Below are 115,343 nucleotides of genomic sequence, written 5' to 3' on the forward strand. Positions count from 1 at the left end.
CCGTACACGAGCACCTTGTCGGCCAGGCACATGAAGAAGACGGACGAGACGATCGACGCGTCCGGCTTCGTCTTGATGATCTCGAAGGCCGGGCGGATGGTCGCGGCGGTGGAGTGCACCGACCCGGACACCATCCCGTCGGCCAGGCCCTCCTGGACCATCAGCGTGCCGAAGTAGTTCACGTCCGCCACCACGTCGTACGCCAGCTCCACCGTCACCCCGCGGTGCGCGCGCAGTTGTGCGTACCGCTCGGCGAACCTCTGGCGCAGCTCGGAGGTGTGCGGGTCGATCAGCTGGGTGTCCGCGAGGTCGATGCCGAGGTCGGCGGACTTCTTGCGGATCACGTCCACGTCACCGAGCAGGGTGAGGTCGCAGACGGACCGGCGCAGCAGCACGTCGGCGGCGCGCAGCACCCGTTCCTCTGTGCCCTCGGGCAGCACCACCCGGCGGCGGTCGGAGCGCGCCTGCTCCAGCAGCTCGTGTTCGAACATCATCGGCGTGACCCGCCCGCTGCGGGCCACCGAGATCCGCTCCAGCAGCGCCCCGGTGTCCACATGCCGCTCGAAAAGACCGAGCGCGGTCTCCGCCTTGCGGGGGGTGGCGGCGTTCAACTTGCCTTCGAGGGAGAGGAGTTCGGTCGCGGTGGGGAAAGAGCCGCCGGCCACCGACACCACCGGGGTCCCCGGTGCGAGCCGCGCGGCCAGCGTGAGTATCTCCTCGCCGGGCCGCTCGTCCAGGGTCAGCAGCACACCGGCTATGGGCGGGGTGCCCGCGCTGTGCGCGGCGAGCGAGCCCACCACCAGGTCGGCCCGGTCCCCGGGGGTGATGACCATGCAGCCGGGGGTCAGCGCGTTCAGCAGGTTCGGCAGCATCGCCCCGCCGAACACGAAGTCCAGCGCGTCGCGGGCGAGCCCCGAGTCGTCGCCGAGCAGCACCGTGCCGTTCAGCGCGGAGGTGATCTGGGCGACCGTGGGCGCCGAGAGCGCCGGGTCGTCGGGCAGTACGGAGACGGGTACGGGCAGCCGGGCCGTGAGCCGCTCCGCGATCGCCGCCCGGTCCTCGGCGGCGACCCGGTTCACCACCATGGCCAGTACGTCGCAGCCGAGGCCCGCGTAGGCGCGGTAGGCGTTACGGGTCTCGGCGCGGACGGACTCCGCGTTCTGGCCCTTGCCGCCGACCACCGCGATCACCGAGGCGCCGAACTCGTTGGCCAGCCGGGCGTTCAGCGCCAGCTCGTCGGGGAGCTGGGTGGCGGCGAAGTCGCTGCCGAGGACGAGGACCGCCTCGTAGTCCCGGGCCACCTGGTGGAAGCGGTCGACGAGCCGGGAGACCAGTTCGTCGGTACCCTTCTCCGCCTGCACGGCGGAAGCCTCGTGATAGTCGAGCCCGTAGACGGAGGCCGGGCTCTGGGAGAGCCGGTAGCGGGCCCGCAGCAGCTCGTAGAGGCGGTCCGGTCCGTCGTGGACCAGCGGGCGGAACACCCCGACCCGGTCCACCTGGCGCGTCAGAAGTTCCATGACTCCCAGTTCGACGACCTGACGGCCGTCCCCCCGGTCGATCCCGGTCACGTACACGCTGCGCGCCACGCGAGCTCTCCCGTCGTTGTTCGGTTCCGCGTACCGCGGGGCGTCCGGACGAGCGGTGGTGTTCCGGGCCGTCCCCGTGCTGTTCCCGGCGGTCCGCCGGGTGCGGCATTGGCCAGCATTGCCTCTTGACGATACCTGCGGGGGCAGCTATATCGCCCGCCGGAGGTCCCGGCCCTCCCGGGCGGAGCTCCTCGCCAGTCCTCGCACGGATTCCTGGAGGTCCCGGCCCCGGATTCCTGCCGCCCGCTTCCCCGCCAGGCCTTGCCGAGAGCGCGGGGGCCGTGCCGGGCGTGGGACAATCGTCACGGTTCAGGGCACGGGGACCGCCTGGGTCGGTCCCCCGGAAAGCGCGGTACTAGCGAGCAGGAGACACACCTCGATGCGCATCGGAATTCTCACCGCGGGCGGCGACTGCCCCGGCCTGAACGCAGTGATCCGGTCGGTCGTGCACCGGGCCGTCGTGGGCCACGGCGACGAGGTCATCGGCTTCGAGGACGGCTTCAAGGGCCTCCTGGACGGCCACTTCCGCCCCCTCGACCTCAACGCAGTCAGCGGCATCCTCGCCCGTGGCGGCACGATCCTCGGCTCGGCCCGCCTGGAGCGCGACCGGCTGCGAGAGGCCGCCGAGAACTGCGAGGAGCTGGCCCGCCGTTACGACATCGACGCGCTCATCCCGATCGGCGGCGAGGGCACGCTGACCGCGGCCCGGATGCTCTCCGACGCGGGCATGCCGGTCGTCGGCGTCCCGAAGACCATCGACAACGACATCTCCGCCACCGACCGGACCTTCGGGTTCGACACGGCGGTGGGCGTCGCGACCGAAGCCATAGACCGTCTGAAGACGACCGCCGAGTCCCACCAACGGGTGATGGTCGTCGAGGTGATGGGCCGCCACGCGGGCTGGATCGCGCTGGAGTCCGGGATGGCGGGCGGCGCCCACGGCATCTGCCTGCCCGAGCGGCCCTTCCAGGTCGACGACCTGGTCAAGATGGTCGAGGAACGCTTCGCGCGCGGCAAGAAGTTCGCCGTCATCTGCGTCGCCGAGGGCGCGCACCCGGCCGAGGGCTCCATGCCGTACGCCAAGGGCGCCATCGACCAGTACGGCCACGAGCGCTTCCAGGGCATCGGCAACCGCCTCGCCGTCGAGCTGGAGACCCGGCTCGGCAAGGAGGCCCGGCCGGTCATTCTCGGCCATGTCCAGCGCGGCGGCACGCCCACCGCGTACGACCGGGTGCTCGCCACCCGCTTCGGCTGGAACGCCGTGGAGGCCGTGCACCGCGGCGATTTCGGCCGGATGACCGCGCTGCGCGGCAACGAGATCGCCATGGTGCCGCTCGCGGACGCGATCACGCGGCTGAAGACGGTCCCGGCGGACCGGATGTACGAGGCGGAGTCCGTGTTCTAGAGCCGCGCACCCCGAGGCCTGCCTGGTTCACACCCCGGCGGTCCGCCAGAAGTGTTCCACCACCCGGGCCAGGAACGCCCGCCCCGCGTCGCCCGTCGAGCCGGAGCGTTCCCGGCCCGTGCTGCTCCAGCTCAGCGTGGAGACCATCAGCGCCTGGTAGTCGGAGTGCAGTCGCTCCAGCACGTCCTGGATCAGCGCCCGGTCCAGCGGCACGATCTTGGCCACCGGCCGGACGTAAGCCTGCCAGCGCGTGGTGACCGCGCTGCTCAGCAGCCCCGCCAGCTCCTCGTCGCGGCCCGTGGCCGTGAGGAACTGCGCCGCCGACAGGTCCAGCGCCCGGCACAGCGCCTGGGACTGCTTCTCGTTGCCGCGCCAGCGCCCCGACTCCTCCATGCGCAGATACGAGGCGCCGGTCATCCCCAGCTGCCGGGCCAGGTCGTCCACGGCCAGGTCCCGGGTCATCCGGTGCTCGCGCAGGGTCGTGGCGGCGGCGAGCAGCTCACCGGGGGCGCACCAGAGGACGCCCGCGAGGGCGGTCAGTTCGCGTTCCCCGGGCGTCATGATGCCGCGCTCCCAGGCGATGACTGTCTCTGCGCTGATCCGGAGTCCGTACTGGGCGGCGAGCCCGTAGGCGACATGGCCGGGAGCCATCCCCAGAGCCTCGCGGAGACGGCGCGCGGCGGGGGCGTTGAACGGCGGGGTGGGGTGCACGGGCCAACCGTAGGAGTCCGGAACCGCCCTGGCTACGGTACGTTCCCCTCAGAACACGCTTCGTAGGAACCTCCTAGGGCGAACCGGATGGGCGGTACGCAAACGACACCCCACCAGCGCTTTCCCCTCCACCCGCGCGCAGCCCCCCCTGAGCACCGCAAACTGCACCGGTAAGCGCTTGCCGCCGCAGCCCCAGGCGCGCGGTCAGAGGCCCGAGGCCAGCCAGCGATAGTGCAGTTCCGGTCGGCCGACCTGCCCATAATGCGGACGCCTCGCCGCGCTGCCCACGCTCACCAGATGTTCCAGATAGCGTCGCGCCGTGATCCGCGAGATCCCCAGCCCCTCCCCGGCGGCGGCCGCGGTCACCCCGTCCGGCGACTCCTTCAGGACCCGGGTCACCGCTTCCAGGGTCGGGCCGCTGAGGCCCTTGGGCAGCGCCGCCGGGTGGGCGACCCGCAGCGCGCCCAGCGCCCGGTCCACCTCCTCCTGCCCGCTCGCCTCCCCGGCGGCCGCCCGGAACTCCGCGTACCGCACCAGCCGGTCCCGCAGCGTGGGGTAGGTGAACGGCTTCAGGACGTACTGCACGACGCCGAGGGACACCCCCTCCCGGACCACCGCGAGATCCCGCGCCGAGGTCACCGCGATCACGTCCGCCCCGTGCCCGGCCGCCCGCAGCGAGCGCAGCAGCCCGAGCCCGTGCCCGTCGGGGAGGTAGAGGTCGAGCAGCAGCAGGTCCACCGGGGTCCGCTCCAGCGCCCGCACCGCCGCCGCCCGGGTGTGCGCCACCGCCGTCACCGTGAAGCCCTCCACCCGCTCCACGTACATCTGGTGCGCGTCGGCGGCCACCGGATCGTCCTCCACCACCAGCACCCGGATCACGCCGTGACCTCCTTCGCTGTCGCTCGCGCCGCGCGGCCCCAGGGAGCCGTACGGTCCCCGAGCGGAAGCCGCACCGTGAACCGCGCCCCGCCCTCCGGGCCCTCGTCCAGCTCCACCGTGCCCCCGTTGCGATGGGCGGCCTGCCGCACCAGGGCGAGGCCGAGGCCGCGCCCCGCCCCGTGCGTCGACCAGCCCCGCCGGAACACCTCGTCCGCCGCCTCGGGGCCGATGCCCGCCCCGGTGTCCGCGACCCGCAGCAGCAGTTCCCGCCCGTCCGCGAGGGCCGTCACCGTGACCCGGGCCCGGCCCGCGGCGCCCCCGCCCGGACGCGGCACGGGCCCCGGACCCGAACCCCGCACGCCCTCCGCGCCCTCGAAAGCCGCCTCCACCGCGTTGTCGATCAGATTGCCCAGGATCGTCACCAGATCGCGCTGGGGGAGGGTGTCCGGGAGCGCCCCGTCGTCGATCAGGCTGTCCTCGGCGAGCTCCAGCTCCACGCCCCGCTCGTTCGCCTGGGCTGCCTTGCCCAGCAGCAGCGCGGCCAGCACCGGCTCCTCCACCGCGCCCACCACCCGGTCGGTCAGCGCCTGGGCCAGCTCCAGTTCCGCGGTCGCGAAGTCCACCGCCTCCTCCACCCGGCCCAGCTCGATCAGCGACACCACGGTGTGCAGCCGGTTCGCCGCCTCGTGAGCCTGCGAGCGAAGCGCCTGAGTGAAACCGCGCTCGGAGTCCAGCTCACCGGTCAGCGCCTGGAGCTCGGTGTGGTCGCGCAGGGTCACCACCGTGCCGCGCCGCTCACCGCCCACCACCGGACGGGTGTTGACGACGATCACCCGCTCCGCCGTGAGGTGCAGCTCGTCCACCCGCACATCCGACGCCAGCAGCGCCCCGGTCAGCGGCGCGGGCAGGTCCAGCTCGTCGACGGTCCGGCCGACCGCCTCCGCCTCCGGGGCGAGCCCCAGCAGCTCACGGCCCGCGTCGTTGATCAGAGCGATCCGCCGCCGCCCGTCCAGCATCAGCAGCCCCTCGCGCACCGCGTGCAGGGTGGCCTGGTGGTAGTCGTGCAGCCGGCTCAGCTCGGCCGCGTTCATCCCGTGCGTGTGCCGCCGCAGCCGGGCGTTGATCACGTACGTGCCGATCCCGCCCGCCGCCAGTGCGCCGCCCGCCGCCAGGGCGAGGGCGCCCAGCTGTTCCCGTACCTGCGAGGAGACCCGCTCCACCGTGATGCCCGCGCTGACCAGGCCGACGATCCGGCCGTCGTCGCGGATCGGGGTCACCACCCGTATCGAGGGGCCGAGGGTGCCGGTGTACGTCTCGGTGAAGGTCTCCCCGCGCAGCGCCTCCTCGGTGTGGCCGAGGAAGGTGTCGCCGATCAGCGAAGCGTCCGGGTGGGTCCAGCGCTTCCGCCCGGTGTCCATGATCGTGACGAACGCGATCCCGGTGTCCGCGCGGACCTGCTCCGCGTACGGCTGGAGCACGGCGGACGGGTCCGGGGTGCGGATGGCCTCCCGTACGGAGGGGGAATCGGCCACCGCGACGGCCGCCGCCCGCACCTGCCGGGTGGCCGTCTCCTCGGCCTGCGCGCTGCCCGAGACATACGCGAAGACGGCGCACCCGGCCACCACGGCGGCGATCAGCACGACCTGCATGGCGAAGAGCTGGCCGGCCAGGCTGCGGGGACGGGTACGGGGGAGGCGCATGCCCCACAGTCTGCCTCGCCGGAACACCCGGTCCCCAGTGGCTCGAAAGCGCCCGTGAACGTTATGAACGCAAGGGTGACCGGGGTCACAGGGCGGTGGATAGTCACCGGAGCCCCCAGGGACGGGGGCGCAGAGCCCTGACCGAGCCGAGGAGCCCCACCATGGCTGTGGCAGCCGAACAGCGGGACCGCACCCACTATCTGTACATCGCCGTGATCGCCGCCGTGGCGCTCGGCATCCTGGTGGGCTTCGTGGCCCCCGGGGTGGCCGTCGAGCTGAAGCCCGTCGGCGCCGGTTTCGTGAACCTGATCAAGATGATGATCTCGCCGATCATCTTCTGCACGATCGTGCTGGGCGTCGGCTCGGTCCGCAAGGCGGCCAAGGTCGGCGCGGTCGGCGGGCTGGCGCTGGGCTACTTCCTGGCCATGTCGACCGTCGCCCTCGCCATCGGCCTGCTGGTCGGCAACTTCCTGGAGCCCGGCTCCAGCCTCCACATCACGGAGGCGGCCCGTGCCGCCGGTGAGGATCAGGCGTCCGGGGCCAGCGAGTCCACCGTGGACTTCCTGCTCGGCATCATCCCGACCACCATCGTCTCCGCCTTCACGGCGGGCGAGGTGCTCCAGACCCTGCTGGTCGCCCTGCTCGCGGGCTTCGCGCTCCAGGCGATGGGCTCGGCGGGCGAGCCGATCATCCGTGGCATCACCCACATCCAGCGGCTCGTCTTCCGCATCCTCGCCATGATCATGTGGGCCGCCCCGGTCGGCGCGTTCGGCGCGATCGCGGCGGTGGTCGGCGAGACCGGGCTCGACGCCCTGAAGTCGCTGGCGATCATCATGATCGGCTTCTACGTCACCTGCGGGCTCTTCGTCTTCGTGGTGCTCGGTGCGATCCTGCGGCTGGTCGCCGGGGTGAACCTGCTCTCCCTGCTGAAGTATCTGGGCCGCGAGTTCCTGCTCATCCTCTCCACCTCCTCCTCCGAGTCCGCCCTGCCGCGGCTCATCGCGAAGATGGAGCACCTGGGCGTCAGCAAGCCCGTCGTCGGTATCACCGTGCCGACCGGCTACTCCTTCAACCTCGACGGCACCGCGATCTACCTCACGATGTCCTCGCTGTTCATCGCCAACGCGATGGGCGACCCGCTGAGCGCGAGCGAGCAGATCTCGCTGCTGATCTTCATGATCATCGCCTCGAAGGGCGCGGCGGGCGTCACCGGCGCCGGCCTGGCGACCCTCGCGGGCGGACTCCAGTCGCACCGCCCCGAACTCGTCGACGGTGTCGGCCTGATCGTCGGCATCGACCGCTTCATGAGCGAGGCCCGCGCCCTGACCAACTTCGCGGGCAACGCGGTCGCCACGGTCCTGGTCGGCCACTGGACCAAGGAGATCGACAAGGAGCGTGTGGCAGAGGTGCTCGCTGGCCGGGTCCCCTTCGACGAGCGGACCCTCGTCGACGACCACGCCCCGTCCGGCGGCCCGGCGGACTCCGGCGACGTCCCGGAGCAGCGGGAGACCGCCGCCGAGCAGCCCGCCAAGGTCTGACCGCCGCCGCTTTCCCGCCCTCCCCGACCACTGTGTCCCCCCACCCAAGGACACCCGTACCCCCCCGGTACGGGTGTCCTTGCGTATCCCCCCGGAACGGATGTTCTTACGGGATTCACCCGGCGGAACGCGCTGACCTGGACCCTTTCCCGAAAGTGCGTATCTGACAGTGAAGTGGGTTCTGGTCAGGCCTCCTTCGCCTGCGCAGGATGGTCCCCATGACGCAAGCGAACACCACGACCACCGCACCCGCCCCCACCCCCGTGACCGTTCTCGGTCTCGGTGACATGGGCCGAGCCCTCGCCGGGGCCTTCCTGGCAGCAGGCCACCCCACCACCGTCTGGAACCGTTCCCCCGGCAAGGGCGATGACCTCGTGGCCCGCGGCGCGGCGCGCGCCGCGTCCGCCGAGGAGGCCGTGCGGGCGAGCGGGCTCGTCGTGGTCTGCGTCGTCGACTACGACGCCGCCGACGCCCTCCTGGAGCCGCTGGCCGAAGCGCTGGAGGGGCGGGTCCTGGTCAACCTCACCACCGACACCCCGGCGCGCTCGCGGCAGACCGCGGCCTGGGCCCGGAAGCACTCCCTGGCCTACCTCGACGGCGCGGTCATGGTCCCGGTCGACGTGGTCGGCTCGGACGAGGCGCTGGTCTTCCACTCCGGAGACCGGGCCGCCTACGCGAGGTACGAGCCGGTTCTCAAGGCGCTCGGCGAGCCCGCCACCTTCCTCGGTGAGGACCACGGTCTCGCCGCCGCCTACGACATGGCGATGCTGGACTTCTTCTACGGAGCCATGGGCGGCCTCGTCCACGCCTTCGCGCTGGCCCGTGCGGAGGGCATCGACGGCGTGTCGCTCGCTCCCTACCTCAGCACGATCGCGGGCATCCTGCCGCCGATCGCGGAGACCACCGCGCGCGACGTCGACTCCCGTACGTACGCGGGCGACGGCGCCAACCTCGCCATGATGGCGACCGGTGTCGAGCACATCCTGCACACCGCGAAGGACCGCGGTCTGGACACCTCGCAGCTGGCGGCGATCAAGGGCGTCGCCGACCGGGCCATCGCCAAGGGCCACGGTTCCCAGTCCTGGTCGAGCATTGTCGAGGTGCTCGACCAGCGGTGAGCGGCCGCAACGGGGGAGGGCCCGTGCCGCGTCGTCACGACGCGGCACGGGCCCCTGGCCGTCTCTCCTCCCCCCGGGCGGGTTACACCGGGCGGAACCACACCGTCGCCAGCGGCGGCAGCGTCAGCGAGATGCTGGACTGCCGGCCGTGCGCGGGTACCGACTCCGCCTTCAGCGGCTCCTCGTTGCGCACATCGCTGCCGCCGTACCGGTCCGCGTCCGTGTTCAGGACCTCCACCCAGCCCTCGGTCCCGGTCTCCGGCACCCCCAGGCGGTAGTCGTGCCGGACCACCGGCGAGAAGTGGGAGACCGCGAGCAGCGGGGAGCCGTCCGCGTCGTACCGCAGGAACGCGAACACGTTGTCCTCGGCCGCCCCGCCGTCCACCCAGCTGAACCCCTCCGGCACGGCATCGCGCTGCCACAGCGCGGGGACCGCCCCATACACCGCGTTCAGATCGCGGACCAGGTCCCGGACCCCGCGGTGGTCGCCGGACGCCTCGTAGGACGGGTCCAGCAGCCACCAGTCCGGTCCGTGCCCCTCGGACCACTCCGCGCCCTGGGCGAACTCCTGGCCCATGAAAAGGAGTTGCTTGCCGGGGTGGGCCCACATGAAGCCCAGGTAGGCACGGTGGTTGGCGCGCTGCTGCCACCAGTCGCCGGGCATCTTCGCCACCAGCGCCTGCTTGCCGTGCACCACCTCGTCGTGCGAGATCGGCAGCACGTAGTTCTCGCTGTACGCGTACACCATCGAGAACGTCATGTCGTTGTGGTGGTACTTGCGGTGCACCGGCTCCTTCGCCACGTACACCAGCGAGTCGTGCATCCATCCCATGTTCCACTTCAGCCCGAAGCCCAGGCCGCCGCTGTCGGTGGGGCGGGTGACGCCGTCCCAGGCGGTGGACTCCTCGGCGATGGTCACGACCCCGGGATTGCGGCGGTAGACCGTCGCGTTCATCTCCTGGAGGAAGGCGACCGCGTCCAGGTTCTCCCGCCCGCCGAACTCGTTGGGCGACCACTGGCCGTCCTCGCGGGAGTAGTCGAGGTAGAGCATCGAGGCCACCGCGTCGACGCGCAGCCCGTCGATGTGGAACTCCTCGCACCAGTACGTGGCGTTGGCGACCAGGAAGTTGCGTACCTCCGTGCGGCCGTAGTCGAACTCCAGCGTTCCCCAGTCCGGGTGGGCCGCCCGCTGCGGGTCGGAGTGCTCGTACAGCGGCCGTCCGTCGAACTCGGCGAGCGCCCAGTCGTCGCGCGGGAAGTGCGCGGGCACCCAGTCCATGATCACGCCGATGCCCGCCCGGTGCAGGGCGTCCACCAGGAACCGGAAGTCGTCCGGGGTGCCCATGCGGGAGGTCGGCGCGTAGAACCCGGTGACCTGATAGCCCCAGGAGCCGCCGAAGGGGTGCTCGGAGACCGGCATCAGCTCGACGTGCGTGAATCCCAGGTCCTTGACGTACGAGGGCAGCTGTTCCGCGAGTTGACGATACGTCAGCCCAGGCCGCCAGGAGGTGAGATGCACCTCGTACACCGAGAACGGGGCCTCGTGGACCGGGCGGTCGCCTCGGTGTGCCATCCAGTCCGCGTCCTGCCACTCGTGGTGCTTGGCGGTGACGACCGAGGCGGTGGCGGGCGGGACCTCGGTGCGCCGGGCCATCGGGTCGGCCCGTACCGTGTGCGAACCGTCCGGGCGGCAGATGTCGAACTTGTACAGCGCGCCCTCGCCCACGCCCGGCAGGAACAGCTCCCACACCCCGGTCGAACCGAGCGACCGCATCGGTGTGCCCGTACCGTCCCAGTACGTGAAGTCACCGGTCACCCGGACCCCGCGCGCGTTCGGCGCCCACACGGTGAACCGGGTCCCGGTCACCCCCTGGTGCTCCATCGGCTCCGCGCCCAGCGCCCGCCACAGCTCCTCGTGCCGGCCCTCGCCGATCAGATGCAGATCGAGCTCACCGATCGAGGGCCAGAAGCGGTACGGGTCCTCCACCTCGATGACGGTGTCGTCGTACGCCACCCGGAGCCGGTACGCGGGCACCTCCCGCACCGGCAGCACACCGGAGAAGAAGCCGTCGCCGTCGTCGTGCAGCTCCGCCCGCAGCCCGGCGCCCAGCACCGTGACGGACCGGGCGAACGGGCGCAGTGCCCGCACCAGCACCCCGCCCGGGACCGGATGCGCGCCGAGCACGTCGTGCGGCGCGTGGTGGTCACCGGCCAGCAGCCTGCCCCGGTCCGCGCCGTCCAGCGCGGGCGCCGGGCGGGCGCCCTCGCCGCCGCCTCCCTGCCGGGGGCGTGGCGGGGCCGCGTCCGCCCGCTTGGCGCGGGTGCGCTTGGCGGGCGCGGTCTTCGTGGTGGTCGTGGCGGAGGCTCCCGGTGCGGCGGTGGCCTCGGTGGGAGCGGGAGGCGGCGCGGTCGGCGTCACATCGACGGAGACCTCGACGGTTGCCTCTGCGGGGGCCTCGGCGGCCTTGCGGGATGCCTTGCGGGACGGCTTGCGGGCGGTCACAGGGACTGCCTCCTCGGGGTGAAGGGGAGGAGCACGGGGTGGAAGGGGGAGGGGGAGTGAGGGAGAGGCGTGGGAGGAGCGGGAAGGGGCCGGGCCCGGCTCAGGCCGCGGCCGACTGGGCCAGCCGCTGGATGGCCGCCATCGGTACGGGCAGCCAGTCGGGGCGGTGCCGGGCCTCGTACAGCACCTCGTACACCGCCTTGTCGGTCTCGTGGGCGCGCAGCAGCTCCGGTTCGCCGCGCGGGTCGGTACCCGAGGCCAGCGCGTAGCCCTCGCAGTAGGCGGCGCGGCAGCGGGCCGCCCACTCCGGGTGCCACGGGCGGTGCGAGCGGGCCGCGTAGTCGAAGGAGCGCAGCATGCCCGCGACATCGCGCACCGGCGGTGCGGGGCGCCGCCGTTCGGGCAGCGGCCGCGCCGGTTCGCCCTCGAAGTCGATCAGCGACCAGAAGCCGTCGGCGGAGCGCAGCGTCTGGCCGAGGTGGAGGTCGCCGTGCACGCGCTGCTGTGCCCAGCCGCTGCCCCGGTGGCCGAGGTCGGTCACGGCGTCGAACGTGGCGCGCAGCCCGGGGACGTACGGCACGAGCGCCGGGACCGCCTGGGCGGCGGCCTCCAGCCGCTGGGTCATCTGGGCCACCAGCTGCCGGGTCTGGGTGCCGCGCAGCGCCGGGGTGGGCAGGGCGGCGGCGAGCGCGGTGTGCACCTCGGCGGTGGCCCGGCCCAGGGCCCGCGCCTCGGGCAGGAAGTCCCGGCCCGCGGCGAGCGCGGCGAGCGCGAGCTGCCAGCCGTCGCGTGCGCCGTGCAGGAAGGGCTGGAGCACGCCGAGGGTGAGCGGTTCGGGGCCCGGAGCCTCGAACCAGGCGACCGGGGCGGGCACCCGTTCGCACCCCTCGCCGGTCAGCGCGAGAGGCAGCTCCAGGTCCGGGTTGGTGCCCGGGAAGATCCGGCGGAAGATCTTGAGGATGTACGCATCGCCGTAGACGATCGAGGAGTTGGACTGCTCGGCGTCCAGGACCCGGGGCGGGAGGCCCGCCGGGATCGCGGCGTTCCGCTCGAACCGGAGGGTGCCGAGCGTGCCGGGTCGGCGGAACCGTTCCAGCAGAAGTCCGGCCAGCCGTGGATCGTGCAGTGCGTCGTAGACGGTCCGCCCCGCCAGCGGGCCCCGGTCCGCCCGGCCGACCAGTGCGGCGGCGAGGGTCGTGGGCAGCGATGTTCGCACGCCGAGCAGGAGTTGGTAGCAGTCGTCGGCCGGGCGGACCGGCGCGGACGGCTGCTGGACCCGCACCAGCAGATGCAGCAGGCCCGGACCGGCCGCGCCGTCCAGTGGCAGCATCTCGGTGGCCGAGACGAGGGAGAAGCCGGTGACCGGCCGGCCCTTGCCCGCGAACCACCGCTGCCGGGGCAGCCATTCGTGGAGCAGCGGGGCGAGGGACGGGAGAAGGGACCCGTCCCTGGTACTGCCGTGCGTTGCGCTGTTCCTCGTGCTCTTCGCCAGGGCGACGTGAGTGGATGCAGCCTCCGACATGGCATCGCGTCCTTTCCCCGGGCACACCACAGGATGCGAAGAGTGTCCCGGATTGCGGCAATGGCTGTCCGGCTGTGCGGGACGTGTCGGGTGAGGATGGTCCTTACGGACTCGAACGGCGGAACCGTGAAGGTGCGATGTGGGTCAGAGTGCCCCGTGCGGGACGGCGGAAACCGCCCCGCACGGGCTGAGGCCGCATCAGGCCGGCGGCGCGTCCTTGCGCAGCCGGAACCAGTAGAAGCCGTGCCCCGCCAGGGTCAGCAAGTAGGGCCACTGCCCGATGGCCGGGAACCGCACCCCGCCGATCAGCTCCACCGGATGCCGCCCGTTGAAGGACCGCAGGTCCAGCTCCGTCGGCTGCGCGAACCGCGAGAAGTTGTGCACGCACAGGACGAGGTCGTCCTTGTACTCGCGGGTGAACGCCAGCACAGCAGGGTTGGAGGAGGGCAGTTCGGTGTACTCGCCGAGGCCGAAGGCCGGATTCTGCTTACGGATCTCGATCATCCGGCGGGTCCAGTGCAGCAGCGAGGACGGCGAGGCCATCGACGCCTCGACGTTGGTGACCTGGTAGCCGTAGACCGGGTCCATGATCGTGGGGAGGTAGAGCCGCCCCGGATCGCTGGAGGAGAAGCCGGCGTTGCGGTCGGGCGTCCACTGCATCGGGGTGCGCACCGCGTCCCGGTCGCCCAGCCAGATGTTGTCGCCCATCCCGATCTCGTCCCCGTAGTAGAGGATCGGGGAGCCGGGCAGCGACAGCAGCAGCGCGGTGAACAGCTCGATCTGGTTGCGGTCGTTGTCCAGCAGCGGGGCGAGGCGCCGGCGGATGCCGATGTTGGCGCGCATCCGCGGGTCCTTGGCGTACTCCGCGTACATGTAGTCGCGCTCTTCGTCCGTGACCATTTCGAGGGTCAGCTCGTCATGGTTGCGCAGGAAGATGCCCCACTGGCAGTTCTTCGGGATCGCCGGGGTCTTCGCCAGGATTTCGGAGACCGGGTAGCGGCTCTCGCGGCGCACCGCCATGAAGATCCGCGGCATCACGGGGAAGTGGAACGCCATGTGGCACTCGTCGCCGCCCGCTTCGTAGTCGCCGAAGTAGTCGACGACGTCCTCCGGCCACTGGTTGGCCTCGGCGAGGAGCACGGTGTCCGGGTAGTTGGCGTCGATCTCCTTGCGGACCCGCTTGAGGAAGTTGTGGGTCTCGGGGAGGTTCTCGCAGTTGGTGCCCTCGCGCTGGTAGAGGTAGGGCACCGCGTCGACCCGGAAGCCGTCGATGCCCAGGTCCAGCCAGAACCGCAGGGCCGCGAGGATCTCCTCCTGGACCGCCGGGTTCTCGTAGTTGAGGTCCGGCTGGTGCGAGAAGAAGCGGTGCCAGTAGTACTGCTTGCGCACCGGGTCGAAGGTCCAGTTGGACGTCTCGGTGTCGACGAAGATGATCCGGGCGTCCTGGAACTGCTTGTCGTCGTCGGCCCAGACGTAGTAGTCGCCGTAGGGCCCGTCGGGGTCGGTGCGGGACTGCTGGAACCACTCGTGCTGATCGCTCGTGTGGTTCATGACGAAGTCGATGATCACGCGCATGCCCCGCTGGTGCGAGGCGTCCACGAACTCCACGAAGTCGGCGAGATCGCCGAACTCCGGCAGGACCGCGGTGTAGTCGGAAACGTCGTAGCCCCCGTCGCGCAGCGGCGACTTGAAGAACGGCGGCAGCCAGAGGCAGTCCACGCCGAGCCACTGGAGGTAGTCCAGCTTGGCGGTGATGCCCTTGAGGTCGCCGATTCCATCCCCGTTGGAGTCCTGGAAGGACCGGACGAGCACCTCGTAGAAGACGGCGCGCTTGAACCAGTCGGGATCGCGGTCCTTGGCGGGAGTGTCCTCGAACGTGTCGTGGACAGGCTCATTGACGATCATGGTGTGGGTGACCCTCCGGTCGGCGGGGACGGTCGCAGGACGGCGATGTGCGCGGGCGTGATGCCCGGCTCCAGGCGCACATAGAAGGCCCTGCCCCAGTGGTAGGTATCGCCGGTGAGCTCGTCGCGCACCGGTACGCGCTCGTGCCGGTCGAGGCCGAGCCGCTCCATGTCCAACGAGACCGTGGCCTCCTGGGTGTGGTGCGGGTCGAGGTTCACGACCACCAGAACGGTGTTCGAGCCGGAACGCTTGCTGAAGACGATCAGCGCGTCGTTGTCGGCGTGATGGAAGTGGACGTCGCGCAACTGCTGGAGTGCGGGGTTGCGGCGCCGGATCCGGTTCAGCGAGGTGATCAGGGGCGTCAGCGTGCGGCCCTGGCGTTCCGCCGACTCCCAGTCCCTCGGGCGCAGTTCGTACTTCTCCGAGTGCAGGTACTCCTCGCTCCCCGGCTTTGCCGGAGTGTTCTCGCACAGCTCGAATCCCGCGTAGACGCCCCAGGACGGGGCGAGCGTCGCGGCCAGTACCGCCCGCGCTTCAAAGGCCGGGCGGCCGCCCTCCTGGAGGTAGCCGGGAAGGATGTCGGGGGTGTTCACGAAGAAGTTGGGCCGCATGTACGAGGCGGCCTCCCCGGACAGCTCCGTGACGTACTCGGTCAGCTCGTGCTTGGTGTTGCGCCAGGTGAAGTACGTGTACGACTGCTGGAAGCCGACCGCTCCCAGGGTGTGCATCATCGCCGGGCGGGTGAACGCCTCTGCCAGGAAGATGACATCGGGATCGGTGCCGTTGATCTCGGCGATGACCTTCTCCCAGAACACCACCGGCTTGGTGTGCGGGTTGTCGACCCGGAAGATCCGCACCCCGTGGCCCATCCAGAAGCGCAGGATCCGTGTCGTCTCCGCCACCAGACCGCGCATGTCCTTGTCGAAGGCGATCGGATAGATGTCCTGGTACTTCTTCGGCGGGTTCTCGGCGTACGCGATCGAGCCGTCGGGACGGTGGTGGAACCAGTCCGGGTGGTCCTTGACCCACGGGTGGTCCGGCGAGCACTGGAGTGCGAAGTCCAGCGCGATCTCCATCCGCAGATTGCGGGCCACCGACACGAAGTGGTCGAAGTCCTCCAGCGTCCCGAGCTCCGGGTGGACCGCGTCGTGCCCGCCTTCCGGCGAACCGATCGCCCAGGGCACGCCCGGGTCGTGCTCCCCGGCCGTCAGCGAGTTGTCCGGGCCCTTGCGGTGGGTGGTCCCGATCGGGTGGATCGGCGGCAGGTACACGACATCGAAGCCCATGGCGGCGACCGCGGGCAGCCGCTCGGCGGCCGTCCGGAAGGTCCCGCCGACCAGCCGGGTCGGCGCGTCCGGCGAGCTGTCGGCGGGGTCCACCGGCACCCGCCGCGCCCCCTCCGAGCGCGGGAACAGCTCGTACCACGACCCGTACAGCGCCCGCTCGCGCTCCACGCGCACCGCCAGCGGTTTGGACCGGGTGACCAGCTCACGCAGCGGATACCGGGCGAGGACGGCGTCGGCGGCCGGGGTCAGGGCGGCGGCCAGCCGGGCGGCCGGCGGGTGCGCGGCGTCGCGCAGCGCGTCCACCGCCGCTAGCACCGCCTCACGCCCGTGCTTCTTCGGTACGCCCGCGGCGGCCCGCTCCAGCAGCGCCGCACCCTCCGCCAGCACCAGGTCCGTGTCGATGCCCGCCGGGATCTTGATCGCGGCGTGGTGCCGCCAGGTGGTGACCGGATCGCTCCAGGCCTCCACCGTGTACGTCCAGCGGCCCTCGGAGGCCGGGGTGACCTCCGCGCCCCAGCGGTCGGTTCCCGGGGCCAGCTCGCGCATCGGGGTCCACGGTCCCACCCGTCCGCTCGGATCGCGCAGCACGACATTGGCGGCCACCGCGTCATGGCCTTCGCGGAAGACGGTGGCGGTGACCTGGAAGGTCTCACCGGCGACGGCCTTCGCCGCCCGTCTGCCGCAGTCGACGAGAGGGCGGACGTCCAGGACGGGAATACGACCGATCATGGAATCACCTGGGGGCTGGAGGAGCTCGGTGCGGACGGGATACGGCACGGGCACGGAGGACCGACCGCGCGTGCCGCGATGATGGGGATCTGTCCTTTGTAGCTGCTCAGCTGTCTGCTGACGGGCTGTGGGCATGGCCGCTCCTGTCCGCGTTCACTCGAATGGCACTCGAATGGGTGGGTCGCGGGGGTTTCGTGCAAGTTCGGGGATGCACGGAGAACGTGTGCGGGCCGGGACGTGCGGTGTACCGGGGAAGCCTTCCCCGCGGCCGCGGGTGGGAAATCCGGCGCTGTGTTAACTACTCGGTCGTAGCCGGTCGGTCGGAGACGCTCACGCCCCGGCGCGCGCTCCGGCGGCATACGGAGATCCGAAGCGCCCCCACAGGTTCCGGATACCCGATCTGCGGCGCCACACGGCAGCTTTCCCTGTGGCTCAGAGGTCCACAAGGCTGCGTACGGGGGTGAAATCGGCCAAACCCCCAGGTGAACGGGTGTGGCGGGGGACGGTGGGCGAGGTTCGTGGGGCGCCTGTGGGGAGGTGCGCAGCGGTCGGCCCCGGACCCTGTGAGCCGTCCGCGCGCCGTGGTCGCGGCCCGCGGACGGCCGCTACCGTCGAGGGTGACGGAAGGGCGCACACCGTCGTGCGTCCCCTCGGATGCGCAAGTCCCCTGTAAAGGTGGAGTACGTGAAGGCCATTCGTCGATTCACCGTGCGTCCTGTCCTCCCCGAACCCCTCCGACCCCTCCACGACCTCGCGCGCAACCTGCGCTGGTCCTGGCACACCGAGACCCGTGAGCTCTTCCGGTCCGCCGACCCCGAGGGCTGGCGGCCCGCGGACGCCGACCCCGTACGCCTGCTCGGCTCGCTGTCCGCCGGGCGGCTCACCGAACTGGCCCGGGACGAGGAGTACCTCGGCCGCCTCGCCGCGGCCTCCGCCGACCTCGCGGAGTATCTGGAAGGCCCCCGCTGGTATCAGGAACAGCAGGCCGCCGGAGCCGAACTCCCGTCCGCAATCGCCTACTTCTCACCCGAGTTCGGCGTCACCGCGGCGCTGCCCCAGTACAGCGGCGGCCTCGGCATCCTGGCCGGCGACCACCTCAAGGCCGCCAGCGACCTCGGTGTCCCGCTCATCGGCGTCGGGCTGCTCTACCGCCACGGCTACTTCCGCCAGACCCTCTCGCGCGAGGGCTGGCAGCAGGAGCACTATCCCGTCCTCGACCCCAACGAACTCCCCCTCGACCTGGTCCGCGAGGCCGACGGCGCTCCCGCCAGGGTGGTGCTCGCCCTGCCCGGCGGACGCTCGCTGCACGCGTGCGTCTGGCTGGCCCGCGTCGGCCGCGTTCCGCTGCTCCTGCTCGACTCCGACGTCGAGGAGAACGCCCCCGGCGAACGCGACGTCACCGACCGGCTCTACGGCGGCGGCAGCGACCACCGCCTCCTCCAGGAGATGCTGCTCGGCATCGGCGGGGTGCGCGCCGTGCGCACCTGGTGCCGCCTCACCGGCACCCCGGAGCCGGAGGTCTTCCACACCAACGAGGGCCACGCAGGCTTCCTCGGCCTGGAGCGCATCCGCGAACTGTCCGCCAACGGGCACGACTTCGAGGCCGCCCTCGAAGTGGTCCGGGCCGGGACCGTCTTCACCACGCACACCCCGGTGCCCGCCGGGATAGACCGTTTCGACCGGCAGCTCGTCGCCCGCCACTTCGGCGACGACGGCGAACTGCCCGGCGTACCCGTCGAGAAGATCCTCCGGCTCGGCACCGAGACCTACCCCGGCGGCGAGCCCGAGCTGTTCAACATGGCAGTGATGGGCCTCCGGCTCGCCCAGCGTGCCAACGGGGTCTCCACCCTCCACGGGGCCGTCAGCCGGGAGATGTTCTCCGGGCTCTGGCCGGGCTTCGACTCCGCCGAGGTCCCCATCACCTCCGTCACCAACGGGGTGCACGCCCCGACCTGGGTGGCCCCCGAGGTGTTCCGGCTCGGCGCGGGCCAGGTCGGCGAGGGCCGCGCCCACCAGGTGCTGGCGGGCGGACCGGTGGCCGACGAGGCTTCCTCGGGGAGCGGCACCCCGCGCCGCTGGGAGGCGGTGACCGGCATCGGCGACCAGGAGATCTGGGACCTGCGCCGGGACCTGCGCGGCCAGCTGGTCACCGAGGTCCGCCGCCGCCTCTACGCCTCCTGGCGCAGGCGCGGCGCGGGCACCGCCGAACTGGGCTGGATCGACGGTGTCCTCGACCCGGACGTCCTGACCATCGGCTTCGCCCGCCGCGTCCCCTCGTACAAGCGGCTCACGCTGATGCTCCGCGACCGCGACCGGCTGCGCGAGCTGCTGCTGCACCCCACGCACCCGATCCAGATCGTCGTCGCGGGCAAGGCCCACCCGGCCGACGACGGCGGCAAGCGGCTGGTGCAGGAGCTGGTGCGGTTCGCGGACGACCCGCGGGTGCGCCACCGCATCGTCTTCCTGCCGGACTACGGCATGGGCATGGCGCAGAAGCTCTATCCGGGCTGCGACGTCTGGCTCAACAACCCGCTGCGCCCCCTGGAGGCGTGCGGTACGAGCGGCATGAAGGCGGCGCTCAACGGATGCCTCAACCTGTCGGTGCGGGACGGCTGGTGGGACGAGTGGTTCGACCCGGACTTCGGCTGGGAGATCCCCACCGCCGACGGCTCCGCGGTCGACGAGGACCGCCGCGACGAGCTGGAGTCGAACGCCCTCTACTCCCTGATCGAGGACCGGGTCGCCCCGCGCTTCTACGACCGGGGGGCGGCGGGGCTGCCCGACCGGTGGATCGAGATGGTCCGCTCCACTCTGGTCAGCCTGGGCCCGAAGGTGCTCGCGGGGCGCATGGTGCGGGAGTACGTGGAGCGGCTCTACACCCCGGCCGCGCGGTCCCGGCGGGCCCTGACGCCCGAGGCCGCGCGGGGCCTCGCCCAGTGGAAGTCCCGGGTCCGGGCGGCCTGGCCGGAAGTCTCCGTCGACCATGTGGAGTCGGTCACGGGCACCGCAGCAGGCGGCTCGGCGGAGCTCGGCGCCACCCTGTCGCTGCGGGTGCGGGTCGCGCTCGGCGGTCTGGACCCGGACGACGTCGAGGTGCAGGTGGTCGCGGGCCGGGTCGACTCCGGCGATGCCATCGCGGACGCCCAGACCTTCCCGCTGAAGCCGGCGGGCGGCCACGACCTGGAGGACCGCTGGCTGTACGAGGGCCCGCTCACCCTGGAGCGGACGGGACCGTACGGCTACACCGTGCGCGTCCTGCCCGCCCACGGACTGCTGGCCTCGGGCGCCGAACTGGGCCTGGTCGCGCTGCCGACCGAGGCGACGGGTGAGGGCGCGGGCGTGCTGATGCGCTGAGCGACGCGGTACGGCGAACGGCCCGGGAGAGGGGAACCCCTCCCGGGCCGTTCGGTCGTTCGGTCGTTGGGCCGTCCGCCGGATCGGAGTACCGATCAGAAGGTGAGCTTGAAGCTGTTGATCCGACCGATGTCGTACCGGGCGCGGTCCTGGACCCTCAGCTTCCACTCCCCGTTGGCCACCTTGGACGAGGCGTTGACCGTGTAGGTCTCCACCACGTTGTCCGCGGAGTCGCCGGAGGAGGTGTTCTTCAGGCGGAAGGTGCCGCCGTCCGGGGCCACCAGGTCGATGACCAGGTCACCGCGCCAGGTGTGGCTGATGTTCACGCCGACCTTGAGGTCGCTCGGGGCGTTGCCCGCGATGCCGGTGACGTTGACCGAGCTGGTGACGGCCGCGCCCGCGTCCGGGATGTTCACGACGGTGTCGTTCTCGAAGACCTTGTCGCCCGGGTCGGGGTCGCCGCCGCCGGGGCGGTCGCCCACGTTGATGCCGGCCCAGGCGTGCGCCACGGCCGCGTACTCGGGGCTGGTGGCCCCGTACAGCTCACTGGCGACCGCGAGCGTGCCGGTGCGGGCGGCGGCGTAGTTCGTGGTCGAGGTGAACTTGGTGGTGAGCGCCTTGAACCAGATCAGCGACGCCTTGTCCCGGCCGATGCCGGTGACCGGCAGCCCGTCGGAGGTCGGGGAGTCGTAGCTGACACCGTTGATCGTCTTGGCGCCGCTGCCCTCGGAGAGCAGGTAGTACCAGTGGTTGGCCGGGCCCGACGAGTAGTGCACGTCGACGTTGCCGATGCCGGAGTACCAGTAGTCCTTGGAGTTGCCGTCCCGGCTCGGCTTGTCCATGTAGCGCAGCGGGGTGCCGTTGCCGCGGATGTCGATCTTCTCGCCGACCAGGTAGTCGCCCTGGTCCTCGGAGTTGTTCGCGTGGAACTCGACGGCGGCGGCGAAGATGTCGGACGTCGCCTCGTTGAGGCCGCCGGACTCACCGCTGTAGCGGAGGCCCGCCGTGTTCGAGGTGAGGCCGTGGGTCATCTCGTGGGCGGCCACGTCGATGGAGGTCAGCGGTTTGGCGTTGCCGTCGCCGTCGCCGTACGTCATGCAGAAGCAGCTGTCCTGCCAGAAGGCGTTGACGTAGTTGTTGCCGTAGTGGACGCGGGAGTACGCGCCGACGCCGTCGCCCCGGATGCCGCTGCGGCCGTGCACGTTCTTGAAGTAGTCCCAGGTGAGCGCGGCCCCGTAGTGGGCGTCGGCGCCCGCGGTCTCGGCGTTCTGCGGGGTGCCGTCGCCCCAGACGTCGTCCGGCCCGGAGAACAGGGTCCCGGTGCCGGAGCTGCCCCGGTTGAGGTTGTACGTCTTGTGGTTGCCGCGCGTGGTGTCGGTCAGGGTGTACGAGGGCGCCGTGCCCAGCGTCACCTGGCCGCTGTACTGGGTGTTGCCGGTGCCGTTGTGGACGGCCTGCCACTCGTAGAGCTTCTCGCCGGAGGCGGCGTCGGTGATCACGTGGAGCTCGTTCGGGGTGCCGTCGTGCTGGAGTCCGCCGACCACGGTCTCGTACGCGAGCTTCGGGGAGCCGCCGCCCAGCCAGACCACCTTGCGCGGCGCCTTCTCCGCCTCCGTCGCCTTGGAGCCCTCGGCCTTCGCCGCGCCGAGCGCCTGCTTCTCCGCGGTGGCCGGGGCCACGTCGGCGGCGAGGCCGACGGCCTTCAGCTGCGCGGAGGTCGCGTTCGACGCCTTGCTGACGCCCTCGGTCGCCCCGGCCGCGGACTCCTTCACCACGAGGTCGCCGCCGAGGACGGGGAGCCCGCCGAGGGTGCGCTCGTAGCGGGTGTGCGTGGTGCCGTCCCGGTCCTGGACGACATCGCGGACCACGAGCTTCTCGGTGGGCCCGAGGCCGAGTTCCTTGGCGGTGGCCGCCTTGGTGCCGTTGGCCTCACTGAGGAGCTCGGCGCGCTGGGCGGGGGACAGCTTGACGGGCAGGGCGGCCGGATCGGCCTTCGTGCCCGCGGTGATCCCGCCGGCGGGGGCCGAGGCGGGGCCCGCGGAGGCGACTCCGGACGGGACGGCGACGGCTATCAGGGCTGCTGCGGCTATCAGAGCGCCGGTCGCGGTGGCGCGACGGCTGGGCGTGGATCTCACGCGGACTCCTTCTGCGAGGGGGGTACCGGCGGCGCTGGACGAGCCGTCCGGGCGGTGCAGGCGGTGCGCAGAACGGGGTGAAGAGTGTCAGCAGATACCCATGCGTGTCAGGGGCGCGTCAAAAACTTGGCCGATTCTCGTTCGTTGCCGAGAAGGTCATGTTCGTTAAGCGGACGTTTCGCTGATCATTGCCACAGTGTTACCGGACGTCCAACAAGCCAGTACTCACAGGGTGGTCACAGGTTTCGTGCGTGAAGAGCACTGCCGGGCGCCGGGTGGGCGGGGCGGTGTGGACCACCTGGTGAGACGAAGGCGTGTTCTGGCCAGATCCCGCCGCCGGAATCCGAGGGTCCATCAGGGGTGGCACGGGGCCCGCTCCCCGTTCGCCGTCGTCTCGGGCGGTCGCGTCCGACGGGTGCGCGGCGGCGGTCGCCCGCTGCGGGCCGACGGGCGGCCCGGCGGCGCGCCGGGCCGACGGCAGCACCGCGAAGCCCCCCCCGGCACGTCACTGCCCCAGGCGTGGTACCGCAGTCGGCGGCGCCGAGCCGGTATCCGGTCGAGTCAGGTCGATTCAGGTCAGGTCAGGTCAGGTCAGACCAGGCTGTCCCGCCACGTCCGGTGCAGACCCGCGAACCGCCCCGTACCGCCGATCAGTTCGGCGGGAGTGCCGTCCTCCACGATCCGGCCGTGCTCCATCACCAGCACCCGGTCCGCGATCTCCACCGTGGAGAGCCGGTGGGCGATCACCACCGCCGTGCGGCCGTGCAGCACCGTGTCCATGGCCCGCTGCACCGCCCGCTCGCCGGGAATGTCCAGGGAGCTGGTCGCCTCGTCCAGGATCAGTACCGCCGGGTTCGCCAGCAGGGCGCGGGCGAAGGCCACCAACTGCCGCTGGCCCGCCGAGATCCGCCCGCCCCGCTTGCGTACGTCGGTGTCGTAGCCGTCGGGCAGGGCGGCGATGAAGTCGTGCGCGCCGATCGCCCTCGCGGCGTGCTCGATCTCCTCGCGGGTGGCGTCCGGTCGGCCGATCGCGATGTTCTCCGCGACCGTCCCGGAGAACAGGAACGCCTCCTGCGTCACCATGACCACACCCCGGCGCAGCCCCGCCGTGTCCAGGTCACGCAGGTCCACGCCGTCGAGCAGGACCCGGCCCTCGGTAGGGTCGTAGAAGCGGGCCAGCAGCTTGGCGAGCGTCGACTTGCCCGCGCCGGTGGAGCCGACGACCGCCACCGTACGGCCCGCCGGGATGTGCAGGTCGAAGGCGGGCAGCACCTCGCCGCCCGTACGGTAGGCGAACCGCACCCGGTCGAACGTCACGTCACGGCCCGGGTGTTCGCCGGATCGGGGCGGCAGCTCCTTCGGGTCGCCCGCCTCGGGGACCGTCGGAGTCTGGGCCAGCAGACCGGCGATCTTCGTCAGCGAAGCGGCCGCCGACTCGTAGGAGTTGAGGAACATCCCGAGCCGGTCGATCGGGTCGTACAGCCGGCGCAGATACAGCACGGCCGCCGCCAGCACCCCGAGCGCCAGCGTCCCCTCGGCCACCCGGTAGGCGCCCCACAGCACCATGCCCGCCACCGCGGTGTTCGCGATCAGCCGGGAGCCCACGACATAGCGGGCCAGCTCCAGGATCGCGTCGCCGTTCGCCCGCTCGTGGCGGGTGTTCAGCGCCGTGAACGCGGTGTCGTTGCTCCGCTCACGGCGGAACGCCTGGACCGGGCGGATGCCGTTCATCGTCTCCGCGAACTTCACGATCACCGCCGCGATCGCCGTCGACCGCGCCGCGAACGCGACGGACGCCCGCCGCCGGTACAACCGGACCATCAGATACAGCGGTACGAAGGAGAGCGCGGCGATCGCGCCGGTCCCCAGGTCCAGCCAGAGCAGCACCACTGTGATCGACACGAACGAGAGGACCACGCCGATCAGTTCCTGGAGGCCCTCGCTCAGCAGCTCCCGCAGCGACTCCACGTCCGTGGTGGAGCGCGAGATGATCCGGCCCGAGGTGTAGCGCTCGTGGAAGTCGACGCTCAGCGCCTGCGCGTGCCGGAAGATCCGGCCGCGCAGATCGAGCAGCACGTCCTGGTTGATCCGGGCGGCGGCCCGGATGAAGCCGTACTGGAGCACGCCCGCGCCCACCGAGCAGAGCGCGTAGCCGACCGCGACCGCGACCAGCGGACCGTAGTCGTGGTCCCGGAACGCCGGAACCCCGCTGTCGATCGCGTACGCCACCAGCAGCGGGCCCGCCTGCATCGCCGCCTGCTGGACCACCAGCAGCAGAGCCGCCACCGCGACCCGGCCGCGCATCGGGGCCAGCAGCGAGAACAGCAGCGACCGGGTCGCACCGGGCGGCGAGGGCAGGTCGTCCTGGTCGAACGCGTCGTCGGCGCGCTGCCGTACGGGCGCGGCCGGGCTCTTCGGCGGGCCGTCCTCGGCCGCGGGGAGCGAAGCGTCGTCGGTGGTCGTCGTCATCGGGCACTGCCCTCCTCGGCGGGAACCTGCTGGGCGGGGGCGCTCCCCGGTTCTGCGGGGGCACGCTGACCAGGCGCGGGCCCGCGCGGACGCCGGGCCCGGGCCGCACCGGCGGCCCGGGTGTCCTCGCCCCGGCCCGCCGCATCCCCCGCGCCGCCCGGTTCCGCGCCCGACATCAGCCAGGCGTACTCCGCGTTGCCGCGCAGCAGCTCCTGATGGGTGCCGACCGCGGCTATCCGGCCCCCGGACAGCAGCGCCACCCGGTCCGCCAGCATCACCGTGGACGGGCGGTGCGCCACGACCACCGCGGTCGTCCGCTCCAGGACTCGCCGCAGCGCCGCCTCCACCAGCGTCTCCGTGTGCACGTCCAGCGCGGAGAGCGGGTCGTCCAGGACCAGGAAACGCGGCTCGCCGACCACCGCGCGGGCCAGGGCGAGGCGCTGGCGCTGGCCGCCGGAGAGGCTCAGGCCCTGCTCGCCGACCTCCGTGTCCAGGCCCAGCGGCAGGTCGTGCACGAAGTCCGCCTGCGCCACCGAGAGCGCCCGGCGCACCTGCTCCTCGTCCGCGCCGGCCGCACCCATCCGGACGTTCTCGCCGACCGTGGCGGAGAACAGCGTCGGCTCCTCGAAGGCCACCGACACCAGCTCCCGCAGCCGCGAGCGTTCCATCGTGGCGATGTCCTCGCCGTCCAGCGTGATCCGCCCGCCGGTCACCTCGTACAGCCGGGGCACCAGCGCGGTGAGGGTCGTCTTGCCGGAGCCCGTACCGCCCACCAGGGCCATCGTCTCGCCGGGCCGCACCTGGAGGTCGATCCGGGCGAGCACGGGCGGGGATTCGGGATCCGCGTCCGGGTAGCGGAACTCGACGCCCTCGAAGACCAGCCCGGGGGCGGTCGGTCGCGCGTCGTCCCGGGCGGCGACGGCCCCGGGCTCCTCCGCCACGTCCATCACCTCGAAGTACCGGTCCGTCGCGGTCGCCGACTCCTGGCTCATCGCCAGCAGGAAGCCGATCGACTCCACCGGCCAGCGCAGCGCGAGCGCCGTCGAGAGGAACGCCACCAGCGTGCCCGCCGACAGCGAGCCGTCCGCCACCTGGATCGTGCCGAGCACCAGCGCCGCCCCGATCGCCAGCTCCGGGATGGCGGTGATCAGCGCCCAGATCCCGGCGAGCAGCCGCGCCTTGCCCAGCTCCGTGGTGCGCAGCCGATGCGACAGCGCCCGGAACGCGCGCGCCTGGCTGCGATGGCGGCCGAAGCCCTTGACGATGCGGATGCCGAGCACGCTCTCCTCGACGACCGTGGTGAGGTCGCCGACCTGGTCCTGGGCGCGGCGCGCGACCACCGAGTACTTCGTCTCGAACAGCGAGCACAGGATCATCAGCGGTACGGCGGGCGCCAGCAGCACCAGGCCCAGCGTCCAGTCCTGGGCGAACAGCAGGACGAAGCCGACCAGGATCGTCGTCGCGTTGACGAGCAGGAAGGTCAGCGGGAACGCCAGGAACATCCGCAGCAGCATCAGGTCCGTGGTCCCGCGCGACAGCAACTGCCCCGAGGCCCAGCGGTCGTGGAAGGCGACCGGCAGCCGTTGCAGATGCCGGAAGAGATCCGCCCGCATCGACGCCTCGACCGCGGCCAGCGGACGCGCCACGAGCCACCGCCGGAACCCGAACAGCAGCGCCTCCGCGATACCGAGCAGCAGCAGATACAGCGCCCCCAGCCACACCCCGCCCGGATCGCGGTCGGCCACCGGACCGTCCACCATCCACTTCAGGACCAGCGGGATCACCAGCCCCAGACAGGACGCCAGGATCGCCACGAAAGCGGCGGTGAACAGGCGTACCCGCACGGGTCGGACATAGGGCCACAGGCGCAGGAGGGAGCGCACGGCGGACCGTTCCGTGTGCTCTGCAGGCTTTTCGGGCATCAGGGCCGACACTACGTTTCACCACTGACATCGGTCCTGTGCTTTTCCGGTCCCGGCGCTCACAGGGGGCGCTCACAGGGGCCGTACCCCAGGTCAACCGATCGACTGATGTCACATCGAGCGCGACGGCGGATACCGCCCGCCCCCGCCCGCCGGAACCCTCAAGGGCACGGCGATCATCGAAGCCACGCACCCCCGCGGCCGAACCCGCGGCCTTCGCCGTCGGCTACGGCCGGGGCATCCTCGGCTGACTCCGCCTTCCGGTCACCCCGTCACCCGCAGCAGCAGCACCGAACGGGCCGGGACGCTCAGCTCCGTACCGCCGTTCAGGACCGTGCCCGGGGACTCCGCCTGCTCCTCCCGCGAGGTGTCCAGCACCAGTTCGTAGCGGTCGGCCCACGGCGCTCCCGGCAGTGCGAAGGGTGTCGGCTCCGCGCCCGCGTGCAGCACCGCCAGGAAGCTGTCGTCGGTGACCGGCTCCCCGCGCGCGTCCCGTCCGGGGATGTCCCGGCCCGAGAGGTAGAGCCCGAGCGTGGCGGCGGGGGCGTACCAGTCGCCCTCCGTCATCTCCCGGCCGTCCCGCGCGAACCACGCCAGGTCCCGCAGCCCGTCCGGGGCCTGCGCCCGCCCGGAGAAGAACGCCCGCCGCCGCAGCACCGGATGGGTCTGGCGCAGCTTCAGCACCCGGGCCGTCAGGGCGGTCAGCTCCCGCCACTCCGGCTGATCGAGCAGCGACCAGTCCAGCCAGCCGGTCTCGTTGTCCTGGCAGTAGGCGTTGTTGTTGCCGCCCTGCGTCCGGCCCATCTCGTCACCCGCCGTGAGCATCGGCACCCCGGTGGACAGCAGCAGAGTGGTCAGCAGGTTGCGGAGCTGGCGGCGGCGCAGCGCGTTGATCTCCGGATCGTCGCTCTCGCCCTCGGCCCCGCAGTTCCACGCCCGGTTGTCGTTCGTCCCGTCCCGGTTGCCCTCGCCGTTGGCCTCGTTGTGCTTGTGCTCGTAGCTGACCAGGTCGCGCAGGGTGAAGCCGTCGTGCGCGGTGACGAAGTTGACCGAGGCGTACGGGCGGCGGCCGCCCCAGGCGTACAGGTCGCTGGAGCCCGTCAGCCGGTAGCCGATGTCCCGTACGTCGGGGAGCGCACCGCGCCAGAAGTCCCGTACGGCGTCGCGGTAGCGGTCGTTCCACTCGGTCCACAGGGGCGGGAAGGCGCCCACCTGGTAGCCGCCGTTGCCGACGTCCCACGGCTCGGCGATCAGCTTGACCCGGCGCAGTACCGGGTCCTGGGCGATCACCGCGAGGAAGGGGGAGAGCATGTCGACGTCGTGCATCGAGCGGGCCAGCGCCGCCGCCAGGTCGAAGCGGAAGCCGTCCACGCCCATCTCGGTGACCCAGTAGCGCAGCGAGTCGGTGATGAGCCGCAGCACCTGCGGCTGCACGACGTGGAGGGTGTTGCCGCAGCCGGTGTAGTCGGCGTAGCGGCGCGGATCGTTCTGGAGGCGGTAGTAGCCGCGGTTGTCGATGCCGCGCAGCGACAGCATCGGGCCGAGCTCGCCGGCCTCCGCGGTGTGGTTGTAGACGACGTCGAGGATCACCTCGATCCCGGCACTGTGCAGGGCGCGCACCATCCGCTTGAACTCGCCGACCTGCTGACCGGCTGTGCCGGAGGCGGAGTAGTCGGCGTGCGGGGCGAAGTAGCCGATGGAGTTGTAGCCCCAGTAGTTGTGCAGCCCGCGCCGCAGCAGATGGTCCTCGTGGGCGAACTGGTGCACCGGCAGCAGCTCCACCGCCGTCACGCCGAGCCGGGTCAGATGCTCGATCGCGGCCGGGTGCGCGAGCCCGGCGTAGGTGCCGCGGAGCTCGGGCGGGATGTCCGGGTGGCGCTTGGTGAAGCCGCGTACGTGCAGCTCGTAGATGACCGAGTCGGCCCACGGGGTCTTCGGGCGGCGGTCCTCCACCCAGTCGTCGTCATCGTGGACGACCACACCCTTGGGGACGTACGGAGCCGAGTCCCGGTCGTCGCGCACGGTGTCCGCGACATGCTGCTGGGGCCAGTCCCGGACATGCCCGTAGACCTCGGGCGGCAGGCTGAAGGTCCCGTCGACGGCACGGGCGTACGGGTCCAGCAGCAGCTTGGCCGCGTTCCAGCGGGCACCCGTCCACGGGTCCCAGCGGCCGTGCACCCGGTAGCCGTAGCGCTGACCGGGCCGCACCCCCGGCACGAAGCCGTGCCAGATCTCATGGGTCAGCTCGGTCAGCGGACAGCGCGTCTCGACGCCCCGCCCGTCGAACAGACACACCTCGACCGCCTCGGCCCCGCCCGCCCACAGCGCGAAGTTCGTCCCCGCCACCCCGTCGGGGCCGACCCGGAAGCGGGCCCCCAGCGGCATCGGCGCCCCGGGCCACACGGCGGGCGCCGGAGCCCCGGCCCGCAGGGCATCGGCGCGCTCGGTGCGGTGGGTCTCCGCGACCTCCGCGCGGACGGCGGCCACCTGATCCGGATCCTGTACTGCCTCCTGCTCGGCTGCGCTCGACACCGTGTAGCCTCCCGCGGCTCGTAGGACGGGCACCGGAGAAGAGGCGCGCGGCGTCCCGGCCGCGCGGGCCCTTCGGGGTAGTCCTCCCCTCTGTTCTGCCCACCAGCGGCCCCGCACTCACGTTTCCCCCGACCGGCCCTGGTCGTTGGGGGAGCGTGAACCACACAGCGAAGAGCGCACGGCCCGGCTCGGCCGCCGTGCTGACGTGGGCAGGACTGCTGACCGTGCTGGCCCTCCTGACCGGCTGCACCGACACCCGGGAGGCCCTGCTCAACGGCAAGGCGCGGTCACCCGGCGACGCGATCAGCATCTTCCCCGAGGACGGCGCGAAGGATGTCGACGAGGAGACCCGGATCGCGGTGAAGGTCCCCGACGGGCGGCTGGAGAGCGTGAAGGTGATGCGGATCGAGGACGCGCAGCAGCAGACGGTGGCCGGGCGCATCGCCGAGGACGGGCGCTCCTGGGCCCCCGAACCCCGGGTGGCCCGGCTCGCCCTCGCCGCGAAGTACAGCATCGACGCGGTCGCCGTGGACGGTGCGGGCCGCCGTTCGGCCCGGCACGCCACGTTCACCACGCTGGTCCCCGAACACCGCTTCATCGGCTACTTCAAACCGGAGAACCGGTCCACCGTCGGCACCGGCATGATCGTCTCCTTCTCCTTCAACCGGCCGGTCGCCGACCGGGCGGCGGTGGAGAGGGCCATCCGGGTGACGTCCGATCCGGCGGTGGAGGTCGCGGGCCACTGGTTCGGAAAGGACCGGCTGGACTTCCGGCCGAAGGCGTACTGGAAACCCGGCACCGAGGTCACCGTCGACATCGGGCTGCGGGATGTCGAGGGCGCCCCGGGGGTCTACGGCAGCCAGGACAAGACGGTCGTCTTCACGGTCGGCCGCTCCCAGGTCTCCCGGGTCGACGCCGAGGCCAAGACCATGGAGGTCCGCCGGGACGGAGAGCTGCTCAGCACGGTCCCGATCACCGCGGGCGCCCCGAAGACGACCACGTACAACGGGAAGATGGTGGTCACCGAGATGCACGAGGTGACCCGGATGAACGGGGCGACCGTCGGCTTCACGGACAAGAAGGGCAAGGGCGAGTACGACATCAAGGACGTCCCGCACGCGATCCGGCTCACCACGTCCGGCACCTTCCTGCACGGGAACTACTGGGCCGACGAGGACGTCTTCGGTGAGGAGAACGTCAGCCACGGCTGCATCGGGCTGCGGGACGCGAAGGGCGGCAGCGGTGCCACCCCGGGCGGGTGGTTCTTCGACCGGACCCTCATCGGTGATGTCGTCGAGGTGGTCAACTCGAAGGACAAGAAGGTCGCACCGGACAACGGGCTCGGTGGCTGGAACATGGGCTGGAAGAAGTGGAAGGCCGGCTCCGCGCTGCGGTGAGGCTCCCGGCCCCGGCCCGCCCTGGCAGCCCGCGCCACTTGCACAGCTCCCCGGACGACTTGGGACCGAACGGTGACATTCCGGGGGAGTCCACCCCGCTCGCGATGTGATTATCTTGCGGCGGCGCGCATATGCAGCGCGCGGGGGTGCGGGCCATGGCGGGGCCAGGCCGTGCGAGGGGAGACGACCACAGTGAACGGGCAGCCGATATCGGGGGCATCGGCCGGGGCGAGCGGGAAGCGGCGCGGCGGACCGGGGCTGTCGGCCCTGGTTCTGGGAGCACTGCTGTTGCTGGTGACGGCGTGCGGCGGAGGTGCCGGCGCGGAGGAGAAGAAGGCGCCGGCCGGCGGGACGAAGACCGAGGACACGAGCGCCTCGCAGGCGGTGGTGACCATCGCGCCGAAGGACGGCGCGGATTCCGTGGCGACCAGCGGCGCACTGAAGATCAGCGCCGCGCAGGGCAAGCTGACCACGGTGAAGGTCGCCGACCCCGAGGGCAACGAGGTCGAGGGTGCGATCGCGGCCGACGGCGCGAGCTGGACGCCCGAGCGGCACCTCGCCGCCTCCACCAAGTACACGGTGCACGCGGTCGCCAAGGACGCCAAGGGCCGTGAATCGGCGAAGGACACCACCTTCACCACGCTGGTGCCGGCGAACACCTTCATCGGGCACTACACGCCGGAGGACGGTTCCACCGTCGGCGTCGGCATGCCGGTCTCCATCAACTTCACCCGGGGCATCACCGACCCGGACGCGGTGGAGAAGGGCATCAAGGTGACGGCCGAACCGGCCGTCGAGATCGAGGGCCACTGGTTCGGCAACGACCGCCTCGACTTCCGGCCGGAGAAGTACTGGGCGGCGGGCACCAAGGTGACCGTCGAGCTCAACCTCGACGGCGTCGAGGGACGGCCGGGCGTCTACGGCAAGCAGGCCAAGACCGTGAAGTTCACCATCGGCCGCAGCCAGGTCTCCACCGTCGACGCGAGCACGAAGCGGATGAAGGTCGTCCGTGACGGCAAGGAGATCAAGGACATCCCGATCTCCGCGGGCGCCCCGGCGACGACCACGTACAACGGGCAGATGGTCATCAGCGAGAAGCTGAAGGTGACCCGGATGAACGGCGACACCGTCGGCTTCGGCGGCGAGTACGACATCAAGGACGTGCCGCACGCGATGCGGCTGTCCACCTCGGGCACCTTCCTGCACGGCAACTACTGGGGCGCCTCGTCCATCTTCGGCAACACCAACACCAGTCACGGCTGCGTGGGTCTGCGCGATGTGCGCGGCGGCTACGACAACCAGACCCCGGCGGCCTGGTTCTACAACAGGTCGATGATCGGTGACGTGGTCGTCGTGAAGAACTCCAAGGACAAGCAGATCCAGCCCGACAACGGCCTCAACGGCTGGAACATGGACTGGGAGGAGTGGAAGAAGTAGCCCTTCTACCTCCCCACGCCTCGCGCGCGTGAGCGGGCCCGGTGCTGTGACCAACGGCACCGGGCCCGCCCGCGTTAGCACTGGTTAACCTGCCTCCATGACTGTGAGCCTCGAAGTACGTGACAACGTCGGCACGATCCGGCTGGACCGGCCGCCGATGAACGCTCTGGACGTGGCGGTCCAGGACCGGCTGCGGGAGCTGGCCGAGGAGGCCACCCGGCGCGATGACGTGCGCACCGTGATCCTCTACGGCGGCGAGAAGGTGTTCGCGGCGGGCGCGGACATCAAGGAGATGCAGGCGATGGACCACACGGCGATGGTCCTGCGGTCCAAGGGCCTCCAGGACGCGTTCACCGCCGTCGCCCGCATCCCCAAGCCGGTCGTCGCCGCCGTCACCGGATACGCGCTCGGCGGCGGCTGTGAACTGGCGCTCTGCGCCGACTTCCGGATCGCCGCGGACAACGCCAAGCTGGGCCAGCCGGAGATCCTCCTCGGACTGATCCCGGGTGCGGGCGGCACCCAGCGCCTCGCCCGGCTGATCGGCCCCTCCCGGGCCAAGGACCTCATCTTCACCGGCCGCATGGTCAGGGCGGAGGAGGCCCTGACGCTCGGTCTGGTGGACCGGGTGGTGCCCGCCGCCGAGGTCTACGAGCAGGCGCACGCCTGGGCGGCCCAGCTGGCGAAGGGACCCGCGCTGGCGCTGCGCGCGGCCAAGGAGTCGGTGGACGCCGGACTGGAGACGGACCTCGATACCGGGCTCACCATCGAGCGGAACTGGTTCGCCGGACTCTTCGCGACCGAGGACCGCGAGCGGGGCATGCGCAGCTTCGTCGAGGAGGGGCCGGGCAAGGCCACCTTCCTCTGACCGTTGGTCGGAACGGGGGGTCGTGGCGGGGGTTCATCCGTGCGAGCGGATTATCCGGGCCTTAAGGCAACCTTAAGGCCCGGTGCCCCCCTCGGTGTGGCAACCCTCGCGGTGCGGGGCATCGCCCCAGCTCACCGGGGCTCTTCGAAGCGCTGTCCTGCCATTGGCATATGTCAAAAGCCTCCCGCGGAATGATTCGTTCCGGGGGGCGGATTCCTCCGGAACGGCCCCGGACGCCGATGTGTGCGGCCATGATGGTGGACATGGCGGGCCTGGAGGGTGTGGATCAGCCGCGACCGCGCAGCAGCGCGACGGCGGCACGCTGGACGTCGACCACGGATGACGAACAGGCGTTCAAGGCGCTGGAGTTGTTCGGAAATCCGACCGAGGGGGAAGTGCGGCTGCCGTCACGCCCGGAGTCGGCGGCGACGGCGCGGCGGCTCACCTCCTGCGTGGTGCTCCGGCAGTGGGCGCTCTCGCCGCAGACCGCCGAGTACGCGGTGCTGCTCGTCTCCGAACTCGTCGGCAACGCGGTGCGGCACACCGGGGCCCGCGTCTTCGGGTTACGCATGGTGCGCCGCCGGGGCTGGATTCGCGTCGAGGTGCGTGACCCCTCGCGCGGGCTGCCGTGCCTGATGCCGGTGCGCGAGATGGACATCAGCGGCCGGGGCCTCTTCCTCGTCGACAAGCTCTCCGACCGGTGGGGAGTGGACCTGCTGCCGCGCGGCAAGACCACCTGGTTCGAGATGCGGATCTCCGACCGCTGACCGCCGCGGCGCCCTCACGGGGCGGACCCCGTACGCGGAAGCCCCCGGTGCGCGGAAGCGCCCGGCGTGCAGGGGCTGCTGGTACGCAGAAGCCCCCGGTCGGCCGTGGTGCGGCGCTGCGGGGGCTTCTGTGGGGGGCCGCGAAATGGGGGGGTGTGTTCACGGCCGCTTATGACGACCTGGGCCCGGGTCAATGGGGGTCGTGGCACCGACTATGGCAGACGGGTGACCCCGGTGCCAAAGCTGCTTTTCGGGTGATTCTCGGACCAATCGGTCATTCAGAACATGAATCGCAGGTGTGCTCGGTCACTCGCCTGGCATTCCATGCATTCTTATGGTGGTGCTTGAATGATTCATAGATCATTTGGGTAATCAGTCAATCGTTATATTTCGCCCTCTCCGCCTCTACTGTGTCCCGGGAAACTCCGTGGAACGCGAGGTGGTCGGGCATGGACGGACACAGGGCGCCGGTGCGCCGCCGCGACGCGCTGGGTGCCGGGGTCGGGCTGCTCGCGGCCGCCGCCCTCACGGCGGGCTGCGCGGGTGGCGGCGGGGGCGGGGCGGCCGGTGCCGCCGGGGGGCCCGCCTCCTCACCCCCGTACGAGCCGTCGCCCGCCCCCGCCGCCCCGCGCCGCTTCCCCGGGCTGCCCGTTCAGATCGTCCACGGCCCCCGCAACCGGCCCCGCGTCGCCCTCACCTTCGACGGGCGGGGCGACCCGGAGCTGGCCCGCACCGCACTCGCCCGGATCGAACGGGCAGGGGCCCGCGTCACGGTCCTCGCCGTCGGCAGCTGGCTCGCCGAGCATCCCGGCATGGCCCGCCGCATCCTCGACGGCGGCCACGAGATCGGCAACCACACCGAGCACCACCTCGATCTCGCGGCCTTGGACGAGCGCGCGGCGTACGAGGAGATCACCACGTGCGCCCGGCGGCTGCGCCGCCTCACCGGCTCCATCGGCACCTGGTTCCGCCCCTCGCCCACCCCGTACGCATCCCCGCGCGTCCAGCGCCTGGCCCAGCGGGCCGGCTACCCCCATGTCCTGGCCTGCGACGTGGAGTCGCTCGACCACGCGGCCACCGGGGTCGCCGCCGTCACCCGCAAGGTCGCGGGCGAGCTGCGGAACGGATCGGTGGTCGGGATGAGCCTCGGCCGCCCGGTCACCGTAGCCGCGCTGCCCCTGCTCCTCGCGGAGATCGGCCGCCGCGGACTGCACGCGGTGACCGCCACGGAACTGGTGAGCTGACCCCGCCGACACCCGCGCGGCCGACCCGCCCCCCCCGCGTGTGTGGCTGACCCGTCGACACCCGTGTGGCTGACCCGCCGCCTGCCGTGCGGCAGACCCGACGACTGTCGCGCGGCAGGAGCACGACGGCCCGGTCGGGCGACCTGCGTGGCATGCGCGGCTTGCTGTGTCTTTGTCCACCGGCGAGGATCGGGCCGTGATGTTCTCCGGCCCCCCTGCCGACCCGGCCGCGCCGACCGGCCCCGGCACACCCCCTGTCGCGGCGGCCACCGGCGTGCCGTCCGCGCGGCCCGACACGTCCGCCGACGGTGCGCCCGGACGCCGGTGGACGACCCCGGTCCTGCTGAGCGCCGCCGGTGTCCTGGCGCTGCTCATAGCCCTGTTCGGCCCAGGGCTCATGGGGCGGGGAACGGGCGAGCTGCGCATACCCGGCGCGGGGCTCACCACCGTGCTCCGCACCGTCCTCTTCACAGCCCTCGCCCTCCACCTGGGCGAACTCCTCGCCCCGCAGCTCATCCGGCCGGTCCGCGGCCGCCCCCGTACCGCCGTACGGAGCTGGGCGGTGTACGCCTCGTTCGCCGGGGCCGCCGCCGCGGCCGGGCAGATCGTCCAGCTCGCCGCCGTCAGCGACCTCGGGATCACCGAGACCTACGGCACCCGCGAGGGCGGACTGCTCCTCCTCATGGCCAACGGCCTGGCCCTCGCCGCTCTCTGCGCCCGGACCCGCCGCCCGGCCCTCGCCCTGGCCCCGCTCGCCGTCGTGATCGGCGCGGAGGCCCTGCGCGCGCACCCGGAGGCGTACAGCCCCGAGATCGGCGCCGCCCTCACCGTCGTCCACCTGACCGCCGCCTCGCTGTGGACCGGCGGACTGCTGTACGTCCTGCGCACCATGCGGCTCTGGCGGGGCACGCCCGTCGCCGCCCGTGCGCTGCTCGGCCGGTACGCGCGCCTCGCGATCTGGCTGTACGTCGCCCTCGCCGCCACCGGCACCGCCTCCGCCCTGCGCCGACTCCCGCCGGACGTGGTGTTCACCTCCGCCTACGGGCGCACCCTGCTGCTCAAGCTGACGCTGATGGCCGTGGTCAGCGCGCTGGCGGTGGCGGCCCGGCGGCGCATGCTCCGCGACACCGATCCCTCGGTCGCGCACCGCCTCGCCCGCCGCGAACATGCCGTGCTGGGCGCGGTCGTGGTCGTCTCGGCGATCCTCACCGCGGTCCCCGACCCGCACTGGATCTCGACGAGGCCCTAGGACCGTTTCCGGTACGGCTCCCATCCCCGCAACTCGTCGTCGCGCGGGGCCAGGACGAGAGCCGGGGCTCCCGGACCGAAGAACCGCACCGGCCGGGATGCGTCCCAGGACGGCCAGCCCGGGTCACCCGTCGCCGCGAACGCCACCCACGCCCGGTGCATCGCGTCCGCCAGCTCCTGCGGGGCGTCCGGGCCGGTCAGGGCGGCCGTGTCGGGGTGGGCGAGCGTGTCGAAGACGAAGCCGAGCTCCAGCGCGTGACAGGCACCGAGCCGCTGAACGGGGGAGGGCCAGCCGAACTCGTAGACGTACGTGGACCCCGGCGCGTCCGTCCGGGCGTCGGCCAGCCGGTTCAGGGGCACCCGCAGCAGCAGGTCCGTGGCGAGGGCACCGAGGATCTCGCCCGGCGTGGCGTCGGGGCGGTTGCCCCGGTAGGTGCGGGCGGTGGCGCTCGGGACCCTGAACTTCAGCAGGGCGAGGCGGAACTTCAGGCGGCTGGTCCGTTCGGTCAGGCCGCCGGGGACGAACCAGAGGCGGTACTCCTCGGTGTTCGCCCCCATCAGCAGGTCGATCCCGGCCGCCGTGCCGATACGCAGCGCGTCGGCCGGGTCGTGGGTCAGCAGCTCGCCGTCCACCACGAGCTGGAAGGAGGTGCGGCCGGTCAGCGGGTTGCCGCCGCTGGTCACCTCGGCCTGCGCGGTCAGCAGGGCGTCCGGGTCCACGGCGGCGAAGGCGGCGGCCGTCGCGGGCACCCCGAGCCGCTTGGCGATGAGCTCGGTCGTCCCGCCCGCGGCCTCGGGGGTCAGGGCTGCGGGCGCCCCGCTCTGGAGCACCGCCCGCCGGAACAGCCCTGCCGCCCGGTCCGTGGCCAGCAGGGCCGCGATGCTCACCGCCCCCGCCGACTCCCCGGCCACCGTCACCCGGTCCGGGTCGCCGCCGAACGCCGCGATGTTGTCCCGCACCCACTCCAGGGCGGCCAGCTGGTCCAGCAGCCCCCGGTTGGCGGGCGCGTCCGGGAACACCCCGAAGCCCTCGACGCCCAGGCGGTAGTTGACGGAGACCAGCACCACCCCGTCCCGGGCGAACGCGGACCCGTCGTACACCGGCACCGCGGACGAGCCGTGCAGCAGCGAGCCGCCGTGGATCCACACGAGGACGGGAAGCCCCGTGGCGTCCGGCTTCGGCGAGGGCGTCCACACGTTGAGGTTGAGCCACTCCTCGCCCGGCACCGCCGGGTCCGGAAGCAGCCGGTCCAGCGGTGGGGCGTAGGGCCGTTTGGGGGCCGTCGGCCCGTACGCGAGGGCCTCCCGCACTCCCGTCCACGGCTCCGGCGGCTCGGGCGCGCGGAACCTCCGGGCACCCACCGGCGGAGCCGCGTACGGGATGCCCCGGAAGACCGCGACCCCCTTCTCCACCGCACCGCGCACGGTGCCGTGCACGGTCCTCACCCGCACGTTCTTCACTCGCACGTTCGTCACCCGTACGTCCGTCACGTGCCGACCTCTCTCGCGGTGCGGTGGCGCGTACGCCCACTTCAGCTGGACCAGCCCGTCCGTGGTGAGGACGGGGCGGCCCTTCGCGCCGACCACCACGACCCTGACCGCGTCCAGATCGCGTCCCGGTACTGGTGGCGGCGGACTCCAGATCCACCGTGGCCGCCTTCTCGCCGTCGACGTAGACGTATGCCTGCCCCGAAGTGGCAGCCCGCGACACCACCCAGGCGGCTGACCGGCCGAGGAAAGTCCAGGTCAGGCCGGCGTTCCTGGCGCTGCTGGTGAGGGACTTCCCGCCCGGGCAGCCGGACGAGGACTTCGTCGTCCGCTTCCCGGTCATTCGGCGGCGGTCTCCCGGAGGATCACCGGGTGCCGGGGACCGAGGCGAGGGTGAGGCCGGTGGGGCGACCCGGGACACGCTTGCGGGCGAGCCTTCCGTGCGATCGGACCGGATCTCCGTATCTCCGTCCGCCTGGGCCGGGGAGCGCTTGCTCCCCGGCCCAGGGTGGGCCGGTCAGGCGGCGAAGTGCTGGGACAAGGACTCCCGTTCGTCGCGTTCCACCAGGTCCGGGCGGGTGTAGCGCTCGGCGCGCGCGTGGTAGTCGAAGTCACCCCGCACGAGTCCACGGTAGTCCTGGACGCAGCGTTCCAGGGCCGCCCGGGTGGGTCCTGTGATGCCCGCCGCGTCGATTTCCTCCAGCAGTTCCTTTTCCGCGCGGTGCACCCGCTCGGCTATCCGGGCCAGTTGAACCGCGGCCTCGTCGATTGCTTCCTGGAGGGTCGATCCGCGGTCGCGCTGAATGAGCCGTACGGCATTGTGCTCGTATCCGAGTGCCGCTTCCTTCTCGAACGAGCAGATGTCGTTGCAGAGCCCCGAGTGATCCGTCACCGCGTTCCGCAGGGCGATATACGCGGGGAGGCTGCGGGCGGAATCCGGGAGATCGATTCCGGCGGTGATCTCATGCAGATCCAGGAACGGCTGCATGGCCACGGAATCCCGCCGGTGCTTGGCGAATTCCGCCCGGCTCGGGACCTGTCCGGCGGCGCGCTCCACCGCCTCGGCGTAGTACGTCCACAGCCAGGCGGCGGTGTCCCGCCGGAACTGCCGGTTCCACTGCGGCGACCGGTCCCGGCAGGTCCGGTCCCGCAGCCCGGCGAGGGCCCGCTCCATCGGCCCGCGCGGCGCGGCTCCGTCGAAGACGTCCACCAGCCGGGTGATTGCCGCCTCGCACATCAACGGGTCGCGCCCGGCGGGGCCGTCGTCGAACTCGTCGTCCACCAGGAAGGCCCAGAAGAGCCACTGGCAGAAAAGATCGAGATGCTCCTGCGAGGCCTTCGGGAAGATGAGGGATATCCACAGTTCGGGCCGGGTGCGGATCATCTTCCGACGGGCGGGCACGGACAGATTCAGTTCTTCGGATTCGGCCCATTCCCAGGCGGCCTGCCGGGTTTCGGCCAAGCCCGGATTGCACCCTGCACTCTGGAACGGCATGTGAAACGCCGGTAACGTGATCTGGCTCATTTGCTGCCCCTCGTCGAATGGATGCGGACGGACGAAGCGAACGGCGCATTTGGCGGGGCCGGGGCCCCGGAGCAGGGTCGGCGGCCGGTGGGGGCGATCGCGTCACCATGCGTGAGGCATAGTCAACCCCCTGTTGAGGGCTGGAGGGAAGCCATTTGTGACCGAAAGTGCATGATCATCTTGAACTCTCTGAGCATCTGTGGGCATCTCTGAGCAGTTGATGAACTTCTGGGACTGTTCGTGATTCCCGGGGTGGTTGGTGGGCGTTGGACAGCGGGCAGCGTGACGATGCCGGTGTCAGGTGCGCTGGAAGAACTCGACCTCGCCGACCGCGATCGGCCGGCCCTCGCCCTGCCCCGCCGCGTCCCGCAGGATCAGCCGGACGGAGACGACATCGCTGATGCCCGTCCGTATCGTCTGCTGCCCGGGCTTGTCGTTGAGCGTCACGGCCTTCTCGTGGACCGTGCCGTCCGCCGTGGTGACGAGCAGGTCCGCCCCGATGGGCCGCGCGCCCCGCCGGAACTCCTGCGGCTCCTTCGAGACCCCGGTGTGCACGACGACGCCGACCAGCCGGAACGGCTTCCCGAAGGAGCACGTCAGCGAGTCGCCGAGCGCGGGCGCACCCCAGTACTTGTTGGTCAGCCCGTCGATGGCCGCGCTCGCCGGATGACCGGGCGCCGCCGCGCTCGCGCTCACCGCGGAGGGGCTGATCTCCGCGGTGCCGCCGAGCTTGTCCCGTACGTCCTCGAAGAGGTAACGCCCGAACGGCACCAGCATGAAGCCCGCGAACAACAGCCCGACCAGCACCGTCACCAGCAGGAGCCGCCGCAGCCCCCGGCCACCGGACCCGCCCCGCACCCGACGGCGGAACGGCCACACCGTGCGCCACCACGGCAGGGCGGCGGGCTGCTCACGGACCCGCAACGGGGCGGCGCAACGCCGGCAGAACTGCCGCCCCGGCAGGTTGGGGGTGCCGCAGGCCGGACACGGCGGCCCGTCGGGCGCCTCGTCCGCCGCCACCGGCCGCACGACGGGCCGCCGCGCCACAGGCTTCGCGGGCTGCACCGCCCCGATGGGTTCGTCCGCCGCTGCCTGCGCCTCCGGCGCCGACGGCCGGGGCGCGGCTGCGGACAGCGGCACTCCGGGGCGTACGGGCGCGGGCTGCCCGGGAGGCGTGGGGGGCGCAGGAGGCCTGGGGCGTACGGGAGCTGACCCCGCCGGAGGTGCGGTGGCGGGGCGGGGTGGTGTCGGGGTGTGCTCGGGGCGCGCGGGGACGGGCTGCGCCGTTGGTTCGGGGGGAGCCGTCGGTTCGGGGCGCGCCGAGGTGGTGGGTTGCGCCGTGGTGGTGGGGCGCGCGGGCGTGGTGGGTTGCGCCGACGGCTCGCGTTGCTCCGTGCCCGTGGGGGCGGAACCGGCCGGGGGCGGGGGTACAACAGGGACTGGCGGTACGGGCGTCGCCGGCAAACGCTCGTCCGGCTCCGGCTCCGGCTCCGGCGACGGCTCCGGCACGCGGGGTGCCGAAGCGCCCGAGGCCCCCGACGCCGGTGTCCGGTCCGGACTTTCGGACGCGTCGCGGCCACCGGAAGCCGTCTGCTCGGGTGCGCGGCTGGGCGCGGGCGAGGTGGGCTCGGCGTCCGTGGGCCCCCGCTCCATCCGGGCATCCGGGGCCGCTTCCGGGGCCGGTTGAGGCTCCGGAAGCGGGCCTGGCACCCGAGCCGGCCCCGGAACCGGAGTCGGACCTGGACCCGAGTGCGGACCCGAGTGCGGACCCGGACCCGGACCCGGACCCGGACCCGAAGTCTGACCCGAAGTCGGAACAGAAGCGGGGTCCGCACCCGGGTCCGCACCCGGTCCCGGGACCGGCCGAGGTGGCCTGCTCGGCTGCGACGACCACCCCAGGTAGCCCCCGCAGCTGCCGCAGAAGTCGTCGTCCTCGCCGTTGGCCGTACCGCACGCCGGGCATGAACGCATCGCGTCAGCCTCCTGTCTGTTCGGGCTCTTCGGGCGGGCCCGGCAGGACCTCCACCCGGCAGGTGAGGTGGACGGGGCACGAGGCCGTGACGACGTCCAGGACGCGGCGGTCGTCCACCGCGTCGCCGTCGCGCACCGGCCAGACCCGGACGAGCAGTTCCCCGGCCGGCGGCGGCGGAAGGGCCGCACCCGGGGTGGCCGACCACGTGGCGCCGCCGCCGTCCAGGACGTCCGCGTGCACCCCGCAGCAGAGCCGCAGGCGCTCCACCAGACCGCGCCGGGTACCGCGCCACCGGTGCAGCTCGACGGCGCGGGCCACCACGGCCCGGCGCAGTTCCACCGGCCACGCGGGATCGACGTCCACCCCCACCCAGGACGCCAGCCACGGCAGGAAGTCGGCCGGGGCGAGCGCCGGGTCGACGTAGGCGGGCAGGTTGTCCAGGGTGGACAGGACCGGGGCCAGGACCGTGTCCAGGCCCGCCGTGAACCGCTGGGCCAGGTCGTCGTCCGCGTACAGGGCGGGCAGCAGGTCGCCGATCGGATAGCGGCTGGGCAGCCCGGGTACGGAGGCCCGGCTCACGCGCCCTCACCGGGCCCGCTCGCGGTGACGACCACCTGGTGCTGGTGCGAGAAGACCAGGGCCCCCGGCGCGACGTCGATCCGCTCGACCGCGGCCCCGCGCCGCCCGGTGATCGGGTCGGCCGGGAACAGCCGGAGCTCCTCCACGAGACCGGCCCCCTCCACGTTCTGGAGCACGGCGAAGACCTCTCCGTACTGCACCGGCCTGCCGAACGGCCACCCCCGGCCGTCCGCCCCGCCCCGCAACGGGTCGATGTGGTGGAACAGCGCCTCCAGGGCGGCCGCCCGTACCCGGTCCTCGTCGCCGGGGGCCGCCACCAGCCGGGCCACCACCGTGACGCCCTGGTACGCGGGCGGCTCCACCACCAACCGGGTCCCGACCAGCCGCCGTTCGTCGAGCCGTGCCGTCACCGCCGCGAGGACCGGGTCGGTGGGGATCAGCTGCTCGAACCGGAGCCGGCCGTCCTCGTCGGCGACCGCGTCGGGCACCAGCAGCACCCGAACCGCACCCGCCTCGCCCGCGACCGCGGGCAGGCACCGTACCCGGCGCAGCGACGGCGCGGCCTCCCGGGCGATGACCTCGTAGTCCTCGGCCGTGACGGCCCGCTCCTGCACCCGCAGGATGTTGGGCGCCCGCACCTTCGCGTTCTCCACGGTCTCCCCGTCGACGCCTCCGGTCGCCGCCTCCCGGTTGTTGACGCCCGCGACGTACGGCACCGAGCTGCGCAGTACGGAGATCGCGCCCCGGGCGACGTTCCCGGCCGCGCCGCCGCCGGTCCGGTAGCGCGGGACGCGGAGCTGGGCGCCCTTCTCCGGGACCGCGCCGTACGCGCGCATCGTGCCGTCCGCCTCCCGCACCTCCGGCGGGAACGCGAACTCGCCCGACACGGCGTCGATCCGGACGTGCCGGTCGCCGGGGAGCGACGCCCCGAAGTGATCGACGGGCGTCCAGACCTGCCAGCCGTCGTCGGCCGACACCTGGACGACCGGCGGGTCCCCGTCAAGCAGCAGCGGCACCCGGCTCACCGAGAACCGCTGCCCGGCGACGCCCTCCGACACCCCGAGGGGCACGTCGAGGACGGTCTCCGCGTGCTCCACGGCCGCCGTGCCGCCGACGGTGAACACCTCGGCCTCGCGGATCGTCGGCGACTCGGAGTAGAACGGCTGGCCCGGCTCCGGCGCTGTGACCCGGCAGCGCAGCCACCCCGCCCGGGTCCCCGCCACGACCGACGCGGTGTGCCCGGCCGGGACGAACACCACGACCTCGCCGGGCCGGTTGAGCCCGCCGGTGCTGTCGGTGCCGGTCGCGCAGGCCACCCAACGGGCCCCGTCCCACGCCTCCCACACCAGCGGCGGCTGCCGCGGATCGACGCCCACGCCCTCCACCCGGCTGTCCAGGCGCACGGCGACGATGCACCGGGGCACGGCCGTCGGCAGCCCGAACAGCAGGGCGTCCCCGGGCTCGGGCCGGGACTGGAAGCACGGGATGTCCTTGCCCGCGCCGAGCGGCGCGGTCCGGTCCGTCTGCTCGCCCGACACCGGCGCGGTGACCAGCCGGACCAGCGAACTCGGCACGATCGGCAGGTCCCGGGAGGTGGTGAACACCACCGGCTCCTCGGCCTCGCCGCGCGCGGTCGCCACCTCCGTACCGGCGGGGAGGTGCACGGTCTCCGGCTGCGGGGCGGACAGCCAGAAGTCCACCTCGGCCCGCGCCACCGTCGGTGGGAAGAGCGTCACGCCCAGCAGGTCCAGGAAGGCCGCGTAGTTCTTGTCGGGCACCCGGTTCAGCCGGTACAGCAACTGGTCGACCATGTACGCGAACGTCTCGATCAGCGTGACCCCGGGGTCCGACACATTGTGGTCGGTCCACTCGGGGGAGCGCTGCTGGACGTACCGCTTGGCCTCGTCGACGAGCTGCTGGAAGCGCCGGTCGTCCAGGTTGGGGGAGGGGAGTGCCATCAGCGCGTCCTCGCTTCGGCGGAAACCTCTGTGGAAACTTCGGCGGAACCCGCTTCGGACGGGATCGTGTAGAAGGGGAAGACCAGGTTGCGCAGGTCGTTGGTGGCCCGCACGGTGTAGTGCACGTCGATGTAGAGCGTGCCCTCCTCGATCGCGTCGAACGCGATCACCACGTCCGTCACCTCGATGCGCGGCTCCCACCGCTCCAGGGAAGCGCGGACCTCCTGTGCGATCCGCCCGGCCGTCGCCCCGTCGCCGGGCGCGAAGACGTAGTCGTGGATGCCGCAGCCGAACTCCGGGCGCATCGGCCGCTCACCCGGCGCGGTCCCGAGGATCAGGCCGATCGCCTCCTCGATCTCGCGGTCCCGCTCGACCAGGGCGATCCCGCCCGTCGGCCCGACCCGCAGCGGGAAGCCCCAGCCCCGTCCGATGAATCCGCCGCCGCTCACATCGGGCCCCCGATCAGGACGTTGAACGCGCCGCTGACGATGGGCGCGCCGCAGCTGGTGGTGTCCCGCATCCGGGCGGCGGGCAGTCCGCCGATCAGCACCTGACCGGCGAGCGCGGCGGCCGGGTTGGGCATGATCACGTTGCCGGGTCCGAGCGCCGCGTGCGGGGGGACCACGCACGCGTGCAGGCTCCCGGTGACGGCCGCCGGCCGGCCGCCGATGAGCACGGTGGCGACGGCGACCGCGCCCGGGGGCGGGGTGCCGATGAGGCCGCCGTGTGCGGTGCTGTCGCCCGTGCGGGCTGCGGGGGGCATGGCCGGGGTTCTCCTTGCTGTGAAAGGGACTTCAGGGGTGGGGGGCGTACGGGACGGGGAGTCAGTTGATCCTGATGAGCTTGGCCTTGAGGACGGCGAGCAGCCCGCCGTCGACGGTGACCCCCGTCTTGCCGTTGACGGTCACCGAGCGGCCCTTGATGTTCACGTCGCCCATACCGGCGTCGAGGGTGATGCCGGAGGCGGAGAGCGTCACCGAGCTCAGCTCCCGGCCGCCGCCGCGGGCCTTCACCAACAGCCTGATCTCGCCCTTCTTCTCGTCGAGGACGACGTCGAGCCGCTTGTCGCCGGTGGCCAGCCGCACGCCCGCCGGGCCGCGCGGGGCGTCCAGCAGCTCCAGCCGGTTGCCCGAACGGGACACCAGCGAACGGCGGTTGACCTTCCCGCTGGTCGGGTCGACCAGCGGGACGTCGTGCGCGGACGGCTTGTCGACCCCGTTGTAGAGGCCGCCGAGCACGTACGGGCTGTCCAGCAGCCCCTGCTCGAACCCGACCAGCACCTCGTCGTTGACCTCGGGGCTGAACACTCCGCCGCCGCCCTGGCCGCCCCACTGCACCGTACGGACCCAGTCGGTGACGTACGTGTCGTCCAGCCAGGGGAACTTCAGGCGCACCCAGCCACGTTGGCCCCGGCCCTCCTCGCGGATGTCGGTGACCACCCCGATCGCCAGCCCCGGCATGCGCGGACCGCGCGACGGAGCGCTGCCGCCGGCGGCCAGCCCGGCCAGCGAACGGTCCGGTGAGGCGCTGACGATCACCGTCGTGCGGTAGCCGGTGTCCGGTTCGAGGACGTGGTGCGCGGCGGTCGCGGTGTAGCGGCCGGAGAAAGCGGGCCCCACGTTGCCGAGCGCCACCGGCTGGCCCGCCCGCAGCTGCGGGTTCCCGTAGGCGACGGCTTCGATCTCCCCGAACCCGGAGCTGACCGAGGCGGCGAGGGCGCCGGCCACTGCGGTCGTCTCCGCCTGCGTCCGGTAGGGGGTGTCCGCGATCGTCGTCCGGGCGTTGGAGCCGAACGCCCCGGCCGCCAGCGACGGGCTCATCCCCGGGGTGACGGTGTCGCTGCGGATGGACTGCTGCCGGGCCACCAGCCGCGTCTTGGTGTCGACGTTCCAGCCGCGCACCTCGACGCTGTCCGCCCCGTCCGCACCGGTCAGCACCGCCCGCAGGGCCACCAGGTTGTTGCCGTACTCCAGGACCATCGGGTCGCGCGTCGCGGAGGTCGACGGCGCGGGGGCCGAAGCGGCGGGCTTCGGCTTGGTGAACTGGAGCAGACCCTTGTCGTCCACCCGCACCACCGCCCCGCTCTCGGCCGCGAGGTGCTGGAGGAACTCCCAGTCCGACACGTTCGGCTGGGTCAGCTGCTTGTAGGTGATCGGCGCGGCCTCCACCTTCCCGCAGGCCAGCCCCGCACCGGCGGCGACCTTGCGTACGATGTCCGCCGTCTTCATGTTCCGGAAGGCCGCGACCTTCCGGCCGCGCTGGAGCCGGTGCGCCTTGGAGAACGCCCGCACGACCGTGAACGAACCGGTGGTGTCGCTGTCCAGCTCGACCGCTGTGACCTCCCCGGTGAACAGCCGCTCGCGCACCCGCTCCTGCACGGTGACCACGGAGATCTTCAGCGGGGTGCCGATGGTGAGGCCCGTCGCCGTGAGGAACGTGTGGTCCGGGTCCCGGTACATCAGCACGGCGGCGTCCGGCAGCCCGACGTTCTCGTCGACGACACAGCTCACCAACTGCGCGGCCCAGGCCCGCGGCAGCTCGCCGGGCGCCTCGACGATCGGGTCGGCGGCGAAGGACCGGCCGGGGGATGTCGAGGTCACCGGCCGTCCTCCGCCCGGTGGTCTTCCAGCCCGGGCACCAGAAGCTCCCTGCCCGGGGTCAACTGCATGGGGTCGTCGATGCCGTTGGCGGCCGCGATGGTGCGCCAGGCGGTGGCATCGCCGTACTCCCGCCAGGCGAGCAGCGGCAGACTGTCCCCGGCCACGACCCGGTGCGTACGCCGGGCCTCCTTCGAACCCGACGTGGGGTTCTGGCCGGCCGGGTCCACGCTCGCCTCCTCGATGGAGAGGGAGCAGGTGGCGCGGAGCGGCTTCCCGTCGACGTCGAAGAGCGTGTACGACACGGAGAGGCTGGAGAGCACCCCGTCGAACGAGGTCGTCTTCGCCGTGCCCCAGTCGAACCGCACCCACGGGCTTGAAGGCGTCAGGCGGGCCAGACTGCTCGGGGTGGGGACACAGGCGGTCATCAGCTGTTCGACCGCCTTCTCCACCGAGTTGTCGTGGGTGGCCGTGGCGTCGAGGAAGACCTCCAGCGACAGGGACCGGGGCCCGCTGCCGACGAACTCGGGCAGCGCGGACTGCCCGGCCGTCCGGGACGGAGTGCGCCGCCACTCGGTGCTCTTGCTCAGCGACAGCTTCGCGGGGTTGAACTGCAACGTGAGCCGGGCGAGCGTGCCGCCGGGCTTGGCGCCGACGGACGACGGCGGTTCCATGATGGTCAGCTGGGCGCGAGCGCGGCTCGCACGGGCAGCGGGTGACATTGCGTTCCTCCTTTCTCTGGGCCGATGCGGTCGGGGTTGTCGGGTCGGTCGGGGTGGTCGAGTCCGTCAGGAGGGCTCCAGGCCCTCGTGGGCGATCTCCAGCGTCTCGATCGCCGCCTGGGAGTTGGCCGGGTCGAAGGAGGGCCCCTGCCAGCGCACCGGCACGATCCCCTGCACCTGCCAGCTGATGATCCGGCTGAGATCCGGTCGCAGCGCCACGATCTCGCCGTCCTTGGGCTCGACCCGCTGGATCGTCTCGTTGAGCCAGCGCGCGATCTTGAGCGTGTCGGCGGTGACGGGGCGGGTCAGCGTGATGTTGGTCCAGGTGATCCGCCCCGGCAGCTGCCAGGTGAACCCGTTGTTGCCGCCCTCGGCGTACGTCTCCATCTCCACCTCGGCGCCGAGGCCCGAGCAGGTGTGGAACGCGCCCAGGTCGCTGCCGCCGATCGCGAGCTTGAAGAACACGCTCGTGGCGAAGATGTTGTCCGTCATGGGTCAGTCTCTCGTCCGTCTTCTCGGCTGTCTCTGTCTGTCTCTCGTACGGGTCGGGGAGGTACGCCTCCGGGCTCAGCGGCGGCCGTCGTGCAGCCGCCCGGCGCGCTCCCGGCCCCGGCGCAGGTCCGCGCGGATGAGCCGGCTCACCGGGTCGAGCAGCCGACGGGCCAGCTCTTCCATGTCCGCACCGCTGAGCCGGTTCGCGGCGGGAGGCGTCTCGGCGGGCTCCGCGGACGCGTTGTGCGACGCGTTGTTCGACGACGTGTGGGGCTTCGTCTGGACCGCCCGGACCGGAACGCCGGTGATCCCGGCCTCGGCGGCCCGCTGAACCGCCCGCGCGGTGGCCGGTGCGGGGGGCCTGGGCGGAACCCGTGCGGAGAGACCGGGCGGAGGCGCCGGGGCCGCGCCGCCCCCGGGCACGGGCCCGGTGGCCTGGAGCCCGGCACTCTCGGGCACCACCGGCAGCGCCATCCGCTGGAGGGGCACGGAGGCCTCGCCCGGCCCGGCCGATGCGGGCGGATGCGGCCGCACGACGGGAACGGGCCGCGCGGAACGGGACGGTGGAGCCGGCCGCCCTGGCTCCCGTCCTGCCGTCGGCGCGGGCGCGGGCGAGGGCCGGTGCTGGGGCCTGCGGCCCGCCGGGTCGCCGCCCGTGCCTGTCGCGCTCTCGGCCGCCACGGCACGTTGGACGGTGCCGCCGGAGGCTGCGGCGGCGTTGGCGCGGAGGAGGGGAGCGGTCCGCCCGGGGACCGTACCCGAGGGCGTCGGAGGCTGCGGGGCGGTGCGGCGGTGCGCGGTCGGACGGTTCCCGGAGCCGGGTGACGGCGCGTCGGTGCCCGGTTCGGCCTGCGGTACGTCACGCCGCCAGGTGGCCGCGACGACCGGCCGGGCCGTGACGCCCGCCGCTGCCGTACGCGGTCCCGAAAAGCCTTCGGCGGCACCGGTGTTCACGGTCAGGGCCCGGCCCGGGAGCAGAGTCTTGGCCCGCTGGACGGCAGGCGTCGCAGCCCCGCCGCCGGAGGTCCGCGCCGCCTCCCGTTCCGGGCCGATCGGCCGGATGCGTACCGGGGCCGGGGGAGTGGCAGGGGACGATGCCGTACGCGTACGGAGCCCGGTCCCGGTCCCGGTTGCGGAGTGGTTGCGGGCAGGTGCCCGGTCGCCGTCCACCGCGCGCTGTACGGCGGCGGGTTCGGACCCTGCCGGGGACCCGGCGGACGCCGAGAGCACGGGCATCGCGGGCGCGCCCGAGGAGGCCGGAGGGGGCGTCGGAGCGGGCGTCGCAGCCGCTGCCGGACCGGCCCCCCGCGGTGTGCCGGGGGACCGGCGGTCGCCGAGCAGCGGTACGCCGTTGCCGACCCGGGCGGTCGGCGGCAGCGAGGGGAGCGGTGCGCCGATCCCAGCGCGCGTACGTCCCCGCGAACCAGGGGCATCGGAGGGCTCGGCGCCACCGGGGCTCTGGGCCCGCACCGGCGCGGTGGCCGGTGCCGCCTGCACGGAAGGGGACGGCTGGGACCGCTGGGATGGCTGAGACGACTGGGATGGTTGGGGTGACCAAGACGGCTGGGACTGCCGGGACTGCCGGGACTGCCGGGACTGCCGGGATGGCTGGGGCGAAGAGCCCGGGGCCGGGGACGGCTGAGTCGGCCGCTGCGTTCGGGGCGCCGCGTCCGACGGCGGCTGCGCCGGGTCCGTGACCTGGCGCTGGAGCACCGGCATCGCCGCCGTGGGCGGTACCGATGCCGGGCCGGACGGCACGACGGAGGCCGGCTCGTCGGTGCGGGACGGCACAGCCCCGGCGGGCAGTTCGCGTAGTGGCTTGCCCAGGGCGGGCCGTACTGTCTCGGCGGCCGTATGGCCGGCCGACGACGGGGTGGTCCGCTGGTCGGCTGCCGCCCGCTGCACGGCAGGGGTGGTGGCTGCGGTGACGGGAGCGGCCGGGGCGGCCGGTGCGGGGGGCGTTTCGGGTGTGGCGGGTGCGAGCCCGGTGATCTGCCGCAGCGTCATCTGGGGGCGCCGGGCGACGGTCAGCGGAGGGCCGGTCGGCCGAGGGCGTACGGGAGCGGGCCGCGCCATGGCCTGCGCGCCGGACGCACCAGCGTCCGCCACCAGGCCCATCGGTGAACCGAGGACAGCCCGCTGCACCGCCGGAGCGGGCCCGTTGCGGCCGGAGGATCCGGCGGAACTCGGGGAGTTCGGGGAGCTGGAGGAGCCGGGAGCGCCGGAGAGCCCCGACGGTCCGGAGGAGGACCCCGACGACCCTGGTGACCCCGACGGTCCGGAGGAGGAACCCGATCGGCTGGAGGATGCAGAGGGGCCGGAGGCACCTGGCGTACCGGAAGACGCTGACCGCCCGGAGGTTCCTGGTGTGCCCGAGGTCCCGGACTGGCCGGAGGATGCCGAGTACCCGGGGGTTCCTGGCGTACCGGAAGAGGCCGACCGGCCGGAGGTTCCTGGTGTGCCCAGGGTCCCTGACCGGCCCGAGAGTCCCGGTGTGCCCGAAGCCCCTGACCGGCCCGAGGACGCCGAAGGCCCGGAGGCTCCCGTCGTACCCGATGACGCCGATCGACCGGAGGTTCCCCGCGCGGGCGAGCCCTCTGACCGCCCCGACGAACCCGACCTGCCCGAAGCCGCCGACGTGGACGTGGACGTGGACCGGCCGGAAGGTTCGGACGTACCCGGGGAACCCGTCCTGCCGGAGGGCCCGGGAGCGGCCGACCGGTCGGAAGACCTGGACGTACCCGAAGACGCCGACGTACCGGAGGAGCCCGGCGAGGCCGAAGCCCCCCGCCGACCGGAGGACCCGGAGGACCCGGAGGACGCCGACGGCCCCGAAGACCCCGACGTACCCGAAGAACGCGACCCACCGCTCGTCGACCGGTCCGACCGGCTCGACGGCTGGCTCGACCGCTGGACCGACGGCGACCCCGGCCTCGGCTTCCGGCTGCCGTCGGTCGTCCCCGTCCCGGTGATGTTCCGCCCCGCCGCGGCAGTCGGCAGGTCCGCCACCGGCCCCGGCTCCTCGTCCGCCGGCCGGACCGCGCGCAGCAGCAGGGGCCCGCCGGGGGACGCCGTGCGCGCGCTGCCCGGGCGGGCGACTCCGTGGATGAGGCCCACCGGGGCCGATGGCAGGACGGCGTGGCCGAGTTCGCCGCCGAGGGAGGGGTCCTGCCACGAGGCGAGCTGCGAACGGAACCGCAGCCCGTCGCTCACGCCGATCGAGGACCGGGCGACCGTCACCGACGGCGGGGCGACCCGGCGCCAGCCGCCGTCCCAGTCGCCCCCACCGGACACCCCGGCGGGCGGGGAGGGCGTGGCGACGGGCGGGGGCGGTGCCGCCGACTCGTCGGCGTCCCCGCCCCGGCCGCCCGCGTTCGCGCCGCCCGCGCCACGACCGCCGCCGTCCCGCGCGGGTGCGCCGGTCCGCTGCCGGTCCGCACGGCGGAACCAGTCACCGAACCCCACCTGATCACCCGCCTTCGTTGACGCGGGTGTTGATCCGCGCTATCTCCCTCACCCACTGCTGACGCTCAGCGTGGGTGAGGTCGAGAATGTCCTCACGCTGCCAATGGAAGTGGTAGGCGACGTACGCGATCTCCTCCCGCAACCGGGGAAGCGCGTACGTCACGATTCCCCCAGGCGCCCACCCGAGAGGTCCACCTCGAACGACCCGTGGCACAGCGGGCAGGTCACCGCGGCGTGCGTGTGGCCCTCGCTGTTGATCCGTCGGTAGAAGTCCTGGAGGAACGCGACGTCGGTCGCGTACATCCGCTCGACGACCCCGGCGTGCACATCGGTGACGGTGCCGAGCCGGGTGATCACCTGGCTCAGCAGCACCACCGACAGATACGCCGGGTTCTCCTTCACCCGCAGGTCGATCTGCGGGCGCAGCTCGTCCCGGGCGGTCGCCAGCCGCATGGTGCCGCTCCGGTGCAGCTGGCCGTCGTCGTCCACGTACCCGCGCGGCAGCTCGAAGGTGAACTCCGTCTGGAGCGTCTCCCGTTCGCGGGAGCGAGGCGCGGCCGGCGCCGGGGCGGGGGCCGGGGCAGGGGCCCCGGTTTCCTCGCGTCCGGCGGAGGAGGTGGCGGCGAGGTTGTCGAGGACCTCTTCGAGGCCGCTGCCCGGCGAAACGGTCCTGCGCCTCATTCGACGACGATCTCCTCGAAGGTGATGGTCACCGTCTCGGTCGCGGCGCTGGACTCGCCCGCCTTGAGGGACGGGCCCTCCCACTTGGAGGCCCAGCCCTGCATCAGCTGGATGCGGCGCACCGTCTCACCGGTCGAGTCCTTGATCTCGATCGTGAGGTTCTGGCGCGCGGTGTCGACGGCGCCGTTGTTGAGCGTCTCCTTGATCCAGGTGGTGAACTCGCTGCTCTGGTCGAGACCGCGGGTGATCGTCACCTCGCCCGCCTGGCGTGCGCCGGGCTGCTTGCGGATGATCTGCTTGCCCTCGGCGGTCACCTGACGGACCTCGACGACTTCTTCCTCGACGGTCATGCCGCTGATCTCCTGGATGGACTCCACGAGGTAGCCGCCGAGCTGAACGCCGAAGACGTGGGTGGAAAGAGCGTCGCCCTCTGCCATGACTCTGTGTCACCTGTTCCGATTCGAAAGTGAAGTGGTGGGGGAGGACCGCGAGGTCACTCGTCGACGAGGCTGGTGCTGTCCGAGAACTGCGAGAGCCGGAAGATCACGAACTCCGCGGGCTTCACCGGGGCGACCCCGATCTCGCAGACGACCTGACCGAGGTCGATCGACTCCTGCGGGTTGTTGCTCCGGTCGCACCGGACGTAGAACGCCTCCTCGGCCGTGCGGCCGAACAGCGCGCCGCGTCGCCACTCCTCGGTGAGGAACGCGGTGACGTTGCGCCGGATGCTGGACCAGAGGCGGTCGTCGTTCGGCTCGAACACCACCCACTGGGTGCCCAGGAGGATGGATTCCTCCAGGTAGTTGAAGAGGCGGCGCACGTTCAGGTAGCGCCAGGCCGGGTCGGAGGAGAGGGTGCGGGCGCCCCAGATGCGGATGCCGCGGCCGGGGAAGGCGCGCACGCAGTTGACGCCGATCGGGTTGAGGAGGTCCTGCTCGCCCTTGCTGAGGCGGATCTCCAGGTCCACCGCGCCGCGGATGACCTCGTTGGCGGGGGCCTTGTGCACTCCGCGCTCGCCGTCGCTGCGCGCCCAGACACCGGCCACGTGACCGCTCGGCGGGACCAGGGAGTTACGGCCGCTCGCCGGGTCGAAGACCTTGACCCAGGGGTAGTAGAGGGCGGCGTAGCGGGAGTCGTAACCGGCGTCGTCGTTGCGCCAGGTGCGGACCCGCTGGGCGTTCATCCCGGGCGGGGTGTCGAGGACCGCGACCCGGTCCCCCATCTGCTCACAGTGCGAAATGACCGCCAGCTGCACGGTCTTGACGCCCTCCGCGTCGATGTCCCCGCGCTGGTAGGCGCTCATCAGGTCCGGCACGGCGACCATGGTGATCTCGTCGATCGCCTCAAGGCCCGCGAACCCGGTGCGCGCGGAGGCGTCGCCCACGTACTCGGAGGGGTCCAGCCGCGCCACGCCGGCACCGGGGGCGGCGGCCGTGGCCGGGGCGAGGGCGACGGTCTGCTTCTCGGGGCGGCTCTGGGCCGTGCCGGCCTGCTCGGTCACCTGGATGAGTTTGGAGTCACGGGTCTGGGTGACCAGGTAGCCCTTGACGTTCTTGCGGGTGGAGACGTCGTACGTCTCGGCGACCTTGCCGCCCTGCCGCACCAGCAGCCGGAAGCGGTCCTCCGGGGGGTTCTCGCCCTCGGGGTCGGCGACCTCGACGGAGAGGTCGGCGCCCGTGCCGGGCTTGGCGGAGACGAGGAACCCGCCGAGTGCGAGAGGTGCGGGGGCCTGCGTGACCGTGTCCCGGCCCGTGCCGCCGCTCTCCGAGGCGCCCTGTGCGGGGCCGCCGATGCGCACGATGTAGGCCGCGCCGCCGCCGTTGGCGAAGAAGCCGTAGACGGCGTGCGTCAGGTAGGTGTCGGCGGTGAAGGTGCCGAACGTCTGGACGTACTGGTCCCAGTTGGTCACCAGCGTCGGCTGGTGGAAGGGGCCCGTCTCGGCGAAGCCGACGAAGGCTGCGACCGCGGTGCCGACTCCCTCGATGGGACGTGCTCCGGACTGCACCTCCTCCACGTAAACACCGGGGGTGAGGTACGACGGCATGCTCGCTCCTTCTCGACGGTCACTCGATCTCCACCGCTCAGTCTTGACCGGCCGGGCGCACGGGAGTAGGTCCCGGAGTCCTGGACGCGGGGCAATGACGCTGCCTTTCCGGGCACCCGGAGCGCCGTGAATGCTGCCCTCGGCGGCCCGTATTCCAAGCGGTCCGAGCGGGAGAAGAAGTACAACGGGTCGAGAAACAGCCCCTGCCCAACCGCCGTCGGGGGATTCGTCGGAATTGTGGATGCGGCTCGGGGGTGCCGGTGTGTTCGGTATCTCATTCCTCGTGGTGAACCCCGGAAGGCTCGATGCCGTCCGGGGTTCACCGGGGAGCCGCCGCGTGCTGATGCGATTCGGCCAGAATGTGCCGGGAAGGCGGGGAGGTCCGGCTGTGACGCGCCGGTGAAAGCGGGCGCCGGACCGCTCCGAACGGGCATCCGGCGGAAGCCCGGCGGATGCCCCGGGTCGTCAGGAGCGGCTCTGAACAGGCCCGTTAGTGATCGGAGTCGCCGGAACCGGATATTCTTCCGGTGCTGTCGCCATGCGGAGTGACCGAACTGGTGTAAACCTCTGACGTATCCAGGAGGGCGAATCCGCCATCGCCCGGCACGCCGGGTTTCTCCCCGGGGGGTTTCTGCTGTTGTCTCGACCCATAGGTGCGGCAGGGCGCTTCGTGCTCCCGTTTCTACCGTGCGAGATCGCTCAGTACACCGCTGAAATTGAGGACTTGATGGCATCCGGAAGACTGAGTTCCGGATGCTGGAGTGCCGGGCTTGGCGCAGGTGACGGAAGCGGTGATGGTGGCGTTCTCCGGAACCTGAATGGGGGTGGCCCAGTGGTAGTCCTGATTGCGGAAGGATTCCAGCGGGATGGTCGTGACCTTGAGTTCCCCGAAGGAGATGGTGATGATCCCTTCGTCGCCCTGGAAGTTGGCCACGACGATGTCGGTGACGCCGAACACCTTCCCGGCCGGAACCTTGTAGGTCCCCACCGCCTCGGTCCCCGCCCCGGTCTGCACGTCGATGGTCTCGGAGGCCTGCTGACCGCCCCCGCCCGGACCGGAGCCGCCGGACCCGGAGCCGCCGTTGCCGCCCCCGCCGTTGCCACCCGGCCCGTCAGGACCCGACCCCTGCCCCTGCCCTTGACCGCCCGCCGGGTTCTCCGCGCCCCCGGGTGTGTTCGTCCCCTGCTCCTGTGCGCGGGCGGCCTCCTCCTTCGCCGCGTCGGTCACCGCCTGCTTCGCCGTGCTCTGCACCGCGGGCCGGACCAGGGCGAACCAGGCGAGCAGCAGCGCCAGCAGTGCGGCCAGCACGATCAGCAGCCACTTGGGCAGCACCGGCAGCTGGGCGAACTCCCCGGGCAGCGGCTCGGGCCGGACGGCCTCCGCGGCCACCGGCTCGGGCGGGACCGGCTGCTCGCCCTCCGTCTCCCCTGCCCCGGGCTCGCCGCTCTCGACGGCCTCCACCTCGAACGGCCAGGTGACGGGCTCGCCGAACCAGATCACCTTCCGGGCCCGCACCTTGAGGGCCATCTCCGCCGACTCGCCGGGCTCCAGGCGCTTCTTGTCCGGGGCGAAGGCGAGGCGCAGATCCTCTCCGGCCTGCTTGCCCGAGAGAGCCACGTCGACCGGGGTGTTCCCCTTGTTCTGCACAGCGGTACGGAAGCGGGCGCCGAGCCAGCCCCGGCGGCGGCGCGGTTCCAGCTCGGCGCGCAGCTCGTGGAACGGCTCGATGGTCACCGTGCCCTCGGGAACCACCGCCGACTCGGGACGCTCCGCGGGCAGTACGCGTACGGCCAGGGGGGTTTCGCCCGCCCGGACCTCGTGGGAGCGGGGCGGGGCGAGGGTGAGGGTCACCGTCTCGGAGGTGCCCGGGTACAGCGACACGCGCGCCGGCTCGACGGTGCTCCAGGCGGCGCAGTCGCCGACCACCTCAAGGGTGTAGGCCTCGACGATATCGCCGTCGTTGCGCACGGTCAGGGTCGTCGTCGCGGTAGCGCCCGGCGACACCGTCACCGTGAGGCTTTCGAGTTCGGCAGTTGTGGTCACGCTGCGACGTTAGGCCGCGGGCGCCGCTCCACAGCAGAGACGCGAGGGCAACAAGCGGGCAGGGGTGGTGCCCCGAGGGCCCACCGGCACGGTGTCCCCGCGACCCCTCCGCGCGCCCGCGCCCCGTGCTCGCCGGCCCACGGGGGGCAACAGCGGCACCTGGCATATCAGTCGGAAGTACCTGAGGAAGACGGGCACGGAACGATGACGACGACAACGGGCACGGAACGATGATGACCACGACGACGGCAACGGGCACGAAGAGCACGACGACAACAGGTGCGATGAGCGGCGCGGCCGAACGCGGCCAGTACCGCAGGCCCGACGCATCGGGGCGACGCGCGGCCGCGCCGGGGGACATACCCGGGGGCAGGGTCTCCGTGGCGGTGTACGCGGAGGACCTGATCCTTCAGACCGGCATGATCCACCAACTGCGGGTGCGCCCCGAGATAGAGCTGCTGCCGGAGGCCGAGGCGGACCGGGCGCAGGTCTCCCTGGTCGTGGTGGACACGGTGGGCGAGTCCACCGTCCAGCTCCTGCACCGCCTCCAGCGCAACACCTCGACCCGCACCGGGCTCGTCGTCGGCTTCTTCGAGTCGGGCGCGCTCCAGACGATGATCGAGTGCGGGGTCGCCGCCGTCCTCCGGCGCGGGGAGGCCGACCAGGACCGGCTCGTCCACCTCGTGAAGGCCATGGCGAACGGCGAAGGCGTCCTGCCGGGCGATCTGCTCGGCAAGCTCCTCGACCACGTCAGCTCGCTCCAGCGGACGGTCCTCGACCCCCGGGGCCTCACCCTCTCCACCCTCACGGCACGGGAGGCGGAGATGATCCGGCTGGTGTCGGAGGGCTACGACACCACGGAGATCGCGCAGAAGACCTCGTACTCCGAACGCACCGTCAAGAACGTGCTGCACGAGGTCGCGACCCGCCTCGAACTGCGAAACCGGGCCCACGCGGTGGGTTACGCGATGCGGCATGGGCTGATCTGACCCTGACCCTGATCCGGTCCACCGCCCCGCCAGGGATTCCGGAGGGACTCCAGACGGACGGATTCCGGACGGGCCGAACGGATGGATTCAGTCCGGGGCCGTCCGGGGCAGCAGCCCGGGGAAGCGACCGCCGCAAAGGGCAGCGGTCGCTTCCCCCGCTCCGGGTACTTGCGGCCTGTCTTTGTGCCCCGCGCGGGCGTGAGGCTGGCCGGTGGAGAGTCATCGACAGACTGTGAGGTGGGCCGTGACCGGCACTGCTGGCCCGGCAAAGCGTTCCCGGCTGGGCCGACTGACCGGCGCGGTGGTGCTGTTGGCGCCGCTGCTGGTGGTCGGCTCGGCGGCGGCCCCCCAGGGGGCGCCCAGGCTCGCCGCCGCGGCGGCGGCCGCGGACCCGGCGCAGGCCGGGCGTATCGCCTTCGCGGGCACCGAACACCGCAGCCTGGGGCGGGCCAACGACAAGGACACCACCGACCCGCTGTTCGGCGACGGCCCCGCCCACTACGACCAGGACCCCTCCGCCCGCGGGGACGTCCTGGTCTTCACCAGCCTGCGCGACAGCGCCCGGCCCCAGGTGTACGTGCGCGGCGCGGACGGCTCGGTGCGCCGGATCACCACCGACCGGGACGCGGCCCACCCCGAACTCTCCCCGGACGGCCGGACCGTGGTCTTCGACTCGGCGGAGCCGGGACCCGGCGGCACGGTCCAGCGCGACCTGTGGTCGGTCGGCGTCGACGGCTCGAATCCGCGCCGGCTCACCGACACCCCCGACAACGAGGAGTCCCCGACCTGGTCGCCGGACGGCACGAGGATCGCGTACGCCGGTGACGGCGATGCCGCACGGGGGTGGCAGATATACGAGCGGGCCGTCGCCGGCGGCCCGCGGACCCGGATCAGCGACGGACCGGCGGGCGACGCCACAGAGCCGTCCTGGAACCCGGTGGACGACGACGCCCGCCGGGGCCTCGTCGCGTACACCCTCACCACGAACCCCGACCCGGACGTCGACGACGGCACCGAACTGCGGGCCACCCAGGGCATCGGGACCGACCGGCCGCTGCTGGCCGGTGACCACGCCGCATGGGGCACCCGCTCGGCCTCGTGGCTGCCCGACGGCAACGACATCGTCTTCCTCAGCCCGTACCACACCTGCGGCTGCGACGACTTCGACCACGTCTACCGGGTGACCGCCTTCGAGCCCGAACCGCCGGACCAGCTGGTCAACGAGAACCGCGCGGTGGGACCGCCCACCTGGTTCGCTCCTGCCGGGACCGTCGTCATCCCCCGGATCACGGCGAAGCCGGACGGCACGCTGGCGGCGGCGCACGTCGTGACGCTCCAGGACGTCCGTCAGGACGGTTCCGACCCCCGCGACCTGCACCTCACCATCCTGAAGGAGGACCCGGCGGCCCGTACGAACACGGACCACGCCAAGAACCCTCTGTTCAGGCCCGCCGAGGGATACGACCCGTGGCACGAGCGGCAGAACTACACGCCCGACGGCCGGCGCATCGTCGTCACCCGCTTCGAGGACGGCGACAACGGGCGGATCGAGCGGATCTGGATGGCCGACGCCGACGGCACCAACGAAGCACCGCTGCCACTCGACGGGCGCGGCCCGAACGACTGGGACACCGATCCCACCTTCTCGCCCGACGGCACCAAGCTGGCGTTCACCCGGACCTCGCCCGGCGGCGTCGGGGACGCATCGGGTCCGGGCCGCATCCTCATCGCCGACGTCGCCACGGGCGCGATCCTCGACGAGATCCGGCCGCCCGAGGGGCGGCAGGCGGGCGACGACGCCCAGCCGACCTGGTCATCGGACGGCGTCAACCTCGCCTTCACCCGCAAGGAAGTCATCAACGGCAACGGCGGCAACAAGCACATCTGGGTCGTGCCGGTGGCGGACCTCGACCGGCAGCGGGACCTGAGCGCCACCATCTGCCCCGGCGACTGCGAAGTCATCGATGACAGCCCGGCGTTCTCCCCGGACGGCCTGAAGGTGGCGTTCAACCGCAAGGACGGCGGCGGCCGCGTCAACCAGCAGGCCGGCGTCCTCATCAAGCCCCTGCGCGGCGGCGGCTGCCGGGTCGTGCTGCCCTCCGTCCAGAAGGACGACCCCGACGGCTGCGACCTGCCGATCCCCGACACCAGCGCGACCGGCCCCCACCAGCCCCGTGACGTGGCCTGGTCGCCCGACGGCAGCAAACTCCTCTTCACCTCGCGCCGGGAGCTGCCACCGAACTCCATGGAGCAGCTCTCCGTACTCGACATCGCCTCCGGCGACGTGGCCCCCCTCGACAACACGCACGACGGACGGCAGAAGGAGCCCGCCTACCAGCAGTCGGTCGACCTGTCGCTGACCGCACCGCCCACCGGGCCCGATGTGGAGGTCGGCTCCTCCACCGAGGTGCGGGTCACCGTCACCAACCGGGGCCCCTCGCCCTCGCCCGGTACCACCCTGACCGTCGACGCCCCGCCCGGCGTACGGCTGGAGGAGCTCACCGCCGACGGCGTCGACTGCCCCGCCGCCACCCCCCAGTGCGACCTCGGCATCGTCCCGCCCGGAGCCTCCGTGACGGTCACGGCCCGGCTGACCGGTGTCATCACCGGCGACCAGCGCGTCAACTGGTCAGTCACCGGCACCGTCCTCGACCCCAACCCCACCGACAACGCCACCGGCACGATCGTCCCGGTCCGGGACGTACCGCCGCCGAGCCCCAGCCCCACCCCGACCCCCACCCCCACCCCGACCCCGACGACTCCGACGCCCAGCCCCACGACCCCCTCCCCGTCACCGTCGACCACCGCACCCGCCCCACCCCCGCCGCCGTCCCCCCGCCCGACCGCACCGCGCCCCCCGGCCCCCCTGCCGCCTGCACCCGAGGCCGGACCCGGCGTCACCGTGCGGGCCCAGCCGAGCCCCGGCTACGTCGGCGGCAAGGTCGTGGTGACGTACACCGTGCGCAACGGCAGGAACGCGGCCGCCACCGGACTGCGGCTGGACCTCGGGCTGCCCGCCGACATCCCCGCGGGCCCCCTCCCCGCGGGCTGCGCCGCGGGCGGGTGCACGCTGCCCGACCTCGCGCCCGGCGCGTCAACGGTCGTCAGCGTCGTTCTCTCGCCCGACAAGGCCCTGCGCACCACCATCACCGCGAGACTCACCACCACGGGCACCGACGCGGACGTCCGCGACAACGTCTCCCGCATCCCGCTGCGCATCCTCCAGCCCCGCATCATCGCGGTGCCCGCCATCGGCAAACCCGGGTTCGTCACCTCCGTACGAGGCAAGGACTTCCCGCCCGGTACGCCCGTGACCCTCACCTGGAAGCCCGGCATCACCGCGAGCGCGGCGCCGACCCGGCCGCTCGGCGACGGCACGTTCATCGCCCAGCTGCTCATCGTGGCCAAGGACCGGACCGGGCCGCGCACCATCACCGCGAAGGGCCCCGGCTTCAGCCCCGTCACGACGGACTTCCTCGTGGTGATCGGGACCATCACCCCGCCGGGCGAGGTGATCCGCCGATGATCCACGAAGTCGACGAGGGGCTGCGGCTGTTGCTGGCCGAGGCCGGACTTGAGGACAGCGGCGTCGACCTGGTCTTCGACGCCCCGACGAAGGAGTGGTCCGCCCGCCGCAACGCCCCCACCATCAGTGTCTTCCTGCATGCCATCCGTGAGGACGCGGGCCGGCGGCGCACCGGCACGGCCGAGATCCACGACGACGCGGGCGTGGTCACCGGCTGGCGGACCCCGCCGCGCTGGTTCGAGCTGACCTATCTGGTCACCGCCTGGACCAACCGCCCCCAGGACGAACACCGGCTGCTCTCCGAGGTGCTGCGCGCCCTCGTCCGCACGGACACGCTGCCCGCCCGACTGCTCACCGGCAGCCTCGCCGAACTCGGTCTCACCGTGGACATCGAGGCCGCGGGCCCCGGCGCCGACGGGCCCTCCGCGTCGGACGTGTGGTCCGCGCTCGGCGGTGAGCTGAAGGCCGCGATCGATCTGCGCGTCGTCGCCCCGCTGGCCGGGGAGCGGGCCGCCGCGGGCCCGCCGGTCACCGAGGGCCTCGTGATGAGGGCCGCGCCCGCCGTGGACGGCACAGCGGCCGAGGACCCGGGCCGCCGGCTGAGGTACGACGGGGCGGGCGACCTGGACGCGCAGGGCTTCGCCGCCGAACGGGAACGTCAGCTGCCGCCCGGCCGGCGCAAGCGGGGGAGCGCGGCCCGATGACGGTGACACAGGGCGCACCCGCCGAAGTGGTCGGGGCGACGGGCCCCGACGACCTCTGGGAGCGGCTCGGCCGCGTCGAGCGCCGCGTCAGGCTCGCCGTCGCGGCCCGCCGGGCCGTCGACCCGGACCCGGACGACCCCTACCGGGGCCAGTACCTCACCCCCCAGGCGGCCGAGCGCATCCTCGAAGCCCCCGACGCGTTCGCGCCCGCACCGGCGTACGGTGACGCGGGCGCGCCGACCGTACCCGCCGGGGGCAGGCTCGGGCAGCTGGCCGCACGCTTCGCCCTCGCCCCCCTCGACGTCGAACTCCTGCTGGTCGGCCTGGCCCCTGACCTCGACCACCGGTTCGAGCGCCTGTACGGGTACCTCAACGACGACCTCACCCGCCGCCGCCCCACCATCGCCCTGGCGCTGGAGCTCTGCGCCCTGCCCGCCGCCGGGCCCGGCCGCTTCCGCCTCGCGCCCGCGGCGCCGCTCGTCGCGGGCGGACTCCTGGAGATCGTCGACCCCGAACGCCCGCTGCTCTCAAGGGGGTTGAGGGTGCCCGACCGGATCACCTCCTATCTCCTCGGCGACGACGAGCTTGACGCGCGACTGCGCGGCCTGGTCCGGGACGCCGGGGCGGACCAGGAGCCGGACGGGCAACCGGAGGTCCTGGACGGTCGCCGGGGAGTCCCGCACCCGCGCCCGGAGGTTTCGGACGGGCACCCGGAAGTCCCCCGGGTCGCGGCGGCCCTGTCCACCGGCAGCGGCCTGGTGCACCTGCTCGACCGGGGCGGCGACCCGCGCGGCCTCGCCGTCGAGGCGCTGCTCACCGCCGGGCTGCGCCCCCTGACCGTCGACATCGCGGCGCTCGCCGCCACCACCGAACCGGCCCCGCTCGTACGGACCCTGGCGACCGAGGCCCGCCTCACGGGCGCCGGGGTGGTCCTCGGCCCGCTCGAAACGCTCGCCCCCGAACGCCCCGAGGGGTCCCGGGCGCTCGCCGCCCTCTGTGCGGCGCTCGACGGTACACCCCTGATCGCGTACGGGAAGAAGAACTGGGACCCGCTGTGGACCACCGAGAGCCCGGTCCCCGTCGCCGTCCTGCCGCCGGGCCCCGAAGGAGCGGCCCGCCAGTGGCGGCGCGCCCTCGCCGATGCGGCCAGGGCGGTCGGCCTGCCCGCCGCCGACGCCCCCGCCGACGACCGGCTCATCGAGGCCACCGCCTCCTACCGGCTCGACTCCGACCAACTGCGCAAGGCCGCCACGGTCGCCTCCCGCCTCGCGCTCCTGGGGCGGCGCCCGGTGACCCCGGACGACCTCCGTACGGCGGTACGCGCCCAGAACGGCGCGGGCCTTGAACGCCTCGCCCGCCGCATCGAACCGGGCGTCGGCTGGGACGACCTCGTGCTGCCCCCGGCCACCCGCACCCAGCTCACCGAACTCGCCCTGCGCGCCCGCCACCGCGAGCAGGTGCTCGGCCAGTGGCGGATGCGGCCGGGCGGCGGCCGGGGCCGGGGCGTCATCGCCCTGTTCGCCGGGGAGTCCGGCACCGGCAAGACCATGTCCGCCGAGGTGGTCGCCGCCGAACTGGGCATGGAGCTCTACGTCGTGGACCTCTCCACCGTGGTGGACAAGTACGTCGGTGAGACCGAGAAGAACCTGGAGCGGATCTTCGTCGAGGCCTCCGACGTCAACGGCATCCTGCTCTTCGACGAGGCCGACGCGATCTTCGGCAAGCGGTCCCAGGTCAAGGACGCGCAGGACAAGCACGCCAACGTCGAATCGGCCTACCTCCTCCAGCGCATGGAGTCCTTCGACGGCATCGCCGTGCTCACCACCAACCTCCGGGCCAACCTCGACGAGGCGTTCACCCGCCGCATCGACGTGATCGCGGAGTTCCCCATGCCCGACGCCCGGGAACGGCTCGCCCTGTGGGACCGCTGCCTGGGCCCGGCGATCCCCCGCGACGACGGCCTCGACCTGGAGTTCTGCGCCGACCGCTTCGAGCTGGCGGGCGGCTCGATCCGGGCCTGCGCGGTCAGTGCCGCCTACCTCGCGGCGGAGAGCGGGAAGCCGCTCACCATGGACCAGGTGGTGACGGCGGTGCTCCAGGAGTACCGGAAGCTGGGACGGCTGGTGCTGGAGAGCGAGTTCGGGCCGTGGCTGGAGAAGGAGCGGGGGCGCGGGGGGCGGTAGCGCGGCCTGGTGCGTGGCCCGCGACCGGAAGCGCGTGGAGCGACGCGCCGAACGGGCGTCGCGCGAAGGGCAACGCAGGGCGAGCGTCACCCGGACCAGGACCCTCCTCCACGTCCACGTGTACACCGTGGTGCAGGGCCTGGAACGCGTCGGCCGCCTTCTCGGCCCGGACCCGAACGAGCCGCCGCGCACCTTGGAGGTCCAACAGGCCCTGCGTCTGCACCGCCTGACGCAGGGCCTGTGGAAGCCCGGCCGTGGTCAGAACTCCACCGCGTCGCGGATCAGCGGGCAGGTCATGCAGTGGCCCCCGCCTCGCCCCCGGCCCAGCTCCGCGCCCACGATCGTGATGACCTCCACCCCGGCCCGCCGCAGCAGCGCGTTCGTCTGGGTGTTGCGGTCGTAGGTGAAGACCACGCCCGGCTCCAGCGCCACCGCGTTGTTGCCGCTGTCCCACTGCTGGCGCTCGGAGGCGTAGACGTCCCCGCCCGTCTCGATCACCCGCAGCTGCGGCAGGCCCAGGGCGCGGGCCACGACCTCCGTGAACGGGGTGGAGCCCTCGTCGGTGACCTCGAACCCCGGCGCCCGGCCCGAAGGGCGCAGCGAGAACGTGTGGACGGCGTCCATGATGCGTGGGTACAGCGTCACGATGTCCCGGTCCGCGAAGGTGAACACGGTGTCCAGGTGCATCGCCGAGCGCAGCTTCGGCATCCCGGCGACGATCACGTGCTCCGCCGCCCCCTGTGCGAACAGCGCGGCCGCGACCTGGGTGATCGCCTGGCGGGAGGTCCGCTCGCTCATGCCCATGAGGACGACGCCGTTGCCGACGGGCATGATGTCCCCGCCCTCGAACGTGGCCCGTCCCCAGTCCTGTTCCGGGTCGCCCCACCAGACCGTGGACCCCCGGAAGTCCGGGTGGAAGGTGTAGATCGCCTTCATCAGCAGGGTCTCGTCGTGCCGGGCGGGCCAGTACAGCGGGTTCAGCGTCACCCCGCCGTAGAGCCAGCACGTCGTGTCGCGGGTGTACAGGGTGTTGGGCAGCGGAGGCATCAGGTACTCCCGGCTGCCCGTGCCCTCGCGGGCCAGCCCCAGGTACGCCGAACGGAACGCGTCCGGCAGGTCGGCGGTGGCCAGCCCGCCGATCAGGTACGCGGCGAGCCGGCGCGGCGTGAGGGAGTCCAGGAACGCGCGGGTGTCGTCGACCAGACCGAGGCCCACCTCGTTCGCGTCGATCTTCCGGTCCAGCAGCCAGGACCGGGCCTCCGGGATCGCCATGGTGGCGGCCAGCAGCTCGTGGAGCTCGACGACCTCCACGCCCCGGTCGGTGAGCTGGGCGACGAAGTCGGCATGGTCCCGCTGGGCGTTCTCCACCCACATCACATTGTCGAAGAGCAGATCGTCGGAGTTGGTCGGGGTCAGCCGCCGGTGGGCCATGCCGGGGGCGCACACCAGGACCTTGCGCAGCCGCCCCACTTCGGAGTGGACGCCGAGGGCGGAGGCGGGGGTGGTGCTGGTCATGATGGTCCTTTCGCTCGATGGCGGCAGGGCGGCAGGGCGGCGGGGAGCCAGGGCGTCAGGGCGGCGGCAGGGCTCGTACGGGTTGGGGTCTCACAGCTCGATCCAGCCGACGGCCAGCGCCGCGACACCGGCGGCGGCACCGGCGACCGACACCGCGCAGATGACCGCCTCGCCCGGGGAGAAGAGCCTGCGCCCCTGCTCCCGCCGGGACTTGACGAAGAGGAAGGTCGCCGGAGCGTAGAGGATGAAGGAGACGAGGACGAACTTCGGCCCCGCCGCGTACAGCAGGAACGCGGTGTAGAGCGTCGCCACCACGGCGGTCACCAGCTCGCGCCGGGTGGGGCGCCCCACCACGCCGTGGCTCCCCGGCCGCGCCGCGACCTTCACCGCGAAGGCGGCGGCCAGCAGGAAGGGGATCAGGCTCAGCGCGCTGGTCAGATCGAGGGCGAAGTTGAACGCGTCGTCGGAGAACAGCGTCACGACGAGCACGATCTGACTCAGACACGTGGACATCAGCAGCGCGGCCTCGGGCACGTCCGCCGCCGTCGACCGCCCCAGGAAGCGCGGCATGTCCTTGTCCTTGGCGGCGACGAAGAGGACCTCGGCGGCCATCAGGGTCCAGGCGAGGTAGGCGCCGAGCACGGAGACGATCAGGCCGACGCTGATGAAGACCTTTCCCCAGGTGCCGACCGCCGACTCCAGCACCTCGGCCATCGAGGGCTGCCGCAGCTCGGCGATCTCGGCCATCGGCAGCAGCCCGTAACTGACGATCGTGACGGACGCGAAGACGGCGAAAACGCTCAGGAAGCCCAGGACCGTGGCCCGGCCGACATCCTCGCGGCGCTTGGCGTGCCGCGAATAGACGCTGGCGCCCTCCACGCCGAGGAAGACGAAGACGGTGGCGAGCATGGTGCCCCGGACCTGGTTGAAGAGCGAGCCCGCGTAGTCGGTCCCGCCGAAGTTGTCCGCGAAGACGGCAGGATCGAAGTAGAACAGCGCCAGGACCACGAAGAAGACGATGGGCACGATCTTCGCCGCGGTGACGATCCGGTTGATCGCCGCCGCTTCCTTCACGCCCCGGCGGATCAGCAGGAAGAACCCCCACAGCCCCACCGAGGAGACGACCACCGCCGTCACCGTGTCGCCGTTCCCCAGCACGGGAGCCACCGCGCCGACCGTCGACATGATGAGCACCCAGTAGGTGACGTTGCCGACGCAGGCGCTGGCCCAGTAGCCGAAGGCTGAGAAGAACCCGAGGTACTCGCCGAACCCCGCTTTCGCGTACGCGTACACGCCCGCGTCCAGATCCGGCCGTCGCACGGCGAGTGCCTGGAAGACGAAGGCGAGCATCAGCATGCCCGTCCCGGCGACGGCCCAGGCGATCAGCGCCCCCGCGACCCCGGTCTCCTGCGCGAAGCGCCGCGGCAGCGAGAACACCCCGGCGCCGACCATGGAACCGACGACCATCGCCGTCAGCGTCAGCAGGGTCAGCTTGGCTGCCGGTCGCGTCCCGGGCTCGGCATGGCTCATGGTCTCCCTCGTCCGTACGGGCATGGCGCGGGCGGATGGCCTGCCCCGCTCGCCGTTCACCGCCAGAGGAGAACCTAGCAACCTTACGCGGTTATTTGTCCGGTATGCCGCGCCAGCGATCCGAGGCTCGCACCCGGCGGCCACCGCGCCGGTGAGCGAGCACGGTTACCGTGACGTCCACCGCGGAACCGGACCTCCCTCCCATGGCGCCGACGGGACTGGTGAACTTCACTTCGCGCGGACGGAGGATGAGCGAGACCCTTCTCGCGCGATACGGAGAGTGGCGGCCCCTGACGTTCGGTAGGAGACGGCGTCAGGCCGACGTTAAGGATTTCCCGAACTCGTATGGACCCCGTCAAGGTGGTCCGCCGCCGGGCTGAAGTAGAGGTTTGCTCGTATCGGCCAAACGGCCTATTCAATTCCTCACTTCACCACAGGAGCTCGCGATGGCCGATCTGGCCTTCGTCGTCACCACGGTCGCGGTATTCGCGCTGGTGGCCGTCATCGCCCGGGGGGTGACCCGGCTGTGACCGTCGAGAATGTTGTCGGCCTTGTCGTGGCCGCCTCTCTGCTGGGATATCTCGTTCTGGCCCTCCTTCACCCGGAGAGGTTCTGAGAGCTGAGATGAATTCCCAGTTCGCTGGTGTGCTCCAGCTGCTCGCCCTGATCACCGCTCTCGCCCTCGCTTACCGCCCGCTGGGCGATTACATGGCCAGGGTCTACTCCTCCGAGAAGCACTACCGGCCGGAGAAGTGGATATACAAGGTCATCGGCGCCAATCCGGCCGCAGAGATGCGCTGGCCCGCCTATCTGCGCGGGGTGCTCGCCTTTTCGGCGGTGAGCGTCCTCTTCCTGTACCTGATGCAACGGGTGCAGGGCTCGCTGCCCGGTTCCCTCGGATTCTCCTCGATCGACCCGGACCAGGCGTTCAACACCGCCGCTTCCTTCGTCGCCAACACCAACTGGCAGTCGTACTCCGGCGAACAGGCCATGGGCCATGTCGTGCAGACCGGCGGCCTGGCGGTGCAGAACTTCCTGTCCGCGGCGGTCGGCATGGCCGTGGCGGTGGCACTCGTACGGGGCTTCGCCCGTTCGCGTACCGGTGAACTCGGCAACTTCTGGGCCGACCTGGTGCGCGGGACCGTTCGCGTCCTGCTCCCCATCTCGGTGATCGGTGCGATCATCCTGGTCGCCTGTGGAGCCATTCAGAACTTCTCGGGAATCCACTCGGTCGGACAGTTCATGGGCGGTTCGCAGGAGTGGAACGGTGGCGCGGTCGCCTCCCAGGAGGCCATCAAGGAGCTCGGCACCAACGGCGGCGGCTACTTCAACGCCAACTCCGCCCACCCCTTCGAGAACCCCGACCCCCTGTCCAACCTGTTCGAGATCTTCCTCATCCTCCTGATCCCGTCCGCGCTGACACGGACCTTCGGAAGGATGGTCGGATCGCTCAAGCAGGGGTACGCGATCCTCGGCGCGATGGCCGTCATCTGGATCGGCTTCACGGCGCTGATGATGTGGACCGAATTCGCCCACCGCGGACCGGCCTTCGACATCGCGGGCGGTGCCATGGAGGGCAAGGAGACCCGCTTCGGAATCGCCGGCTCGTCGGTCTTCGCGGTCGCCACGACGCTGACCTCGACCGGTGCGGTGAACTCCTTCCACTCCTCCTACACCGGCTTCGGAGGCGGCATCACCATGCTCGGCATGCAGCTCGGGGAGATCGCCCCCGGCGGTGTCGGCTCCGGCCTCTACGGCATGCTGATCATGGCGGTCATCGCGGTGTTCATCGCCGGGCTGATGGTCGGACGCACCCCCGAGTACCTGGGCAAGAAGATCGGCACCCGCCAGATCAAGCTCGCGGCCTGCTACATCCTCATCACCCCGGCCCTCGTGCTCGGCTTCACCGCCGTCGCCATGGCCCTGCCCACCCCCGCCGACTCGATGACCAACACGGGCCCGCACGGCTTCTCCGAGATCCTCTACGCCTACACCTCCGGCGCCAACAACAACGGCTCCGCCTTCGCCGGGCTCAACGCCGACACCCAGTGGTTCAACACCACCATCGGCATCGCGATACTGCTCGGCCGGTTCCTGCCGATGGTGTTCGTCCTCGCCCTGGCCGGCTCGCTCGCCGAGCAGAGGCCGGTGCCCGAGACCGCGGGCACGCTGCGCACCGACAAGCCTCTCTACGCGGGACTGCTCGTCGGCACGATCCTCATCATCACCGGACTCACCTACTTCCCGGCCCTGGCCCTGGGTCCGCTTGCCGAAGGGCTCGCCTCATGAGCACCGTCACCCCCACCCCTGCCCCCACCCGCGCTCCGCACGGAGACATACCGCCGACCGGTGGCCGGGAGGCTGCCAACCGTGTCGGCAGCGGGCTGTTCGACCGCCGGCAACTGCTGAAGTCCTTCCCGGACGCGCTGCGCAAGCTCGACCCGCGCGTGATGGTCAAGTCGCCCGTCATGTTCGTCGTCCTGGTCGGCTCGGTGGTCACCACCGTGCTGGCGCTCGCCGACCCGACCGACTGGTTCGGCTGGGCGATCACCGCCTGGCTCTGGCTGACCACCGTCTTCGCCAACCTGGCCGAGGCGGTCGCCGAGGGCCGGGGCAAGGCCCAGGCCGACACCCTGCGCGAGGCCAGGACCGGCACCGTCGCCCGCCGGGTCATCGGCACGAACGAGGAGCGGGTCGCGGGGACGGACCTGCACGTCGGCGACCTGGTCGTCTGCGAGGCAGGCGACACCATCCCCGGCGACGGCGACGTCGTGGAAGGCATCGCCTCCGTCGACGAATCCGCGATCACCGGCGAGTCCGCCCCGGTCATCCGGGAGTCCGGCGGCGACCGTTCGGCCGTCACCGGCGGTACGAAGGTGCTGTCCGACCGCGTCGTCATCAGGATCACCACGAAGCCGGGCGAGACCTTCATCGACCGCATGATCAGCCTGGTCGAGGGCGCCTCCCGGCAGAAGACGCCCAACGAGGTCGCCCTGAACATCCTGTTGGCGTCCCTCACGATCGTCTTCCTGCTGGCCGTGCTCACCCTGAAGCCCTTCGCGATCTACGCGGGCGCGGACGACCAGACATCGCTGATCGTGCTCGCCGCACTGCTGGTGTGCCTGATCCCCACCACGATCGGGGCGCTGCTGTCCGCGATCGGCATCGCGGGCATGGACCGCCTCGTCCAGCGCAATGTGCTGGCCATGTCGGGGCGCGCGGTCGAGGCCGCGGGCGATGTGTCCACCCTGCTCCTGGACAAGACCGGAACGATCACCCTCGGCAACCGGCAGGCAGCCGAGTTCCTCACGGTCCCGGGCGTGACGGAGGACGCGCTCGCGGACGCGGCGCAGCTCTCCTCGCTCACCGACGAGACGCCGGAAGGCCGGTCGATCGTCGTGCTCGCCAAGGAGAAGTACGGGCTGCGGGAGCGGAACCAGGGGGAGCTGGAGGGGGCCGCGTGGGTGGAGTTCACCGCCCAGACCCGGATGTCGGGCGTCGACCTGGACGGCAGGAAGGTCCGCAAGGGCGCGACGGGTTCCGTCGTCGCCTGGGTGAAGGAGCGGAACGGCCGTGTCTCCGAGGACGCTCAGACGCTCACGAACCGCATCTCCCAGGCCGGTGGCACGCCACTGCTGGTGGCCGTGGAAGACGCCGAGGGCGCCCGGGTCCTCGGGGTCGTCCATCTGAAGGATGTGGTGAAGGAGGGGATGCGCGAGCGGTTCGAGGAGCTTCGCCGGATGGGCATCCGTACGGTCATGATCACGGGTGACAACCCGCTGACCGCGAAGGCGATCGCCGAGGAGGCCGGGGTGGACGACTTCCTGGCCGAGGCGACGCCCGAGGACAAGATGGCCCTCATCAAGCGGGAACAGGCCGGTGGCAAGCTCGTCGCGATGACCGGCGACGGGACCAACGACGCACCCGCACTGGCCCAGGCCGATGTCGGTGTCGCGATGAACACCGGCACCTCGGCCGCCAAGGAGGCCGGGAACATGGTGGACCTCGACTCCAACCCCACCAAGCTCATCGAGATCGTCGAGATCGGCAAGCAGCTCCTCATCACCCGGGGCGCGCTGACCACCTTCTCCATCGCCAACGACGTCGCGAAGTACTTCGCGATCATCCCCGCCATGTTCGCCGTGGCGTACCCGTCGCTGGACAGGCTCAACGTCATGGGACTCGCCTCGCCCGAGTCCGCGATCCTGTCCGCGGTCATCTTCAACGCGCTCGTCATCGTCGCGCTGGTGCCCCTCGCACTCAAGGGCGTGCGCTACCGGCCCGCCAGTGCCGACCGGATGCTCCGCCGCAACCTGGGCGCCTACGGACTCGGCGGTATCGTCGCCCCGTTCATCGGCATCAAGATCATCGACCTGCTCCTCTCCCTCATCCCCGGAATCGGCTGATCCGCCATGACCAACAACGCCGTCAGCAACACCGCGCGCGCCCTCGGCGCCGGGCTCCGCGCCCTGCTCGCCCTGACTCTCGTATGCGGGGTGACCTATCCACTCGCCGTGACGGGCGTCGCCCAGACCCTGTTCAGCGACAAGGCCAACGGCTCCGAGACCACGGACAGCAGCGGGCAGGTCGTCGGCTCCTCCCTCATCGGCCAGCGGTACGACCTCCCGCTCAAGGAGGGGGAGGAGTCACCGGCCCCCGACCTGAGGTGGTTCCAGCCGCGGCCCTCCAACGGCCTCGGCTCCAACAGCGTCAACACCCAGTACTCGTTGATCCTCTCCGGCGCCACCAACCGCTCCGGCGACGACGAGGAACTGATCCAGTGGGTGAAGGACGCCAAGGCCGCCGTGGTCAAGGACAACTCGACCGCCACGTACCAGGTCGAGCCGGCGGACGTGCCGGCCGACGCCGTCACCTCGTCCGCATCCGGCCTGGACCCGCACATCTCACCCGCGTACGCGAAGCTCCAGGTCCAGCGGGTCGCCGACAAGAACGGGCTCGACGTCCAGCAGGTGGAGGACCTGGTCGCCGACCACACCACCGGCCGGGTCCTCGGCTTCATGGGGGAGCCCCGGGTGAACGTCCTCGAACTGAACACCGCGCTCAGGGACCTGACCCAGAACTGACCGATACGAGGTGGGGGACCGGACCCCGGTGGGGCGCGGACTCTCCGCGCCCCACCGGCCCGGTCGCCCGCCCACAACCAAGGAAAGGGCCACAGCCCATGCCCCGGGTGCTCGTGGTGGAGGACGACGCACAGCTGGTGCGCGCCCTCAGGATCAACCTCCAGGCGCGTGCCTACGAAGTCGAAGAGGCGGCCGACGGGGGGTCGGCTCTCCGGCTCGCCGAGATCCGCCGGCCGGACGCCATCCTGCTGGATCTGGGTCTACCGGACATGGAGGGCGTCGAGCTGATCAAGATGATGCGAGGAAAGAGCCGGGCACCGATCCTGGTCCTGTCCGCACGCCACCTGTCCGCGGAGAAGGTGCGGGCCCTGGACGCCGGAGCCGATGACTACGTGACCAAGCCCTTCAGCATGGACGAGCTGCTGGCCCGGCTACGAGCGGCCACACGGCGACGGCGGACGACCGCTGAGGCCGAAGCACCGACCGTCGTGACCACGGACGTGTTCACCATCGACCTGGTGGCGAAGAAGGTGCGGCGCGACGCCGCCACCGTCCGGCTCACCCCGACCGAGTGGCACCTGCTCGAAATCCTGGTCAGCCATCCCGGCCGCCTGGTGTCCCAGCGTGCGCTCCTGCGGGAGGTGTGGGGGCCCACGTATGCGGAGAACACCAACTACCTGCGGGTCTACATGGCCCAGCTGCGCCGCAAACTCGAAGCCGATCCCGCCCACCCGCGGTATCTGATCACCGAAGCGGGCATGGGCTACCGCTTCGAGCCCTGACGCCTCATCCAGCACGGAAGAACGAGAAACACCATGGGACGTGGAAAGCTGCGGATCTACCTCGGTGCGGCACCGGGCGTCGGCAAGACGTACGCGATGCTCTCCGAAGCCCACCGGAGGCTGGAGCGGGGCACCGAAGTGGTCGTCGGGTTCGTGGAGCACCACGACCGGCCCGGCACCGAGGTGATGCTGCACGGACTGGAGACCGTCCCACGTCACGAGCTGGACTACCGGGGCACCGCGTTCGCCGAGATGGACGTCGACGCGGTCCTGGAGCGTGCCCCGGCCGTGGCCCTGGTCGACGAGCTGGCGCACACCAATGTTCCCGGTTCGCGCAACGCCAAGCGGTGGCAGGACGTCGAGGAGCTGCTCAGGGCCGGGATCGACGTCATATCCACGGTCAACATCCAGCACCTGGAGTCGCTGGGCGACGTCGTGGAGTCGATCACCGGGGTCCGGCAGCGCGAGACGGTCCCCGACGAGGTGGTGCGCCGGGCCGATCAGATCGAGCTGGTCGACATGTCGCCCCAGGCGCTGCGCCGCCGGATGGCGCACGGCAACATCTACCAGCCCGACAGGATGGACGCCGCCCTCTCCAACTACTTCCGCCCCGGCAACCTCACCGCCCTGCGTGAACTGGCGCTCCTGTGGACCGCCGACCGGGTCGACGAGTACCTCCAGCAGTACCGGGGCGAGCACGACATCCGCACCACCTGGCAGGCCCGCGAACGCATCGTCGTCGGCCTCACCGGCGGACCCGAGGGACGCACCCTCATCCGCCGCGCCGCACGCCTCGCGGAGAAGGGCGCGGGCGGGGAGGTGCTGGCCGTGTACATCGCCGCGAGCGACGGGCTGAAGGCCGTGTCGCCGAAGGAGCTGGCCGTCCAGCGCACCCTGGTCGAGGACCTCGGCGGCACCTTCCACCACGTCATCGGCGAGGACGTGCCCTCGGCGCTGCTCGAGTTCGCCCGTGGGGTCAACGCCACGCAGATCGTTCTCGGTGTCAGCCGCCGCAGAGCATGGCAGTACGTCCTCGGGCCCGGGGTCAGCGCCACGGTCGCTCGCGAGTCGGGCCCCGATCTCGACGTCCACATCGTCACGCACGCCGCCGCCGCCCAGGGCCGCGGGCTACCGATCGCCCGCGGCGCCCGGCTCGGGCGGGCCCGGATCGTCTGGGGCTGGCTCGTCGGCGTCGCCGGGCCCGCCCTCCTCACCCTGCTGTTCAAGACCGTCGTTCCCGACCTCGGGCTCGCCAACGACATGCTGCTGTTCCTCACCCTCACCGTCGCTGCGGCTCTGCTCGGCGGCATGCTGCCCGCCCTCGCCTCGGCAGCCTTCGGCTCCCTGCTGCTCAACTACTTCTTCACCACGCCCATGCACCGCCTCACGATCTCCGACCCGAAGAACATCGTCGCCATCGTGATCTTCGTCGGTGTGGCCGTGTCCGTCTCCTCCGTCGTCGATCTGGCAGCCCGCCGTACCCACCAGGCCGCCCGGCTGCGCGCCGAGTCGGAGATCCTCTCCTTCCTCGCGGGCAGCATCCTGCGGGGCGAGAATTCCCTCGACGCCCTGCTGGAGCGGCTCCGGGAGACCTTCGCCATGGACTCCGTCGCCCTGCTGGAGCGCGACGGCGAGGTCGAGCCCTGGTCGTGCGCGGCGGCGGTCGGCGGCCCCCCGGTCGGCCGTCCCGAAGACGCCGACGTCGACATCCCTGTAGGAGACAACCTGGCTCTGGTCCTGAGCGGCCGGGCGCTGCGTGCCGAGGACCGCCGGGTCCTGGGCGCCTTCGCGGCCCAGGCGGTCGTGGCACTGGACCGGCAGCGGCTGGTCGGGCAGGCGGAGGAGGCGCGGAAGCTCGCCGAGAGCGACCGTTTCCGCACGGCTCTCCTCGCCGCCGTCAGCCACGACCTCCGTACGCCCCTGGCCGGGATCAAGGCGTCGGTGACCTCGCTGCGTTCCCACGACGTCGCCTGGTCGGAGACCGACCGCGATGCCCTCCTCGAAGGCATCGAGGAGGGGGCGGACCGGCTGTCCGCGCTGATCGGCAACCTCCTGGACATGTCCCGCCTCAACACGGGCACCGTCGTACCGCTGATCCGGGAGACGGATCTGGACGAGGTCGTCCCCATGGCACTGGGCGGTGTCCCCGAGGGCAGCGTGGAGCTGGACATCCCGGAGACCCTGCCGATGGTCGCCGTCGACCGTGGCCTGCTGGAACGCGTCGTCGCCAACATCGTCGAGAACGCGGTCAAGTACAGCCCGGAGCACCGCCCCGTCCTCGTCTCCGCCAGCAGCCTGCACGACCGGGTCGAACTCCGCGTCGTCGACCGCGGACCCGGCGTCCCCGACGCGGCCAAGGGACACATCTTCGAACCGTTCCAGCGACTCGGAGACGCCCCACGAGGTGCTGGAGTGGGGCTCGGCCTGGCGGTCGCGCGGGGCTTCACCGAGGCCATCGGCGCCACCCTCACCGCCGAGGACACCCCGGGCGGAGGCCTCACCATGGTCCTCACCCTGCCCCGGACCGCCACCGGACCACCCGCTTCCCCCGTCGGCCACGGTGCTCGGTGACCTGGTGGATTCGAGCCACGGGAGGGGCTGAGTCCGCATGTCTGTCCTCATGTCCGCGGAACTGTGAAGTCGGGGAGTCCCTCGACGAACCCGGCCTGCCGCTTGTCCCGGTGCGGCGGGCGGTAGGTGTGGAGCGAGTGGCACGTGGTAAGAGAGAGTCGGCTACTCTCCGCTACCTCGTATCGCTGAAGGGTTCTGTGCTCACATGCTGACCGACGTATGGCCGTTGAGCTGGAGCGTCGGAATCTTCCTGCTGGCCATGGCCGTCACCGTGGTGTGCAGTATCCGGCTCGCAGGGGTGGGCGACACCCTCGCCGACCGCACCGGCTGGGGAGAAGCCCTGTTCGGCGCGGTGCTGTTCGGCCTGGTGACATCCCTCTCGGGCATCGTGATGACCGCGGTCAGCGCCGCCGCGGATCAGCCGGACCTCGCGTACAGCAACGCTGTGGGCGGTATCGCGGCACAGACCCTCGCGCTCGTCGTCGCCGACGCCTTCCTGCGGAGAGTGAATCTCGAACACGCCGCCGCTTCGCTGCCCAACATGCTGTTCGGCTGCCTGTTGATCGGCTTGTTGGGCATCGCCCTGATGGCCACGTTCAGCCCATCGGTCACCGTTCTGGGCCTGCACCCCGCGTCCGTGGTGATGGTGGCCTTCTACGTCGGGGGTCTCCAGCTCATCCGTTCCTACGGCGAACCGATGTGGCGGGCGGTGCCCACGAGGGAAACGGTTTCCGACGTCGCGAGCGAAGACACCGAGGGACTCGCCGGTCACAGGACATCGCGGCTCTGGAGCGAGTTCCTGGCCGTGGCGGCCCTCGTCGTGATCGGAGGGTGGGCGGTGGCCCGCGCAGCGGAGGGCATCGTCGAACACACCGGCCTGAGCGCCGGATTCGTCGGGGCCCTGTTCATGGGCCTGGTCAACGCCCTCCCGGAAACGGTCACGTCCATCGCGGCCGTCCGCCGCGGAGCCGTCACCCTGGCCGTGGCCGCCATCGTCGGCGGAAACTGCCTGGACGCCCTCAACCTCGTCGTCGGTGACATCGCCTATCGAGGCGGTTCTCTGTTCCACGCCGCCAACCTGGACGAGCTGTTCCTCACGAGTGGTGCGCTGGTCATGACAGCGGTCCTGCTCGGGGGGCTGCTCGTCCGCCAGAAGCGCGGCTGGCTCAGGATCGGCTTCGACGGGATCCTGCTCATCACCATCTACGTGAGCACCATTGCCGTGCTTGCCTTCTGACGGCCGCGATCCGCCCCACAGCGCTCACAGCGGCATCGAGCCACCGGGCCCGGCGTCCGCCTGCCGCCGCGACGATGCAGGGCGACGAGGCTCGAACAGCACGGCTCGATCTGCCACAACTGCCGCACCGCGGACCCCTCCTGACGACCACTGCGCATGGGAGCCAGGACTGCTCCGGCCCCCAGGGCCACCTGCTCGTGCCGTAGCCGCGTCCGCCATACGGAGGTTCCGATTCAAGCACTCCACGGCCGTCTTCCTTCTATGCTCTACATGTTTGTAGATTGCGCGCCGGCGGGGCGGAGGTCCGCAACTCCGGGGCGTGGATTCGCGTGCTCCGTGGGGCGCGCCATGAGGAGGGGAACGAGCATGGCTTCGATCGATCTGGACAAGGTGCTGGACAAGGCGTGGGCGGACAAGAGCCTGCCCGAGGTGCTGGCGGCGCCGGTGTCCGCTCTCAAGGGAGTCTCGGACCGGCAGGGCGACCTGCTCAAGGAAGCGTTCGGCATCAAGACCGTCGCCGACCTTGCCAAGTTGAAGTACGTCGGCTGGGCGCAGGCCCTGGCCGCGCTGGACGAGGCCAAGTAGCCCTCCCCGCTGTCGGAACAAGTGGTGCCGCGGACCGGGCCTTCCCCGCGGCACCACCCCCGTACGAACCACACACGCAAGACGAAGGAGAACGCCACGATGGTGTTCAAGCGACTGCTCGGCTCCATGGGGGTCGGCGGCCCGTCCGTGGACACGGTCCTCGCCCCCGGGGCCGCGCTGCCCGGTGGGGGCTTGACCGGGGAGGTTCACCTCAGCGGAGGTCGGGCCGACTTCGACATCGAGCACATCACGCTTGAGCTTCTCGCCCGTGCGGAGGCCGAGCACGACGACGGCGAGCAGGAGGGCATGGTGGTCTTCGAGCGATTCGTCGTCGGCGGTGGCTTCCGCCTGGCCGAGGGCGAGCACCGCACGGTGCCGTTCGCGATCACGCTGCCCTGGGAAACCCCCGTCACCGAGCTTCACGGCCAGCCGCTCGGCATCGTCCTGGGAGTGCGCACCGAGCTCGCGGTGGCCGGTGCCAAGGACCAGGGCGACCTCGACCCCCTCGCGGTCCGCCCCCTGCCGGTGCAGGAGGCGATCCTGGAGGCCTTCGGGCAGCTCGGCCTCGGCTTCAAGTCCGCGGACCTGGAGTACGGCCGGATCCACGGCACTGGTCAGCAGTTGCCGTTCTACCAGGAGATCGAGCTCACCCCGCCCCCGCAGTACGCCGACCGGATCACGGAAATCGAGGTGACCTTCCTGGCCGACCCCGCGGGTATGGAGGTCATCCTGGAGGCCGACAAACGAGGCGGCCTGTTCTCCGACGGCCACGACGCCCTGGGCCGGCACCGCGTCAGTCACGATGACACGGATCGCTGCGACTGGAACGCGACGGTCGGCTCCTGGGCCAGCCAGCTGGCCGATGCCCACTCCGTCCGAGTTTCCCACCATCCGTACGGGCACGGCGACCTGTACGACCACCACGTTCACAAAGACGAGCACAGCCACCACGGACACGACGGGCACCACGGCGGCGAACGGTCCGGTCCCGGCATGGGCACCGTCGTCGCTGCCGGTGCGGCGGGCCTGGCCGTCGGCGTGGTCGGCGGGATGGTCGCCGCCGAAGCCGTCGACGAGATCGGCGACTTCTTCGAAGGCGACGACGAAGAGGGCGAGGAGGCGTAAGCCGTCCTGCTTCGACGGAGCCTACGGGGTGGGCGCGGGCGGCGGGCGGGTCGCCAGCCACGGGCCCTGACAGCGCCGAAAGATGAAAACGCGCTGGTCAGGGCCTATGGCCTCAGCACTCGATGATGTTCACCGCGAGGCCGCCGCGCGCGGTCTCCTTGTACTTCACGCTCATATCGGCCCCGGTCTCCTTCATCGTCTTGATGACCTTGTCCAGGGATACCTTGTGGCTGCCGTCGCCCCGCAGCGCCATCTTCGCGGCGGTCACCGCCTTCACCGCCGCCATGCCGTTGCGCTCGATGCACGGGATCTGGACGAGGCCGCCGACCGGGTCGCAGGTCAGGCCGAGGTTGTGCTCCATGCCGATCTCGGCGGCGTTCTCCACCTGCTCGGGGGAGCCGCCCAGGACCTCCGCCAGGGCACCGGCCGCCATCGAGCAGGCCGAGCCGACCTCGCCCTGGCAGCCGACCTCGGCGCCGGAGATCGAGGCGTTCTCCTTGAACAGCAGGCCGATCGCCCCGGCGGCGAGGAGGAAGCGGACGACGCTGTCCTCCTTCTCCGCCTCGGTGCAGCCGTGGGACGCGAAGTTCATGTAGTAGTGCAGGACGGCGGGGATGATGCCCGCGGCGCCGTTCGTGGGGGCGGTGACGACACGGCCGCCCGCCGCGTTCTCCTCGTTGACGGCCATCGCGTAGAGGGTGATCCACTCCATCGCGTGGGCCTGCGGGTCGCCCTCGGCGCGCAGCTGGCGGGCCGAGTTCGCGGCGCGGCGGCGGACCTTCAGACCGCCGGGCAGGATGCCCTCGCGGGACATGCCGCGCGAGACGCAGGCCTGCATGACGCGCCAGATGTCCAGCAGGCCGGAGCGGATCTCCGCCTCGGTGCGCCAGGCCAGCTCGTTCTCCAGCATCATCGAGGAGATGGAGAGGCCGGTCTCCCGGGCGAGCCGCAGCAGCTCGTCGCCGGTGCGGAAGGGGTGCCGCAGAACCGTGTCGTCCGGGACGATCGGGTTCTCGCCCGCCACCGCGTCCTCGTCCACGATGAAGCCGCCGCCGACCGAGTAGTACGTCTTCTCCAGGACCGGGGCGCCGTCGGTGTCGTACGCGAAGATCGTCATGCCGTTGGCGTGGTACGGGAGCGCCTTGCGGCGGTGCAGTACCAGGTCCGCGTCGAAGTCGAACGGGATCTCGTGCATGCCCAGCAGGTTGATCCGGCCGTTGCCGCGGATCTCCTCGACCCGGGTGTCGGCGTTCTCCACGTCGACGGTCTGGGGCGACTCGCCCTCCAGGCCGAGCAGGACCGCCTTGGGCGTGCCGTGGCCGTGGCCGGTCGCGCCGAGGGAGCCGTAGAGCTCGGCCCGTATCGAGGCGGTGTGCGCGAGCAGGCCTTCGTTCTTCAGGCGGCGCGCGAACATCCGGGCGGCGCGCATCGGGCCCACCGTGTGGGAGCTGGACGGGCCGATACCGACCGAGAACAGGTCGAAGACCGAGATGGCCACGGGAGGACTCCTTGGGGGTTGGTAGACGCCGTTGTCTGCCGGGTGGTGCGGGGGACAAGCGGGGCGAGAGCGGGTCAAGAAGGATGCGGGGGGGACAAGGGGCGGGGCACCGCGCTCACTCTCTCCAGTGTGCGCGGTGCCCCGCCCGCATGTGCGGTACCGCAGGCCAGGTGCTACTTCAGGCCGGGGTACAGCGGGAACTTCTCGGCCAGCGCGACCACGCGGGCCTTCAGGTCGTCCGCGTCGTAGGACGGCTTGAGGGCGGACGCGATGATCTCGGCGACCTCGGTGAACTCCTCGGCGCCGAAGCCGCGGGTGGCCAGCGCCGGGGTGCCGATCCGCAGGCCCGAGGTGACCATCGGGGGACGCGGGTCGTTCGGGATGGCGTTGCGGTTGACCGTGATGCCCAGCTCGTGGAGCCGGTCCTCGGCCTGCTGGCCGTCCAGCTCGGAGTTGCGCAGGTCGACCAGGACCAGGTGCACGTCGGTGCCGCCGGAGAGGACGGAGACGCCGACCTCGGTGACGTCCGGCTGCACCAGGCGCTCGGCCAGGATGCGGGCGCCGTCCAGGGTGCGCTGCTGGCGCTCCTTGAACTCCTCGCCCGCCGCGACCTTGAACGAGACCGCCTTGGCCGCGATCACGTGCTCCAGCGGGCCGCCCTGCTGACCGGGGAAGACCGCGGAGTTGATCTTCTTGGCGAGCTCCTGGGTGGAGAGGATCACGCCGCCGCGCGGACCGCCGAGGGTCTTGTGCGTGGTGGTGGTGACGACATGGGCGTGCGGCACCGGGTTGGGGTGCAGCCCGGCCGCGACCAGGCCCGCGAAGTGCGCCATGTCGACCATCAGGTACGCGCCGACCTCGTCCGCGATACGGCGGAAGGCGGCGAAGTCCAGCTGGCGCGGGTAGGCGGACCAGCCGGCGACGATCAGCTTCGGCTGGGACTCCTTGGCGAGGCGCTCGACCTCCTCCATGTCCACGGTCCCGCTCTCGTCGACGTGGTACGGGACCACGTTGTAGAGCTTGCCGGAGAAGTTGATCTTCATGCCGTGGGTCAGGTGACCGCCGTGGGCCAGGTTCAGGCCCATGATCGTGTCGCCCGGCTTGAGCAGCGCGAACATCGCGGCGGCGTTCGCCTGCGCGCCGGAGTGCGGCTGGACGTTCGCGGCCTCGGCGCCGAACAGGGCCTTGATCCGGTCGATCGCGATCTGCTCGACGACGTCGACGTGCTCACAGCCGCCGTAGTAGCGGCGGCCCGGGTAGCCCTCGGCGTACTTGTTGGTGAGGACGGAGCCCTGCGCCTCCATGACCGCGACCGGGGCGAAGTTCTCCGAGGCGATCATTTCGAGGGTGGACTGCTGACGGTGGAGCTCGGCGTCGACGGCGGCGGCGACGTCCGGGTCCAGCTCGTGGAGGGAGGAGTTCAGAAGCGACATCAGGGGGTCCCTTGGGTCTCAGTTGCCGGAGAACGCGGTGTACTCGTCGGCGGAGAGCAGGTCGGCCGGCTCCTCCGTGACGCGCACCTTGAACAGCCAGCCGCCCTCGAAGGGAGCGGAGTTCACCAGCGAGGGGTCGTCCACGACGTCCTGGTTGAACGCCGTCACCTCACCGGTCACCGGCGAGTACAGGTCGCTGACGGACTTGGTCGACTCCAGCTCGCCGCAGGTCTCGCCCGCGGTCACCGTGTCACCGACCTCCGGGAGCTGGGCGTAGACGACGTCACCGAGCGCGTTGGCCGCGTACTCCGTGATGCCGATCGTGGCCACGCCGTCCTCGACGGCCGACAGCCACTCGTGCTCCTTGCTGTACCGCAGCTGCTGGGGGTTGCTCATGACCTGAATTCTCCTGTACGCGGGGGAGTGCTGATGAACGGTGGTCTTACGGTGTGAGACGGAGGTACGTCACTTCCGTGACGTCCGAGCGCGGGTGGGGAAGCCCGGTTTCTTCCGGGATATCACTTCTGGCGCTTGTAGAACGGCAGCGCGACGACCTCGTACGGCTCGTGCGTGCCCCGGATGTCCACGCCCACGCCCTCGGTGCCCGGGGCGGCGAAGGCCGCGTCCACGTACGCCATGGCGATCGGCTTGCCCAGGGTGGGGGAGGGGGCGCCGGAGGTGACCTCGCCGATCACCTTGCCGTCGGCGACGACCGAGAAGCCCGCGCGGGGTACCCGGCGGCCCTCGGCGATCAGCCCGACCAGCTTGCGCGGCGGGGCGGTCTCGGCGCGCTCGGCGGCGGCGGCCAGGGCCTCGCGCCCGACGAAGTCGCCCTCCTTCTCGAACTTCACGACCCGGCCAAGGCCTGCGTCGAACGGGGTCAGCGCGGTCGTCAGCTCGTGCCCGTACAGCGGCATGCCCGCCTCCAGGCGCAGCGTGTCACGGCAGGAGAGCCCGCACGGGATCAGGCCGTGCGCCTCGCCGGCGTCCGTCAGCGCCCGCCACAGCCGCTCGGCGTGCTCGGGCGCGACGAAGAGTTCAAAGCCGTCCTCGCCGGTGTAGCCGGTACGGGCGATGAGCGCCGGGACCCCGGCGACCGTGCCCGGCAGGCCCGCGTAGTACTTCAGCCCGTCCAGGTCGGCGTCGGTGACCGACTTCATGATCGCGGGGGACTCGGGGCCCTGGACCGCGAGCAGCGCGTACGCGTCCCGGTCGTCGCGCACCTCGGCGTCGAAGCCCTCGGCGCGGGCGGTCAGCGCGTCCAGCACGATCTGGGCGTTGCCCGCGTTGGCGACCACCATGTACTCGGTCTCGCCCAGCCGGTAGACGATCAGGTCGTCGACGATCCCGCCGTCCTCCTGGACGATCATCGTGTAGCGGGCCCGGCCGTTGCCCACGGTGGCGATGTTGCCCACCAGCGCGTAGCTCAGGAAGGCCGCGGCCTCCGGGCCGGTGACGGTGATCTCGCCCATGTGCGACAGGTCGAAGAGCCCGGCCCGGGTCCGTACGGCGTTGTGCTCGTCGCGCTCACTGGCGTACCGCAAAGGCATGTCCCAGCCCGCGAAGTCGGTCATGGTGGCGCCGAGTGAGCGGTGCAGGGCGTCGAGGGCGGTGAGACGGGGGGCAGTGCTCATGGGCAGTGGCTCCAGGGCATGACGACGTCAGGACGGAATCCTCCCCATCTGTCATCGGAACCTGAGAGGTTCGCCGATAGCCCCGCAGGGGGTATGCCCCGGAAGAGGGCGCCCGGTCAGGGGCCTCGGCTTGCACCTTGGGTGGAGCCGCCGAAGCGGCCCGCTTTTCAGATCTGCCTCATCCACGCGGTACGGGGCCTGAGAGATTCAAGGGAGGATCTTGCTCCTTCGGCGCCCGGCTCACACTGTGGCCGGAACTCTCCCGCGCGGATTCGAACGGCCGGTATGCAGTTGGCGGGGTCATCATCGCACGCATCGCGGCGGAGTGGGGAGGCCGGTCCGTGGCGATGTGCGAACCGCGGCGACGGTTGTGCCGCCTTGCCGATTCTTTACACTTCAGGTGCAGGCGGGGGTGGCCCGACAGCAGGGGGATGGGCGATGACGTTGCAGTGGTCGGCACCGACCGCGGGAGTGGCGCACGACGCGATGCCCGCACAGCCCGGCGCACCGGCGCAGGAGCTGCTGAACGACCGCGCGCCGGTGGTACGCGATCTGCGCGGTCGCTCCGGAGACTCCCCCGACAGCCTCGATTTCACCGCCGGGGACATCGTGGTCGTCTCGGGCCTCCCCGGCAGCGGAAAGTCGACTCTCATCCGGCGGACCGTGCAGGGGGACGCCGTCGACTCCCAGAACACCCGGGACAGCTGGGCCGCCGCCCTTCCACGCTTACTCCCCTACGCCCTGTACCGCCCTCTGGTGCGCGCCACCCACTACCTCGGACTCCGCAAGGCCCTGCGCGCCGGCGCGTCCGTCGTCGTGCACGACTGCGGCACCCAGGCCTGGGTGCGCCGCTGGCTCGCCCGGCACGCCGCCGGCCGAGGCCGCACCCTCCATCTCATCCTGCTCGACGTGACCCCCGAGGTGGCCCGGCAGGGGCAGCGCGAACGCGGCCGCGGAGTCTCCGGTTACGCCTTCGCCCGCCACCGGCACGCGGTGGCCCGGCTGCTCGCCGACGTCGAACAGGGGCTGCTGCCCGCGGGGTGCACCTCGGCGGTACTGCTGGACCGCGAGGCCGCGGGCGCGCTCGACCGGATCACCTTCACGCAGGCCGAGGCCCCGCCCGCCCGATCCGGTTAGGGTGCTGGCCGGAGAGCTTCACGGCAGCGGCCGGGGAGCGACGGCCGCGACCCGGGCCGAGACGGCTGAGAGAGGCACAGAGGCAGTGGACATTCCGGCACCCGTCCCGGCACACCCCCAGCAGGGGTGGCCCGCCAACGAGCTCGAAGAGGTGCTGACCGCCTCGCTCGGCGTCGATGACGCGGGCGGCCGCCTCGTCGAGGTGCTCGGCCGCAGCTCCGTGTGGGTGCCGTTGCCCAACGGCGGCACCCCCGCCAGCGCCGACCTCGACCTGCCGATGATGGAGATCGACGGGGCCGCCTTCGTCCCCGTCTTCAGCTCCGAGGGCCAGTTCCTGAGCTGCGTCGGCAGCCATATGTCCTTCGCCGTGGCGCCCGCCCGTGACTTCGCCCGGGGCCTGCCCCCGCAGGTCGGCATCGCCGTGAACCCGGGCGGCGCCGTCGGCATACCGCTGCCGCCGCCCGCCGTCGCCGAACTGTGCCGGGCCGGACGCACCGCCCTGGACGGACCCGCCACCGGCGGCCGGGTCCGGCTGTACGAGCCGGACTGGCAGCACGACCCGGTCGACTTCCTCACCGCCGTCTCCGAGGAGTTCGAGGCCTCGGGTGTGGTGAGCACCGCCCGCCGCGCGCTCGCCAGCATCGAGGGCGGCGACCCCGTCCTCTTCGTCGGCGTCGAGTTCGCCACCTGGGACGGGGCGGGCCAGAGCGCTCCCATGGACGCCCTCGGCCGCGCGCTCGGCCGCGTGGAGGTGCCCTGGCCGGTGAACCTGGTCCTGCTGGACGTGGCCCAGGACCTCGTCGGCGACTGGATGCGCGAGAAGGTGCGCCCGTTCTACCGGCGCGAGGGCCACTGACCGCGAGCGAAGGCGCCCGCGTGCCGACGATGCCGGACCGTGGCGTCAAGCCGGTGTCTGAAGCGGCGCATAAGCTGGTTTGATGGCGAAGCCGCTCCCGTGGGCCCGGAGCGGCGTGAATCCGATGGAACGACGAGGGGCGGGACCCAGGGTGAGTGCGTCGGGCACTGCGGCGGCAGGGCAGGTCGAGCACATGCTGCGCCAGGTGACCCCCGGGCGGTACGACAGCTACGAGGCGCTGCTCGCCGCCCTCGCCGACGGCCGGATCTGGATGCTGCTCTGGCACGGCACAGCCGGTTCACCCGACGCCCAGTACGGCAACATGGAGATCGACGGCCTGGGTTACGCCCCGTGCGTCACCTCCGCCCAGGAGCTCTCCGCCAGCGGCTGGAACCGGGCCCACGAGCTCGTCACCGGACGCGAGATCGCCCGCGCCCTGTTCCCGGACCGCTGGGGCATCTGGCTCAACCCGCACGCTCCCGGCGGCGGCGTCGGCGTCCCCTGGCTCGACCTGCGCCGGATCGCCACCGGCCTCGACCGGCTGCCCGCCGGGCCGCTCCGGCTGACCGAGCCCGCCATCGAGCTCCCGCAGTTCTACGCCCTGCTCACGCAGAACGCCCACCGCACCGCCGCGGTCCGCTCCCTGCGCCGCGCCTGGGTCCACCCCGCGGTCGGCGTCCCGTATCTCGCCATCGGCCTCGACCTCTACGACACCGGCCGCGCCTCCGTCGAGGCGGTGCGCGCGATGATGCGGGAGTCGGTCGGCGCGGTCCCCGACGGGCTGCCGGTCTCCACCGTCGCCATGTCCGACGAGTACGACCCCGTGGCGATGTGGCTGCACGCCAACGCGCGCCCCTTCTACGACCGTGAGGCGCACGCCCCCGCGGGCTCCCCGCCCGTCGCCGCCCCCGGTTACGGATATCCGCCCCAGCACCGCTGAGCTGCGCCGGAGGCGTGCGAGGTCCAGGCCGCCGGGGTGAACTTCCCCAGATGTCCGGCTTGTTAACTCCGGGCGGGAGGATGTCCCGTAACTGGACGGTTTGTTAACTGTCCGGGTCTCGACTAGGTCTCACCGCTATCCGGACTGTTCTCTTGCGGTGTACCCCGTCTGTAGTGTGCGGCCATCAAACCTCACCACATGGCGAACCAGGGGTGGACCCATGCGCATATTCAAGTCCCGGACTGCCCGGGCGATCACGACAGCGGTCGCTGTCGGTCTGATCGCCACGGGCTGTTCCAGCGAGCGGGACGGGGGCGAATCCAAGGGGGGAGACAAGGACACCTTCGTCTTCGCCGGATCCGGTGACCCCGGTTCCCTCGACCCCGCCCTCGCGAGCGACGGCGAAACGTTCCGAGTCACCCGCCAGGCCTTCGAGGCGCTGCTGGAGCACGAGCCCGGCGGCAGCAAGCTCGTCGGCGGTCTCGCCGAGAACTGGGAGAGCGACCCGGCCGGCAAGGTCTGGACGTTCAACCTGCGCGAGAACGTGAAGTTCCACGACGGCGAGGCGTTCAACGCCGCCGCGGTCTGCGCGAACTACGACTACTGGTTCAACTGGAAGGGCACGTACCAGTCCAGCGCGGTCTCCTACTACTGGCAGAGCATCATGGGCGGGTTCGCGAAGAACGAGGACCCCGAGACGCCCAAGCCGAACTACAAGTCCTGCACCGCCAAGGACGAGAACACGGCCGTCATCGAGGTGAACGAGCCCTCGGCGAACCTGCCGGGCGGATTCTCCCTCCAGGCGCTCGCGATCCACTCGCCGAAGGCGCTCAAGGAGTACGCGAAGCAGGACGCGACCGCCAAGGGCGACGCGATCACGTACCCCAAGTACAGCCAGGAGGCCGGCACGGTCGCCGGTACCGGCCCGTACAAGATCGTCAAGTGGAACAAGGGCAACAAGGAAGTCTCCCTTGAGCGCTTCGACGGCTACTGGGGCGACAAGGCCAAGGTGAAGAACCTGGTCTTCCGCACCATCTCCACAGAGGAGACCCGCCGCCAGGCCCTCCAGGCCGGTGACATCGACGGCTACGACCTGGTCGCCCCGGCCGATGTGACGACGCTGGAGAAGCAGGGTTACGAGGTCCCGACCCGTGACGTCTTCAACATCTTCTACGTCGGCATGAGCCAGGGCGCGAACCCGGCGCTGAAGAAGCCCGAGGTCCGTCAGGCGATCACGCACGCCATCGACCGCGAGAACCTCGTCAACACCCAGCTGCCCGAGGGCGGCAAGGTCGGCACCCAGTTCATGCCCGACACGGTCGCCGGCTACTCGGACAAGGTGAAGACGTACCCGTTCGACACCGCCAGGGCGAAGGACCTCCTCAAGCAGGCCGGTGAGGAGAAGCTGAGCATCGACTTCTGCTACCCGACCGAGGTCACCCGCCCGTACATGCCTGCCCCGCAGGACCTGTTCGAGCTGATGAAGGCCGACCTGGAGAAGGCCGGCATCACGGTCAAGCCGAAGGCCATGAAGTGGGCCCCGGACTACCTGGACGCCACCGAGGCCGGCTCCTGCGCCCTGCACCTGCTCGGCTGGACCGGTGACTTCAACGACGGCTTCAACTTCATCGGCACCTGGTTCGCCGGGCCCGACAAGCAGTGGGGCTTCAAGGACCAGAAGGTCTTCGACGCCGTGAACGCCGCTTCCAGGGCCACCGACTCCACCGAGCGCACGGAGGCCTACAAGAAGGCCAACGAGGTGATCATGGAGTACGTCCCGGGCGTGCCGATCTCCTCGTCGCCGCCGGCCATCGCGTTCGCCAAGAACGTCAACCCGCCGAAGGTCTCCCCGCTGACGCAGGAGAACTTCGCCGAGGTCTCCTTCAAGTAATCGCACACCAGCGGGTCCGCCCGGCCACAGCAGTCAGGTGGCCGGGCGGACCCGCATCGACGCACGTGAGAAAGGGGCATGCGGGGTGCTGCGACTCGTCGTAAGAAGACTTCTCCAGCTCATTCCCACCCTGCTCGGCCTGTCGGTTCTGCTGTTCCTCTGGCTGAACCGACTGCCCGGCGGGCCCGCCACAGCGATCCTGGGCGAGCGGGCCACCGAAGCCGAAGTGGCGAGAATCAACCGCGCACTCGGGCTCGACGAGCCGGTGCACGTCCAGTACTGGCGCTTCCTCAAGCGCATCTTCGAGCTCGACCTCGGAACCTCCACCCAGACCGGGCAGCCGGTGTGGGACGAATTCACCCGCGCCTTCCCCGCCACCGTGGAGCTGAGCCTCGCGGCGATCCTGATCGCCGTCGTCGTGGGCATTCCGATGGGCTACCTCGCGGCCAAGCACCGCGGGGGCTGGCTGGACGTGGCCTCCGTCTCCGGATCACTGCTCGGCATCTGCATCCCGGTCTTCTTCCTGGCCGTGCTGCTGCGCGGGATCTTCTCCGTGAACCTGGGCTGGTTCCCGAGCCAGGGCCGGCTCGACGCCGGAATCAACGCCACCGACGTGACCGGATTCGCCGTCCTGGACGGTCTGTTGACTGGTGAGTTCGACGCGAGCTGGGACGCGATCATGCACCTGGTCCTGCCCGCCGTCGCCCTGGCCTCCATCCCGCTCGCCGTCATCGTCCGGATGACCCGCGCCAGCGTCCTGGAGGTGCTCGGCGAGGACTACATCCGCACCGCCGAGTCCAAGGGCCTGGACAAGGGGACCGTGCGCGGCCGCCATGTGCTCCGCAACGCGCTGCTGCCGGTGATCACCGCGGTCGGCCTGCTGACCGGCAGCCTGCTCTCCGGCGCGGTGCTCACCGAGTCCGTCTTCGACTTCGGCGGCCTCGGCTCCTTCATCCGTACCGCGATCGACGGCCGTGACTACCCGGTCCTCGTCGGGTTCATTCTCTTCATCGCGATGGTGTACGTGTTCATCAACCTTCTGGTCGACCTCGCGTACAGCATCATCGACCCGAGAGTGCGGGTGCACTGACGTGACGATCCTGACCAACAAAGCAGACAAGATCGACCGCCTCGCGGAGCTGACCCAGAGCTCGGAGACGGTCACCGGAACCAGCCTGTGGCGCGAGGCGTTCCGCCGGATGCGCTCCAGCAAGATGGCGATCATCGGCGCGGCGATCATCGGCGTGTTCGTCCTCGTCGCCGTCGTCGGACCGTTGCTGGCCCCGCACGGGCCCACCGCGCAGAACTGGCGCAGCGAGGTCTTCCCGAACCAGGGCAAGTTCATCGGCATGCGCGGCGAGAACTGGTTCGGCCTGGACCACCTGGGCCGCGACATGTTCTCCCGCTGGCTCGTCGGGGCCCGGCAGACGCTGCTCGTCGGTGTGGTCTCCATGCTCATCGGCCTGGTCGTCGGCGCTCTGGTCGGTGTGCTCTCCGGGGCCGCCGCCACCCTCGGCGGCAAGGTCGGCCAGCGCGTCGACACCGTGGTCATGCGCTTCACCGACATCATGCTGTCGCTGCCGTCCCTGCTGCTGGCGGTCTCCATCGCCGCGGTCCTCGGCCAGTCGCTGACCACCGTGATGATCGCCGTCGGTGTCGTCCAGATCCCCATCTTCGCCCGCCTGCTGCGCGGTTCGATGCTGGTGCAGGGCGGCGCGGACTACGTGCTCGCCGCGAAGGCGGTCGGCATCCGGCGCAAGCGGATCGTGCTCACCCAGATCCTGCCGAACTCGCTGAGCCCGGTGATCGTCCAGGCCACCCTGAGCCTCGCCACGGCGATCATCGAGGCCGCGGCCCTGTCCTACCTGGGCCTCGGCAACCCCGACCCGGCCGTTCCCGAGTGGGGCGTGATGCTCGCCCAGGCGCAGCGCTTCTTCGACAACGACCCGATGATGGCGGCCTACCCGGCCATCGGGATCATCATCACCGCTCTCGGCTTCACCCTGCTCGGCGAGGCACTGCGCGAAGCCCTCGACCCGAAGTTGCGAGGCTGAAGTCCCATGTCACTGCTCTCCGTTGAGGAACTCAGCGTTACCTTCACCGCCCGTGGCCGCAAGGACGCCACGGCCGTGGACGGCGTCTCCTTCGAGGTCGACCAGGGCCAGGTCGTGGGCCTGGTCGGCGAGTCGGGCTGCGGCAAGTCCGTCACCTCGCTCGCCCTGATGGGGCTGCTGCCCCGCAAGGGCGTACGGGTCGGCGGCCGTGCCGAGTTCGACGGCCGGAACCTGCTGACCATGAGCGAGCGGAACCTGCGCGACCTGCGCGGCAGCCAGCTCGCGATGATCTTCCAGGACCCGTTGTCCTCGCTGAACCCGGTCGTCCCCATCGGCATCCAGGTCACCGAGATCCTCCAGCGCCACCGCGGGCTGAAGGGTGAGAAGGCCCGGAAGGAAGCCGCGTCCCTGCTCGACCGGGTCGGTATCCCGGACCCGGCGCGGCGGCTCAAGGAGTACCCGCACCAGCTCTCCGGCGGTATGCGCCAGCGCGCGCTGATCGCCATGGCGGTGGCCTGCGCGCCCCGCCTGCTGATCGCCGACGAGCCGACGACCGCCCTGGACGTCACCATCCAGGCGCAGATCCTGGAGCTTCTGAAGGAGCTGGTCGACCAGGAGGGCACCGCCCTCCTGATGATCACCCACGACCTGGGTGTCGTCGCCGGGCTCTGCGACGAGGTCAACGTCCTCTACGCCGGACGGGCGGTGGAATCGGCGGCCCGTCGCGAACTGTTCGCCCACCCCACCCACCCGTACGCGCACGGGCTGCTCGGCTCCATCCCGCGCCTGGACGCGCCGCGCGGCGAGCCGCTGCACCCGATCCGCGGGTCCATCAACGACAAGATCGCCTGGGCCGACGGCTGCGCGTTCGCACCCCGGTGCGACCACTACACGATGGAGTGCCTGACCGGCACCCCCGAACTGACCGAACCACGCACGGCCGGACACCAGGTGCGCTGCGTCAACCCGGTCCTGCCCAAGGCGGAGGTCCCGGCATGAGCCTTCTCGAACTGGACGGCGTCAAAGTCCACTTCCCGGTCAAGAAGGGCCTCTTCTTCGACCGTACGGTGGGCCACGTCTACGCGGTCGACGGCGTCTCGCTGAGCGTCGAGGCCGGTCAGACCTACGGGCTGGTCGGCGAGTCCGGCTGCGGCAAGACGACGCTCGGCCGGGCGGTGCTGCGGCTGAACGACATCACCGAGGGCGGGGTCGTCTTCGACGGCACCGACCTGGCGAAGCTGCCGTCCGAGGAGATGCGCGCCTTCCGCCGCCGCCTCCAGATGGTCTTCCAGGACCCGCTGGGCAGCCTCAACCCCCGGCAGAACATCGAGTCGATCCTGGCCGAGGGCATGGCCGCCCACGGCATCGGCAAGGACCAGGCCGAGCGCCGGGAGAAGATCAAGGACATCCTCGCCAAGGTCGGCCTGCCGGCCAACGCGATGTCCCGCTACCCGCACGAGTTCTCCGGCGGCCAGCGCCAGCGCATCGGCATCGCCCGCGCCCTGGTGCTGGAGCCGGACGTGATCATCTGCGACGAACCGGTGTCCGCGCTGGACGTGTCGGTGCAGGCACAGGTGATCAACCTGCTGGAGGAGCTCCAGGAGTCCCTCGGCCTGACCTACCTGGTCATCGCGCACGACCTCGCCGTGGTCCGGCACATCTCGGACGTCATCGGGGTGATGTACCTCGGCGGGCTCGTCGAGGAGGCCCCGAGCGACGCCCTGTACGCGAAGCCCCGGCACCCGTACACCAAGGCGCTGATGTCGGCCGTCCCGGTGCCCGACCCCGAGGTCGAGGACCGCCGCGAGCGCATCCTTCTCCTCGGGGACCTGCCCTCCCCGGCGAACCCGCCGGCCGGCTGCCGCTTCCACACCCGCTGCCCGTGGGTGCAGGAGACCAAGTGCGCCACGGAGCGCCCGCCGCTGCTGGACACCGGCGACGGGCACAAGGTGGCCTGTCACTTCACGGCCGAGATCGAGGCCGGAACGGTGAAGCGGAATCCGGCGACCGGGACCGATGCGGTCACCGCCGGGGAAGCGGTGGCGGCGGGGGTCTCGGAGGGGGATGTCCCCGCGGGCTCCGCCGAGAAGCCCGCGCCCGTGCCGGCCCAGTCCGACGCGGGAGGGGCCGAACGGGCGGAGGGCAGCCCCACCTCCTAGGACCGGCACAATTGTCCGGTGCTCACCGAACTGTTCACGCCCTCCGTCCTGCATACGCTCGACATCGCCGGGATCTTCGTCTTCGCGATCTCGGGCGCCCTGCTCGCCGTACGCAAGAACTTCGATGTCTTCGGCATCGCGGTCCTCGCCGAGGTGACAGCGCTGGGCGGAGGGCTGTTCCGTGACGTGATGATCGGCGCGATCCCGCCCGCCGCCTTCACCGACCTCGGCTACTTCATCACCCCGCTGTTCGCCGCGGGCCTGGTCTTCTTCCTCCATCCGCACGTGGAGCGCATCCAGGTCGGCGTCATGGTCTTCGACGCGGCCGGGCTCGGCCTGTTCTGCGTGACCGGCACGGTCAAGGCGTACGAGTACGGCCTCGGGCTCACCGCGTCGGCCGCGCTGGGCCTGGCCACCGCGGTCGGCGGCGGTGTGCTGCGCGATGTGCTGGCCAACGAGGTGCCCTCGCTGCTGCGCTGGGACCGCGACCTGTACGCGGTGCCCGCGATCGTCGGCGCGACCATGGTCGTCCTGTGCATCCGCTTCGACACCCTCAACGCCTTCACCAGCGGCATGGCCGTGATCGCCGCGTTCGTTCTGCGACTGCTGGCGCTGCGCTTCCACTGGCGGGCGCCGCGTGCGTACAACCGCTCCTCCGCACGGGCGGAGGAGGCCTGAGGGCTGTGATCGGCGCCCCAAAAAGCTACCGCTCAGTAATGCATCCCTGTACCGTGCATGCCATGGCACAGGCAGCGACAGAGGCGGCGCAGACCGCCCGGGCAACCATCGGCGACAGCGAGTTCGACCGGGACACCGCGGTCACCCTGCGCGAGGAGGGTGTCTACGACGCCGAGCTCTCCGCGGGCTGGACCATCATCCAGGCCGTCAACGGCGGCTATCTGCTGGCCCTGCTCGGCCGCGCCCTCGGCCAGGCCCTGCCGCACCCCGACCCGTTCTCGGTCTCCGCGCACTACCTCACCGCCTCCGTCCCCGGCCCCGCCGTCATCCGGACCCAGACCGTCCGTACCGGCCGCACCCTCTCCACCGGACAGGCCTCCCTCTTCCAGTACGCCGAGGACGGCAGCGAGATCGAGCGCATCCGGGTCCTGGCCACCTACGGCGACCTCGACACGCTCTCCGGCGACGTCCGTACGACGGCGCTCCCGCCCGCCATGCCCGACCGGGACCACTGCCTCGGCCCGAGCGACGGGGCGCCCCGGATTCCCGGCAGCTCCGCCATCACCGAGCGCCTCGACATCAAGCTCGACCCGGCCACCGTCGGCTGGGCGGTCGGCGCCCCGTCCGGCAAGGGCGAGATGCGCGGCTGGTTCGGCCTGGCCGACGGCCGCGACCCGGACCCGCTCTCGCTCCTGCTCACCGTGGACGCCCTGCCTCCGACCTCGTTCGAGCTGGGCCTGAGCGGCTGGACGCCCACCGTCGAGCTGACCACCCACGTCCGCTGCCGCCCGGCCCCGGGCCCGCTGCGCGTCTCCATCGCCACGCGCAACCTCGCGGGCGGCTTCCTGGAGGAGGACGCGGAGGTCTGGGACAGCGCGGACCGGCTCGTCGCCCAGTCCCGTCAGCTCGCCAAGGCCCCGCGCACGGCATAGTCCGGACCGGCCCGGCGGCCCTCGGGGGGCAACCCGGCCGCCCGCTCCGCGTACAGCGCCCACTGGTCCGTGTGGCCCCAGCGCTCCTCGGCCCAGCCGGGCTGCCGGCCGGACCCGAAGATCAAACCGTGGGGCCTCCTGTTACGGGAGGGTCAAGCGCGGCCGACGCCGTTCGTCCACCCCTCGTCGAGCCAGTGCGCGCGGCCGATCGTGACCAGCCGCAGCCGCCGCCGGGCCACCCGTATGACCTCCCGCTCGCGCGCCGGTCCGGCTTCCAGCAGGGCCGACGCGGTGATCACCATGTGGTCCACATAGAGGCCGCCCAGCATCAGCAGGTCCTCCTCGCTCCACCCGGCCGCCTCCGGCTCCTGGCCGAGCGCCCATGCCACCTCCTCCGCGAACCGCAGCAGCTGGGCGGCGATGGCCGCGCGGACCGGGCCCACGCCGCCGTGCTGCTCGCGGGCGATGAAGCGGAAGTGGGCGGGCTGCGCGCCGACGTGGCGTGCGATCACCTCCACGCTGCGGTCCAGCCGCTCCTCGCTGTCGCCCGTCTCCGCGAGGACCGCGCCGATCAGCCCGTGCAGGCTGCCCAGGGTCTCCTCGACCAGGGCGACGCCGAGCGCGGCGGTGTCCTCGAAGTGCCGGTAGAAGGCCGTCGGGGTGACCCCGGCGGCCCGGGTGACCTCCCTCAGCCCCAGGCTGCTCAGGCTCTGGTGCTCCAGCAGCACGAGCGCCGCGTCCAGGAGGGCCTGGCGCGTTCTGAGTTTCTGGGTCTGGCGGATTCCGGCGGTGTGACTCATGCCATTCAGTAAACAGTTGTTCTCCGAGTCGAGGAAGAGGTGAGGGGTTTAGACTCGTGGGTCAGTGAACACTCGTACTCCGAATGGCCTTTGTCGTCGTACAGAGCCGTCGCATAGAGAGGTTCCGCCGTGCTTTTCCTCGTCGTCGCGCTGCTTCTGCTGGGGGTCGTCCTCGGGGCAGTCGCCCATCTCCCGCTTCCGCTGTCGCTGGCCGCCGCCACGGCGATCGGCTGCTGGCTGCTGGTCTTCGCCGTGCGGGAGCGCCTCGCGCGACGCACCGGCTGAGGCCTCGCTCCCCGCCCGCACCTGTACCCGCACCCGCACCCGCCGAGCCTGCCGTGTCCCGTCCGATCCGAAGGAGCTCGCACCATGACCTCGACCCTCACGGACTCCACCCGCCGCGTCACCGCCGCCGACACCGAAGCCGCGCCGCTCGGCTCGACCCCGGCCCGCGTGCCGGACGCGGCTGAGCACGCGACGGACGCGAAGGGAGCGAAGGGTGCGAAAGCGGGTGCCTCGCCTGCCGTGGGCCGGGAGGCGGACGGGCTGGCCGTCGCCTCGTTCGTGCTCGGCCTTGTCGGCCTGCTGGTCTTCAACCTCCTGCTCGGGCCCACCGCGATCGTGATGGCGCTCCTCGCCCTGGCCCGCCGCACCCGCCGACGGGGCCGAGCCTTCCTCGGTCTCGCCCTGGGCGTCGCCGACCTCGTGGTGCTCGCCGTCCTGATCACCGCCAACGGAACGGCCGCCTGGAGCCTTGGCGGTTGAAGCGGCTGGGGCAGCTGGGGTGGCCGAATCGGCTGGGGCGCGGCTGAGACGGGGCCCGTGCCGGCGCGCGCGGGCCCCGGGCCGTGACGCGCCCGCCGTGCGCCCCACCCCGGGCTCGTAGAATCAGCCCCACCATGGCTTACCTCGACCACGCCGCGACCACGCCGATGCTTCCCGAAGCGATCGAGGCGATGACCGCCCAGCTGTCCGTCACCGGTAACGCGTCCTCGCTGCACGCCGCCGGACGCCGGGCCCGCCGTACCGTCGAGGAGTCCAGAGAAGCCCTCGCCGACGCCCTCGGCGCACGCCCCAGCGAGGTGGTCCTCACCTCCGGCGGCACGGAGGCCGACAACCTCGCCGTCAAGGGCCTCTACTGGTCCCGCCGCGACGCCGACCCCCGCCGCACCCGGGTCCTCACAGGTCCCGTCGAACACCACGCCGTCCTGGACGCCGTCGACTGGCTCGCCGAGCACGAGGGCGCGACCGTCGACCATCTCCCCGTCGACCGCTACGGCCGGGTCCACCCCGACGACCTCCGCGAGGCGATCCTCCGCAACCCCGACGACATCGCGATGATCACCGTGATGTGGGCCAACAACGAGATCGGCACGATCATGCCGGTACGTGAACTGGCCGCGGTGGCGGCGGAGTTCTCCATCCCCATGCACGCCGACGCGGTCCAGGCCTTCGGTCAGCTGGAGGTCGACTTCGCCCGCTCCGGACTGGCCGCGATGACGGTCAGCGGTCACAAGATCGGCGGCCCGTTCGGCATCGGCGCGCTGCTGCTGGGCCGCGACCACACCCCCGTACCCGTTCTCCACGGCGGCGGCCAGGAGCGCCATGTGCGCTCGGGCACCCTGGACGTGCCCGCCGTCGCCTCCTTCGCCGTGGCCGGACGGCTGGCCGCCGAGCGACGCGAACACTTCGCCCGGCGCGTCGGCGGACTGCGCGACGACCTCGTCGCCGCCGTGCGCCACGCCGTCCCGGACGCCGTCCTCGGCGGCGACCCGGACCCGGCCGGGCGGCTCCCCGCCAACGCCCACTTCAGCTTCCCCGGCTGCGAGGGCGACTCGCTCCTGCTGCTGCTGGACGCCCAGGGCATCGAGTGCTCCACCGGATCGGCCTGCACCGCCGGGATCGCCCAGCCCAGCCACGTACTCCTGGCCACCGGCACGGACCCGGACCTGGCCCGGGGGACTCTGCGCTTCTCGCTCGGCCACACCTCGACCGAGGACGACGTCAAGGCGCTGGCCCAGGCGATCGGCCCGGCGGTGGAGCGGGCGCGGACGGCCGGGCTCAGCTGAGGGCCGTCACCCGGCGGCCTTCGCCGACGGCGTGGGGGAGGGCGGTGCTGCCGCGGCCCGGCGCACCAGCTCCAGGTAGCGGTCCCAGTCCCAGTGCGGTCCCGGGTCGGTGTGGTCGGTGCCCGGCACCTCCACGTGCCCGATGATGTGCTCCCGGTCGATGGGTATGTCGTAACGCGCGCAGACCGAGGCCGTGAGCCGGGCCGACGACTCGTACATGGCCTTGGTGAGGTCTTTCGGGCGGTCCACGAACCCCTCGTGCTCGATGCCGACGGAGCGTTCGTTGTACGCGCGGTCACCCGCCTGATACGCCACGTCCAGCTCGCGGATCATCTGCACCACCCGTCCGTCCTGGCCCACGATGTAGTGCGTCGCGGCCCGGTGCGCGGGGTCCTGGAACACCTTCACCGCGCTGGCGAAGCTGCCCTGCGTGACATGGATGATCACACGGTCGATCCGGAAGTCGTCGGGGCGGTCCGCCCGCCGCCAGTTCCCCTCGGACGCGGCCACCCAGGTCGCGGCCGCGTAGTCCAGCTCACCCGGCTTCCGGGGCTTCTCGATGCCGGGCACCTGCCACCACAGGCGCTTCAGCCGGTCGCGCGTGAGCACGGCGGCGGTGCCGGCGGCCGCCGCCGCACCGCCGCCGATCAGCAGTGCGCGCCGGCTGACGCCGCTCGTGGGCTTCTTCCGCGAAGGCGTACGTGAGCGCTTTCGCGGGGCCCGGGTGCTCCCGTTGTTCCCCATGTGAACGTCAACGCATATCCGCGAGCGTTCGGTTCCCGGCGACCCGTACCCTGGAGGAGCTATGACTCAGACTTCCCAGCGCCCCCTGCGTGTCCTCGCCGCGATGTCGGGCGGTGTCGACTCGGCCGTCGCCGCGGCCCGCGCCGTCGAGGCGGGCCACGACGTGACCGGTGTCCATCTCGCCCTGTCCGCGAACCCCCAGTCCTTCCGGACCGGGGCGCGCGGCTGCTGCACGATCGAGGACTCCCGGGACGCCCGCCGCGCGGCCGACGTCATCGGTATCCCGTTCTACGTCTGGGACCTGGCGGAACGCTTCCGCGAGGACGTCGTCGAGGACTTCGTCGCGGAGTACGAGGCCGGGCGCACCCCCAACCCGTGCCTGCGCTGCAACGAGAAGATCAAGTTCGCCGCACTGCTCGACAAGGCCCTCGCCCTCGGCTTCGACGCCGTGTGCACCGGCCACTACGCCACGGTCGTGCTCGCCGAGGACGGCAGCCGCGAGCTGCACCGCGCCTCCGACATGGCCAAGGACCAGAGCTACGTGCTCGGCGTGCTGGACGAGAAGCAGCTCGCGCACGCCATGTTCCCGCTCGGCGACACCCTCACCACCAAGGACGAGATCCGCGCCGAGGCCGAGCGCCGGGGCCTGGCCGTCGCCAAGAAGCCCGACAGCCACGACATCTGCTTCATCGCCGACGGCGACACCCAGGGCTTCCTGGCCGACCGCCTCGGCGGCCCGGCCGAGGGCGACATCCTGGACGAGTCCGGTACGAAGCTGGGCACCCACGAGGGAGCGTTCGGCTTCACCATCGGCCAGCGCAAGGGCCTGAAGATCGGCCACCCCGCCGCCGACGGCAAGCCGCGCTACGTCCTCGACATCTCCCCGGTGAACAACACCGTCACCGTCGGCCCGGTCGAGGCCCTCGACGTGACCTCCCTGACCGCGATCAAGCCCCGCTGGTGCGGCACGCCCCCGTCCGGCCCCGGCACGTACACCGCCCAGCTCCGCGCCCACGGCGGGGAGTGCGAGGTCACGGCCGAGCTGGTCGACGGCGCCGAGCTGCACGTCACCTTCACCGAGCCGGTCCGGGGCGTGGCCCCCGGCCAGGCGGTCGTCCTCTACGACGGCACGCGCGTGGTCGGCTCCGCCACCATCGCGACGACGGTGCGCCGCGAGCGGGTGGCCACGGGGGCCTGAGACCGGTCCGTACGCCTGGCCGGTGCATCTGGTGAGTGGCACCCGGCCCGGTCCGTACGCCTGGTCCGCGCGCTCTACGACGCCTGGCGCGCGTACACGTCCTTGGCGAAGAAGTCCGCCAGCACCGGCGCGATGACCTGCGGGGCCACATCCCGCATCTGGCCCGTCAGCGTGCGGTGCCTGCCGCGCGGCAGCGCCTCGGCCAGGGTCCGGGTCACCGCACGGGCCGGGGCGGAGCTGAAGCCGCCGCAGATGACCAGCGTCCGGGCGGTGACGGCGGCGAACCGCTCCGCCGGGACCGCCCCGTTTCCCAGCAGCGCGTCGTCGTACGCCAGGGTGTGCGCCATCGCCTCCAGCTCCGCCCACAGCGGGGTGTGCCGCATCCGGGCCGCCGTCTCCTGGGCGACGCCCGTCGCGGACAGGAACAGCTCCACCGCCCCGCTCCGGTCCCCGGCCGCCAGCAGCTGGTGCAGCCGGGCCGTGCAGCGGGCCTTGAACAACAGGCCGGACGCGCCCGGAGTGTAGGGCGGCTCGTACACGGCGAGCAGCTCCACCGGCAGCCCGGCGGCGGCCGCCTCCAGCGCCAGCGCCCCGCCCGACGCCATCCCGAAGACCGCCGCGCCAGGCCCCGCCGCGCCGACGACGGCGGCCAGGTCCTCGGTCTCCCGCCCCGCGGCACCGGACCGGGCGTCACCGCTGGCGCCCCGGCCCCGGCGGTCGTAGGTGATCACCGTGAAGCGCGGGGCCAGCAGGGCGGCCAGCGGCGCGTCGGTCGCCGCAGTGCTCAGCGCCCCGCCGACCAGCACCAGCGGTGGCCCCTCGCCCTGGCGGCGGTAGGCGATCGGGGTGCCGTCGGCGGAGAGAATCCTGTCCATGGGAGAGGAGACCGGGGCGGGCCGCGAAACTCATCGCTCCGGTGGAAAGAACTTCAAGGAGCCCGTGCCCGGGGTCAGTCGGCCACGGTCTCCGTCGCGTAGAAGCAGAAGTGGCCCCTGATCGCGGCGACTTCGGGCTTCGGGTCCGGGTAGGCCCAGACGAGATCGGCCGCGCCCGGCAGTGACCAGTAGGAGGCGTCCCCCTTGAACGGGCAGTGTGTGCTGGCGTCCGACGGGCTCAGCAGCTCGGTGCGGACGTCCTCGGGCGGCAGGTAGTAACGGACCGGACAGCCCGTCTCGCGGAGCACGAGCGGGCGGCGGCTCTCGGCCAGCACCTGCCCGTCGTGCACCGCCCGGACGTGCTCGGTGCCCTGCTCGACGGTGATGCGGTGTCCTCGGGTGGCAGTCATGCCGGTTTCAGCGACGTACGGGCCCGAAATCTTCCCCGCTCCTCGGCGTTGGCCGGAATCATCCCCGGCCCCTCTCCGGGTCGCACGACTGTCCGAGGCGGGTCGTACGGTTGCCCCATGAACATCTGCGTCTTCCTCTCCGCCGCCGACCTCGACGACCGCTACACCGTGCCCGCCCGGGAGTTCGCCGAGTTGCTGGGCAGAGGCGGGCACACCCTGGTCTGGGGCGGATCGGAGAGCGGCCTGATGAAGGTCGTCGCGGACGGCGTCCAGGCGGCGGGCGGGCGGCTCGTCGGGGTGTCGGTCGAATTCCTCGCCGCGAAGGCCCGGACCAACGCCGACGAGATGGTGATCGCCCGCGATCTCGCCGAGCGCAAGGCCCTCCTCCTGGAGAAGGCCGACGCCGTGGTCATCATGGTCGGCGGGACCGGGACGCTGGACGAGGCCACCGAGATCCTGGAGCTGAAGAAGCACGGCAAGCACACCAAGCCGGTGGTCCTGCTGAACACGGCGGGCTTCTACGACGGGCTGCGCCAGCAGTTCCAGCGCATGGAGGACGAGGGCTTCCTGCCTGTACCCCTCACCGACCTGGTCTTCTTCGCCAAGGACGGCGTCGGCGCGCTCGCCTACCTGGAGGAGGCCGCCGGCCACCAGTGAGCAGGGGCGTCCGCCGGACCCGGTGATCGCAGCCCTTAGGATCGCCCCATGCCCACCCACCTCATCACCGGCGCCGGTTCCGGCATCGGGGCCGCCGTCGCCCGCCGTCTCCAGGAGCGCGGCGACGACCTCGTCCTGCTCGCCCGCGACGCCGGCCGCGCCAAGGAGCTCGCCGACCGCTACCCGGGCGCGCGCACACTCGTCGGCGACCTCGGCAACCCCGACCGGCTCTCCTGGGCGTTCGGCCAGCAGACCATGCCCGAGCGGATCGACACCCTGCTGCACATCGCGGGCGTCGTCGAGCTGGGCGGCGTCGCCGAACTCACCCCCAAGGCCTGGCACTTCCAGCTCAACGCCAACCTGATCGCCCCCGCCGAGATCACCCGCCTCCTGCTCCCACAGCTGCGCGTCGCCCAGGGCCACGTCCTCTTCGTGAACTCCGGCGCCGGGCTCAACGCCCACGCCGAGTGGGGCGCGTACGCCGCGAGCAAGCACGGCCTCAAGGCCCTCGCCGACTCGCTGCGCCACGAGGAACACGGCAACGGGGTCCGCGTCACCTCGGTCTACCCCGGGCGTACCGCCAGCCCCATGCAGGCCAAGGTCCACCAGCAGGAGGGCAAGGAGTACGAAGCCGCCCGCTGGATCGACCCCGAGTCGGTGGCCACCACCATCCTGATGGCGATCGACCTGCCGCGCGACGCCGAGGTCAACGACCTCACCGTCCGCCCCGGCCGCTGACGTCCCGGGGAGCAGGTCTCCCGCCCCGGACCGTAGGCTTCGCGCGTGAGCGAGAAGAGCAAGTTCAGCGGGTGTCCGGCGACCGGTATCGGGTCCATGCCGGGAGGGGACGCGAGGGAGGCGGCGAAGACCGTCACCGGCTCCTTCGCCGACGGCCAGGGCATGCCGTACCTGGCGGAGCTGCCCGCGCGCGGGCCGGGCGCCGACATGATCGGCCGCAGCGTCGGCCTGCTCGTCGAGATGTACGGGCACGTAGAGCCGAGCGGCTGGCGGATCAGCGACCGGCCCGGCCGCGACACCCGCCGCGCCCGCTCCTGGCTGCGGGAGGACCTGGACGCCCTGGAGGAGTTCACCCAGGGATACGAGGGCCCGCTCAAGGTCCAGGCCGTCGGCCCGTGGACGCTCGCCGCCGCGCTGGAACTGCGCGGCGGTGAGGCCATGCTGGCTGACCCGGGTGCCTGCCGCGACCTGGCCGGGTCCCTGGCCGAGGGGCTGCGCGGGCACCTTGCCGAGGTGCGCCGCCGGATGCCAGGGGCAGAGATCGTGCTGCAACTGGACGAACCGTCCCTGACCGCTGTCCTGCTCGGCCGGGTCCGCTCCGCCAGCGGCTACCGCACCTACCGCGCCGTCGACCGCCAGATCGTCGAGGCGACCCTGCGCGACGTGCTCGCCGCCGCGGGCGAGGACGGCACGACGCTCGTCCACTCCTGCGCCCCCGAGGTGCCCTTCGCGCTGCTGCGCCGCGCCGGGGCCGACGGCATCTCGTTCGATTTCTCGCTGCTCACCGAGCGTGAGGAGGAGGCGATCGGGGAGGCCGTCGAGAGCGGCACCCAGCTGTTCCTGGGCGTGGTGCCCTCCACGGACGCCGCTTCAGGGCCATTGTCAGACCCGGGCGGTAGCGTCATGGGTGTCAGGAAGCTGTGGAGCAGGCTGGGGCTGAATCCGGGGACTCTCGCCGAGTCCGTCGTGATCACTCCGTCGTGCGGTCTCGCGGGGGCATCGCCCGCGCACGCCCGCACCGCGCTCGCCCACTGCGCCAGGGCGGCGAGATCGCTCGCAGACAACCCTGAGTGACGGGCACGACGGGGTAACGGGAGGATGGGGACGATGGTCGGCGAACAGCGGGTGGAGCAGGAGAGCTCGGTTCCGGCGGACGTGCGGGAGAAGCACGCGGTGCTGGCCGAGCAGATCGAGGAGCACCGCTTCCGCTACTACGTGAAGGACCAGCCGGTCGTCAGCGATGCCGAGTTCGACCGGCTGCTGCGCTCACTGGAGGCCCTGGAGGCGGAGCACCCGGCGCTGCGCAACCCGGACTCCCCGACCCAGAAGGTCGCCGGGCCCTATGTCACGGAGTTCACCTCCGTGGAGCACCGCGAGCGCATGCTCTCCCTGGACAACGCCTTCGACGACGAGGAGCTGGCCGGCTGGGCCGAGCGGGTGGCCAAGGACGTCGGCACCCCCGGCCACCACTTCCTGTGCGAGCTGAAGGTCGACGGGCTCGCCGTCAACCTCACCTACGAGCACGGCAGGCTGACCCGGGCGGCGACCCGGGGCGACGGCCGCACCGGCGAGGACATCACCCCCAACGTCCGGACGATCGCCGAGATCCCGCACCGCCTCAAGGGCGACGGCATCCCGGCGCTCGTCGAGATCCGCGGCGAGGTCTTCTTCCCGATGGAGGGTTTCGAGGAGCTGAACGCCCGGCTGGTCGCCGCCGACGACAAGCCCTTCGCCAACCCGCGCAACGCGGCCGCCGGATCGCTGCGCCAGAAGGACCCCAAGGTCACCGCCACCCGCCCGCTGCACATGGTGGTGCACGGCATCGGCGCCCACGAGGGCCTGAGCATCGACCGCCTCTCCCAGGCCTACGACCTCCTCCACGCCTGGGGCCTGCCCACGGCCCAGCACAACAAGGTCGTCGACTCCCTCGCCGGCGTACGGGAGTTCATCGCGTACTACGGCGAGCACCGGCACTCCGTGGAGCACGAGATCGACGGGGTCGTCGTCAAGCTCGACGAGATCCCGCTCCAGGGCCGCCTGGGCTCCACCTCGCGCGCCCCGCGCTGGGCCATCGCCTGGAAGTACGCCCCCGAAGAGGTCAACACCAAGCTGGTCAACATCCGCGTCGGCGTCGGGCGCACGGGCCGCGTCACCCCCTACGCCCAGGTCGAGCCGGTCGAAGTGGCCGGTTCCGAGGTCGAGTTCGCCACCCTGCACAACCAGAACGTGGTCAAGGCCAAGGGCGTCCTCATCGGCGACACCGTGGTCATCCGCAAGGCGGGCGACGTCATCCCGGAGATCCTCGGCCCTGTCGTCGATCTGCGCGACGGCACCGAGAAGGCGTTCGAGATGCCGTCCCACTGCCCCGAGTGCGGGACGGAGCTGCGCCCCATGAAGGAGGGCGACATCGATCTCCGCTGCCCCAACGCCCGTACCTGCCCGGCCCAGTTGCGCGAGCGGCTCTTCTATCTCGCCGGGCGCAAGTGCCTGGACATCGACCACTTCGGCTATGTGGCCGCCGCCGCCCTGACCCGGCCGCTGGAGCCCGCCGAGCCGGTCCTCAAGGACGAGAGCGACCTGTTCTCCCTCACGATCGACCAGCTGCTGCCGATCCGCGCCTATGTCCTGGACCAGGACAGCGGGCTGCCCAAGCGCGACCCGAAGACCGGCGAGGAGAAGATCGCCACCGTCTTCGCCAACCAGCAGGGCGAGCCCAAGAAGAACGCGGTCGCCATGCTGGAGGGCATCGCCGCCGCCAAGGAGGCCCCGCTCGCGCGCATCCTCACCGGGCTCTCCATCCGCCATGTCGGACCGGTCGCCGCCCAGGAGCTGGCCCGTCAGTTCCGCTCCATCGACCGGATCGACGAGGCGAGCGAGGAGGAGCTGGCCGCCGCCGACGGTGTCGGGCCGACCATCGCCGCCTCGGTCAAGCAGTGGTTCGCCGAGGACTGGCACCGCGAGATCCTGCGCAAGTGGCGTGAGGCCGGGGTGCGGATGGCGGACGAGGGGTCCGACGAGGACGAGGGCCCCCGCCCCCTCGAAGGGCTCACCGTCGTCGTCACCGGCACCCTCGCGGGCCACACCCGCGACGGCGCGAAGGCGGCGCTCCAGGCACTCGGTGCGAAGGTCGCCGGATCGGTGTCGAAGAAGACCGCGTTCGTGGTCGTCGGCGACAACCCCGGCTCCAAGTACGACAAGGCGATGCAGCTGAAGGTTCCCGTGCTGGACGAGGACGGATTCGCGATCCTCCTCGAACAGGGGCCCGAACAAGCCAAGGGAGCGGCCCTGCCCATTCCGGGAGCCGAGCCCGAATCTACGTCCGAAGCGGCCGCGAAGTCCGACCCCGAGGCGGACGCGGAGTAACCGACCGCAGGGCCGCAGGTCGTCCGCCGTTCTCCGGATCGAGACGTCTTCGAGACGCGGCCCGGGCGTGGCGCGACCCGGAGCGGGAAGGAAACGGGGCAGAGGGGTGAAGAAGGGTCCGGCGGGCCCCGAACAGCCCTCCCGTTTCACCCGTTCGGCGCATAGCAGATGGTGACGGGTGGTCGGCTCGCATTCGGGCAAGAGCGGTAGAGCGCTGCCCCTGGAAGCCTTTCGCGGCCTACTGTTGAGAGGTGCGCCTGCCGTGCACGGCTGCCCGACCGGGCCGTGGTGCCACGGACGCGGGCGCCACCGAGGGACATCGGCACCGCCGGCTGTGAGAGGGACGGAATGAAACCGACCGAGAGCGCCGCCCCGGTGTCGCGGCTGCAAGGTTTCGTCGGCCTCACGCCCCCCGTGGGCGCCGCCGTCGTAGGGACCGCCGCGTTACTTCTGGCGGTCGGGTTCTACCAGACCGTGCACGAAGGGCACGCGCTCTTCCCGGACGGGGCCGTCGGCTGGTCCCTCGCAGTGCTCACCGGGATCATCGTCGGCCATCTGGTGGCGCTGGGCCGCGACCGGTGGTGGGGCGGCACCGGCTCCGGGGCCGCCCTCACCCTCGCCGTGCTGCTGCTGTACGGCTGGCTGCCCGCCGGTCTGGTCAGCCTCGCCGTCGTGGTGCTCGTCGGGACCGCCCGCAGACACCGCTGGTGGCAGGGGCTGCTCCACGGCGCGGTGGACATCCTCGGCATCGGGGCGGCCGCCCTCGTGCTCGCCGCCTTCGGGGTCGTGCCCACCGTCGAGGAGCCCTGGCGGCCACTCGACTGGGGCATCGCGGCCGTCCCGGAGCTGGTCCTTACGGCGTCGACGTATCTTCTCGTCACCCGGGTCCTGCTGTGGTACGCACGGGCCCCGCACGGCGGCGGGCTGCCGACGATAGCCCGCACCGCGCTGCTGCGGCAGGGGCTCGTCGCCGTCGCGCTCCTCGGGCTCGCTCCGCTGATCTGCGCCGTCGCGATGTCCATGCCCATCCTGCTGCCGCTCTTCGCGGTGCCCCTGATCGCCCTGGACTCCACGCTCTGGATCGCCCGTGCCCGCGCCGAGGAGCAGCTGCGCGACCCGCTGACCGGGCTGCCCAACCGCCAGTGGCTGCTGGAGCGCACCTGGTCGGCCCTGGAGGACGCGGAGAGCATCGGCACCCGCTCGGCGCTGGTCCTGATCGACCTGGACCGCTTCCGCGCGGTCAACGACACCCTGGGCCACCTCGCCGGTGACCGGCTGTTGCTTCAGATAGCGGAGCGCCTGCGGCTCGCCCTGCCGCGCGGTGCGGAGGCGGCCCGGCTCGGCGGCGACGAGTTCGCCGTACTGCTGCCGCACACCGACTCCACCACCAGCGCCCAGCAGGTCGCCCGCCACCTCGTCGCCGAGCTGTCCTCGCCCCTCGACCTCGACGGGCTGACCCTCGTCCTGGAGGCCAGCGCCGGAGTCGCCGTCTACCCCGACCACGCCCTGGACGCCGAAGGGCTGCTGCGCCGCGCGGACGTCGCGATGTACCAGGCCAAGCGGGACCGCACCGGCGTGGAGGTCTACGAGTCCAAGCGCGACAGCAACACCCCCGACCGGCTCGGGCTCCTCGGGGATCTGCGCCGGGCGCTGGACGCGGGCGACGTCGAGCTGCACTACCAGCCCAAGGTCCGCTTCGACGGGCAGGTCGCGGGCCTGGAGGCGCTGGTGCGCTGGGTGCATCCGGAGCGCGGCCGGGTCCCCCCGGACGAGTTCATCGCCATCGCGGAGTCCTCCGGTCTGATGCCGCACCTCACCGAATACGTCCTGGAGACGGCGCTCGCGCAGGTCGCCCGGTGGCGGGCCCAGGGCCTGTTCGTCCCCGTCGCGGTCAACGTCTCCCCGCGCGATGTGCACACCCCCGGCTTCGCGGGGGGCGTCGCCGCCCGCCTCGCCCGCCACGGCGTGCCCGCGGGAGCCCTCCAACTGGAGATCACCGAGCATGTGCTGCTCGAAGACCCGCAGCGGGCCGCCGACACCCTGGCCGGGCTCACCGCGCACGGCGTGAAGATGTCCCTCGACGACTTCGGCACCGGCTACTCCTCCCTGGTCCACCTGCGCAGACTGCCGGTCAGCGAGCTGAAGATCGACCGGTCCTTCGTGGCCCGGCTGGCCGTCGACCACGAGGACGCGGAGATCGTCCGCTGCACCATCGACCTCGCCCACTCGCTCGGCCTGGTCGTCGTCGCCGAGGGCGTCGAGGACGACGAGACGTGGGAGCGCCTGCGGAACCTGCGGTGCGACGCGGTGCAGGGCTGGCTGGTGGCCGCCGCGATGCCGCCCCAGGAGACGACGGCCTGGCTGCGGGCGCGCGGCGAGCACGGCTGGCACCGTCCCGCGGAGCTGAAGGCCCGGGCGGCGGCCGCCGCGGCGAACGGGAAGCCGAAGGCCGAGCAGCACGAGCACCCGCAATCGGCCCAGGGACGCGCGATCTCGGGCCCGGCGACGACCTGAGCCCGGGCCTCGTTCCCGTACGAACGGCTCCGCGCGCCCGTGCGGAAACGGCACCCCGTCCCCGTACGGAACACCGCACCGCCCACCGAAAGGGGCGGGCCGATCGGGGCGGGGCACCCCTCCCCGGTGGACCCCATAGGATTGGGGGTCGGTGGCACATTTCCGCCTGCCGCCCGACGCCTGGCACGCACGCTCGCCGCGTTGCCGAATCGCCCACGTGGCTCCGTCACGAGGGCGCTCCGGCGCCTTGCGATCGCACGCACCGGACGCCGCGCGGCCGTCCTTCGGACGGACGGTGGAGATGTGCCGCCGACCCCCGGCCACAACCACACACCAACCCCTGAGGATCGCTGCATGCCTGGCATCACGCGCGAGGAGGTCGCCCACCTCGCCCGGCTGGCGCGTCTGGAGCTGAAGGGCGAAGAGCTCGATCACTTCGCCGGTCAGCTCGACGACATCATCGGCGCGGTCGCCCGCGTCTCCGAGGTCGCCGACCAAGACGTACCGCCGACCTCCCACCCGCTGCCGCTGACCAACGTCATGCGCGCGGACGAGGTCCGTCCGTCGCTCACCCCCGCGCAGGCGCTCTCCGGCGCCCCGGCCCAGGAGCAGCAGCGTTTCAAGGTGCCGCAGATCCTGGGGGAGGACTAACCGCCATGACGGACATCAGCACCATCATCAAGCTCACCGCGGCCGAGATCGCCGCGAAGATCGCCTCCGGCGAGCTCACCGCCGTCGAGGTCACCGAGGCCCACCTCGCCCGGATCGACGCGGTCGACGAGAAGGTCCACGCCTTCCTGCACATCGACCGCGAAGGCGCGCTCGCCCAGGCCCGTGCCGTGGACGCCAAGCGCGAGGCGGGCGAGAAGCTCGGCCCGCTGGCCGGGGTCCCGCTCGCGCTGAAGGACATCTTCACCACCAAGGACATGCCGACCACCGTCGGTTCCAAGATCCTTGAGGGCTGGGTCCCGCCGTACGACGCCACGCTCACGCGGAAGCTGCGCGCCGCCGACGTCGTCATCCTCGGCAAGACCAACATGGACGAGTTCGCCATGGGGTCCTCCACCGAGAACAGCGCCTACGGCCCCACCGGCAACCCCTGGGACCTCACCCGCATCCCCGGCGGCTCCGGCGGCGGTTCCTCCGCGGCCCTCGCCTCCTACGAGGCCCCGCTCGCCATCGGCACGGACACCGGCGGCTCGATCCGCCAGCCCGCCGCCGTCACCGGCACGGTCGGCGTCAAGCCCACCTACGGCGGCGTCTCCCGCTACGGCATGGTCGCCTTCTCGTCCTCCCTCGACCAGGGCGGGCCCTGCGCCCGTACGGTCCTGGACGCGGCGCTGCTCCACGAGGCGATCGCCGGGCACGACCCGCTGGACTCGACCTCCATCGACGCCCCGGTCCCGCCGGTCGTCGAGGCCGCCCGCAACGGCTCCGTACAGGGCATGCGCGTCGGTGTCGTCAAGCAGTTCCGCGGCGAGGGCTACCAGGCCGGTGTGCTCCAGCGCTTCGACGAGTCGGTCGAGCTGCTGAAGTCGCTCGGCGCCACGATCGTCGAGCTGGACTGCCCCTCCTTCGACCTGGCGCTCTCCGCGTACTACCTGATCGCGCCCTCCGAGTGCTCCTCCAACCTGGCCCGCTTCGACGCCATGCGCTACGGCCTGCGGGTCGGCGACGACGGTACGAAGTCGGCCGAGGAGGTCACCGCGCTGACCCGCGAGGCGGGCTTCGGCGACGAGGTCAAGCGCCGCGTCATCCTGGGGACGTACGCGCTCAGCTCCGGCTACTACGACGCGTACTACGGCTCGGCCCAGAAGGTCCGCACCCTCATCACCCAGGACTTCGAGAAGGCCTTCGAGCAGGTCGACGTGATCGTCTCCCCGACGACCCCGACCACCGCCTTCCCGATCGGCGAGCGCGCCGACGACCCGATGGCGATGTACCTCGCGGACCTGTGCACCATCCCGACCAACCTGGCCGGAAACTCCGCCATGTCGCTGCCCTGCGGCCTGGCCCCGGAGGACGGTCTGCCGGTCGGGCTGCAGATCATCGCCCCCGCCATGAAGGACGACCGGCTCTACAAGGTCGGCGCGGCCGTCGAGTCCGCCTTCGTGGAAAAGTGGGGGCACCCGCTGCTTGAGGAGGCTCCGTCGCTGTGAGTGCCATGGCAAAGAAGGCCAGTAACTTCAAGAAGTCCAAGACCGGGCTGTACGTCTCGCTCGGCAGTACCGCGTTCGGCGCGATCAGCATCGCCAAGCAGGCGAAGCTCGCCCGCCAGGACAACGACGTGCTGCGGCTCGTCGATGCGGCGGTCTCCGCGGCCGCCATCGTCACCGGACTCGCGATCCTCTATCGCGAACTGAAGCGTCTCGGCGACGACGACGTTCTGCTGGGCTGAGAGGGAAAGTTTCACCGTGACTGTCACTGACCTGGTGTCGTACGAGGACGCGCTCGCGTCCTACGACCCCGTCATGGGCCTCGAAGTCCATGTCGAGCTCGGCACCAAGACGAAGATGTTCTGCGGCTGCTCCACGGAGCTGAAGCAGGACGCCAACTCCCAGACCTGCCCGGTCTGTCTCGGGCTGCCCGGCGCGCTGCCGGTCGTCAACGAGATCGGCGTCGAATCCGCCATCAAGATCGGTCTCGCGCTGCACTGCGAGATCGCCGAGTGGTGCCGCTTCGCCCGGAAGAACTACTTCTATCCGGACATGCCGAAGAACTTCCAGACCTCCCAGTACGACGAGCCGATCGCCTTCAACGGCTATCTGGACGTCCAGCTGGAGGACGGCGAGATCTTCCGCGTGGAGATCGAGCGCGCCCACATGGAGGAGGACACCGGCAAGTCGACGCACGTCGGGGGTGCCACCGGCCGTATCCACGGCGCGTCCCACTCCCTGCTCGACTACAACCGGGCCGGTATCCCGCTCATCGAGATCGTCACCAAGCCGATCGAGGGCGCGGGCGCCCGCGCCCCCGAGGTCGCCAAGGCGTACGTCGCCGAGCTCCGCGAGCTGATCAAGGCCCTCGGGGTCTCCGAGGCGCGCATGGAGATGGGCCAGATGCGCTGCGACGTCAACCTGTCGCTGCGGCCCAACGGCACCGAGAAGTTCGGTACGCGCTCCGAGACGAAGAACGTGAACTCGCTGCGTTCCGTCGAGCGGGCCGCGCGCTTCGAGATCCAGCGCCACGCGGCCGTTCTGTCCTCGGGCGGCACGATCGTGCAGGAGACCCGGCACTTCCACGAGGAGGACGGCTCCACCACGGCCGGCCGCATCAAGGACAACGCCGAGGACTACCGCTACTTCCCCGAGCCGGACCTGGTCCCCGTCGCGCCCGCGCGCGATTGGGTCGAGGAGCTGCGCAAGGGCCTCCCCGAGCTGCCCCGGCTGCGCCGGGCGCGGCTCAAGGAGGAGTGGGGCGTCTCCGAGCACGACATGCAGTCCATCCTCAACGCGGGCGCGGTCGACCTGATCGTCGCCACGATCGAGGCGGGCGCCCCCTCCGACCAGGCCCGCAAGTGGTGGATGGGTGAGCTGGCCCGTAACGCCAACGAGACCGGCCGCGGCCTGGACGAGCTCCCGATCACCCCGGCCCAGGTGGCCCGGGTGGCCGCGCTCGTCGCCGCGGGCGACCTCAACGACAAGCTGGCCCGCCAGGTCATCGAGGGCGTCCTCGCGGGCGAGGGCGACCCGGACGCCGTCGTCGAGAAGCGCGGCCTGAAGGTCGTCTCGGACGAGGGCGCCCTGTCCACGGCCGTGGACGAGGCCATCGCGTGCAACGCGGCCATCGCGGACAAGATCCGCGGCGGCAAGGTCGCGGCGGCGGGCGCGCTCGTCGGCGCGGTCATGAAGGCCACCCGCGGCCAGGCGGACGCGGCGCGGGTGCGCGAGCTGATCCTGGAGAAGCTCGGCGTCGAGGGCTGATCCCTCGGCTGAACACAGCCCTGAAGGGGCGGTGCACCCGCATTGCGCGGGCGCGCCGCCCCTTCGGCGTACGAGTGGCGGACCGGGGCCGGTTGGACTTTCCGGTCCGACCTGTTGGACGTTCACCACCGGGCCGTACACAGTCCTTCCCGCCGCTACCCGGTCTGACTAGCTTCCAGGCTGTAACCACCTGAACCGGGAGGCTCTCTTGACCACGGACATGTCACGGCGACGGCTCTTCGCGCTCGGCGGAGGCGCGCTCGGCGCCGCTGCGGCCGGATCGTTCCTGCCGCCGTCGCTCCAGGCCGCCATCGCCGCGCAGCCCGCCCACGCGGGGTCCGGCGGCGGAGGGCTGAGGTCCATCAAGCACGTGGTGATCCTGATGCAGGAGAACCGTTCCTTCGACCACTACTTCGGCACCTTGCGCGGCGTACGCGGCTTCGGCGACCGCAACGCCATCGAGCTGCCCACCGGCGGGACCGTCTTCGAGCAGCCCGGCCCCTCCGGCTCCACCGTCCTGCCCTTCCCGGTGCGCGGGGCGGCCGAGGAGCAGGAGAAGGACCTCCAGTACATCGGCGCCCTCGACCACTCCTGGAACGGCGGCGCGACGGCCTGGGGCGGCGGCTGGATGAACGGCTGGATCAGCGCCAAGACCGCCGCCACCATGGCGTACTACGACCGCCGCGACATCCCGCTCCACTACGAGCTGGCCGACACCTTCACCGTCTGCGACGCCTACCACTCCTCCATCCACACCTCCACCAGCCCCAACCGCAACCACCTGTGGAGCGGGAAGACCGGCTTCGAGGCGAACGGGAAACGGGCCGTCGGCAACGACGCGTACAACGAGGGCAGCCATCCCGGCTACGACTGGTCCACCTACGCCGAGCGGCTGGAGAAGGCGGGCCGCACCTGGCGTACGTACACCGAGTGGGAGAACTTCACCGACAACCAGATCGAGTTCTACGCCACCTTCAAGGCGATCGCCCGCAAGGCGCTCGCCAGGACCGGCGGTCACACGTACATGGAGGCGTTCTACGCCGAGGTCCGGGGCGCGTCCGAGGCCGAGCGCGAGCGGCTGCTCGGACTGCTGGAGGAGGGCGTGGACACGCTCACCCGGCACGAGCGCAGTCTCTTCGAGCGAGGGCTGCGCCGGGTGCCGACCGGGACCCTCGCCGACGCGTTCGCCGAGGACGTGGCGGCCGGGACGCTGCCGGAAGTCTCCTACCTGGTGCCCTCGGCGGTCGACTCCGAGCACCCGAGCGTCTCCTCGCCCGTGCACAGCGCGACCGTCGTCTACAAGATCCTCGACGCGCTCGGCAAGCACCCGGATGTGTGGCGGCACACCGCCGTGCTGATCAACTACGACGAGAACGACGGTTTCTTCGACCACGTCCCGCCGCCCGTCGCACCCCCCGGGGTGACCGAGGAGCAGTGGGACGGCCGCCCGACCGGCCTCGGGATACGGGTGCCGCTGCTCGTCGTCTCGCCCTGGACCGTCGGCGGATACGTCTGCTCCGAGGTCTTCGACCACACCTCCGTCATCCGCTTCCTGGAGCGCTGGACCGGTGTGAAGGAGCCCAACATCGGCGACTGGCGCCGCCGCGTCACCGGCGATCTCACCTCCGCCTTCGACTTCTCCCGGCCCCGGCGGCAGCCCGCCGTCGAGGCGCCCGGGGCGATCCCGCCGTTCGGGGGCCGCTGGCAGCCGAGGCCGCCCGCCGTCCAGCACCTCCCGGTCCAGGAGCCCGGCGTACGCCCGGCGCGCCCGCTGCCGTACCAGCTGGACGCGCAGGTCAGGAGGTCGGGCGGAAGCCTGCGGGTGGAGCTGGGGAACACCGGGCGGTCCTCGGCGCACTTCACGCTCTACCCGTACGCCGGTGAGTTCCCGGCCCCGCAGCACCGGGACGTCCGGGGCGCCGCGCACTGGACCCTACCGCTGACCGGGGAGGCGTACCGCTTCACCGTCACCGGCCCGAACGGCTTCCGGCGCGAGTTCGCCGGGCCTGCCGACGGGGGAGCCGAGGTCACCACCCGTATCGACACCCGCGAGCGCGACCTCCACCTCGTCCTGCGCAACACCGGCCGCCGCCCGCTGACCTTCCTGGTCCGGCCGCTCGGGTACGTCGACGAGGACGACCTGCGGGACTGGACCCGCCGCATCACCGTCAAGCCGGGCCGCCGCCGTACGGTCGTGCACTCCGCGGCCGACGCCCACGGCTGGTACGACCTCGCCGTCACGGCCGACGGGGAGGACGGCTTCCGGCGGCGGCTCATGGGGCACATCGAGAACGGCCGCGCCAGCGTCTCCGGCTGACTCCGGCACGCGAGTCACAGGGCCCGGTGTATCCCGTATAAGGACCAGATCAGGCCCTGTGACCATGGCCACGAAAGGGACAAAGGATCACTTTCTGCTGAGAGAGTGGCAGCCTCAGGTCATGCGACGTTTACGGGCAGATCACTCCATCTGCGAGTAAAGGTCCACGAACCCGCAGGGAGCCCGTCTGTTGGCCGCCATTGCCCGCTGGTGCATCAAGCACCGCCTTCTCGCCGTCCTCATCTGGCTCGCCGCCCTGGGCGGCACCGCCGCCGCGGCGGGGTTCGCGGGTTCCGCGTACTCCAACGACTACGAGGTGCCCGGCACGGAATCCGGCCGGGCCACCGAGCTCCTCTCGCGCGGCTTCACCGACCTCGGCGGTGACACCGGCACCGTGGTCTGGCACACGTCCGACTCCACGCTCCGGGCCGCCGACGTCGAACAGACGATGACCCGGACGCTCCACGCGATCGAGGACCTGCCCGGCGTCGGAAGCGTCACCAGCCCCTACGGAGCCTCCGGCACCGGCCAGATCAGCGAGGACGGCCACACCGCCTACGCCACGGTCGCCTTCGACCGCCCCGCCGACGAGATCACGGCCTCCCAGGCCCAGGCCCTCGTGGACACCGCGCAGGGCGCCGAGGCCGACGGGCTCCAGGTCGAGCTGGGCGGAAGCGTCGTCGCCCTCACCGAAGCCCCCTCCGCGCACATCGCCGAAGCCGTCGGTGTCGCCGTCGCGGCCGTCGTCCTCTTCCTCGCCTTCGGCTCGCTCGCCGCCAGCCTGCTGCCCATCGCCACCGCCCTGGTCTCCGTCGGCACCGCCTACGCGGGCATCGTGCTGCTCGGCCACGCGATGACCGTCGCGGACTTCGCCCCGATGCTGGGCATGCTCATCGGGCTCGGCGTCGGCATCGACTACGCCCTGTTCATCGTCACCCGGCACCGCAGAGGTCTCCGGCGCGGCATGCCGGTCGACGAAGCGGCACGGAACGCCGTCACGACCACCGGGCGCGCGGTCGTCTTCGCGGGGGCGACCGTCTGCATCGCGCTGCTCGGCATGCTGATCCTGCGCCTCAGCTTCCTCAACGGCGTCGCCATCGCCGCCTCCCTCACCGTCGTCCTGACGGTCCTGGCCTCCGTCACCCTGCTGCCCGCCCTGCTCTCCCTCATCGGGATGCGGGCCCTCAGCCGCCGCGAACGCCGGCAGCTCGCCGAACACGGACCGCGCCCCGACCTGCCCACCGGCTTCGCCGCCCGCTGGTCCGCCTTCGTGGAGCGCCACCCCAAGCTGCTCGGCGGAATCGCGGCCGTCGTCATGGTGGTCCTCGCCCTGCCCGCCCTCGGCCTCCACCTGGGCACTTCCGACCAGGGCAACAACCCGGCCACCGCCACCACCCGGCAGGCCTACGACCTGCTGGCCGACGGCTTCGGCCCCGGCGTCAACGGCCCCCTCACCATCGCCGCCCAGCTCGACGGGGCGGACGACCGGCTCGCCCTGGACTCGCTGCCCGAGACGCTGCGCACCACCGAGGGCGTCGCCTCGGTCGGCCCGGTCACGTACAACAGCAGCGGCGACACCGCCTTCCTCACCGTCGTACCCGACTCCGCGCCCCAGTCGCAGGAGACCAGCGAGCTGGTCGACCGCATCCGGGCGGACGTGCTGCCGACGGTCCAGGACAAGACGTCTCTGGAGGCGTACGTCGGCGGGGTGACGGCGAGCTACGACGACTTCGCCGAGATCATCGTCGGCAAGCTGCCGCTCTTCGTCGGGGTCGTCATCGGACTCGGCTGTCTGCTGCTGCTCCTCGCCTTCCGCTCCATCGGCATCCCCGTCAAGGCCGCGGTCATGAACGTGGCCGCCGTCGCCTCCTCCTTCGGCGTCGTCGTCGCCGTCTTCCAGTGGGGCTGGGGGAGTGAGCTGCTCGGCCTCGGAAGCGCCGGCCCCATCGAACCCTTCCTCCCCGTGATCATGGTCTCGGTCCTCTTCGGGCTCTCCATGGACTACCAGGTCTTCCTGGTCGGCCGGATGTACGAGGAGTGGCTGGAGACCGGCGACAACCGGCGGGCGGTCCGGGTCGGCCTCGCCGAGACCAGCCGGGTGATCAACTCCGCCGCCGTGATCATGATCTCCGTCTTCCTCGCCTTCGTCCTCAGCGGCGACCGGGTGATCGCCATGTTCGGCATCGCGCTGGCCACCGCCGTGGCCCTGGACGCCTTCGTCCTGCGCACCCTGCTCGTGCCCGCGCTCATGCACATGCTCGGCGGCGCGAACTGGTGGCTGCCGGGCTGGCTGGACCGGCGGCTGCCCCGGATCAGCATCGAGCCGCCCGACTGTGTACCGCTGCATGCGAAGATCCCGGGAGCACGCGGTACGGACGAGGGCGCCGGGGCGGTGACGGTCCGGCCCGCCGAGGAGGAGCACGATGTTCGCCATATCCCTGGGTGACGACCAGGCGGAGCTGCGTCCGCTGGAGGTCTGGCAGGCCGAGGAGTTCCTCGCCCACATGGACCGGGCCCGGGAGCTGGTCGACCCCTGGATCCCGTTCGCGTCCTTCGCCACCGATCTGGACTCGGCGCGCGCTCTGCTCCTGAAGTACGCGGAGAAGCAGGCGACGGACACCGGGCGGCTGTACGGCATCTGGCTGGCGGACACCCTCGTCGGCGGTGTCATGTTCCGGATCTTCGACGCGGAGTCCGGCAACTGTGAGATCGGCGTCTGGCTGGAGCCCGCCGCCCAGGGCCGCGGCCTGATCACCCGCGCCGCCGAGCGCCTGATCGACTGGGCGGTGTACGAGCGCGGCATGCACCGCGTGGAGTGGGACGCCTCCGCCGCCAACACCCGCTCGATCGCGGTCGCCGAGCGGCTCGGCATG

The 115,343-nt window shown here is 71.7% G+C and carries 90 protein-coding genes, 1 pseudogene and 1 riboswitch (2 of these 92 only partly in view); of the genes and pseudogenes, 52 read left to right on the forward strand and 39 right to left on the reverse strand.

Annotated features, from left to right (window positions below; all coding sequences use genetic code 11):
• Window positions 1–1,586, reverse strand: partial view of a phosphate acetyltransferase gene (pta, locus tag RI138_RS24220; protein WP_311121598.1) — the 5' portion only. It extends 496 nt beyond the left edge of the window; the window shows 1,586 of its 2,082 coding nt (coding positions 1–1,586); the start codon lies at window positions 1,584–1,586; its stop codon lies beyond the left edge, outside the window.
• A 379-nt stretch (window positions 1,587–1,965) separates the two neighbouring features.
• Here pta and RI138_RS24225 point away from each other — a divergent pair, with 379 nt between their 5' ends.
• Complete coding sequence (locus RI138_RS24225) at window positions 1,966–2,991, forward strand: ATP-dependent 6-phosphofructokinase (protein WP_096628446.1); 1,026 nt, start codon at window positions 1,966–1,968, stop codon at window positions 2,989–2,991.
• A 27-nt stretch (window positions 2,992–3,018) separates the two neighbouring features.
• On the opposite strand, the gene RI138_RS24230 is transcribed toward RI138_RS24225, so the two are convergent.
• The 3 genes from RI138_RS24230 to RI138_RS24240 form a co-directional block, all read right to left on the reverse strand.
• Complete coding sequence (locus RI138_RS24230) at window positions 3,019–3,642, reverse strand: helix-turn-helix domain-containing protein (protein ID WP_311122996.1); 624 nt, start codon at window positions 3,640–3,642, stop codon at window positions 3,019–3,021.
• Between the two features lie 264 nt (window positions 3,643–3,906).
• Window positions 3,907–4,581, reverse strand: coding sequence for a response regulator (locus tag RI138_RS24235; RefSeq protein ID WP_096628450.1), 675 nt, complete (start codon window positions 4,579–4,581; stop codon window positions 3,907–3,909).
• Window positions 4,578–6,281 (reverse strand): sensor histidine kinase, encoded by a 1,704-nt coding sequence (locus tag RI138_RS24240; RefSeq protein ID WP_311121599.1) that lies wholly within the window; start codon window positions 6,279–6,281, stop codon window positions 4,578–4,580. The genes RI138_RS24235 and RI138_RS24240 overlap by 4 nt, the downstream gene beginning before the upstream one ends.
• Window positions 6,282–6,442: 161 nt before the next feature.
• Between RI138_RS24240 and RI138_RS24245 the strand changes: the two genes are divergently transcribed.
• Window positions 6,443–7,819 carry a cation:dicarboxylate symporter family transporter gene (locus tag RI138_RS24245; RefSeq protein WP_311121600.1) on the forward strand — a complete coding sequence of 459 codons (1,377 nt, stop codon included), beginning with the start codon at window positions 6,443–6,445 and terminating at the stop codon, window positions 7,817–7,819.
• A gap of 218 nt (window positions 7,820–8,037) precedes the next feature.
• Window positions 8,038–8,937, forward strand: coding sequence for an NAD(P)-dependent oxidoreductase (locus tag RI138_RS24250; RefSeq protein ID WP_311121601.1), 900 nt, complete (start codon window positions 8,038–8,040; stop codon window positions 8,935–8,937).
• Window positions 8,938–9,019: 82 nt separating this feature from the next.
• Here the strand turns inward: RI138_RS24250 and glgB are convergent, their stop codons facing one another.
• The 4 genes from glgB to RI138_RS24270 form a co-directional block, all read right to left on the reverse strand.
• Window positions 9,020–11,440, reverse strand: coding sequence for a 1,4-alpha-glucan branching enzyme (glgB, locus tag RI138_RS24255; RefSeq protein WP_311121602.1), 2,421 nt, complete (start codon window positions 11,438–11,440; stop codon window positions 9,020–9,022).
• A 100-nt stretch (window positions 11,441–11,540) separates the two neighbouring features.
• Window positions 11,541–12,962: a maltokinase N-terminal cap-like domain-containing protein gene (locus tag RI138_RS24260; protein WP_311121603.1), complete on the reverse strand. Its 1,422-nt coding sequence runs from the start codon at window positions 12,960–12,962 to the stop codon at window positions 11,541–11,543.
• A 198-nt stretch (window positions 12,963–13,160) separates the two neighbouring features.
• Window positions 13,161–14,867, reverse strand: coding sequence for a maltose alpha-D-glucosyltransferase (treS, locus tag RI138_RS24265; RefSeq protein ID WP_096632339.1), 1,707 nt, complete (start codon window positions 14,865–14,867; stop codon window positions 13,161–13,163).
• Entirely contained in the window at window positions 14,864–16,882 is a 2,019-nt protein-coding gene (locus RI138_RS24270; protein WP_311121604.1) for an alpha-1,4-glucan--maltose-1-phosphate maltosyltransferase, read from the reverse strand. The genes treS and RI138_RS24270 overlap by 4 nt, the downstream gene beginning before the upstream one ends.
• Before the next feature lie 684 nt (window positions 16,883–17,566).
• Here RI138_RS24270 and glgP point away from each other — a divergent pair.
• Window positions 17,567–20,236 carry an alpha-glucan family phosphorylase gene (glgP, locus tag RI138_RS24275; RefSeq protein WP_311121605.1) on the forward strand — a complete coding sequence of 890 codons (2,670 nt, stop codon included), beginning with the start codon at window positions 17,567–17,569 and terminating at the stop codon, window positions 20,234–20,236.
• Between the two features lie 95 nt (window positions 20,237–20,331).
• Here glgP and RI138_RS24280 read toward each other — a convergent pair whose 3' ends face one another.
• The 4 genes from RI138_RS24280 to glgX all read right to left on the reverse strand — a co-directional run bounded on the left by RI138_RS24280 (window position 20,332) and on the right by glgX (window position 29,294).
• Window positions 20,332–22,371, reverse strand: a complete 2,040-nt coding sequence (locus tag RI138_RS24280; protein ID WP_311121606.1) for a M4 family metallopeptidase — start codon at window positions 22,369–22,371, stop codon at window positions 20,332–20,334.
• 591 nt (window positions 22,372–22,962) lie between these two features.
• On the reverse strand, window positions 22,963–24,840 hold the full coding sequence (locus RI138_RS24285) for an ABC transporter ATP-binding protein (protein ID WP_311121607.1): 1,878 nt from the start codon (window positions 24,838–24,840) through the stop codon (window positions 22,963–22,965).
• Window positions 24,837–26,762 carry an ABC transporter ATP-binding protein gene (locus RI138_RS24290; protein WP_311121608.1) on the reverse strand — a complete coding sequence of 642 codons (1,926 nt, stop codon included), beginning with the start codon at window positions 26,760–26,762 and terminating at the stop codon, window positions 24,837–24,839. The genes RI138_RS24285 and RI138_RS24290 overlap by 4 nt, the downstream gene beginning before the upstream one ends.
• Window positions 26,763–27,026: 264 nt before the next feature.
• Window positions 27,027–29,294 carry a glycogen debranching protein GlgX gene (gene glgX, locus RI138_RS24295; RefSeq protein ID WP_311121609.1) on the reverse strand — a complete coding sequence of 756 codons (2,268 nt, stop codon included), beginning with the start codon at window positions 29,292–29,294 and terminating at the stop codon, window positions 27,027–27,029.
• 155 nt (window positions 29,295–29,449) lie between these two features.
• Here glgX and RI138_RS24300 point away from each other — a divergent pair, with 155 nt between their 5' ends.
• The 6 genes from RI138_RS24300 (at window position 29,450) to RI138_RS24325 (ending at window position 36,253) form a co-directional block, all read left to right on the forward strand.
• On the forward strand, window positions 29,450–30,691 hold the full coding sequence (locus RI138_RS24300; protein ID WP_311121610.1) for a L,D-transpeptidase: 1,242 nt from the start codon (window positions 29,450–29,452) through the stop codon (window positions 30,689–30,691).
• A gap of 192 nt (window positions 30,692–30,883) precedes the next feature.
• Window positions 30,884–32,128: a L,D-transpeptidase gene (locus tag RI138_RS24305; protein WP_311121611.1), complete on the forward strand. Its 1,245-nt coding sequence runs from the start codon at window positions 30,884–30,886 to the stop codon at window positions 32,126–32,128.
• Between the two features lie 97 nt (window positions 32,129–32,225).
• Window positions 32,226–32,993 carry an enoyl-CoA hydratase/isomerase family protein gene (locus tag RI138_RS24310; protein ID WP_096632323.1) on the forward strand — a complete coding sequence of 256 codons (768 nt, stop codon included), beginning with the start codon at window positions 32,226–32,228 and terminating at the stop codon, window positions 32,991–32,993.
• A 251-nt stretch (window positions 32,994–33,244) separates the two neighbouring features.
• Window positions 33,245–33,760 carry an ATP-binding protein gene (locus RI138_RS24315; protein ID WP_311121612.1) on the forward strand — a complete coding sequence of 172 codons (516 nt, stop codon included), beginning with the start codon at window positions 33,245–33,247 and terminating at the stop codon, window positions 33,758–33,760.
• A gap of 449 nt (window positions 33,761–34,209) precedes the next feature.
• The gene (locus RI138_RS24320) at window positions 34,210–35,004 is read left to right on the forward strand and encodes a polysaccharide deacetylase family protein (RefSeq protein WP_311121613.1); all 795 of its coding nucleotides are present in this window, start codon (window positions 34,210–34,212) and stop codon (window positions 35,002–35,004) included.
• Window positions 35,005–35,203: 199 nt separating this feature from the next.
• The gene (locus RI138_RS24325) at window positions 35,204–36,253 is read left to right on the forward strand and encodes a CopD family protein (RefSeq protein ID WP_311122997.1); all 1,050 of its coding nucleotides are present in this window, start codon (window positions 35,204–35,206) and stop codon (window positions 36,251–36,253) included.
• Here RI138_RS24325 and RI138_RS24330 read toward each other — a convergent pair.
• The 11 genes from RI138_RS24330 to RI138_RS24380 form a co-directional block, all read right to left on the reverse strand.
• Window positions 36,250–37,698 carry a carboxylesterase/lipase family protein gene (locus tag RI138_RS24330; protein ID WP_311122998.1) on the reverse strand — a complete coding sequence of 483 codons (1,449 nt, stop codon included), beginning with the start codon at window positions 37,696–37,698 and terminating at the stop codon, window positions 36,250–36,252. The genes RI138_RS24325 and RI138_RS24330 overlap by 4 nt on opposite strands.
• Window positions 37,699–38,257: 559 nt before the next feature.
• Window positions 38,258–39,202 carry a terpene synthase family protein gene (locus tag RI138_RS24335; protein WP_449343299.1) on the reverse strand — a complete coding sequence of 315 codons (945 nt, stop codon included), beginning with the start codon at window positions 39,200–39,202 and terminating at the stop codon, window positions 38,258–38,260.
• A 360-nt stretch (window positions 39,203–39,562) separates the two neighbouring features.
• Entirely contained in the window at window positions 39,563–40,405 is an 843-nt protein-coding gene (locus RI138_RS24340; RefSeq protein ID WP_311121615.1) for a zinc ribbon domain-containing protein, read from the reverse strand.
• Between the two features lie 835 nt (window positions 40,406–41,240).
• Complete coding sequence (locus tag RI138_RS24345; protein WP_311121616.1) at window positions 41,241–41,816, reverse strand: phage tail protein I; 576 nt, start codon at window positions 41,814–41,816, stop codon at window positions 41,241–41,243.
• Entirely contained in the window at window positions 41,813–43,774 is a 1,962-nt protein-coding gene (locus tag RI138_RS24350) for a putative baseplate assembly protein (protein ID WP_311121617.1), read from the reverse strand. Before RI138_RS24350 ends, RI138_RS24345 begins: the two co-directional genes overlap by 4 nt.
• Window positions 43,774–44,223 (reverse strand): GPW/gp25 family protein, encoded by a 450-nt coding sequence (locus RI138_RS24355; RefSeq protein WP_096632799.1) that lies wholly within the window; start codon window positions 44,221–44,223, stop codon window positions 43,774–43,776. The genes RI138_RS24350 and RI138_RS24355 overlap by 1 nt, the downstream gene beginning before the upstream one ends.
• Window positions 44,220–44,537 (reverse strand): PAAR domain-containing protein, encoded by a 318-nt coding sequence (locus RI138_RS24360; RefSeq protein ID WP_311121618.1) that lies wholly within the window; start codon window positions 44,535–44,537, stop codon window positions 44,220–44,222. The genes RI138_RS24355 and RI138_RS24360 overlap by 4 nt, the downstream gene beginning before the upstream one ends.
• Before the next feature lie 61 nt (window positions 44,538–44,598).
• A complete protein-coding gene (locus RI138_RS24365) occupies window positions 44,599–46,374 on the reverse strand; it encodes a VgrG-related protein (RefSeq protein WP_311121619.1) in 1,776 nt (591 codons plus the stop codon).
• Window positions 46,371–47,093, reverse strand: coding sequence for a CIS tube protein (locus RI138_RS24370; protein ID WP_311121620.1), 723 nt, complete (start codon window positions 47,091–47,093; stop codon window positions 46,371–46,373). Before RI138_RS24370 ends, RI138_RS24365 begins: the two co-directional genes overlap by 4 nt.
• Before the next feature lie 66 nt (window positions 47,094–47,159).
• Complete coding sequence (locus tag RI138_RS24375) at window positions 47,160–47,585, reverse strand: phage tail protein (RefSeq protein ID WP_096632792.1); 426 nt, start codon at window positions 47,583–47,585, stop codon at window positions 47,160–47,162.
• A gap of 75 nt (window positions 47,586–47,660) precedes the next feature.
• Window positions 47,661–48,821 (reverse strand): hypothetical protein, encoded by a 1,161-nt coding sequence (locus RI138_RS24380; RefSeq protein WP_311121621.1) that lies wholly within the window; start codon window positions 48,819–48,821, stop codon window positions 47,661–47,663.
• Window positions 48,822–50,079: 1,258 nt separating this feature from the next.
• On the opposite strand from RI138_RS24380, the gene RI138_RS24385 reads away from it, so the two are divergent.
• Window positions 50,080–51,054: a hypothetical protein gene (locus RI138_RS24385; RefSeq protein WP_311121622.1), complete on the forward strand. Its 975-nt coding sequence runs from the start codon at window positions 50,080–50,082 to the stop codon at window positions 51,052–51,054.
• On the opposite strand, the gene RI138_RS24390 is transcribed toward RI138_RS24385, so the two are convergent.
• From RI138_RS24390 to RI138_RS24410, 5 genes are all read right to left on the reverse strand, one after another.
• The gene (locus RI138_RS24390; protein ID WP_018492281.1) at window positions 51,055–51,213 is read right to left on the reverse strand and encodes a DUF6760 family protein; all 159 of its coding nucleotides are present in this window, start codon (window positions 51,211–51,213) and stop codon (window positions 51,055–51,057) included.
• The gene (locus RI138_RS24395; protein WP_311121623.1) at window positions 51,210–51,731 is read right to left on the reverse strand and encodes a hypothetical protein; all 522 of its coding nucleotides are present in this window, start codon (window positions 51,729–51,731) and stop codon (window positions 51,210–51,212) included. The genes RI138_RS24390 and RI138_RS24395 overlap by 4 nt, the downstream gene beginning before the upstream one ends.
• Window positions 51,728–52,168 (reverse strand): phage tail protein, encoded by a 441-nt coding sequence (locus tag RI138_RS24400; RefSeq protein WP_073802749.1) that lies wholly within the window; start codon window positions 52,166–52,168, stop codon window positions 51,728–51,730. Before RI138_RS24400 ends, RI138_RS24395 begins: the two co-directional genes overlap by 4 nt.
• Before the next feature lie 56 nt (window positions 52,169–52,224).
• A complete protein-coding gene (locus RI138_RS24405) occupies window positions 52,225–53,775 on the reverse strand; it encodes a phage tail sheath family protein (RefSeq protein WP_096632596.1) in 1,551 nt (516 codons plus the stop codon).
• 682 nt (window positions 53,776–54,457) lie between these two features.
• On the reverse strand, window positions 54,458–55,786 hold the full coding sequence (locus RI138_RS24410; protein WP_398864347.1) for a COG1470 family protein: 1,329 nt from the start codon (window positions 55,784–55,786) through the stop codon (window positions 54,458–54,460).
• 317 nt (window positions 55,787–56,103) lie between these two features.
• On the opposite strand from RI138_RS24410, the gene RI138_RS24415 reads away from it, so the two are divergent.
• The 5 genes and pseudogenes from RI138_RS24415 to RI138_RS24435 form a co-directional block, all read left to right on the forward strand.
• The gene (locus tag RI138_RS24415; RefSeq protein ID WP_311122999.1) at window positions 56,104–56,808 is read left to right on the forward strand and encodes a helix-turn-helix transcriptional regulator; all 705 of its coding nucleotides are present in this window, start codon (window positions 56,104–56,106) and stop codon (window positions 56,806–56,808) included.
• Window positions 56,809–57,052: 244 nt separating this feature from the next.
• Window positions 57,053–60,334, forward strand: coding sequence for a hypothetical protein (locus tag RI138_RS24420; RefSeq protein ID WP_311121625.1), 3,282 nt, complete (start codon window positions 57,053–57,055; stop codon window positions 60,332–60,334).
• Window positions 60,331–61,038: a DUF4255 domain-containing protein gene (locus RI138_RS24425; RefSeq protein ID WP_096632602.1), complete on the forward strand. Its 708-nt coding sequence runs from the start codon at window positions 60,331–60,333 to the stop codon at window positions 61,036–61,038. Before RI138_RS24420 ends, RI138_RS24425 begins: the two co-directional genes overlap by 4 nt.
• Window positions 61,035–63,221, forward strand: coding sequence for an AAA family ATPase (locus RI138_RS24430; RefSeq protein ID WP_311121626.1), 2,187 nt, complete (start codon window positions 61,035–61,037; stop codon window positions 63,219–63,221). Before RI138_RS24425 ends, RI138_RS24430 begins: the two co-directional genes overlap by 4 nt.
• Before the next feature lie 79 nt (window positions 63,222–63,300).
• Window positions 63,301–63,462: pseudogene (locus RI138_RS24435) on the forward strand (helix-turn-helix domain-containing protein); the annotation flags it as partial.
• Between the two features lie 17 nt (window positions 63,463–63,479).
• Here RI138_RS24435 and RI138_RS24440 read toward each other — a convergent pair.
• On the reverse strand, window positions 63,480–64,736 hold the full coding sequence (locus RI138_RS24440) for an arginine deiminase (RefSeq protein ID WP_311121627.1): 1,257 nt from the start codon (window positions 64,734–64,736) through the stop codon (window positions 63,480–63,482).
• A 90-nt stretch (window positions 64,737–64,826) separates the two neighbouring features.
• A complete protein-coding gene (locus RI138_RS24445) occupies window positions 64,827–66,266 on the reverse strand; it encodes a basic amino acid/polyamine antiporter (RefSeq protein ID WP_311121628.1) in 1,440 nt (479 codons plus the stop codon).
• Between the two features lie 389 nt (window positions 66,267–66,655).
• On the opposite strand from RI138_RS24445, the gene RI138_RS24450 reads away from it, so the two are divergent.
• The 10 genes from RI138_RS24450 (at window position 66,656) to RI138_RS24495 (ending at window position 77,650) form a co-directional block, all read left to right on the forward strand.
• The gene (locus RI138_RS24450; protein WP_179500342.1) at window positions 66,656–66,796 is read left to right on the forward strand and encodes a hypothetical protein; all 141 of its coding nucleotides are present in this window, start codon (window positions 66,656–66,658) and stop codon (window positions 66,794–66,796) included.
• Window positions 66,793–66,882, forward strand: a complete 90-nt coding sequence (gene kdpF / locus RI138_RS24455; RefSeq protein ID WP_096632609.1) for a K(+)-transporting ATPase subunit F — start codon at window positions 66,793–66,795, stop codon at window positions 66,880–66,882. Before RI138_RS24450 ends, kdpF begins: the two co-directional genes overlap by 4 nt.
• 8 nt (window positions 66,883–66,890) lie before the next feature.
• Window positions 66,891–68,555, forward strand: coding sequence for a potassium-transporting ATPase subunit KdpA (gene kdpA, locus RI138_RS24460; RefSeq protein ID WP_311121629.1), 1,665 nt, complete (start codon window positions 66,891–66,893; stop codon window positions 68,553–68,555).
• Window positions 68,552–70,672 carry a potassium-transporting ATPase subunit KdpB gene (kdpB, locus tag RI138_RS24465; RefSeq protein ID WP_311121630.1) on the forward strand — a complete coding sequence of 707 codons (2,121 nt, stop codon included), beginning with the start codon at window positions 68,552–68,554 and terminating at the stop codon, window positions 70,670–70,672. Before kdpA ends, kdpB begins: the two co-directional genes overlap by 4 nt.
• Before the next feature lie 6 nt (window positions 70,673–70,678).
• Window positions 70,679–71,350, forward strand: a complete 672-nt coding sequence (locus RI138_RS24470; RefSeq protein WP_311121631.1) for a potassium-transporting ATPase subunit C — start codon at window positions 70,679–70,681, stop codon at window positions 71,348–71,350.
• Window positions 71,351–71,448: 98 nt separating this feature from the next.
• On the forward strand, window positions 71,449–72,132 hold the full coding sequence (locus RI138_RS24475) for a response regulator (RefSeq protein ID WP_311121632.1): 684 nt from the start codon (window positions 71,449–71,451) through the stop codon (window positions 72,130–72,132).
• Between the two features lie 33 nt (window positions 72,133–72,165).
• Window positions 72,166–74,703, forward strand: a complete 2,538-nt coding sequence (locus RI138_RS24480; RefSeq protein WP_311121633.1) for a sensor histidine kinase KdpD — start codon at window positions 72,166–72,168, stop codon at window positions 74,701–74,703.
• Window positions 74,704–74,908: 205 nt separating this feature from the next.
• Complete coding sequence (locus RI138_RS24485; protein ID WP_311121634.1) at window positions 74,909–75,940, forward strand: sodium:calcium antiporter; 1,032 nt, start codon at window positions 74,909–74,911, stop codon at window positions 75,938–75,940.
• A 366-nt stretch (window positions 75,941–76,306) separates the two neighbouring features.
• Window positions 76,307–76,525 (forward strand): hypothetical protein, encoded by a 219-nt coding sequence (locus RI138_RS24490; protein ID WP_311121635.1) that lies wholly within the window; start codon window positions 76,307–76,309, stop codon window positions 76,523–76,525.
• A gap of 99 nt (window positions 76,526–76,624) precedes the next feature.
• On the forward strand, window positions 76,625–77,650 hold the full coding sequence (locus tag RI138_RS24495) for a sporulation protein (RefSeq protein ID WP_311121636.1): 1,026 nt from the start codon (window positions 76,625–76,627) through the stop codon (window positions 77,648–77,650).
• A gap of 112 nt (window positions 77,651–77,762) precedes the next feature.
• Here the strand turns inward: RI138_RS24495 and RI138_RS24500 are convergent, their stop codons facing one another.
• The 4 genes from RI138_RS24500 to gcvT form a co-directional block, all read right to left on the reverse strand.
• Window positions 77,763–79,148, reverse strand: coding sequence for an L-serine ammonia-lyase (locus RI138_RS24500; RefSeq protein ID WP_311121637.1), 1,386 nt, complete (start codon window positions 79,146–79,148; stop codon window positions 77,763–77,765).
• A 173-nt stretch (window positions 79,149–79,321) separates the two neighbouring features.
• A complete protein-coding gene (glyA, locus tag RI138_RS24505; protein WP_096626651.1) occupies window positions 79,322–80,581 on the reverse strand; it encodes a serine hydroxymethyltransferase in 1,260 nt (419 codons plus the stop codon).
• Window positions 80,582–80,599: 18 nt separating this feature from the next.
• Window positions 80,600–80,977: a glycine cleavage system protein GcvH gene (gene gcvH / locus RI138_RS24510; protein WP_018492303.1), complete on the reverse strand. Its 378-nt coding sequence runs from the start codon at window positions 80,975–80,977 to the stop codon at window positions 80,600–80,602.
• Between the two features lie 122 nt (window positions 80,978–81,099).
• Window positions 81,100–82,215, reverse strand: a complete 1,116-nt coding sequence (gene gcvT / locus RI138_RS24515; RefSeq protein ID WP_311121638.1) for a glycine cleavage system aminomethyltransferase GcvT — start codon at window positions 82,213–82,215, stop codon at window positions 81,100–81,102.
• A 177-nt stretch (window positions 82,216–82,392) separates the two neighbouring features.
• Window positions 82,393–82,490: riboswitch (glycine riboswitch) on the reverse strand.
• 163 nt (window positions 82,491–82,653) lie between these two features.
• Here gcvT and RI138_RS24520 point away from each other — a divergent pair.
• The 10 genes from RI138_RS24520 to RI138_RS24565 all read left to right on the forward strand — a co-directional run bounded on the left by RI138_RS24520 (window position 82,654) and on the right by RI138_RS24565 (window position 92,862).
• Complete coding sequence (locus tag RI138_RS24520; RefSeq protein ID WP_096626653.1) at window positions 82,654–83,352, forward strand: AAA family ATPase; 699 nt, start codon at window positions 82,654–82,656, stop codon at window positions 83,350–83,352.
• A gap of 85 nt (window positions 83,353–83,437) precedes the next feature.
• Window positions 83,438–84,208, forward strand: coding sequence for an enhanced serine sensitivity protein SseB (locus tag RI138_RS24525; RefSeq protein WP_096626654.1), 771 nt, complete (start codon window positions 83,438–83,440; stop codon window positions 84,206–84,208).
• Window positions 84,209–84,401: 193 nt separating this feature from the next.
• A complete protein-coding gene (locus RI138_RS24530) occupies window positions 84,402–85,148 on the forward strand; it encodes an enhanced serine sensitivity protein SseB C-terminal domain-containing protein (RefSeq protein ID WP_096626655.1) in 747 nt (248 codons plus the stop codon).
• A gap of 220 nt (window positions 85,149–85,368) precedes the next feature.
• Window positions 85,369–87,039 carry an ABC transporter substrate-binding protein gene (locus RI138_RS24535; protein WP_311121639.1) on the forward strand — a complete coding sequence of 557 codons (1,671 nt, stop codon included), beginning with the start codon at window positions 85,369–85,371 and terminating at the stop codon, window positions 87,037–87,039.
• 85 nt (window positions 87,040–87,124) lie between these two features.
• On the forward strand, window positions 87,125–88,129 hold the full coding sequence (locus tag RI138_RS24540; protein ID WP_096626657.1) for an ABC transporter permease: 1,005 nt from the start codon (window positions 87,125–87,127) through the stop codon (window positions 88,127–88,129).
• 1 nt (window position 88,130) lies between these two features.
• A complete protein-coding gene (locus RI138_RS24545; RefSeq protein ID WP_311121640.1) occupies window positions 88,131–89,093 on the forward strand; it encodes an ABC transporter permease in 963 nt (320 codons plus the stop codon).
• A 6-nt stretch (window positions 89,094–89,099) separates the two neighbouring features.
• Complete coding sequence (locus RI138_RS24550; RefSeq protein ID WP_311121641.1) at window positions 89,100–90,092, forward strand: ABC transporter ATP-binding protein; 993 nt, start codon at window positions 89,100–89,102, stop codon at window positions 90,090–90,092.
• Window positions 90,089–91,252, forward strand: coding sequence for an ABC transporter ATP-binding protein (locus RI138_RS24555; protein ID WP_311121642.1), 1,164 nt, complete (start codon window positions 90,089–90,091; stop codon window positions 91,250–91,252). Before RI138_RS24550 ends, RI138_RS24555 begins: the two co-directional genes overlap by 4 nt.
• An 18-nt stretch (window positions 91,253–91,270) precedes the next feature.
• The gene (locus RI138_RS24560; protein ID WP_311121643.1) at window positions 91,271–91,930 is read left to right on the forward strand and encodes a trimeric intracellular cation channel family protein; all 660 of its coding nucleotides are present in this window, start codon (window positions 91,271–91,273) and stop codon (window positions 91,928–91,930) included.
• Between the two features lie 62 nt (window positions 91,931–91,992).
• Window positions 91,993–92,862: a thioesterase family protein gene (locus RI138_RS24565; protein ID WP_311121644.1), complete on the forward strand. Its 870-nt coding sequence runs from the start codon at window positions 91,993–91,995 to the stop codon at window positions 92,860–92,862.
• On the opposite strand, the gene RI138_RS24570 is transcribed toward RI138_RS24565, so the two are convergent.
• Both RI138_RS24570 and RI138_RS24575 read right to left on the reverse strand, forming a co-directional pair.
• Complete coding sequence (locus RI138_RS24570) at window positions 92,832–92,987, reverse strand: hypothetical protein (RefSeq protein WP_311121645.1); 156 nt, start codon at window positions 92,985–92,987, stop codon at window positions 92,832–92,834. The two genes, RI138_RS24565 and RI138_RS24570, sit on opposite strands and share 31 nt — an antisense overlap.
• Before the next feature lie 27 nt (window positions 92,988–93,014).
• On the reverse strand, window positions 93,015–93,662 hold the full coding sequence (locus RI138_RS24575; RefSeq protein WP_311121646.1) for a TetR family transcriptional regulator: 648 nt from the start codon (window positions 93,660–93,662) through the stop codon (window positions 93,015–93,017).
• A gap of 129 nt (window positions 93,663–93,791) precedes the next feature.
• Here RI138_RS24575 and RI138_RS24580 point away from each other — a divergent pair, with 129 nt between their 5' ends.
• The 3 genes from RI138_RS24580 (at window position 93,792) to RI138_RS24590 (ending at window position 95,731) form a co-directional block, all read left to right on the forward strand.
• A complete protein-coding gene (locus RI138_RS24580; protein WP_311121647.1) occupies window positions 93,792–93,947 on the forward strand; it encodes a hypothetical protein in 156 nt (51 codons plus the stop codon).
• A gap of 84 nt (window positions 93,948–94,031) precedes the next feature.
• Window positions 94,032–94,427, forward strand: a complete 396-nt coding sequence (locus RI138_RS24585) for a hypothetical protein (RefSeq protein ID WP_311121648.1) — start codon at window positions 94,032–94,034, stop codon at window positions 94,425–94,427.
• 134 nt (window positions 94,428–94,561) lie between these two features.
• The gene (locus tag RI138_RS24590) at window positions 94,562–95,731 is read left to right on the forward strand and encodes a cysteine desulfurase family protein (protein ID WP_311121649.1); all 1,170 of its coding nucleotides are present in this window, start codon (window positions 94,562–94,564) and stop codon (window positions 95,729–95,731) included.
• A gap of 6 nt (window positions 95,732–95,737) precedes the next feature.
• Here RI138_RS24590 and RI138_RS24595 read toward each other — a convergent pair whose 3' ends face one another.
• Window positions 95,738–96,475: an N-acetylmuramoyl-L-alanine amidase gene (locus RI138_RS24595; RefSeq protein WP_311121650.1), complete on the reverse strand. Its 738-nt coding sequence runs from the start codon at window positions 96,473–96,475 to the stop codon at window positions 95,738–95,740.
• Between the two features lie 61 nt (window positions 96,476–96,536).
• Here RI138_RS24595 and mnmA point away from each other — a divergent pair, with 61 nt between their 5' ends.
• A complete protein-coding gene (mnmA, locus tag RI138_RS24600) occupies window positions 96,537–97,673 on the forward strand; it encodes a tRNA 2-thiouridine(34) synthase MnmA (RefSeq protein WP_311121651.1) in 1,137 nt (378 codons plus the stop codon).
• Window positions 97,674–97,747: 74 nt separating this feature from the next.
• Here mnmA and RI138_RS24605 read toward each other — a convergent pair whose 3' ends face one another.
• Window positions 97,748–98,548, reverse strand: a complete 801-nt coding sequence (locus RI138_RS24605; RefSeq protein ID WP_311121652.1) for an alpha/beta fold hydrolase — start codon at window positions 98,546–98,548, stop codon at window positions 97,748–97,750.
• A gap of 74 nt (window positions 98,549–98,622) precedes the next feature.
• A complete protein-coding gene (locus tag RI138_RS24610) occupies window positions 98,623–98,958 on the reverse strand; it encodes a DUF427 domain-containing protein (RefSeq protein WP_311121653.1) in 336 nt (111 codons plus the stop codon).
• A 117-nt stretch (window positions 98,959–99,075) separates the two neighbouring features.
• Here RI138_RS24610 and RI138_RS24615 point away from each other — a divergent pair, with 117 nt between their 5' ends.
• The 12 genes from RI138_RS24615 to RI138_RS24670 all read left to right on the forward strand — a co-directional run.
• A complete protein-coding gene (locus tag RI138_RS24615; protein WP_311121654.1) occupies window positions 99,076–99,615 on the forward strand; it encodes an LOG family protein in 540 nt (179 codons plus the stop codon).
• A gap of 48 nt (window positions 99,616–99,663) precedes the next feature.
• Complete coding sequence (locus tag RI138_RS24620) at window positions 99,664–100,353, forward strand: SDR family oxidoreductase (protein WP_311121655.1); 690 nt, start codon at window positions 99,664–99,666, stop codon at window positions 100,351–100,353.
• A 45-nt stretch (window positions 100,354–100,398) separates the two neighbouring features.
• Window positions 100,399–101,427: a methionine synthase gene (locus RI138_RS24625; protein WP_311121656.1), complete on the forward strand. Its 1,029-nt coding sequence runs from the start codon at window positions 100,399–100,401 to the stop codon at window positions 101,425–101,427.
• Between the two features lie 33 nt (window positions 101,428–101,460).
• The gene (gene ligA, locus RI138_RS24630) at window positions 101,461–103,716 is read left to right on the forward strand and encodes an NAD-dependent DNA ligase LigA (RefSeq protein ID WP_311121657.1); all 2,256 of its coding nucleotides are present in this window, start codon (window positions 101,461–101,463) and stop codon (window positions 103,714–103,716) included.
• 348 nt (window positions 103,717–104,064) lie between these two features.
• Window positions 104,065–106,230, forward strand: coding sequence for a putative bifunctional diguanylate cyclase/phosphodiesterase (locus RI138_RS24635; RefSeq protein WP_311121658.1), 2,166 nt, complete (start codon window positions 104,065–104,067; stop codon window positions 106,228–106,230).
• A gap of 354 nt (window positions 106,231–106,584) precedes the next feature.
• Window positions 106,585–106,881 (forward strand): Asp-tRNA(Asn)/Glu-tRNA(Gln) amidotransferase subunit GatC, encoded by a 297-nt coding sequence (gene gatC / locus RI138_RS24640; RefSeq protein ID WP_003966094.1) that lies wholly within the window; start codon window positions 106,585–106,587, stop codon window positions 106,879–106,881.
• 5 nt (window positions 106,882–106,886) lie between these two features.
• The gene (gatA, locus tag RI138_RS24645; protein ID WP_096626675.1) at window positions 106,887–108,389 is read left to right on the forward strand and encodes an Asp-tRNA(Asn)/Glu-tRNA(Gln) amidotransferase subunit GatA; all 1,503 of its coding nucleotides are present in this window, start codon (window positions 106,887–106,889) and stop codon (window positions 108,387–108,389) included.
• A gap of 5 nt (window positions 108,390–108,394) precedes the next feature.
• Complete coding sequence (locus tag RI138_RS24650) at window positions 108,395–108,628, forward strand: hypothetical protein (RefSeq protein WP_018492329.1); 234 nt, start codon at window positions 108,395–108,397, stop codon at window positions 108,626–108,628.
• A 16-nt stretch (window positions 108,629–108,644) separates the two neighbouring features.
• Window positions 108,645–110,153: an Asp-tRNA(Asn)/Glu-tRNA(Gln) amidotransferase subunit GatB gene (gene gatB, locus RI138_RS24655; RefSeq protein WP_311121659.1), complete on the forward strand. Its 1,509-nt coding sequence runs from the start codon at window positions 108,645–108,647 to the stop codon at window positions 110,151–110,153.
• A gap of 208 nt (window positions 110,154–110,361) precedes the next feature.
• Entirely contained in the window at window positions 110,362–112,470 is a 2,109-nt protein-coding gene (locus RI138_RS24660; RefSeq protein ID WP_311121660.1) for a phosphocholine-specific phospholipase C, read from the forward strand.
• Between the two features lie 190 nt (window positions 112,471–112,660).
• Window positions 112,661–114,916, forward strand: a complete 2,256-nt coding sequence (locus tag RI138_RS24665) for an MMPL family transporter (RefSeq protein ID WP_311121661.1) — start codon at window positions 112,661–112,663, stop codon at window positions 114,914–114,916.
• Window positions 114,894–115,343, forward strand: partial view of a GNAT family N-acetyltransferase gene (locus RI138_RS24670; RefSeq protein ID WP_096626679.1) — the 5' portion only. 108 nt of this gene lie beyond the right edge of the window; 450 of the gene's 558 nt are visible here — the first part of the coding sequence; its start codon is at window positions 114,894–114,896; its stop codon lies off the right edge, out of view. The genes RI138_RS24665 and RI138_RS24670 overlap by 23 nt, the downstream gene beginning before the upstream one ends.

Origin of the sequence: Streptomyces durocortorensis, assembly GCF_031760065.1 — a bacterium.
Classification (GTDB): domain Bacteria; phylum Actinomycetota; class Actinomycetes; order Streptomycetales; family Streptomycetaceae; genus Streptomyces.

Excerpts from the sequence above, each read along its gene's own strand:
- RI138_RS24380 (WP_311121621.1), bottom strand. The coding sequence starts at position 48,821 with ATGCCCGTGCTCTCGGCGTCCGCCGGGTCCCCGGCAGGGTCCGAACCC.
- RI138_RS24490 (WP_311121635.1), top strand. The coding sequence starts at position 76,307 with ATGGCTTCGATCGATCTGGACAAGGTGCTGGACAAGGCGTGGGCGGAC.
- mnmA (WP_311121651.1), top strand. The coding sequence starts at position 96,537 with ATGACTCAGACTTCCCAGCGCCCCCTGCGTGTCCTCGCCGCGATGTCG.
- RI138_RS24475 (WP_311121632.1), top strand. The coding sequence starts at position 71,449 with ATGCCCCGGGTGCTCGTGGTGGAGGACGACGCACAGCTGGTGCGCGCC.
- RI138_RS24495 (WP_311121636.1), top strand. The coding sequence starts at position 76,625 with ATGGTGTTCAAGCGACTGCTCGGCTCCATGGGGGTCGGCGGCCCGTCC.
- RI138_RS24225 (WP_096628446.1), top strand. The coding sequence starts at position 1,966 with ATGCGCATCGGAATTCTCACCGCGGGCGGCGACTGCCCCGGCCTGAAC.
- RI138_RS24575 (WP_311121646.1), bottom strand. The coding sequence starts at position 93,662 with ATGAGTCACACCGCCGGAATCCGCCAGACCCAGAAACTCAGAACGCGC.
- kdpA (WP_311121629.1), top strand. The coding sequence starts at position 66,891 with ATGAATTCCCAGTTCGCTGGTGTGCTCCAGCTGCTCGCCCTGATCACC.
- RI138_RS24520 (WP_096626653.1), top strand. The coding sequence starts at position 82,654 with ATGACGTTGCAGTGGTCGGCACCGACCGCGGGAGTGGCGCACGACGCG.
- RI138_RS24590 (WP_311121649.1), top strand. The coding sequence starts at position 94,562 with ATGGCTTACCTCGACCACGCCGCGACCACGCCGATGCTTCCCGAAGCG.
- RI138_RS24395 (WP_311121623.1), bottom strand. The coding sequence starts at position 51,731 with ATGAGGCGCAGGACCGTTTCGCCGGGCAGCGGCCTCGAAGAGGTCCTC.
- RI138_RS24285 (WP_311121607.1), bottom strand. The coding sequence starts at position 24,840 with ATGACGACGACCACCGACGACGCTTCGCTCCCCGCGGCCGAGGACGGC.
- RI138_RS24635 (WP_311121658.1), top strand. The coding sequence starts at position 104,065 with ATGAAACCGACCGAGAGCGCCGCCCCGGTGTCGCGGCTGCAAGGTTTC.
- RI138_RS24325 (WP_311122997.1), top strand. The coding sequence starts at position 35,204 with ATGTTCTCCGGCCCCCCTGCCGACCCGGCCGCGCCGACCGGCCCCGGC.
- RI138_RS24445 (WP_311121628.1), bottom strand. The coding sequence starts at position 66,266 with ATGAGCCATGCCGAGCCCGGGACGCGACCGGCAGCCAAGCTGACCCTG.
- gcvT (WP_311121638.1), bottom strand. The coding sequence starts at position 82,215 with ATGAGCACTGCCCCCCGTCTCACCGCCCTCGACGCCCTGCACCGCTCA.
- RI138_RS24240 (WP_311121599.1), bottom strand. The coding sequence starts at position 6,281 with ATGCGCCTCCCCCGTACCCGTCCCCGCAGCCTGGCCGGCCAGCTCTTC.
- RI138_RS24405 (WP_096632596.1), bottom strand. The coding sequence starts at position 53,775 with ATGCCGTCGTACCTCACCCCCGGTGTTTACGTGGAGGAGGTGCAGTCC.
- ligA (WP_311121657.1), top strand. The coding sequence starts at position 101,461 with ATGGTCGGCGAACAGCGGGTGGAGCAGGAGAGCTCGGTTCCGGCGGAC.
- RI138_RS24615 (WP_311121654.1), top strand. The coding sequence starts at position 99,076 with ATGAACATCTGCGTCTTCCTCTCCGCCGCCGACCTCGACGACCGCTAC.
- RI138_RS24375 (WP_096632792.1), bottom strand. The coding sequence starts at position 47,585 with ATGACGGACAACATCTTCGCCACGAGCGTGTTCTTCAAGCTCGCGATC.
- RI138_RS24620 (WP_311121655.1), top strand. The coding sequence starts at position 99,664 with ATGCCCACCCACCTCATCACCGGCGCCGGTTCCGGCATCGGGGCCGCC.
- RI138_RS24650 (WP_018492329.1), top strand. The coding sequence starts at position 108,395 with ATGGCAAAGAAGGCCAGTAACTTCAAGAAGTCCAAGACCGGGCTGTAC.
- RI138_RS24290 (WP_311121608.1), bottom strand. The coding sequence starts at position 26,762 with ATGCCCGAAAAGCCTGCAGAGCACACGGAACGGTCCGCCGTGCGCTCC.
- RI138_RS24440 (WP_311121627.1), bottom strand. The coding sequence starts at position 64,736 with ATGACCAGCACCACCCCCGCCTCCGCCCTCGGCGTCCACTCCGAAGTG.
- RI138_RS24595 (WP_311121650.1), bottom strand. The coding sequence starts at position 96,475 with ATGGGGAACAACGGGAGCACCCGGGCCCCGCGAAAGCGCTCACGTACG.
- RI138_RS24610 (WP_311121653.1), bottom strand. The coding sequence starts at position 98,958 with ATGACTGCCACCCGAGGACACCGCATCACCGTCGAGCAGGGCACCGAG.
- RI138_RS24315 (WP_311121612.1), top strand. The coding sequence starts at position 33,245 with ATGATGGTGGACATGGCGGGCCTGGAGGGTGTGGATCAGCCGCGACCG.
- RI138_RS24245 (WP_311121600.1), top strand. The coding sequence starts at position 6,443 with ATGGCTGTGGCAGCCGAACAGCGGGACCGCACCCACTATCTGTACATC.
- RI138_RS24550 (WP_311121641.1), top strand. The coding sequence starts at position 89,100 with ATGTCACTGCTCTCCGTTGAGGAACTCAGCGTTACCTTCACCGCCCGT.
- RI138_RS24565 (WP_311121644.1), top strand. The coding sequence starts at position 91,993 with ATGGCACAGGCAGCGACAGAGGCGGCGCAGACCGCCCGGGCAACCATC.
- gcvH (WP_018492303.1), bottom strand. The coding sequence starts at position 80,977 with ATGAGCAACCCCCAGCAGCTGCGGTACAGCAAGGAGCACGAGTGGCTG.
- RI138_RS24415 (WP_311122999.1), top strand. The coding sequence starts at position 56,104 with ATGAGCGGCGCGGCCGAACGCGGCCAGTACCGCAGGCCCGACGCATCG.
- RI138_RS24360 (WP_311121618.1), bottom strand. The coding sequence starts at position 44,537 with ATGCCCCCCGCAGCCCGCACGGGCGACAGCACCGCACACGGCGGCCTC.
- RI138_RS24470 (WP_311121631.1), top strand. The coding sequence starts at position 70,679 with ATGACCAACAACGCCGTCAGCAACACCGCGCGCGCCCTCGGCGCCGGG.
- RI138_RS24230 (WP_311122996.1), bottom strand. The coding sequence starts at position 3,642 with ATGGCTCCCGGCCATGTCGCCTACGGGCTCGCCGCCCAGTACGGACTC.
- gatC (WP_003966094.1), top strand. The coding sequence starts at position 106,585 with ATGCCTGGCATCACGCGCGAGGAGGTCGCCCACCTCGCCCGGCTGGCG.
- gatA (WP_096626675.1), top strand. The coding sequence starts at position 106,887 with ATGACGGACATCAGCACCATCATCAAGCTCACCGCGGCCGAGATCGCC.
- RI138_RS24400 (WP_073802749.1), bottom strand. The coding sequence starts at position 52,168 with ATGGCAGAGGGCGACGCTCTTTCCACCCACGTCTTCGGCGTTCAGCTC.
- RI138_RS24370 (WP_311121620.1), bottom strand. The coding sequence starts at position 47,093 with ATGTCACCCGCTGCCCGTGCGAGCCGCGCTCGCGCCCAGCTGACCATC.
- RI138_RS24605 (WP_311121652.1), bottom strand. The coding sequence starts at position 98,548 with ATGGACAGGATTCTCTCCGCCGACGGCACCCCGATCGCCTACCGCCGC.
- RI138_RS24350 (WP_311121617.1), bottom strand. The coding sequence starts at position 43,774 with ATGGCACTCCCCTCCCCCAACCTGGACGACCGGCGCTTCCAGCAGCTC.
- RI138_RS24480 (WP_311121633.1), top strand. The coding sequence starts at position 72,166 with ATGGGACGTGGAAAGCTGCGGATCTACCTCGGTGCGGCACCGGGCGTC.
- glyA (WP_096626651.1), bottom strand. The coding sequence starts at position 80,581 with ATGTCGCTTCTGAACTCCTCCCTCCACGAGCTGGACCCGGACGTCGCC.
- RI138_RS24250 (WP_311121601.1), top strand. The coding sequence starts at position 8,038 with ATGACGCAAGCGAACACCACGACCACCGCACCCGCCCCCACCCCCGTG.
- RI138_RS24485 (WP_311121634.1), top strand. The coding sequence starts at position 74,909 with ATGCTGACCGACGTATGGCCGTTGAGCTGGAGCGTCGGAATCTTCCTG.
- kdpB (WP_311121630.1), top strand. The coding sequence starts at position 68,552 with ATGAGCACCGTCACCCCCACCCCTGCCCCCACCCGCGCTCCGCACGGA.
- treS (WP_096632339.1), bottom strand. The coding sequence starts at position 14,867 with ATGATCGTCAATGAGCCTGTCCACGACACGTTCGAGGACACTCCCGCC.
- RI138_RS24535 (WP_311121639.1), top strand. The coding sequence starts at position 85,369 with ATGCGCATATTCAAGTCCCGGACTGCCCGGGCGATCACGACAGCGGTC.
- RI138_RS24555 (WP_311121642.1), top strand. The coding sequence starts at position 90,089 with ATGAGCCTTCTCGAACTGGACGGCGTCAAAGTCCACTTCCCGGTCAAG.
- RI138_RS24310 (WP_096632323.1), top strand. The coding sequence starts at position 32,226 with ATGACTGTGAGCCTCGAAGTACGTGACAACGTCGGCACGATCCGGCTG.
- RI138_RS24260 (WP_311121603.1), bottom strand. The coding sequence starts at position 12,962 with ATGTCGGAGGCTGCATCCACTCACGTCGCCCTGGCGAAGAGCACGAGG.
- RI138_RS24320 (WP_311121613.1), top strand. The coding sequence starts at position 34,210 with ATGGACGGACACAGGGCGCCGGTGCGCCGCCGCGACGCGCTGGGTGCC.
- RI138_RS24270 (WP_311121604.1), bottom strand. The coding sequence starts at position 16,882 with ATGATCGGTCGTATTCCCGTCCTGGACGTCCGCCCTCTCGTCGACTGC.
- RI138_RS24425 (WP_096632602.1), top strand. The coding sequence starts at position 60,331 with ATGATCCACGAAGTCGACGAGGGGCTGCGGCTGTTGCTGGCCGAGGCC.
- RI138_RS24530 (WP_096626655.1), top strand. The coding sequence starts at position 84,402 with ATGCTGCGCCAGGTGACCCCCGGGCGGTACGACAGCTACGAGGCGCTG.
- RI138_RS24430 (WP_311121626.1), top strand. The coding sequence starts at position 61,035 with ATGACGGTGACACAGGGCGCACCCGCCGAAGTGGTCGGGGCGACGGGC.
- RI138_RS24585 (WP_311121648.1), top strand. The coding sequence starts at position 94,032 with ATGACCTCGACCCTCACGGACTCCACCCGCCGCGTCACCGCCGCCGAC.